96 protein-coding genes and 1 other RNA gene (2 of these 97 running past the window's edge) are annotated in these 115,343 nt (G+C 38.4%); 50 read left to right on the top strand and 47 right to left on the bottom strand.

The features are described from left to right. Nucleotides 1-687, bottom strand: partial view of an ABC transporter ATP-binding protein gene (locus ZA06_RS12090; RefSeq protein ID WP_053978077.1) — the 5' portion only. 201 nt of this gene lie to the left of the window's left edge; the window shows 687 of its 888 coding nt (coding positions 1-687); it begins with the start codon at nucleotides 685-687; its stop codon lies off the left edge, out of view. A 135-nt stretch (nucleotides 688-822) separates the two neighbouring features. Between ZA06_RS12090 and ZA06_RS12085 the strand changes: the two genes are divergently transcribed. The 11 genes from ZA06_RS12085 (at nucleotide 823) to ZA06_RS12035 (ending at nucleotide 13,135) form a co-directional block, all read left to right on the top strand. Next, nucleotides 823-1,911, top strand: coding sequence for a M42 family metallopeptidase (locus ZA06_RS12085; protein ID WP_053977735.1), 1,089 nt, complete (start codon nucleotides 823-825; stop codon nucleotides 1,909-1,911). 40 nt (nucleotides 1,912-1,951) lie between these two features. Next, nucleotides 1,952-2,500, top strand: a complete 549-nt coding sequence (locus tag ZA06_RS12080; RefSeq protein WP_053977734.1) for an NUDIX hydrolase — start codon at nucleotides 1,952-1,954, stop codon at nucleotides 2,498-2,500. Between the two features lie 10 nt (nucleotides 2,501-2,510). Continuing rightward, complete coding sequence (locus ZA06_RS12075; RefSeq protein ID WP_053977733.1) at nucleotides 2,511-3,191, top strand: PrsW family intramembrane metalloprotease; 681 nt, start codon at nucleotides 2,511-2,513, stop codon at nucleotides 3,189-3,191. Between the two features lie 35 nt (nucleotides 3,192-3,226). Continuing rightward, the gene (locus ZA06_RS12070) at nucleotides 3,227-5,146 is read left to right on the top strand and encodes a DUF294 nucleotidyltransferase-like domain-containing protein (RefSeq protein ID WP_053977732.1); all 1,920 of its coding nucleotides are present in this window, start codon (nucleotides 3,227-3,229) and stop codon (nucleotides 5,144-5,146) included. 7 nt (nucleotides 5,147-5,153) lie between these two features. Continuing rightward, on the top strand, nucleotides 5,154-5,840 hold the full coding sequence (locus ZA06_RS12065) for a 3'-5' exonuclease (RefSeq protein ID WP_053977731.1): 687 nt from the start codon (nucleotides 5,154-5,156) through the stop codon (nucleotides 5,838-5,840). A 71-nt stretch (nucleotides 5,841-5,911) separates the two neighbouring features. After that, nucleotides 5,912-6,394 carry an acetyl-CoA carboxylase biotin carboxyl carrier protein subunit gene (locus ZA06_RS12060; protein ID WP_053977730.1) on the top strand — a complete coding sequence of 161 codons (483 nt, stop codon included), beginning with the start codon at nucleotides 5,912-5,914 and terminating at the stop codon, nucleotides 6,392-6,394. Nucleotides 6,395-6,438: 44 nt separating this feature from the next. Beyond that, nucleotides 6,439-7,881 carry an acetyl-CoA carboxylase biotin carboxylase subunit gene (gene accC / locus ZA06_RS12055; RefSeq protein ID WP_053977729.1) on the top strand — a complete coding sequence of 481 codons (1,443 nt, stop codon included), beginning with the start codon at nucleotides 6,439-6,441 and terminating at the stop codon, nucleotides 7,879-7,881. A 30-nt stretch (nucleotides 7,882-7,911) separates the two neighbouring features. Further along, entirely contained in the window at nucleotides 7,912-9,453 is a 1,542-nt protein-coding gene (locus ZA06_RS12050; protein WP_053977728.1) for an acyl-CoA carboxylase subunit beta, read from the top strand. A 65-nt stretch (nucleotides 9,454-9,518) separates the two neighbouring features. Next, nucleotides 9,519-10,082: a DUF1579 domain-containing protein gene (locus ZA06_RS12045; RefSeq protein ID WP_053977727.1), complete on the top strand. Its 564-nt coding sequence runs from the start codon at nucleotides 9,519-9,521 to the stop codon at nucleotides 10,080-10,082. 85 nt (nucleotides 10,083-10,167) lie between these two features. Continuing rightward, entirely contained in the window at nucleotides 10,168-11,895 is a 1,728-nt protein-coding gene (locus tag ZA06_RS12040) for an APC family permease (protein WP_053977726.1), read from the top strand. Between the two features lie 31 nt (nucleotides 11,896-11,926). Beyond that, entirely contained in the window at nucleotides 11,927-13,135 is a 1,209-nt protein-coding gene (locus tag ZA06_RS12035; RefSeq protein WP_053977725.1) for a multidrug effflux MFS transporter, read from the top strand. On the opposite strand, the gene ZA06_RS12030 is transcribed toward ZA06_RS12035, so the two are convergent. The 4 genes from ZA06_RS12030 to ZA06_RS12015 all read right to left on the bottom strand — a co-directional run bounded on the left by ZA06_RS12030 (nucleotide 13,136) and on the right by ZA06_RS12015 (nucleotide 16,077). Next, a complete protein-coding gene (locus ZA06_RS12030) occupies nucleotides 13,136-13,771 on the bottom strand; it encodes a MarC family NAAT transporter (RefSeq protein WP_053977724.1) in 636 nt (211 codons plus the stop codon). It lies immediately after the preceding gene. Nucleotides 13,772-13,933: 162 nt separating this feature from the next. Further along, on the bottom strand, nucleotides 13,934-14,701 hold the full coding sequence (locus ZA06_RS12025; RefSeq protein WP_053977723.1) for an NYN domain-containing protein: 768 nt from the start codon (nucleotides 14,699-14,701) through the stop codon (nucleotides 13,934-13,936). 124 nt (nucleotides 14,702-14,825) lie between these two features. Then, on the bottom strand, nucleotides 14,826-15,386 hold the full coding sequence (locus ZA06_RS12020) for a YceI family protein (RefSeq protein WP_171971870.1): 561 nt from the start codon (nucleotides 15,384-15,386) through the stop codon (nucleotides 14,826-14,828). Nucleotides 15,387-15,492: 106 nt separating this feature from the next. Further along, complete coding sequence (locus ZA06_RS12015) at nucleotides 15,493-16,077, bottom strand: Crp/Fnr family transcriptional regulator (RefSeq protein ID WP_053977722.1); 585 nt, start codon at nucleotides 16,075-16,077, stop codon at nucleotides 15,493-15,495. Between the two features lie 229 nt (nucleotides 16,078-16,306). Here ZA06_RS12015 and ZA06_RS12010 point away from each other — a divergent pair, with 229 nt between their 5' ends. Together ZA06_RS12010 and ZA06_RS12005 are read left to right on the top strand one after the other, a co-directional pair. Then, nucleotides 16,307-16,714, top strand: a complete 408-nt coding sequence (locus tag ZA06_RS12010) for a GNAT family N-acetyltransferase (protein WP_053977721.1) — start codon at nucleotides 16,307-16,309, stop codon at nucleotides 16,712-16,714. Between the two features lie 10 nt (nucleotides 16,715-16,724). Continuing rightward, the gene (locus ZA06_RS12005) at nucleotides 16,725-17,138 is read left to right on the top strand and encodes an SRPBCC family protein (protein ID WP_053977720.1); all 414 of its coding nucleotides are present in this window, start codon (nucleotides 16,725-16,727) and stop codon (nucleotides 17,136-17,138) included. Nucleotides 17,139-17,154: 16 nt separating this feature from the next. Here ZA06_RS12005 and ZA06_RS12000 read toward each other — a convergent pair whose 3' ends face one another. Next, nucleotides 17,155-18,621 (bottom strand): pyruvate kinase, encoded by a 1,467-nt coding sequence (locus tag ZA06_RS12000; protein ID WP_053977719.1) that lies wholly within the window; start codon nucleotides 18,619-18,621, stop codon nucleotides 17,155-17,157. 277 nt (nucleotides 18,622-18,898) lie between these two features. Here ZA06_RS12000 and ZA06_RS11995 point away from each other — a divergent pair, with 277 nt between their 5' ends. From ZA06_RS11995 to ZA06_RS11975, 5 genes are all read left to right on the top strand, one after another. Continuing rightward, nucleotides 18,899-20,632, top strand: coding sequence for an amidohydrolase (locus ZA06_RS11995; RefSeq protein ID WP_053977718.1), 1,734 nt, complete (start codon nucleotides 18,899-18,901; stop codon nucleotides 20,630-20,632). Between the two features lie 201 nt (nucleotides 20,633-20,833). Beyond that, nucleotides 20,834-22,054 carry a hypothetical protein gene (locus tag ZA06_RS11990; RefSeq protein WP_053977717.1) on the top strand — a complete coding sequence of 407 codons (1,221 nt, stop codon included), beginning with the start codon at nucleotides 20,834-20,836 and terminating at the stop codon, nucleotides 22,052-22,054. Between the two features lie 161 nt (nucleotides 22,055-22,215). Continuing rightward, nucleotides 22,216-23,640, top strand: coding sequence for an amidohydrolase (locus tag ZA06_RS11985; RefSeq protein ID WP_053977716.1), 1,425 nt, complete (start codon nucleotides 22,216-22,218; stop codon nucleotides 23,638-23,640). 8 nt (nucleotides 23,641-23,648) lie between these two features. Further along, on the top strand, nucleotides 23,649-24,257 hold the full coding sequence (locus tag ZA06_RS11980; protein WP_053977715.1) for a HutD/Ves family protein: 609 nt from the start codon (nucleotides 23,649-23,651) through the stop codon (nucleotides 24,255-24,257). 58 nt (nucleotides 24,258-24,315) lie between these two features. Then, a complete protein-coding gene (locus ZA06_RS11975) occupies nucleotides 24,316-24,870 on the top strand; it encodes a sugar O-acetyltransferase (RefSeq protein ID WP_053977714.1) in 555 nt (184 codons plus the stop codon). Nucleotides 24,871-24,876: 6 nt separating this feature from the next. Here ZA06_RS11975 and ZA06_RS11970 read toward each other — a convergent pair whose 3' ends face one another. After that, nucleotides 24,877-26,514 carry an ABC-F family ATP-binding cassette domain-containing protein gene (locus ZA06_RS11970; RefSeq protein ID WP_053977713.1) on the bottom strand — a complete coding sequence of 546 codons (1,638 nt, stop codon included), beginning with the start codon at nucleotides 26,512-26,514 and terminating at the stop codon, nucleotides 24,877-24,879. A gap of 124 nt (nucleotides 26,515-26,638) precedes the next feature. Beyond that, entirely contained in the window at nucleotides 26,639-28,120 is a 1,482-nt protein-coding gene (locus tag ZA06_RS11965; protein WP_053977712.1) for an aminopeptidase P N-terminal domain-containing protein, read from the bottom strand. A 160-nt stretch (nucleotides 28,121-28,280) separates the two neighbouring features. On the opposite strand from ZA06_RS11965, the gene gcvT reads away from it, so the two are divergent. From gcvT to ZA06_RS11935, 6 genes are all read left to right on the top strand, one after another. Further along, nucleotides 28,281-29,363, top strand: coding sequence for a glycine cleavage system aminomethyltransferase GcvT (gene gcvT, locus ZA06_RS11960; protein WP_053977711.1), 1,083 nt, complete (start codon nucleotides 28,281-28,283; stop codon nucleotides 29,361-29,363). 28 nt (nucleotides 29,364-29,391) lie between these two features. Beyond that, the gene (locus tag ZA06_RS11955; protein ID WP_053977710.1) at nucleotides 29,392-30,225 is read left to right on the top strand and encodes a sugar nucleotide-binding protein; all 834 of its coding nucleotides are present in this window, start codon (nucleotides 29,392-29,394) and stop codon (nucleotides 30,223-30,225) included. Nucleotides 30,226-30,281: 56 nt separating this feature from the next. Next, nucleotides 30,282-30,572: a 4a-hydroxytetrahydrobiopterin dehydratase gene (locus ZA06_RS11950; protein ID WP_053977709.1), complete on the top strand. Its 291-nt coding sequence runs from the start codon at nucleotides 30,282-30,284 to the stop codon at nucleotides 30,570-30,572. Between the two features lie 107 nt (nucleotides 30,573-30,679). Continuing rightward, nucleotides 30,680-31,399 carry a YebC/PmpR family DNA-binding transcriptional regulator gene (locus ZA06_RS11945; protein WP_053977708.1) on the top strand — a complete coding sequence of 240 codons (720 nt, stop codon included), beginning with the start codon at nucleotides 30,680-30,682 and terminating at the stop codon, nucleotides 31,397-31,399. Between the two features lie 106 nt (nucleotides 31,400-31,505). Continuing rightward, a complete protein-coding gene (locus ZA06_RS11940) occupies nucleotides 31,506-32,996 on the top strand; it encodes a carboxypeptidase-like regulatory domain-containing protein (protein ID WP_053977707.1) in 1,491 nt (496 codons plus the stop codon). 70 nt (nucleotides 32,997-33,066) lie between these two features. Next, the gene (locus ZA06_RS11935; RefSeq protein WP_053977706.1) at nucleotides 33,067-35,658 is read left to right on the top strand and encodes a zinc-dependent metalloprotease; all 2,592 of its coding nucleotides are present in this window, start codon (nucleotides 33,067-33,069) and stop codon (nucleotides 35,656-35,658) included. A gap of 73 nt (nucleotides 35,659-35,731) precedes the next feature. Here the strand turns inward: ZA06_RS11935 and ZA06_RS11930 are convergent, their stop codons facing one another. The 6 genes from ZA06_RS11930 to ZA06_RS11905 are packed head-to-tail and all read right to left on the bottom strand — an operon-like array spanning nucleotide 35,732 to nucleotide 40,907. Then, on the bottom strand, nucleotides 35,732-36,280 hold the full coding sequence (locus ZA06_RS11930; protein ID WP_053977705.1) for a 1-acyl-sn-glycerol-3-phosphate acyltransferase: 549 nt from the start codon (nucleotides 36,278-36,280) through the stop codon (nucleotides 35,732-35,734). A 1-nt stretch (nucleotide 36,281) separates the two neighbouring features. Next, nucleotides 36,282-37,364, bottom strand: coding sequence for an iron-containing alcohol dehydrogenase family protein (locus ZA06_RS11925; protein ID WP_053977704.1), 1,083 nt, complete (start codon nucleotides 37,362-37,364; stop codon nucleotides 36,282-36,284). 9 nt (nucleotides 37,365-37,373) lie between these two features. Beyond that, entirely contained in the window at nucleotides 37,374-38,090 is a 717-nt protein-coding gene (locus tag ZA06_RS11920) for an HAD family hydrolase (protein ID WP_394332253.1), read from the bottom strand. An 18-nt stretch (nucleotides 38,091-38,108) separates the two neighbouring features. Then, nucleotides 38,109-38,837 (bottom strand): 3-deoxy-manno-octulosonate cytidylyltransferase, encoded by a 729-nt coding sequence (gene kdsB, locus ZA06_RS11915; RefSeq protein WP_053977703.1) that lies wholly within the window; start codon nucleotides 38,835-38,837, stop codon nucleotides 38,109-38,111. A gap of 46 nt (nucleotides 38,838-38,883) precedes the next feature. Further along, complete coding sequence (locus ZA06_RS11910) at nucleotides 38,884-39,450, bottom strand: DUF4126 domain-containing protein (protein WP_053977702.1); 567 nt, start codon at nucleotides 39,448-39,450, stop codon at nucleotides 38,884-38,886. 32 nt (nucleotides 39,451-39,482) lie between these two features. After that, nucleotides 39,483-40,907 carry an ATP-dependent DNA helicase gene (locus ZA06_RS11905; protein WP_053977701.1) on the bottom strand — a complete coding sequence of 475 codons (1,425 nt, stop codon included), beginning with the start codon at nucleotides 40,905-40,907 and terminating at the stop codon, nucleotides 39,483-39,485. Nucleotides 40,908-41,110: 203 nt separating this feature from the next. Between ZA06_RS11905 and ZA06_RS11900 the strand changes: the two genes are divergently transcribed. From ZA06_RS11900 to rsmD, 3 genes are read left to right on the top strand one after another with little or no spacing between them, the layout of a single operon-like run. Further along, nucleotides 41,111-41,836: a hypothetical protein gene (locus ZA06_RS11900; RefSeq protein WP_053977700.1), complete on the top strand. Its 726-nt coding sequence runs from the start codon at nucleotides 41,111-41,113 to the stop codon at nucleotides 41,834-41,836. After that, nucleotides 41,802-42,644: a DUF3822 family protein gene (locus ZA06_RS11895; protein ID WP_082332017.1), complete on the top strand. Its 843-nt coding sequence runs from the start codon at nucleotides 41,802-41,804 to the stop codon at nucleotides 42,642-42,644. Before ZA06_RS11900 ends, ZA06_RS11895 begins: the two co-directional genes overlap by 35 nt. Then, on the top strand, nucleotides 42,644-43,207 hold the full coding sequence (gene rsmD, locus ZA06_RS11890; protein ID WP_053977699.1) for a 16S rRNA (guanine(966)-N(2))-methyltransferase RsmD: 564 nt from the start codon (nucleotides 42,644-42,646) through the stop codon (nucleotides 43,205-43,207). The genes ZA06_RS11895 and rsmD overlap by 1 nt, the downstream gene beginning before the upstream one ends. 57 nt (nucleotides 43,208-43,264) lie before the next feature. Here the strand turns inward: rsmD and rnpB are convergent. Further along, nucleotides 43,265-43,568, bottom strand: an RNA gene (rnpB, locus tag ZA06_RS13885) — RNase P RNA component class A. 179 nt (nucleotides 43,569-43,747) lie between these two features. Between rnpB and dnaX the strand changes: the two genes are divergently transcribed. From dnaX to miaE, 3 genes are read left to right on the top strand one after another with little or no spacing between them, the layout of a single operon-like run. Beyond that, on the top strand, nucleotides 43,748-45,475 hold the full coding sequence (gene dnaX, locus ZA06_RS11885; RefSeq protein WP_053977698.1) for a DNA polymerase III subunit gamma/tau: 1,728 nt from the start codon (nucleotides 43,748-43,750) through the stop codon (nucleotides 45,473-45,475). A 6-nt stretch (nucleotides 45,476-45,481) separates the two neighbouring features. Continuing rightward, a complete protein-coding gene (locus ZA06_RS11880) occupies nucleotides 45,482-46,042 on the top strand; it encodes a hypothetical protein (protein ID WP_053977697.1) in 561 nt (186 codons plus the stop codon). A gap of 4 nt (nucleotides 46,043-46,046) precedes the next feature. Then, complete coding sequence (miaE, locus tag ZA06_RS11875) at nucleotides 46,047-46,628, top strand: tRNA-(ms[2]io[6]A)-hydroxylase (RefSeq protein WP_053977696.1); 582 nt, start codon at nucleotides 46,047-46,049, stop codon at nucleotides 46,626-46,628. Between the two features lie 88 nt (nucleotides 46,629-46,716). Here the strand turns inward: miaE and ZA06_RS11870 are convergent, their stop codons facing one another. From ZA06_RS11870 to ZA06_RS11855, 4 genes are all read right to left on the bottom strand, one after another. Beyond that, entirely contained in the window at nucleotides 46,717-47,250 is a 534-nt protein-coding gene (locus ZA06_RS11870) for a porin family protein (protein ID WP_053977695.1), read from the bottom strand. 97 nt (nucleotides 47,251-47,347) lie between these two features. Beyond that, nucleotides 47,348-48,256, bottom strand: coding sequence for a Ppx/GppA phosphatase family protein (locus ZA06_RS11865; protein ID WP_053977694.1), 909 nt, complete (start codon nucleotides 48,254-48,256; stop codon nucleotides 47,348-47,350). Continuing rightward, complete coding sequence (gene ppk1 / locus ZA06_RS11860) at nucleotides 48,257-50,323, bottom strand: polyphosphate kinase 1 (protein ID WP_053977693.1); 2,067 nt, start codon at nucleotides 50,321-50,323, stop codon at nucleotides 48,257-48,259. Between the two features lie 124 nt (nucleotides 50,324-50,447). Further along, nucleotides 50,448-50,939: a SixA phosphatase family protein gene (locus ZA06_RS11855; protein ID WP_053977692.1), complete on the bottom strand. Its 492-nt coding sequence runs from the start codon at nucleotides 50,937-50,939 to the stop codon at nucleotides 50,448-50,450. Between the two features lie 455 nt (nucleotides 50,940-51,394). On the opposite strand from ZA06_RS11855, the gene ZA06_RS11850 reads away from it, so the two are divergent. Genes ZA06_RS11850 through ZA06_RS11840 form a run of 3 tightly spaced genes read left to right on the top strand, consistent with a single transcriptional unit; the run spans nucleotide 51,395 to nucleotide 63,580 of the window. Continuing rightward, nucleotides 51,395-60,715 (top strand): HYR-like domain-containing protein, encoded by a 9,321-nt coding sequence (locus ZA06_RS11850; protein WP_053977691.1) that lies wholly within the window; start codon nucleotides 51,395-51,397, stop codon nucleotides 60,713-60,715. Nucleotides 60,716-60,725: 10 nt separating this feature from the next. Then, complete coding sequence (locus tag ZA06_RS11845; RefSeq protein WP_053977690.1) at nucleotides 60,726-61,661, top strand: PorP/SprF family type IX secretion system membrane protein; 936 nt, start codon at nucleotides 60,726-60,728, stop codon at nucleotides 61,659-61,661. An 11-nt stretch (nucleotides 61,662-61,672) separates the two neighbouring features. Further along, a complete protein-coding gene (locus tag ZA06_RS11840) occupies nucleotides 61,673-63,580 on the top strand; it encodes an OmpA family protein (RefSeq protein WP_053977689.1) in 1,908 nt (635 codons plus the stop codon). 225 nt (nucleotides 63,581-63,805) lie between these two features. On the opposite strand, the gene ZA06_RS11835 is transcribed toward ZA06_RS11840, so the two are convergent. Next, nucleotides 63,806-64,300, bottom strand: coding sequence for a CAP domain-containing protein (locus ZA06_RS11835; protein ID WP_053977688.1), 495 nt, complete (start codon nucleotides 64,298-64,300; stop codon nucleotides 63,806-63,808). A gap of 222 nt (nucleotides 64,301-64,522) precedes the next feature. After that, a complete protein-coding gene (gene pdxH, locus ZA06_RS11830; protein WP_053977687.1) occupies nucleotides 64,523-65,170 on the bottom strand; it encodes a pyridoxamine 5'-phosphate oxidase in 648 nt (215 codons plus the stop codon). Nucleotides 65,171-65,253: 83 nt separating this feature from the next. On the opposite strand from pdxH, the gene ZA06_RS11825 reads away from it, so the two are divergent. Further along, on the top strand, nucleotides 65,254-65,682 hold the full coding sequence (locus ZA06_RS11825) for a hypothetical protein (protein ID WP_053978073.1): 429 nt from the start codon (nucleotides 65,254-65,256) through the stop codon (nucleotides 65,680-65,682). On the opposite strand, the gene ZA06_RS11820 is transcribed toward ZA06_RS11825, so the two are convergent. From ZA06_RS11820 to lon, 8 genes are all read right to left on the bottom strand, one after another. Then, nucleotides 65,669-66,577, bottom strand: coding sequence for a ribonuclease Z (locus ZA06_RS11820; RefSeq protein ID WP_053977686.1), 909 nt, complete (start codon nucleotides 66,575-66,577; stop codon nucleotides 65,669-65,671). The two genes, ZA06_RS11825 and ZA06_RS11820, sit on opposite strands and share 14 nt — an antisense overlap. A gap of 196 nt (nucleotides 66,578-66,773) precedes the next feature. Then, on the bottom strand, nucleotides 66,774-67,106 hold the full coding sequence (locus ZA06_RS11815) for a hypothetical protein (RefSeq protein WP_053977685.1): 333 nt from the start codon (nucleotides 67,104-67,106) through the stop codon (nucleotides 66,774-66,776). A gap of 5 nt (nucleotides 67,107-67,111) precedes the next feature. Continuing rightward, entirely contained in the window at nucleotides 67,112-68,041 is a 930-nt protein-coding gene (locus ZA06_RS11810; RefSeq protein ID WP_053977684.1) for an aspartate carbamoyltransferase catalytic subunit, read from the bottom strand. 63 nt (nucleotides 68,042-68,104) lie between these two features. Then, nucleotides 68,105-68,656 (bottom strand): bifunctional pyr operon transcriptional regulator/uracil phosphoribosyltransferase PyrR, encoded by a 552-nt coding sequence (gene pyrR / locus ZA06_RS11805; protein WP_053977683.1) that lies wholly within the window; start codon nucleotides 68,654-68,656, stop codon nucleotides 68,105-68,107. A gap of 131 nt (nucleotides 68,657-68,787) precedes the next feature. Then, on the bottom strand, nucleotides 68,788-70,617 hold the full coding sequence (rpsA, locus tag ZA06_RS11800; RefSeq protein ID WP_053977682.1) for a 30S ribosomal protein S1: 1,830 nt from the start codon (nucleotides 70,615-70,617) through the stop codon (nucleotides 68,788-68,790). Nucleotides 70,618-70,826: 209 nt separating this feature from the next. Next, complete coding sequence (gene cmk / locus ZA06_RS11795; protein ID WP_053977681.1) at nucleotides 70,827-71,525, bottom strand: (d)CMP kinase; 699 nt, start codon at nucleotides 71,523-71,525, stop codon at nucleotides 70,827-70,829. Then, nucleotides 71,525-72,544, bottom strand: a complete 1,020-nt coding sequence (gene porQ, locus ZA06_RS11790; protein ID WP_053977680.1) for a type IX secretion system protein PorQ — start codon at nucleotides 72,542-72,544, stop codon at nucleotides 71,525-71,527. The genes cmk and porQ overlap by 1 nt, the downstream gene beginning before the upstream one ends. A 115-nt stretch (nucleotides 72,545-72,659) precedes the next feature. Continuing rightward, nucleotides 72,660-75,110 carry an endopeptidase La gene (gene lon / locus ZA06_RS11785; RefSeq protein WP_053977679.1) on the bottom strand — a complete coding sequence of 817 codons (2,451 nt, stop codon included), beginning with the start codon at nucleotides 75,108-75,110 and terminating at the stop codon, nucleotides 72,660-72,662. Nucleotides 75,111-75,339: 229 nt separating this feature from the next. On the opposite strand from lon, the gene ZA06_RS11780 reads away from it, so the two are divergent. From ZA06_RS11780 to ZA06_RS11765, 4 genes are read left to right on the top strand one after another with little or no spacing between them, the layout of a single operon-like run. Beyond that, entirely contained in the window at nucleotides 75,340-75,900 is a 561-nt protein-coding gene (locus ZA06_RS11780) for an RNA polymerase sigma factor (RefSeq protein WP_053977678.1), read from the top strand. 8 nt (nucleotides 75,901-75,908) lie between these two features. After that, a complete protein-coding gene (locus ZA06_RS11775) occupies nucleotides 75,909-76,481 on the top strand; it encodes a hypothetical protein (protein WP_053977677.1) in 573 nt (190 codons plus the stop codon). After that, complete coding sequence (locus ZA06_RS11770) at nucleotides 76,459-77,553, top strand: hypothetical protein (protein WP_053977676.1); 1,095 nt, start codon at nucleotides 76,459-76,461, stop codon at nucleotides 77,551-77,553. The genes ZA06_RS11775 and ZA06_RS11770 overlap by 23 nt, the downstream gene beginning before the upstream one ends. 4 nt (nucleotides 77,554-77,557) lie before the next feature. Then, nucleotides 77,558-78,274, top strand: coding sequence for a head GIN domain-containing protein (locus ZA06_RS11765; protein WP_053978072.1), 717 nt, complete (start codon nucleotides 77,558-77,560; stop codon nucleotides 78,272-78,274). Nucleotides 78,275-78,305: 31 nt separating this feature from the next. On the opposite strand, the gene ZA06_RS11760 is transcribed toward ZA06_RS11765, so the two are convergent. Next, nucleotides 78,306-79,391, bottom strand: a complete 1,086-nt coding sequence (locus ZA06_RS11760; RefSeq protein WP_053977675.1) for an AMP-binding protein — start codon at nucleotides 79,389-79,391, stop codon at nucleotides 78,306-78,308. 102 nt (nucleotides 79,392-79,493) lie between these two features. On the opposite strand from ZA06_RS11760, the gene ZA06_RS11755 reads away from it, so the two are divergent. Together ZA06_RS11755 and ZA06_RS11750 are read left to right on the top strand one after the other, a co-directional pair. Next, nucleotides 79,494-81,377 carry a DUF3857 domain-containing protein gene (locus ZA06_RS11755; RefSeq protein ID WP_053977674.1) on the top strand — a complete coding sequence of 628 codons (1,884 nt, stop codon included), beginning with the start codon at nucleotides 79,494-79,496 and terminating at the stop codon, nucleotides 81,375-81,377. Next, nucleotides 81,377-83,308: a DUF3857 domain-containing protein gene (locus tag ZA06_RS11750; protein WP_157503244.1), complete on the top strand. Its 1,932-nt coding sequence runs from the start codon at nucleotides 81,377-81,379 to the stop codon at nucleotides 83,306-83,308. Before ZA06_RS11755 ends, ZA06_RS11750 begins: the two co-directional genes overlap by 1 nt. Nucleotides 83,309-83,356: 48 nt before the next feature. On the opposite strand, the gene ZA06_RS11745 is transcribed toward ZA06_RS11750, so the two are convergent. From ZA06_RS11745 to ZA06_RS11735, 3 genes are read right to left on the bottom strand one after another with little or no spacing between them, the layout of a single operon-like run. Beyond that, on the bottom strand, nucleotides 83,357-84,313 hold the full coding sequence (locus ZA06_RS11745; RefSeq protein WP_053977672.1) for a CPBP family intramembrane glutamic endopeptidase: 957 nt from the start codon (nucleotides 84,311-84,313) through the stop codon (nucleotides 83,357-83,359). Nucleotides 84,314-84,316: 3 nt separating this feature from the next. Next, a complete protein-coding gene (locus ZA06_RS11740; protein ID WP_053977671.1) occupies nucleotides 84,317-85,351 on the bottom strand; it encodes an o-succinylbenzoate synthase in 1,035 nt (344 codons plus the stop codon). A gap of 23 nt (nucleotides 85,352-85,374) precedes the next feature. Then, the gene (locus ZA06_RS11735; RefSeq protein WP_053977670.1) at nucleotides 85,375-86,070 is read right to left on the bottom strand and encodes a DUF2490 domain-containing protein; all 696 of its coding nucleotides are present in this window, start codon (nucleotides 86,068-86,070) and stop codon (nucleotides 85,375-85,377) included. A 79-nt stretch (nucleotides 86,071-86,149) separates the two neighbouring features. Between ZA06_RS11735 and ZA06_RS11730 the strand changes: the two genes are divergently transcribed. Beyond that, nucleotides 86,150-87,061, top strand: a complete 912-nt coding sequence (locus tag ZA06_RS11730) for a sterol desaturase family protein (RefSeq protein ID WP_053977669.1) — start codon at nucleotides 86,150-86,152, stop codon at nucleotides 87,059-87,061. Between the two features lie 14 nt (nucleotides 87,062-87,075). On the opposite strand, the gene ZA06_RS11725 is transcribed toward ZA06_RS11730, so the two are convergent. The 4 genes from ZA06_RS11725 to ZA06_RS11710 all read right to left on the bottom strand — a co-directional run bounded on the left by ZA06_RS11725 (nucleotide 87,076) and on the right by ZA06_RS11710 (nucleotide 90,538). Beyond that, entirely contained in the window at nucleotides 87,076-87,828 is a 753-nt protein-coding gene (locus tag ZA06_RS11725) for a GIN domain-containing protein (RefSeq protein ID WP_053977668.1), read from the bottom strand. 94 nt (nucleotides 87,829-87,922) lie between these two features. Continuing rightward, entirely contained in the window at nucleotides 87,923-88,600 is a 678-nt protein-coding gene (locus ZA06_RS11720) for a metal-dependent hydrolase (protein ID WP_053977667.1), read from the bottom strand. Between the two features lie 178 nt (nucleotides 88,601-88,778). Beyond that, nucleotides 88,779-89,681: a 1,4-dihydroxy-2-naphthoate octaprenyltransferase gene (gene menA, locus ZA06_RS11715; RefSeq protein WP_053977666.1), complete on the bottom strand. Its 903-nt coding sequence runs from the start codon at nucleotides 89,679-89,681 to the stop codon at nucleotides 88,779-88,781. A 17-nt stretch (nucleotides 89,682-89,698) separates the two neighbouring features. Continuing rightward, a complete protein-coding gene (locus ZA06_RS11710; protein ID WP_053977665.1) occupies nucleotides 89,699-90,538 on the bottom strand; it encodes a 1,4-dihydroxy-2-naphthoyl-CoA synthase in 840 nt (279 codons plus the stop codon). Between the two features lie 112 nt (nucleotides 90,539-90,650). Here ZA06_RS11710 and ZA06_RS11705 point away from each other — a divergent pair, with 112 nt between their 5' ends. After that, nucleotides 90,651-91,085: a hypothetical protein gene (locus ZA06_RS11705; protein ID WP_053977664.1), complete on the top strand. Its 435-nt coding sequence runs from the start codon at nucleotides 90,651-90,653 to the stop codon at nucleotides 91,083-91,085. Here ZA06_RS11705 and ZA06_RS11700 read toward each other — a convergent pair. From ZA06_RS11700 to ZA06_RS11680, 5 genes are all read right to left on the bottom strand, one after another. Next, the gene (locus tag ZA06_RS11700; protein ID WP_053977663.1) at nucleotides 91,057-91,887 is read right to left on the bottom strand and encodes a CvfB family protein; all 831 of its coding nucleotides are present in this window, start codon (nucleotides 91,885-91,887) and stop codon (nucleotides 91,057-91,059) included. The two genes, ZA06_RS11705 and ZA06_RS11700, sit on opposite strands and share 29 nt — an antisense overlap. A gap of 83 nt (nucleotides 91,888-91,970) precedes the next feature. Continuing rightward, nucleotides 91,971-92,309, bottom strand: a complete 339-nt coding sequence (locus ZA06_RS11695; RefSeq protein WP_053977662.1) for a DUF2853 family protein — start codon at nucleotides 92,307-92,309, stop codon at nucleotides 91,971-91,973. Nucleotides 92,310-92,395: 86 nt separating this feature from the next. After that, the gene (menD, locus tag ZA06_RS11690) at nucleotides 92,396-94,156 is read right to left on the bottom strand and encodes a 2-succinyl-5-enolpyruvyl-6-hydroxy-3-cyclohexene-1-carboxylic-acid synthase (RefSeq protein ID WP_053977661.1); all 1,761 of its coding nucleotides are present in this window, start codon (nucleotides 94,154-94,156) and stop codon (nucleotides 92,396-92,398) included. Between the two features lie 125 nt (nucleotides 94,157-94,281). Then, nucleotides 94,282-95,412, bottom strand: a complete 1,131-nt coding sequence (locus tag ZA06_RS11685; protein ID WP_053977660.1) for a chorismate-binding protein — start codon at nucleotides 95,410-95,412, stop codon at nucleotides 94,282-94,284. Then, entirely contained in the window at nucleotides 95,412-95,837 is a 426-nt protein-coding gene (locus ZA06_RS11680; protein ID WP_053977659.1) for a PaaI family thioesterase, read from the bottom strand. The genes ZA06_RS11685 and ZA06_RS11680 overlap by 1 nt, the downstream gene beginning before the upstream one ends. Before the next feature lie 53 nt (nucleotides 95,838-95,890). Between ZA06_RS11680 and ZA06_RS11675 the strand changes: the two genes are divergently transcribed. The 3 genes from ZA06_RS11675 (at nucleotide 95,891) to ZA06_RS11665 (ending at nucleotide 100,409) form a co-directional block, all read left to right on the top strand. Further along, complete coding sequence (locus tag ZA06_RS11675; RefSeq protein WP_053977658.1) at nucleotides 95,891-96,532, top strand: alpha/beta hydrolase; 642 nt, start codon at nucleotides 95,891-95,893, stop codon at nucleotides 96,530-96,532. Between the two features lie 322 nt (nucleotides 96,533-96,854). Further along, the gene (locus ZA06_RS11670; RefSeq protein WP_053977657.1) at nucleotides 96,855-98,534 is read left to right on the top strand and encodes a T9SS type A sorting domain-containing protein; all 1,680 of its coding nucleotides are present in this window, start codon (nucleotides 96,855-96,857) and stop codon (nucleotides 98,532-98,534) included. Nucleotides 98,535-98,738: 204 nt separating this feature from the next. Next, complete coding sequence (locus ZA06_RS11665; RefSeq protein ID WP_053977656.1) at nucleotides 98,739-100,409, top strand: T9SS type A sorting domain-containing protein; 1,671 nt, start codon at nucleotides 98,739-98,741, stop codon at nucleotides 100,407-100,409. A gap of 63 nt (nucleotides 100,410-100,472) precedes the next feature. Here ZA06_RS11665 and ZA06_RS11660 read toward each other — a convergent pair whose 3' ends face one another. Continuing rightward, a complete protein-coding gene (locus ZA06_RS11660; protein ID WP_053977655.1) occupies nucleotides 100,473-101,420 on the bottom strand; it encodes an NAD(P)H-dependent flavin oxidoreductase in 948 nt (315 codons plus the stop codon). A 62-nt stretch (nucleotides 101,421-101,482) separates the two neighbouring features. Then, nucleotides 101,483-102,712, bottom strand: coding sequence for a class I SAM-dependent rRNA methyltransferase (locus tag ZA06_RS11655; protein ID WP_053977654.1), 1,230 nt, complete (start codon nucleotides 102,710-102,712; stop codon nucleotides 101,483-101,485). A 346-nt stretch (nucleotides 102,713-103,058) separates the two neighbouring features. Between ZA06_RS11655 and ZA06_RS11650 the strand changes: the two genes are divergently transcribed. Then, nucleotides 103,059-103,766, top strand: a complete 708-nt coding sequence (locus ZA06_RS11650; protein ID WP_168155225.1) for an acetyltransferase — start codon at nucleotides 103,059-103,061, stop codon at nucleotides 103,764-103,766. A 111-nt stretch (nucleotides 103,767-103,877) separates the two neighbouring features. On the opposite strand, the gene ZA06_RS11645 is transcribed toward ZA06_RS11650, so the two are convergent. The 3 genes from ZA06_RS11645 to dnaK form a co-directional block, all read right to left on the bottom strand. Beyond that, the gene (locus ZA06_RS11645; protein ID WP_053977652.1) at nucleotides 103,878-106,745 is read right to left on the bottom strand and encodes a BspA family leucine-rich repeat surface protein; all 2,868 of its coding nucleotides are present in this window, start codon (nucleotides 106,743-106,745) and stop codon (nucleotides 103,878-103,880) included. Between the two features lie 225 nt (nucleotides 106,746-106,970). Further along, complete coding sequence (locus ZA06_RS11640; RefSeq protein ID WP_053977651.1) at nucleotides 106,971-109,589, bottom strand: BspA family leucine-rich repeat surface protein; 2,619 nt, start codon at nucleotides 109,587-109,589, stop codon at nucleotides 106,971-106,973. A gap of 241 nt (nucleotides 109,590-109,830) precedes the next feature. Further along, nucleotides 109,831-111,738, bottom strand: a complete 1,908-nt coding sequence (dnaK, locus tag ZA06_RS11635; RefSeq protein ID WP_053977650.1) for a molecular chaperone DnaK — start codon at nucleotides 111,736-111,738, stop codon at nucleotides 109,831-109,833. A gap of 251 nt (nucleotides 111,739-111,989) precedes the next feature. Here dnaK and ZA06_RS11630 point away from each other — a divergent pair, with 251 nt between their 5' ends. The 4 genes from ZA06_RS11630 to ZA06_RS11615 form a co-directional block, all read left to right on the top strand. Further along, complete coding sequence (locus ZA06_RS11630) at nucleotides 111,990-112,481, top strand: hypothetical protein (RefSeq protein WP_053977649.1); 492 nt, start codon at nucleotides 111,990-111,992, stop codon at nucleotides 112,479-112,481. A gap of 146 nt (nucleotides 112,482-112,627) precedes the next feature. Then, on the top strand, nucleotides 112,628-114,052 hold the full coding sequence (locus ZA06_RS11625; protein ID WP_053977648.1) for an L-serine ammonia-lyase: 1,425 nt from the start codon (nucleotides 112,628-112,630) through the stop codon (nucleotides 114,050-114,052). Nucleotides 114,053-114,149: 97 nt separating this feature from the next. Further along, complete coding sequence (gene panB, locus ZA06_RS11620) at nucleotides 114,150-114,968, top strand: 3-methyl-2-oxobutanoate hydroxymethyltransferase (protein WP_053977647.1); 819 nt, start codon at nucleotides 114,150-114,152, stop codon at nucleotides 114,966-114,968. Nucleotides 114,969-114,994: 26 nt separating this feature from the next. Beyond that, nucleotides 114,995-115,343 carry the 5' portion of an RluA family pseudouridine synthase gene (locus ZA06_RS11615; RefSeq protein WP_053977646.1) on the top strand. 347 nt of this gene lie beyond the right edge of the window, so only the first 349 of its 696 coding nucleotides appear in the window; the start codon lies at nucleotides 114,995-114,997; its stop codon lies off the right edge, out of view.

The following is a 115,343-nucleotide window of genomic DNA, read 5'->3' as shown; positions in this document are numbered from 1 at the left end:
CCAAATCTTTCCTCTAAGTGATTCCCTTGCCTGGGTTGGCGTAGCTTGCATTAAAATTTTCCCACCATTTAAAATAGCCATATCCGTGCACAATTCCTTTACGTCTTCCACAATATGGGTTGAAAAAATGACGGTACAATTAGTCCCGACTTCTCGTAAAACATTTAAAAAGCGGTGTCTTTCTGCCGGATCCAAACCTGCCGTGGGTTCATCAACGATGATCAGCTTAGGATTGTTCAATAGCAGCTGTGCAATACCAAAACGCTGTTTCATACCTCCCGAATAACCTGCAACATGCTTCTTTCTTACATCATAAAGATTGGTAATCTCCAAAACCTCCCGAACCAAGGCATTACGATCAACCTTGGAGGATACGCCCTTTAAAGTGGCAAAATAATCCAAAAGTGCTTCGGCCGACATTTTAGGGTACACTCCAAACGATTGCGGTAAATATCCCAACACTTTTCGCAATGCCATTTTATCTTCCAACACATTGATGTCTCCAAACATGATAGAGCCGGAATCTGGACTCTGAAGGGTGGCTATGGTTCGCATTAAAGATGACTTTCCCGCTCCGTTTGGCCCCAATAAACCAAACATTCCGGTGCCTATTTCCAGACTTAAATTATCAATGGCTTTTACCCCATTTTTATAGGTTTTAGTAAGATCTTTAATGACTAATTTCATAGGTATATTATTTAGCAGTTCTGTTTTAGAGGTTATAAGTGTAAAAATATAAGGTTTTGTTACAAAAAATAGTTTTGCTAATGTTGAAACTGAAGAAATCCTAGTATTTTTACGGAAATCTAACAACTAATATCTATGGCAAACGACAGCTTACTCAATAAAAAATCATTAGAATTCCTAGAAAACTATTTAAACAATGCATCTCCAACAGGTTACGAATGGGAAGGCCAAAAACTTTGGATGGACTACCTAAAACCTTATGTGGATGAATTCATTACTGACACCTACGGAACTGCTGTAGGAGTTATCAATCCTGAAGCCAAATACAAAGTGGTTATTGAAGGACACGCCGATGAAATTTCTTGGTATGTAAATTATATTACAGACAACGGATTGATCCACGTCATTAGAAATGGAGGTAGCGATCACCAAATTGCACCGAGTAAAATTGTTAATATCCACACGAAAAAAGGGATTGTAAAAGGGGTTTTTGGATGGCCTGCTATCCACACCCGTGATAGAGCTAAGGAAGAAACTCCAAAAATAGAAAACATCACCATAGATGTTGGAGCCAAAGACAAAGCCGAAGTTGAAAGCATGGGGGTGCACGTGGGATGCGTGATTACCTATCCAGATGAATTCCACATCTTAAACGGCGATAAATTTGTATGTCGTGCCTTGGACAACCGAATGGGAGGTTTTATGATTGCGGAAGTGGCCCGTTTATTAAAAGAAAACAAAAAGGAATTACCTTTCGGACTCTATATCACCAATTCAGTTCAGGAAGAAATTGGATTGCGTGGTGCTGAAATGATTACCCAAACCATCAAACCAAATGTGGCCATTGTTACCGATGTAACCCACGATACCACAACGCCAATGATCGACAAAAAGAAAGAAGGTCATTTGGAATTAGGATTGGGACCTGTAGTGGCTTATGCACCTGCAGTACAACAAAAATTACGCGATTTAATTACTGATACCGCCGAAGCTAACAAAATACCGTTCCAAAGATCGGCTTTATCACGTGCAACAGGAACCGACACCGATGCTTTTGCATATAGTAATGGAGGTGTAGCCTCTGCACTTATTTCCTTACCGTTGCGCTATATGCACACTACTGTGGAAATGGTACACAGAGACGATGTTGAAAACGTCATTCGATTGATTTATGAAACCTTATTACAAATAAAAGACGGAGAAACTTTCTCATATTTTAATTAACTTATTCCCGCGAAAGCGGGAATCTTGTTTTATATACAGCATGGACGAACTTATAGACATTGTAACCAAAGAAGGGACACTTACCGGAGTATCCTGTCCAAAATCCGAAATCCACACCAAAGGGCATTACCACAACACGGCACATATATGGCTATACACCAAAAATGGAGACATTTTATTGGCACAACGCAGTTTTGAAAAAGCCATTTGCCCAGGCATGTGGGATGTTTCCGTGGCAGGTCATGTAGATGCGGGTGAAAGCATTGAAGAAGCTGCCATTCGTGAAACGCAGGAAGAATTAAGCCTAGACCTAAAACAAACCGACCTAGATAAAATTGGCGTTTTTGAGTGCTTTCAGTCCTACCCCTTTGGTATTACGGATAATGAATTTCACCACACCTATATCGCCGAATTACAGGTTCCTTTGGAAATTTTAAAGCCCCAACCTGGTGAGGTGGAGGCTTTAAAATTGGTAGATATCGCCACTTTCAAAGAGCTTTTAAAAAATAGCGGCAACAACGATCATTTTGTGCCTTCCAACCGTGCTTACTACGAAACGGTTTTGGAAGCTATTATAAACCGTCAATAATCCAAAATTGATGCAATTACTTCTTATGGCCACGGCGCCAGTATTCATTATCATTATTTATGTTTACTTAAAGGACAAATACGAAAAAGAACCCAAACATCTTTTGTTGTTCAGTTTTTTACTGGGAAGCATCGTGAGTATCATCATCACCAGTATCCTGTATTTTGGTTTCGACATGATACTCCCTCTCAATAATAGCTACAGCATTTTTGAGCAATTTATAAAGGCCTTCTTTGTGGTTGGGCTTACCGAAGAATTCAGCAAATACATCATTGTGCGCTATTATGCCCAAACCAAAGCCGATTTCAACGAACCCTACGATGGCATCATGTACAGCGTTATGGTTTCCATGGGATTTGCCGCTACTGAAAACATCATGTATGTTTTGGAAGGAGGTTATCAAATTGCCTTGATTAGGGCATTTTCAGCAGTTCCTGCACATGCCACTTTCGGAATTATCATGGGCTATTTCATGGGGAAAGCAAAATTCTCAAAAAGCCGTATCAAGTTGAATTTGGCAGGCTTGTTTTTTGCGATTCTGTTCCATGGCGCTTACGATTTCTTCCTGTTCATCCATTTTGTTCCTGGCATCTGGATTGGGGCTGTCATCTCGTTGTTATTGGGAATTGTCCTCTCCAGAAAAGCCATCAAAACCCATCAGGAAAATTCTAAATTTAAAGTCCCAAAATAGGGATTGGGCAGCATTCTTTTTGTTAATTTAGTACTATGAAAAATACCATAGCCGAACGTATTGCCGACTTTTTAAAACGCTTCCCTCCTTTTGATTTGGTGAAGAAATCGGACCTTTTGGAAATTGCCAAACAAGTGACCATTACCTATTTGGAAAAGGGAAAAGTGATCTATGAAAAAGACAGCCCGTTACAGGACCATTTTTATATCATACACAAAGGAGCTGTGGTCTTGATAAAAGGCAATTATGGCTCTTCGGAAGTTATTGACAAATTTGACGAAGGTGATGTTTTTGGGCTTCGGCCATTGTTTGCCCAAGAAAATTATGCCATTACTTCCGTTACCGATGAAGAATCCATCCTTTATGGCATTCCTATTGAACTGTTCAGGCCTTTGGCTGCCAAAAACAAAAACATCGGTAATTATCTTATAGAAAGTTTTGCTTCCCATACCGAAAATCCGTTCACCAAAAAACACCACTTGGAGTTTTTTTCGGAAAGCACGGCCAGTGTTGAGGCTAGCAGTAATCTTTTTGAATTGCAGCCAATAAAATACACCAAGAAAATTGTAACGGCCACACCCAATACGAGAATCAAGACCATCGCCAAGATCATGGACGAGCACAATATTGGTTCTGTGATTATTGAAGAGAACGATTTGCCAATTGGGATGATTACCGATAAGGATTTACGCAAAAAAGTAGTGACTGGGCTTCATACCATTAACGAGAGTGCGTCCAAAATCATGAGCAGTCCTGTGCTTTGTTACCCTAAAAACATTACCATTGCACAGGCCCAAATTTCCATGATGAAACATCAAATTGGATATTTATGTATTACTGAGGATGGTACACCAAACAGCAAAATAGTAGGTCTGGTTTCAGACCATGATATAGTGTTGTTACAGGGAAATAGCCCTTCGGTATTGATGAAAGCTATTCAGCGATCAAACAACACCAAAGATCTCAAACGCATCAGGGAAAACATCACCCTTTTACTTCGAGGATATATCAAGTCCAATATTCCGCTTACACATACCAGCAAAATCATTTTTGAGCTTAATGATGCCACCATCAAACGGATCATTGAGCGTTGTTTGGAAAAGATGAAAGAAGAACCTCCGGTGAAATTCGCTTGGATGTCCTTAGGAAGTCAAGGACGCAAAGAACAATTACTTCAAACCGATCAGGACAACGCCATTGTTTTTGAAAATGTAAGTCCCGATCGTTTGGAAGACGTTAGAGCATACTTTCTAAAACTGGCTAAAAGGGTCAACAAGCGCCTGAATACTGTCGGATTTGAATTCTGTAATGCCGATATGATGGCCAAAAACCCAAGATGGTGTTTAAGTCTCGATGAGTGGAAAGCTCAATTTACTAAATGGACAACCAATACAGGAAATGACGAAATACTACTCTCTTCCATCTTTTTTGATTTCGATATCAGTTATGGGGATGCTTTGTTAACCAATGCTTTGGCGGAACATACCTTGAAGATTACAAAAAACAATTCTCTGTTCATGTCTAAATTGGGAACCAATGCCTTGAGAAGCGCCTCTCCTTTAGGATTTTTCAGACAGTTCTTGGTAGAAAGTGACGGTGAATACAAGGACTTCTTCGACATTAAAAAGCGAGGTCTGATGCCACTTATAGATGCTGCAAGATTGTTGACGTTGAACTATCAAATCAAGACCATCACCAACACGGGAGAACGTTTTGAAAAATTGGCAGAACTGGTTCCTGAAAACAAGGAACTCTTTTTAGCCTGCTCCTATTCTTTTAAGGCTATTCTTAAATTTAGGACCAAACATGGACTCATCAATAACGACGATGGCCGTTTCATTAAATTGGAAACCATGACAAAAGAGGAAAAATTGAAATTAAAACGTTGCTTTAAAACTATTAACAACGTTCAGGAATACATCAAAATGCGCTTTAACCTAGGTCACCTTTTATAATCGTGCCATGCTAAGTTTTTTTAGAAGAAATAAATCAAAAAACACCGAGACTCCCAAGTCTTACTACCCCGACTATTGGGAGCGTTATGCTGCACTTTTTGACCACGAACCTGAACTGGATTTACAAACCAGCCGCTTCGTAGTTTTGGATACCGAAACTACAGGTTTCGATTATAACATCGACAGGGTACTTTGTATCGGGGCCGTAGAGATTGTTAACAGACAGATCAATGTTTCCAATACTTTCGAAACCTATATCCGTCAGGAGCGTTTCAATGAAAAAACGGTGGAAATCCACGGAATCCTTAAACACGAACGCATTGTGACCTTTAGTGAAGATGAAGCTATTCAGCAATTTTTGGAATATGTGGGTAACGCCATTATTGTAGCCCATCATGCCCGTTTTGATATGACCATGATCAACGAAATGCTGAAGCGAAAAGGACTCCCCGTTCTTAAAAATAAAGTTTTGGACACGGTGAACCTTTACAGAGCCACACGCATCAAATCCAATTTCATTCAATACGACAAACCCTATACGCTGGACGAAATTGCCGAGAATTATATTTTGGACGTTTCCGATAGGCATACCGCTGCAGGAGATGCCCTAATTACCGCTCTTATTTTCCTAAAAACTACCGCTATTTTAAGTAATAAAAAGAAACTAACCCTCTCCAAGATGTTCAACCTGTAAAGGCAAAAATTACAGTTCTCTCAAAAACATACATTTTATATTCCCTATATTTAGCGCTTAAACAAAAATATATGGGAAATTTTAAAATTTCGGTTAATAATCAGCTGGACTTAGAAGTGGACACAGCTGAGGTTTCACAATTAAATGCCGTTAAAACTTCAAACACTGCCTATCACGTTCTTAGGAACCACAAATCATACCAAGCAGAAATCACCAATACCGATTTCAACAACAGAACCTACCAGGTCAATATCAACAATAATAGTTACAACATAAAAATTCACAGTCCTTTGGATACGCTCATTGAAAGTATGGGGTTTGCCTTGGGAAACACCAAACATGTTAACGAAATTAAGGCACCCATGCCAGGGTTGATTCTTGATATTTCGGTGGCCGTTGGAGACAGCGTTAAGGAAAACACACCTTTACTGATTCTTGAGGCCATGAAAATGGAAAATGTCATTACTTCTCCAAGAGATGGAGTCATCAAATCCATTTCAGTAGCCAAAGGAGATGCTGTGGAAAAAAATCAGTTGTTAATAGAATTTGAATAATTAAGAAAAGAGTTAAAGTTTTTGCTCTTTACCCCAAAATATATATGAAAAAGATACTTGTAGCCAATAGAGGTGAAATTGCCATTCGGGTAATGAAAACCGCAAAAAAAATGGGACTCAAAACGGTGGCGGTTTATTCTACCGTGGATCGCAATGCGCCTCACGTAAAATTTGCAGATGAGGCCGTGCTGATTGGAGAAGCCCCTTCCAACCAATCCTATTTACTAGGTGACAAAATAATTGCCGTTGCTAAAGAACTAAATGTCGATGCCATTCACCCGGGATATGGTTTTTTAAGTGAAAATGCCGATTTCGCTGAATTATGTGAAAGCAACAACATCACTTTTATCGGTCCAAAGTCGAAGGCCATAAAAATAATGGGAAGTAAATTGGCAGCCAAAGATGCCGTAAAGGAATACGACATCCCAATGGTACCCGGTATTGACAAAGCCATCACCGATGTTGATAAAGCCAAAGAAATTGCCAAAGACATTGGCTTCCCAATTTTAATCAAGGCTTCTGCGGGAGGTGGTGGAAAAGGCATGCGTGTGGTAGATTCCGAAAAAGACTTGGAATCCCAAATGACACGCGCCATTAGTGAGGCAACCTCAGCCTTTGGAGACGGATCGGTGTTTATTGAAAAATACGTGGCCTCTCCAAGGCATATTGAAATTCAAGTGATGGCAGATACCCACGGCAATGTTGTTCATTTATTTGAACGAGAATGTAGTGTACAACGTCGTCACCAAAAGGTGGTTGAAGAAGCGCCTTCTTCGGTATTAACGCCCGTCCTTCGCGATAGAATGGGTGAAGCCGCTGTAAAAGTTGCCAAGGCCTGCGACTATGTGGGAGCTGGAACCGTGGAGTTCTTATTGGATGAACAACACAACTTCTACTTCTTGGAAATGAACACTAGATTACAGGTTGAACACCCCGTAACAGAATTGATTACAGGAGTGGATTTAGTGGAACTTCAAATAAAAGTAGCTCAAGGAGAAGTACTTCCTATCAAACAGGAGGATTTAAGTATTAAAGGACACGCTTTAGAGTTACGTGTGTATGCAGAAGACCCTTTAAACGACTTTTTACCTAGTGTAGGTCATTTGGAAACCTACCAACTTCCCGAAGGACCAAACATCAGGGTTGACAATGGTTTTGAAGAAGGCATGGACATTCCTATCTATTACGACCCTATGCTTTCAAAATTGATCACTTACGGTAACACCCGTGAAGAGGCTATTGAAACAATGCTGGAAGCCATAGACAATTATCACGTAAAAGGCGTCGCTACTACCCTGCCATTTGGAACCTTTGTCTGTAAACACGAAGCCTTTAGATCTGGAAATTTTGACACGCATTTTGTCAAAAAATATTACGATCCAAAAGCCTTGGAAGCTGAGTTTCATACAGAAGCTGAAATTGCGGCACTGATTGCCTTAAAACAGTATTTGGAGGACCAAAAACTATTGAGACTCCCAAATAATTAATAACCAAATAAGACATAAAAATATTCCCGTATGGAATCTAAAATAAAGCAACTTAACGAAAAGCTCTCCCAAGCGTATTTAGGCGGTGGAGAAAAGCGCATCACTAAACAGCACGACAATAAAAAACTAACGGCTAGAGAACGTATCGACTACTTTTTGGATGAGGGTTCTTTTGAAGAAATAGGGGCCTTGGTAACACACCGAACCAAAGATTTTGGCATGGCAGACCAACAATTTTATGGAGATGGTGTGGTAACTGGTTATGGAACCGTTCATAGTAGGCTTGTATATGTTTTCGCGCAAGACTTTACCGTATTTGGTGGATCACTTTCCGAAACTCATGCCGAGAAAATATGCAAGATTATGGATTTGGCTGTAAAAGTGGGAGCGCCACTTATTGGCCTTAACGATTCTGGCGGGGCTAGAATTCAGGAAGGGGTTCGTTCGCTTGGTGGTTATGCTGATATCTTTTATCGCAATGTTCAGGCTTCAGGAGTCATTCCTCAAATTTCAGCCATCATGGGGCCTTGTGCTGGAGGGGCGGTTTATTCACCTGCCATGACCGATTTCACTTTAATGGTTGAAAACACCAGTTATATGTTTGTTACGGGCCCTAATGTGGTGAAAACAGTAACCAATGAAACCGTTACTTCCGAAGAATTGGGAGGAGCTAGCACACACGCTTCAAAATCTGGGGTTGCCCATAAAACCTCAGCCAATGACATTGCCTGTTTGGAAGATATCAAAGCTTTATTGAGTTATTTACCCCAAAACAATACAGAAGCTCCTAAATCCATTCCTTTTGAATTAAAGCATGAGGTTAGAGAGCAATTGGAACATATCATTCCCGATAATGCCAACAAACCATATGACATGCACGATGTGATTTCAGGTATTATCGACACCAATTCCTTTTACGAAATCCATAAAGATCATGCCGAAAACATCATTGTAGGATTTGCAAGATTAGGTGGGCGAAGTATTGGTATTGTGGCCAACCAACCTATGTTCTTGGCGGGTGTTTTAGATGTCAACAGCTCTAAAAAAGCAGCACGTTTCGTTCGTTTTTGCGATTCATTCAACATCCCCCTTTTGGTGTTGGAAGATGTGCCTGGTTTCCTCCCTGGAACCGATCAAGAATGGAATGGTATCATTGTTCATGGAGCCAAATTACTCTATGCTTTCAGTGAAGCTACGGTACCTAGAGTGACTGTAATTACAAGAAAAGCCTATGGTGGTGCTTACGATGTAATGAACTCCAAGCATATTGGAGCCGATATGAACTTTGCTTGGCCAAGTGCCGAAATTGCCGTTATGGGAGCTAAAGGCGCTGCCGAGATTATCTTCAGAAAGGAAATCAAGGAAGCCGAAGACCATGAGACTAAATTGAAAGAGAAAGAAGCCGAATATGCCGAAAAGTTCGCCAATCCATACAGTGCAACGGAACGCGGATTTATCGATGAGGTCATTTTGCCACAGGATACCCGAAGAAAATTGATCAAAGCTTTTGCCATGTTACAAGACAAAAAAGTAGATGGGCCAAAACGCAAACACGGCAATATTCCACTGTAAACAAATCTGTTAAAAAATTCGATTTTAATTGTATCTTTATGATACAGTTATTAATCCAATTAGTTATGAAAAGAGTTTTTTTAGGAATCATTTGTTTCCTTTTAACGGTACCTATCTGGTCGCAGACCCCGGAAGAAATGAAAGCTTGGCAAGACAATATGACGCCAGGTGCGCCACATAAATACTTGGCCTCCATGGATGGAAATTGGGATGCCACGGTAAAGATGTGGATGGATCCTTCGCAGCCAGCAAACATTTCAAAAGCCTACACAGTTAATGAAATGATCATGAATGGCCTTTACCAACGGTCTACCCACAAAGGAGAGATGATGGGAACGCCTTTTCTTGGTGAAAGCATCATTGGTTATGATAATGCCAAAAAGAAGTTTGTATCGTCTTGGATAGACAATATGGGCAGTGGGATTATGTATATGGAAGGAGATTATGATCCTGATAAGAAAATTTTAACCTTGGAAGGGTCCATGATTGATCCCGCCACTGGTAAAGACACTTGGATTAGGGAAGTGCTCACATACAACAACAATGATTCCCATACCTTTGAAATGTTTGTTCTCAAAGACGGTAAGCAAATCAAAAATATGGAAATTGTTTATACCAGAAGTAAATAACAAATGACTCCATTCTAAAACAAAAATAACAAAGGCCTTCATCAAAAAACAAGCAAATTGATGAAGGCCTTTTAATTTCAATCTCATGAAAAAACTTAATCAACTAGCGGCTACAGCCATTTGTGGTAATGATATTAGTTCCTCCTGTCTTTATGTGTCGGCATTGGCCATTATTTATGCAGGACAATTTGCTTGGATTTCGTTACTTATAGTTGCTTTAATTTTATTCCTTTTCAGAAAAATTTACGGTGAAGTGGTAGGAGCGCTTCCGCTTAACGGTGGCGCCTATAACGCCCTTTTGAATACCACCAAAAAATCAACAGCGTCCTTTGCTGCAGCCCTTACGGTATTGTCCTATATGGCGACTGCGGTAATTTCTGCCAGTGAATCGGTGAAATACGCACATAGTCTTTGGAATTTTATCCCCGTGGTAGAAACCACCATTGGGCTTTTGGCCATATTTATGCTGATTGTTATTATGGGTATTGGTGAATCTTCAAAAGTAGCCATTACCATCTTTATTTTCCACCTTACCTCCCTTACCCTCCTTTGCTTGTTTTGCGGGTTCTATTTGTTCCAAAACGGATTAGAGGTACTATTCACAAACTTTAAGCACCCTATTGAAGGAAGCGTGGCTACAGCCTTGTTTTTTGGCTTTGCCGCTGCAATGCTTGGGATTAGTGGCTTTGAAAGTTCTGCCAATTATGTAGAAGAACAAGCTGAAGGAGTTTTTCCTAAAACCCTCCGAAACATGTGGATTATTGTCACCATTTTTAATCCTTTAATTGCCTTTTTAGCTTTGGCAATCATCCCGATGGCCACCATACATTCCAATGAAGAAACCCTTCTTTCCTTTATGGCGAATACCGCTGCTGGCAATTGGTTGTTCTACATTGTTTCCATTGATGCTGTATTAGTATTGAGTGGAGCTGTGCTTACGTCCTTTGTGGGTGTTGGAGGACTTGTAGAACGTATGACATTGGACCGTATTTTGCCAAGTTTCCTATTGAAGAAAAACAGACGAGGGAGTTCCTATCTCATCTTTATCACATTTTTTGTACTATGCGTTACTGTTTTGTTAATCACCGAGGGGAACTTACAGGCCTTGGCAGGAGTTTATACGATTGCCTTTTTAAGTGTGATGATTTTATTTGGATTAGGTAATTTACTGCTCAAAATAAACCGAAAACAATTGCCTCGCCCCGAACGTGTAGGCCCAATTGCACTTTTTCTAGCCATTGCAGGGGTAATTACAGGTTTGATAGGTAACATTATCCTAAAACCTCAATATTTAGCCATTTTCTTGGAGTACCTCATCCCTACCCTTTTAATAGTAGGTTTCATGTTACTGCGTGTACAAATCTTGGAAGCCATCTTATATTTCATTAATTATATCACACCAAAAGGCGTTCCTGTATTTGATAGGATGGACACAAAAATCCTTAGGTACATTCGAAAAATCAACAGTCAGGAGTTTGTATTTTTTACCAACCATGATAACGTAGCCACCCTTAACAAAGTACTGCAATACATTGAAAGAAATGAGCATACAAGACGCCTGAAAATTGTTTCTGTAGTGCCTCCGGGTACGGAAGTAGTTCATAATTTGGTAGAAGATTTACAAGTTTTGGATCGTGCCTATCCTGATATTTTTGTGGAATTTGTAAAAGAAGAAGGCCACTTTGGTCCTGCAAAAATCAAAGAACTTTCCAAGCGCTGGAACATTCCTGTCAACTTCATGTTTATAGGAACTCCCGGTGAAAATTTCAAATACAGAGTTCAGGAATTGGGGGATGTTAGGGTAATCATTTAGGTCAGAAAATATATATAGGCTACATTTGCATATGCAACAACCCATCCAAGAACAAAGCAAGCCTAACATAGAATTTATTGCACTAATGGCCTCCCTAATGGCTATTGTAGCACTTTCAATTGATGCCCTTCTACCTGCACTTCCAGATATAGCTGAAGATTTAAATGTAACTGACCCTACTAAGAACCAGCTGTTGATTACCATGATCTTTTTAGGCTTGGGATTTGGGCAGCTGATATTCGGGCCGCTTTCGGATAGTTTTGGCCGAAAGCCTATTATTTACACCGGATTTTCTCTTTTTGTAATTGCAAGTATTCTTTGCGTAACAACCAACTCATTTGAAGTTCTAGTCTTTGGACGAATTTTACAGGGTATCGGACTTTCAGCGCCACGAACCATAAGTATTGCCATGGTAAGAGACACTTACAGCGGGGATAGGATGGCACAGGTGATGTCCTTTGTGGTCATGATTTTTATTTTGGTGCCGGTAGTAGCCCCTACTATGGGGCAATTCTTGATTACTTTTTATGATTGGCACTCCATTTTCAACCTCAACCTTATTTATGGCCTATTGGTACTGTTTTGGTTTTGGAAGCGCCAACCCGAAACCCATCCCAAGCAAAACCACACCAAACTTTCCTTGAATCTTTTTGTAAAGGGTACTAAAGAGTTCTTTAAGTATAAAGAAGCTGTTGTCTACACTATTGTTTCCGGGCTTATTACGGGTTCATTTATGGTCTATCTAAGTACCTCCCAACAAATTTTCGAAAATCAATATCATTTGGCAGATCTGTTTCCATACATATTTGCCAGTTTAGCCATTGCTATAGGGTTTTCCACATTTTTGAATAGCACTTTAGTAATACGTTTTGGTATGAAACGTATCGCCTTTATGGCAGCAATAGCTTACTCCATTGTCTCTATCCTGTATGTGTTTTTGTTTTGGTCTGGCGTAAATCCGCCTTTATCCATTCTATGGACGTTCTTTGGATTTCAATTTATTTCCATAGGATTTTTATTTGGAAACCTACGCTCCTTAGCCATGCATCCTATAGGTCATATCGCGGGCATTGGAGCAGCCATCAACGGATTTGCCTCTACCATCATGGCCGTTCCTATAGCCAATTACGTAGGAAGTTTTGTCACAGACAGTGTCTTGCCTTTGTTCATTGGTTTTTCCTTGTGTGGCCTCGTATCTGTGTTACTTTTTCTGACCATTAACGGTAAAAACTACTCTTAATTACGCAATTCCTAAGGTCTTTATGATATCAATCACCGACCCGATGATATATTCCACCCCAATGGCAATGACTATAAATCCAATAATTCTTGACAAAGCATTGATTCCTGAAGCCCCTAAAAACTTCACGATATAATGTGAACTCTTTAAAATGATATAAATAAGCACCGAAACCAGAAACAGAGCCCCCAAAATAGTACAGATTTGATGCGATGCTTGGTATTCTTGATTATAGGTAATCAATAAAGAAATAGTTCCCGGCCCTGCCAACATAGGAATTGCCAAAGGTGTCAAGGCGATGGCTTCTCTGGTTTGGATGTCTTGCTGTACACGCTCGCGTTTCATCCCCTTATGCTCCCTAAACTTACCTGTGAGCAAAGCGAACCCAGAAGAGGCAATAATAAGTCCACCTGCAATTTTTAAAGCAGTTAAACTAATTCCGAAAAAGGATAAAATATACTTACCTGCAAAAAAAGACAGCAATAAAATAATAAGGGCATCCAAGGACGTCCAAAATGCCGTGACCGCTCTTTCTTTTTTACTGTGTTCCATGGTCAATCCTACAAACACAGGCACTGTTCCTAAAGGATTCATAATCGAGAACAAGGCTCCAAAACTCACTAAAAATAACTCCATTGTTTTTTCTGCAAAGTCAGCATATTTTCGGGTATTTCAGGTTACCTAACATTTAAACTTTAGTGAGCAAATTGTTAGCCCTAATACCTCAAGAAATTCTCCTTATTTCTTAATATGATCAGCTTTTAAATATGATTTCCAACAAGCAGAATTCATCTGGAATTACTTCCTTCTTCTGGTATTTTGGCGTTTTGGCTCCTTAATGCGCACATACATCAATTTAAAGCGGCCATTACCAGTTTCGCGCTTATCAATTTCAAAGTTGTTGATAGAGCTTATGAGAGGGGTTAGCTTTTGAAACCCATAATTTCTAGAATCGAAATTAGGTTGTTTCTTTTGAAGCAAGCTGCCCACGTCTCCTAAAAATGCCCAACCGTCATCGTCTGCCAAATCTGAAATAGTGGATGCTATAAATTTGATATCCTTTTCGGTGATTTTATCATAAGTACTCTTGGATGCAGTAGTTTTTTCGGCAGTGCGATCATCATTTTCTTCCCCTTGCGACTTCAAAATTTCAATATAGATGAATTTATCACAAGCCACAATAAACGGATTCGGGGTTTTCTTCTCGCCAATACCATACACCTGCATGCCTGCTTCACGAAGTCGTGTGGCCAAACGGGTGAAATCACTGTCGCTGGAGACCAAACAAAACCCGTTCACCTGACCAGAATACAAAATATCCATTGCATCAATGATCATTGCCGAATCGGTGGCATTCTTCCCCGATGTATAGCCATATTGTTGTATAGGGGTAATGGCATTTTCCAACAATACGGTTTTCCATTTGTTTAAATGTGGATTGGTCCAATCTCCATAAATGCGCTTAATAGTGGGGTTTCCATATTTGGCAATTTCTTCCATCATCTCCTTTACATAAGCTGAAGGAATATTATCTCCATCAATAAGCACGGCTAGTTTTATATCCATAGGGCATAGTTATTTTGTTTAAAGGTAGCATTATTTTAATGTTTCCAAATTTTCAAAAGGATATAAAAGAAAAAGCCGCTTCGATTTCTCGAAGCGACTTTCTCACTCACCAACCAATCATTTGTTAAAATTGAAGGTCTGCTACAATATCAAATTCATCATAGATTACCTTATCTTTCAAATCGTTGTAGAAACTAGCCGAACCGTATCTAACGTTGTACTTGCTACGGTCAATTTTTAATGTAGCACTAGCTTTGCTTCCATATACTGAAATTTCAAAGGTAGCAGGATGTGTTTGTCCCTTAATAGTTAAATCTCCTGTTACTTCATAAGAATTTTTCCCTGTGGCCTTTACGGAATTAAAAACCATTTTAGCTGTAGGATAGTTGTTTACTCCAAAGAAATCATCAGATTTTAAGTGTCCATCCAACTTGTCCTTGTATTCACCAGATAAATCAGTAGACTCCAAAGAGGTCATATCAATGGTAAATTCACCGCCAGTAAGGGTTTCTCCATCAAATCTTAGAGTTCCAGATTTCAAGGCAATAGTTCCTTCGTGAGAACCTGCTACTTTATAACCTTTCCATACTACTTTACTATCTGTGGTGCTTACGGTCTTTTGTTGTGCTTCAACGGTTGCTGTAAATGTTGCAAATGCAATGATTGCAAATGTTAATCGTTTCATTTTGTATATGTTTTTTATTGTTAAATAATTACAGTACAAAGTTGCCCCACAATGCCCGAAAATAAAATGGCATAGGTTACAAAAAGAAGTTAAACTAGATTAACTTTTAGGCCTCCTTGGCCAACTGACGTTTGATTTTACTTAGGAATTCCTTGGTAATACCCAAATAGGAAGCAATCATATATTGAGGAATGCGCTGCTCTATCATAGGATAGGTCTCCTTAAAATAAAGGTAACGCTCCTTGGCGGTCATGCTGAAGTTGCGGATGATTCGTTTTTGGGAAGCAGCCAAACCTCGTTCCAGAATCTTTCTAAAAAAACGTTCCAGTTTTGGCACCGCTGCATACACCTCTTCAATAGTATCTACATGAAACTGAGCAAAGGCGGTATCCTCCAAACACTGTATATTGAACTGTGCAGGCTCCTGACTGATAAAACTCCCAATATCCGAACTCCACCAATCTTCCACACATAACATAATGATGTGTTCCTGCCCTTCATCATCCACATAAAACATACGGGTACATCCCTTAAGGATAAAACTACTGTGCTTGCATACATCTCCTTGTTGTAAAGCATATTGACCTTTCAAATAGCGCCGAATAGTAATGTGTTCCGCCAAATAACGTTCCTCTTCAGGAGTAAGGGTTACATGCTTTTGTATATATGCTAACAGAGGCTGAATGTCCATAAAACTGTATAAAAGTAGACTTCAAAAATAAGGAAAATTACGCAGCTCTTTGCCAACAGTATGATGCCCATAATACACTGCAAAAAAGACACCTGCAATTAATTCCATTGTTAATAAATCTGAAAATGTGCTAGTTATCAACAATCACATCATGTTTTAATTTAATTTCTTAAATTAGAAGAACATAGCCTCTTTTCTTACGTTGTCTTACAAAATTAATACTGAGAAGATGAAAGCATTCACCATCAAACAAGCCCCAATTCCAATAGACATTTACCAAGATTTAAGGAATCGTTGTGGACTATCAGACAAAACCGAACAAGCCTGTATTATTGGTCTTAGGAATTCACTGTACACTGTGATTTTAGAAGTAGGTGAATCTATAGTTGGTATGGGCCGTCTTGTGGGAGACGGAGGCTGTTTTTGCCAAGTGGTGGACATCTGTGTGCTTCCGGAACACCAAGGAAATGGCTATGGCAAAGCTATCATGGCACAAATTTCCAAATATATCAACAAGCACTTGCCATCCTCCTGCTCTGTAAGCCTCCTTACCGATAGGGATGCGCCTATTTTATATAAAAAATTTGGGTTTCAAGACACCCTTCCCATTACCAAGGGAATGTACATTAAAACATAACAACAACCTCATGGATATCACTGTTGAAACTACTATAAATGCTCCAATTGAACTTGTATGGGATTTTTGGACCAGCCCAGAACACATCACCCATTGGAATTTTGCTAGCGACACCTGGTGTTGCCCAAAGGCCGAAAACGATGTCCGTCCCGGGGGTGGTTTTAGTTGGCGGATGGAAGCTAAAGATGGTAGTATGGGATTTGATTTTGAAGGTATGTATCAAGAGGTTATTCCTTTAAAGTTGATTACTTCCAAACTATTAGACGCCAGAAAGGTATCCATCCATTTTACCACAAAGGACAACCTTGTTACTGTAAAAGAAACCTTTGAATCCGAAAATACCAACCCTATTGACCTGCAACGCTCAGGTTGGCAGGCCATTTTGGACAACTTTAAAAAGCATGTTGAATCTCATAAAGATTAACATCCCTTAAATAACCTTATTTCAACTTCTGCAACTTGGGGAGCAAAGGCGCATTTTTATCCTGATAAGGTTCCATATGCTGAATAATTTGATCCAACATGTCTATAGCTCGTAGAATATGCGGGCCTTTGTTCAACATGATACACTCTGCTTTGGTAGCTGTTACGGCATCTGTAATTTCAGAACGGCTTGGCAAGCCTTTTTTTGCTAAATTTTCCAATACCTGTGTCGCCCAAACAATAGGGATATGGCACGCATTGCAAAGGGCCAACATTTCCTTTTGGATATAGCCCATGTTTTCCCAACTGGTCTCGATAGCCAAATCTCCTCTGGCAATCATCACCCCTACTTTAGGAGCTTTCATGGCTTCCAACAAAATAGCGCTTAACTGATTGTAGGCGCCCTGTGTTTCTATTTTATAGATAATCCCCAGGGATTCCAAAACACCTAGTCCCTTTAGGTAATTGTGCATTTCTTTAACGTCCTCAACAGTGTTGACAAATGAAAAATTGACAATATCGGCGTATTCAGCAATAAACTTTAGGTTCTCTTTATCGGTTTGGGTCAAGCCGCGAATATCTAAATTGGAATCAGGAAAATTAATCCCTTTATCTGGTTTCAATTTGGAACCTTTTTCTCCGGCACGTAAAATTTTAATCGTGGCAACTTCATTATTCAATTCTGAGATGGTTCCTTTAATGGCACCATCATCAAAATACACCCGTTCTCCTTCTTTTATATAAGCAAATACCTCGGGTAAAGTACAGGATACTATGCAAGGCTCTTTTCCTTTTTTGGATTTTTTGGCCATCATAGGGGTTTTGGACAGCATCAGCGTATCCCCTTCTCTTAACACAATGGGCTTTTTCATTTCACCCGTGCGTATTTTTGGACCACCAATATCCATAGCTATAATGGTACGTTTGCCTAGTTCGGCATCGGCAGCTTTAATGTGCTTAATAATATGCAACCAATCTTCCTGCGAATCATGGGCACAATTAATTCTGGCAATCTTCATGCCCCTTTGAATCATCTGCTCCACATATTGCGGATCTTCAGCAGTAAACCCTGGCATGGTCACCATAATACGCTGCTTTCTGTTTCGTGGAGGTTCTCCAAATAAAAGCTTGGTATTTTTAGCTAGGATCTTGTCACTCTCTTCAATTGAAACCGTATACTTCTGAGGCCATTTACTTGGCTCATCTAGTAATTTGGACAAATAAAAGCGGGTGATTTTAACACTGGCCTCCGTATGGGCCTCTGCCCTTGCCAAACGAGACATTCCCAACACTCCCAGAGCGTATTGTAGATTGCGTAAATCAAAAGATCTTAGTGATAAATAATTGACTAAGTTCAAGGCACTTTTTTGATGATTGGGATGTATCTGCTCCAATCTTTCGGAAAAAGCCTGTCTGTCAAGGTGCATTTTTTCAAGGATTGCATCCAATTCTTGAACCATTGCTTGAAGATCTTTAGTACCCATGGCAAATGTTTCTACAAAGTTCTGAAATTAAAATGTCGCCCTAGATGATATCCCTCATTTCATTGGAAATATCTCAGAAAGTTTAAAGATACTCATTTTCAGGAGATCACTAAACAACCGAATACCATTCAATCTCAAACATTATCAACAAAATATTCGCAACAATTTAAAATTCAAGTTGTTAAAAAACTGCAGATAAAGTATCTTAGTACAAGGAATAGCCTTTACCTACATTCCAACTGGTATTGAGAATGCCATCACTAAAAACCAAAATTCAATGAAACTAAAGATGCTGCTTTTGTTGTTAGTAGGAACTTTATTAACAACATCCTGTAAAGAAACCAAAACAGAAACACCTAATTCTTCTGAAACTTCCAATGCTACAGTTTATTACAATGGAGACATTATTACCATGGAAGGTGACACACCTGAGTATGTGGAAGCTCTTGTTGTAAAAGATGGAAAAATTGCCTTTGCAGGGAATAGTAACGAGGCGATGACTGTGGCTGGACCTGGCCATAAAATGATTAATCTTGATGAGCATACCTTACTTCCTGGGTTTATGGATGGTCATGGTCATGCTTGGAATGCCGGATTTCAAGCCGTATCAGCCAATCTGTTACCAGCACCAGACGGAGAAGGCAAAAGCATCGACGATATCATACGCCTACTCAATGATTGGAAGGCTAAAAACACCGAAGCCATTTCAAAATACGGAGCCATCGTAGGGTTTGGATATGATGATTCTCAATTAAAGGAAAAAAGACATCCAACAGCGGATGATTTAGATAAAGTTTCCACCGAAGTACCTGTTTTTATCATTCACCAATCAGGCCATTTGGCCTCCACCAACCATAAGGGTTTGGATGCGGCAGGTTATATAGCAGGTGTCCAAGATCCCGCAGGAGGTTCTATTAGAAGAGAAGAAGGCACCGATATTCCCAACGGCGTATTGGAAGAAATGGCTAGTTTTATTCCCCTAATAAAGTTTATGTCGACTTTAGACACGAAAGCCAATGAACTTATCGCCAAAGCAGGTATAGAAGCCTATATTAAGTTTGGTTATACTACCGTACAAGAAGGAAGAGCAACCTCTGACAATTGTGAAACTTGGAAAACCTTGGCCAATAGAAATGAACTCCCTGTAGATGTAGCGGCCTATCCAGATATACAATCTCAAATGGATTATATGTTGGCTAATGGCGATAGCGATCATTATACCAATCATTACAGAATAGCCGGTGTAAAACTGTCTTTGGATGGTTCTCCTCAAGGAAAAACCGCTTGGTTAACCAAACCCTATGTAGTACCTCCTCCAGGAAAATCTAAAGACTACAGAGGCTATCCTGCCATCAAGGAAGATACGGAAGTTACAAGATTTGTAGATTCGGCCTATGCCCATAATTGGCAAATTTTAACGCACTGTAATGGCGATGCTTCAGGTGACCAATTGATAAAAGCCGTTACAAAAGCCACAGAAACTTATGGACAGAAAGACAGACGTCCTGTAATGATTCATTCCCAAACCGTACGTTTTGATCAATTGGATCAAATGAAAGCATTAGGCATGTCTCCCTCTTTTTTTAGCATGCACACCTATTATTGGGGTGATTGGCACCGCGATGAAACCTTAGGAAAAGAACGCGCTTACAAAATATCCCCAACGGCAACAGCTTTGAAAAAAGGCATGATTTTCACCGAACACCACGATGCCCCTGTGGCCTTACCTAGCAGTATCATGATTTTACATACTACCGTAAATAGAGTGAGTAGATCTGGAGATATTATAGGACCAGATGAAAGAGTAAGTCCATACATTGGTTTATGCTCCCTTACCAAATGGGCCGCCCATCAATACTTTGAAGAAGATTCCAAAGGCACCTTAAAAGCAGGGAAATTAGCTGACTTGGTAATTTTGGACCAAAACCCTTTAAAAATTGACCCTATGAGCATTAAGGATATCCAAGTCCTTGAAACCATTAAAGAAGGAAATACGGTTTATAAGAAGTAATTTTTCCTTGTCATTGTTACAGTAATATACCCTCAACTTTGGTTGGGGGTATTTTATTTGTAAAATAAAATACCTTATCTTTTAGCAATTAAATAGATACAATATTTCCCATTCCATTAAGTCTTCTTTCGTTTTACTTTCATCTGCTTTTAACTAAATTTGGCGGCTTTAAACAACCCAAAACCAAACTAGACAAAAAAAATGAAGCACCACTTACTTTGTTCTCTACTTGTTTTTTTTAGTATCAGAGCCTTCTCCCAAATCACTTTTGAACAGGGCTATTATATTGATAATACTGGCAACAAAATTGAATGTTATATAAAAAATAGTGATTGGAAAAACTCTCCTTCAGAATTTAAATATAAGCATAGGCTTGAAGGGGATGTAAAAACAGGAACTCTTGAATCTGTTAAAGAATTTGGAATATACAACTCTTTTAAGTACATCAAGAGAACTGTAGCTATAGATGTTTCTAAAGTTAGCTTAGAGAATTTAGACTATAATAGATCTCCAATTCTTGAAACAAAAGAGCTTTTCTTAAAGGTTCTAGTTGAGGGTAATGCCAATTTATTTTCTTATGTAGACGGAAAGCTAAGACGTTATTTCTTCAATAAAATGAACGACCCAATAACTCAACTAATCTATAAAACCTTTAAGGTTTCCGAATATAAAACTCAAGACAACAATGAATTTAAAGAACAGTTAAGAATTAACTTAACATGTCCTGATTTTACAATAGAGAAAATCAGAAAATTAGAATATAACCAAAAAGATTTAAGTGCTTTTTTTGTAGCATATAACTCTTGTCAAAATTCAACATCTACTGTATACAAAAGACAAAGTCGAGGTGAATTTAGTATAAACCTAAGACCTAGATTGAATTTTTCCTCTTTTGAAATTGACAATACTTTTAACGATTTCAAGGAAACTGAATTCGACTCCCAATTCAATCCTAGTTTTGGTATAGAAACTGAATTCGTTTTTCCCATCAACAAAAATAAATGGGCACTATTTTTTGAACCAACTTACCATTCTTATAAAACTGAAAAAACTTATGAATCCACTAGTGTAACCAGTGGTAATATTACAGCCAAGGTAAACTATGTCTCAGTTGAACTACCCATTGGAGTAAGACACTATTTTCATTTAAATCCAAAATCCAAACTGTTTCTTAATACTGCTTTTATATATGAAGTGGGCACCAAAAAAGATTACATTGAATTTAAATTAAATGGTGCGGATTTAAGAGGGATGCATATCATTTCCTATGCAAACTTTGCTCTTGGAGCAGGTTTTAAATATCACAACAAATACAGTTTTGAAATAAGGTACATTGAAAAAGGTAATGTGTTAGAAAGTTATCAAAACTGGACTTCAAGCTATAATAGCTGGTCCTTTATTTTTGGATATAACCTATTTTAAAACTAAAGAAATACAATTATCTCTTAAAGGGCGCCTATTGGCGCCTTTCTTTTTATCCTTATGTATTGCCTTTCAATTAATATAAATTAGGAACTTCATAAAACAAACTCGTTCGTTTTCATTATCTTAGACATAGGCTAATTCAAACATCACTAATCAATATGAACACAAAACTGCAGTTTATATTCCTCCTCTGTTTCATTCATATCACAGGTTCTGCTCAGACACAAAAACAAGACGTCATAAAAAATATGGATGGCAAACAAGCCTATTATTCTGAGATTGCGAAGCAATTATGGGAAGAACCGGAATTGGGTTATTTGGAAGAACGCAGTGCAGCACTATTGCAAAACGAACTCAACAAAGCAGGGTTTTCCATTGAAAAAGGAGTCGCTAATATTCCTACTGCTTTTGTGGCTAGCTATGGCTCTGGAAGTCCTGTAATTGCAGTATTGGGAGAATTTGATGCCCTTCCGGGAATGTCACAGGAAGCGGTTCCTTACCAACAACCAAGAGTTGAAGGTGCCCCCGGCCAAGCCTGCGGTCACCATTTATTTGGAACTGGAGCTCTTGCAGCAGCTATAGCTGTTAAAGATTGGCTGCAAACCACCAATACTTCAGGAACCATACGCTACTACGGCACCCCTGCAGAAGAAGGTGGTTCAGGGAAAGTGTATATGGTGAGAGCGGGTTTGTTTAATGATGTAGATGCCGTATTGACCTGGCACCCTTATAATGAAAACAATTCCAACCCCAGCACCAATTTGGCTACCATTTCCGGAAAATTCAGATTTAAAGGAACATCTGCTCATGCTGCCGCTGCCCCCGAACTGGGGAGATCGGCCCTAGATGCTGTTGAAAGCATGAACATGATGGTAAATTTATTACGAGAACACACCACGGAATCCACGCGTATACACTATGTCATTACTAAAGGAGGTGATGCGCCCAACATTGTCCCTGCCGAAGCTGAGGTTTACTATGTGGTCCGAAATGCTAATAGAGATGAAGTCAAAAATGTATGGAACAGAATTGTAAAAGCTGCGGAAGGGGCCGCTTTGGGTACAGAAACTAACATGGCCTACGAAATTATTGGTGGTACTTATGATAAACTCCCCAATGAGGCCTTAGCTAAAATCATGCATGATAACCTTACTTTGGTTGGAGGTATCCACTATAATCAAAACGAATTAGATTTTGCCAAAGCTATTCAAAAAACACTTTCCAAACCAGAACCTTTGGATAAGGCAGAAATCATCCAACCAATGGCCTTTACCTATGGAAAAGCTTCTGCCGATACAGCCGACGTTAGTTGGGCCGTGCCCTTAAGCCAAATTAGAACGGCAACTTGGGTACCCGGAACGCCAGCACATAGTTGGCAGGCCGTTGCAGCTGGAGGCAGCAGTATTGGCTTTAAAGGCATGATGGTAGCCGCCAAAACATTGGCATTGTCTGCCATAGATTTATACACTTCTCCAGAATTATTGAAAGACATCCGTACAGAGTTTAACCAAAGGCGCGGAACAGATTTTAAATATGAAGCCCTTTTAGGAAACCGGCAACCAGCTTTAGACTATCGCAAATAAACCATACTATGAATCAGCTAAATTTAAAAACATTGAATTACAGTATTTATATGCCGGACAATTTCACCTCCAAACCTTGGAGTGGCGGCAGCACAACAGAACTATGTATCTTTCCCCCTGAAGCTTCTTATCGAGCAATGGATTTTGATTTCAGATTGAGTACAGCTACTGTAGATGTGGAAACTTCAGAATTTACCAGACTACCAGGCATCTCCCGCCAATTGATGGTTTTGGAAGGCAATGTTACCTTAGAGCATCAAAATCATCATAGCGTTACACTTAATGAAGGAGACATTGATTGCTTTGACGGAGATTGGACAACCACTTCCAAAGGGAGTTGTACAGATTTCAACCTAATGACTTCCAAAGACATCATAGGGAAACTCACTGCTTTGGATTTGAAACTCTATAAGCGAACAAATTTGGAGATAGATAAAACGGCTTCCTTTTTCGGATTGTACCTCGACAAAGGTTCTTTAAGTATCTTCTTTGAAGACCAGCAGGTGAACTTGCAAAAAGGCCATCTATTTTGTTTTAAAGATCCTATTGCAACAACCTTGTCTCTGTTTGCTAATGCCAATTGCTTTGGGGTTGTTATAGAAATTGCAAAGGATTAGAAACGTTTTTTGTTATTCAAAATCAATTAATAATCTCACTAAATTTATTTGACTTCCTATGAAAACTGAAAGAGAAAAAATGATGGCAGGAGAGCCCTATGATGCACATTGTAAAGAAATGATTGATTTAAGAACCAAAGTCAAGCGTATTCTTCATAAACTAAATGTCACCGAATACTACACCGATAAATTTCAGGAGAACATTAATGAGCTTTGTCCAAATTCGGCAAAAGACATTCATTTAGAACCTCCCTTCTATTGCGATTATGGCGAACATATCTTTGCAGGTGAAGGCGTATTTGTCAATTTTGGCGCCGTCATCCTAGATGGAGCCAGGGTAACCATTGGCAAAAAAACCTTAATTGCGCCTGGTGTACATATCTATACGGCACAACATCCTCTAAACATTGAAGAGCGCAGGGTTTGGGAAGACTGTAAACCCGTAACCATTGGGGAGGAATGTTGGATTGGAGGACATGCCACCATTTGTCCAGGTGTAACCATTGGAGACAGAACCGTTATTGGTGCTGGCTCCGTAGTCACTAAAGATATGCCTGCAGATGTTTTGGCGGTTGGCAATCCTGCAAGGGTAATCAGGAAGCTCAATACCTAAACAATTTTATTTCATGAGTTGAATATCGGCAATTCTCTCAATGCGATTGCGTTCCAAAAAGGCATCAATAGTTTCAAAATGCTCAATTACTCGTTGATCCTTGAATTCAAATACTTTTTGCGACAAACCTTGAAGGAAATCACGATCGTGGGATACTAGAATCATTGTTCCGTCGAAGTCCAAAAGAGCTTCCTTCAACACCTCTTTAGATTTCAAATCCAAGTGATTGGTAGGCTCATCCAGAATCAGAAGGTTCACAGGTTCCAACAATAATTTTACCATTGCCAAACGAGTTTTCTCTCCACCTGAAAGCACGCCCACTTTTTTATCGATATCCTCACCAGAGAACATAAAACGCCCCAAAATATTCTTGATTTGGGTGCGAATTTCTCCTTGCGCTACTTCATCCACGGTTTGGAAAATGGTCATTTCGTTATCCAATAAAGACGCTTGGTTTTGGGCAAAGTATCCTACTTTTACGTTATGTCCCAATTGGCAAGTTCCTTCAACCTCTATTTCATCTAAAATGGCCTTGATCATGGTAGATTTTCCTTCTCCATTTCGCCCTACAAAACATACCTTCTCACCTCTTGAAATGGACATACTGGCATCTCGAAACACCACCTTATCCCCATAGGCTTTGGATACTTCCTTAACTGTTACAGGATAATCCCCTGAACGAGGCGCTGGTGGGAAACGTAATTTTAATGCTGAGGTATCGATTTCATCCACCTCAATAATTTCCAATTTTTCCAGCATACGCTCACGAGAAGATACTTGATTGGTTTTGGAGAATGTTCCTTTGAAACGTTCTATAAACGCCATATTATCAGCAATAAACTTTTGCTGTTCTTGATAAGCTTTTAATTGATGAGCGCGTCTCTCTTCTCGTAATTGTAAGTAATGAGAATAGTTGGCCTTATAATCATAAATACGACCCATGGTTACCTCAATGGTTCTGTTGGTAATATTATCGATAAAGGCCTTGTCGTGAGAAATCACCAAAACCGCATTGGCTTTATTCACCAAGAAATCCTCTAACCAAATCACAGATTCAATATCGATATGGTTGGTAGGCTCATCCAAAAGGATCAAATCCGGTTTTTGAAGCAAGATTTTAGCCAACTCAATTCGCATACGCCATCCACCACTAAACTCTTTGGTCTGTCTTTTAAAATCTTCCTGCTTAAAACCTAATCCCTTTAAGGCCTTTTCAACCTCGGCATCATAGTTCACTTCCTCCAAAGCATAGTACTTCTCTCCAAGATCGGCAACTCGTTCAATAATTTTCATGTATGCCTCACTTTCATAATCGGTTCTGGTTTCCAATTCCTTGTTAAGGGCATCCATTTCATCACGCATAGCAAACACATGCTTAAATGCTTTAGCAGCCTCTTCAAACACTGTACAATTATCCTCAGTCAACAAATGCTGAGGCAAGTAAGCAATCACAGCATCTTTAGGGCTACGCACATGACCTCTAGTGGCTTTTTGTGCTCCAGCGATAATTTTCATCATGGTAGATTTTCCCGCACCGTTTTTTCCCATTAGGGCAATCTTATCGGTTGGGTTAATCACAAAGGAAACATCTTTAAATAAAGTGGTTCCGTTAAATTCTACTGCTAAATTATCTATCGAGATCATGGTTTTAATTTTAAAGGCGCGAAGGTACTAAAAAGGGCAATGCTGTGGAAGATTTTATGAAAAATCAAATCCCATGATTTGCATTGCCCAATAAACTTAAAATATCTTGTGTTTTGGAAGGTCTTTAGTTCAAACTAGGAACCTTAAAAGTTCCAAATGGACTCTCTTCTTTCATCAGAGCTTCAATAGCTTCAGAGGTTCTAGGTGCTTCCGCTGAAAGGTTTACAGGACCATCTTCGGTGATTAGAATATCGTCTTCAATACGCACTGCAATCCCCCACCATTTTTTATCGCAAGGACTGCCATCCTGAATATAGATGCCTGGTTCCACTGTAATCACCATATTAGCTTCCAAATCACCTCTAAGTCCCGAGTCATGAACATCCAATCCTAAATAATGAGACGTTCCATGGGGAAAATATTGTCTTCCCTCTTCCAATGATTTTGTGATGCCTAATTTCATAAGCCCCTCGTAAACCACCTCTCTAGCGGACTTGTCTGGAGCTTTATAGGCACTGCCAACTTTGGAAGCTGCAATACCGGCCTCCTGGGCTTTGTATACCAAATCATAAATTGCTTTTTGTTCTTTCGTGAATTTTCCATTAGCAGGAATAGTTCTAGTCACATCAGCGGAATAACCATGGTACTCTGCCCCCAAATCCATCAATACCAAATCGTTTCCAACGTTGGTTTTGGAATTTTCGATATAATGCAACACACAGCCATTATGCCCTGCTCCTACAATACTCGGGTAGCCCTCGTACTCGCTCCCATATCGTTTGTAAATGTATTCATGGACCCCTTGAATTTCGGTTTCGGACATTCCAGGGTGCATCGCCTTCATAATTTCCCGTTGTCCCATAGCAGAAATTCGGACAGCTTTGGTCAACAATACCAATTCTTCTTCTGTTTTAATCTGGCGTAACCCAGCCATTAAATTGGATAAGGTTTTGGTATCCGTTTTTACATTGGTATTTTTTAAAGTTGCCTCATCTGGAAGTTCTGGATTCTCATTTGTATGGGAAATACTGAAATTATTTTGCCATTGCACTTGGTTTTTAAAGGATTTGATCAAATCGAACAAATCGGCTTTATCTCCTTTAGAATCTCTATAATCATCCTGAAATGGTTTGAAAAGAACGCTATCAAAACCAGCATAGTCAATTCCTGAATCCAAAAATTCCTTTCCATTCAAAGCGTTTTCAAATCCCAATTGTTTCTTTGCGCCTTCTACGCCCAAACGATAGCCGTTCCATTGTTCTGCCTGAGCATCGCGCTCTTGAACATAGATGATTTCATTATAAGAATCACCTTCAGCATCCGTTTGCATTTCAGAAAACACGACCAAAACGGCATGTGGTTCTTTGTACCCAGTGAGGTAATAAAAATCCGGATCTTGGTGGTATACATAATCCACATCATTGGCACGATTTCTTACCGCATTGGCAAAAAACACAGCCACACTATTTTCTGGCATAGACTCACGCAAAGCCTCTCTTCTTTCCTTGTGGAATTCAGCCGACAAATAATCTTGTGGAACATCTTTTTGAGCCTGTACCATTATACAAAACAGACTACTTAACACCATAAAAACGAGAGATTTCATATACTATAAATTTGTTAGCGTGTAAAAATAATAACATTCTTAAATGTACAATCCATTGCTTTTCTGTTTAACATAGTTTTAAACCCATTTTATGGGATGCCCTTTCTTCAAAACCAGATAAAATTCTCTACTTTTGCGCAACATTCAATATAATTTAGAAATGAAAAATACAGCCTTAACAGCCACTCATGAAGCACTTGGCGCCAAAATGGTTCCGTTTGCAGGATTTAATATGCCCGTACAATATGAGGGTGTTAATATAGAACATGAAACCGTTAGAAAAGCCGTTGGTGTTTTTGATGTAAGCCATATGGGCGAATTCTTGATTGAAGGGCCTCACGCTTTGGAATTGATACAAAAAGTAAGCAGTAACGATGCTTCCAAATTAGCTATTGGAAAAGCACAATACAGCTGCATGCCAAATGATGACGGCGGTATTGTTGACGATTTGATTATATACCAACTTAAGGAAGAAACCTATTTATTGGTGGTGAATGCCAGCAACATTGAAAAAGATTGGAACTGGATTTCTTCCAAGAATGATGTTGGTGCAGAAATGCGCAATTTAAGTGACAATTATTCGTTATTGGCTATACAAGGTCCCAAAGCCGTAGAAGCTATGCAATCTCTTACAAGCCATGATCTATCCGAAATTAAATTCTACAATTTTGTTGTAGGTGACTTTGCAGGTGTTGAAAACATTATCATTTCTGCGACTGGATATACAGGAAGCGGTGGATTTGAAATTTACTGTAAAAATGACGAGGTTCAACAAGTTTGGGATAAGGTGTTTGAAGCTGGGGCCGACTACGGTATCAAACCAATTGGTTTGGCTGCTCGTGACACTTTGCGTTTGGAAATGGGTTACTGCCTTTACGGTAATGATATCAATGACACAACTTCTCCTCTTGAAGCAGGTTTGGGATGGATTACCAAATTTACTAAAGACTTCACCAATAGCGAAGCTTTAAAACAACAAAAAGAAGAAGGTGTACAACGTAAATTGGTTGCTTTTGAACTTGACGAGCGTGGTATTCCAAGACAAGGTTACGATATTGTAGATACGGAAGGTAATGTTATTGGACAAGTTACTTCCGGAACCATGTCTCCTTCACTAGGAAAAGGTATTGGATTGGGTTATGTTCCTACTGCTCTTGCAGGCGTAGATAACAAAATCCACATTCAAATTAGAAAAAATGCCATTCCTGCAACCGTGGTAAAGCTGCCGTTTTACAAAGGCTAGCAAACGATTGTCCCAAATTAGGTAATTAATGCAGGAGGCCACAAATAAACATAGGATTTTAATTTTAGGAGCAAGCGGCTTTTTGGGCAATGCCCTTTACAAAGAGCTTTGCTCCTATTTTAAAACCTTTGGCACCTACCGCATTCCTAAAAGAGACTTTGAAGACAACGCGCATTTTTTTCCCTATAATGTGGAAGAAGATGACGTTATAGAAATCATTGAGGCTGTTAGGCCAACGATCATCATTTCTTCTCTTCGTGGGGACTTTCATGCCCAAACCATGGCGCATCAGCACATCGCCAATTATTTATTGGAAAATAAAGGCTGTAAGCTCATTTTCCTTTCCTCTGCCAATGTGTTTGATGCTTATAGTAAGTTCCCTAGTTACGAATTGGACAAAACCTTTAGCCATAGCATCTACGGGCATTTCAAAATAAAAATTGAAAACATGCTGTTGCGACTTCCCAAAAAACAAGTCGTTATAGCGCGCTTACCAATGGTATTGGGAACCCAATGTCCAAGAATCAAGGAGCTTAAACAGCATATTAGTGAAGGTACCGCTGTAGAGGTGTTCCCCAACATCATTATGAACGTAACTACAGACTATAAAGTCACTCAGCAACTTCACTACATTATCAATCGTAACAAATCAGGGATTTTTCATTTAGGAAGTACAGATTTGGTTCACCACGATGAATTCATCAAGGATGTAGTCCAACTTCTAACTTACAAGAATATCAACTTTAAACAGGTCTACACTACCAATGAAGATCGCTATTTGGCGGTTTTGCCCAAATACAACTTATTGCCCAAGCATCTTCAAATTTCCAGCACGCAGGTTTTAGAAGAACTTCACAAATAAAACAAGGCTTCCTCCAATAATTTTTTTAAATTTAAGGGTAACCAATTTTATATTCTATGAAACCATTAACCCAAGAAGCCATTGAAAAAAAATTATTGCGTTTTCCAGATTGGGAATACTACGATGATGCCATTCATGTAGAATTTGAATTCGACAACTTTAAGGACTGTTTTAGCGCTATGAGCCGAATTGCTTTTGAGTGCGAAGCCCTAAACCACCACCCCAATTGGACCAACGTTTACAATGTACTAACCATTTCATTGTCTACCCACAGCGCCAAGGGGGTGACAGACAAAGATTTTGAACTTGCACAGGCCATAGAAACCATTGTAGAAGTGCAGGAATAAGAAATTACCAACCTTATTTTTATAGCATCACTTTTTTACTAAATTTGCGATGCAATTTAAAACCACAAGATTTTTCGCATTAGCGAAACACTAATAATATTTATCCTATGGGAAGAGCTTTTGAATTTCGTAAAGCACGTAAAATGAAACGTTGGTCGGCAATGAGTAAGGCCTTTACGCGTATTGGTAAAGACATTGTAATGGCCGTAAAAGAAGGTGGACCAGATCCCGATAGTAATGCTCGCCTTAGAGCGGTCATCCAAAATGCCAAGGCAGTAAACATGCCAAAAGACAATGTGGAACGTGCTATTAAACGCGCGTCCGACAAAAGTCTTGGAGATTTTAAGGAAGTTCTTTTTGAAGGTTATGCACCTCACGGTATTGCCATTTTGGTAGAAACCGCAACCGACAACAACACCCGTACTGTAGCCAATATTAGAAGTTACTTTAACAAATGCGATGGAAGCTTGGGAACTTCAGGTTCTGTAGTTTTCATGTTTGACCACACTTGTAACTTCCGAATTAACGGTGAAGGTTTGGATGCTGAAGAACTAGAGCTTGAATTGATTGATTTTGGTGCTGAGGAAGTATTCGTGGATGAAGACGGCATCCTTATTTACGCTCCTTTTGAATCGTTTGGTGCCCTTCAGGCTGAATTGGAATCTAGAGGTATTGAAATCCTGTCTTCAGGTTTTGAACGCATCCCGCAAGTAACCAAAGAGCTTACTGCTGAGCAAGCTGCCGACGTAGAAAAGCTTTTGGAAAAGATTGAGGAAGACGACGATGTTCAAAACGTGTACCACACAATGCAAGAACAAGCAGAATAATAAAAGATTCTTAAAAATTATCCAAAAACCTAAACATATGTTTAGGTTTTTTTATATTCATACGTTACAAAACGCAATCAAATTCGTTCTAAAGTAAAAAAAACGTATGAGTAAAGTTTCTACTCCCAAGATATCCTTAACACTTCTACTATTCGTAGGTATTCTTTTTAACCAACACCTAAATGCTCAAATTGTTTCGGGCCGCGTATTGACAGAAGTACGGTCTCCCATTTCTTTTGCCACCATCCAAATTGGAGAGCATCATGGCACCATTAGCAATGAAGAAGGCAACTTTTCTATTAGCACAGTTGGTTTCAACTCCAAGGATTCTGTGTATATTTCCTGTTTGGGCTTTGAAAAACTAGGAATGGTTGTAGAAGAGTTCTCTTCAAAAGATTACATATTGAAAGAACAGGTCAATGAACTTTCTGAAGTATTCTTGACCAACCGAAAACTCACGGTCGATTCCATTCTTTATTACGTGAATAAAAACCTGTCAAAAAACTACAAAACAGACCTTTTGGACTATGAAGTCTTCAGCAGAAAAACCGAATTTATAAAAGGTAAAGACGTTAATTTTGAAATTGATAAGTCCACAGGCTTCTCCAAAAAACAACTTAAGGCCTTCAACCAAGACTTTAATGAATTGGAAACAGCCTTGGTAAACAACAAGTCCAAGCAATACACCGATTTTGTAGGCCATTTATTGATAAAGGATGCTAACGCTACCAAACTTAAAGTTGAAAAAGCAGTTAGACTTCTCGATAAGAACAACAGCCAATCTTTGGAGGTTTTGGCAAATAAAGGAAAAGACATCATTTCAAAACATTTGGATAAAGACAAAGTATATACAATTAAAACCGGCTTGCTCAAAATTTCAGACTCCCTTTCCCTTTCAGAAGGAAATGACAAAATGAAAGACACCGTAAATTCTATTGGCATATTAAAAGGTAATGTAAAACGTCCTTTGGAACACCACGGTTTTAAAAGTCGTTCCATCCTTAATTTTGTTTTGGAAACCAAACTTTACAAATACACTCTAGACGACATCACCTTCCTTGGTCCAGAAATGGTTTATGTCATTTCCTTTGTACCTAGAAGAAGTTCTGCGGACTATGAAGGTAAGCTCTACATTTCCAATGAAACTTTTGCAGTACTTAAAGCCGATTACCATTACTATAAAGGACGTGTGGGTGAAAAATTCAATTTAAAACTTTTATTGGGAATCAAATATGTTGAACAAGGCCACACGGGTTCTGTCATCTATCAAAAAAGTGCAGACAACTTTTATTATCCTAAATACATCTCAGAACAAAGGGATAGTTATTTTTATATAAGCCGACCTTTTAAGTTTATCGAAAATGACAACAGAAGCAACAAAGTCGCCTTTGAATTTATGGTAGAAGGTGTTTTTAAGGAACGGTTGGAAGTTTTGTTTTTGTCGCAAAAACCAATTTCCTCTGCAGAATATGTAGAAACTACCGAACAAAAACACGTCAATTATGAAACGCCAAAACAGTATGATCCAAGCATATGGGCCGACTACAATGTATTGGAACCACTTAACGAAATGAAGGCGTTTAAGGTAGCCGAATAGTCCCTTGAAGTAGGCAAAAGATTCCAATTAATTATCCTATCTTACAGCCCGAACTAAATTTAATCTGCATATGAAATGTAACTACTCTTCGCCGCGTCTCCTAACCGCAGCGATGGCTGGTTTGCTTGCTTTTGCTCCCTTGAGCATGGAAGCACAGCGAAAAGACAAAAAAAAGAAGTCGAAAGACTACCCCGAAGCGGTTCAAAAACCTGCCAGTAACGGAAAATCTATCCAAGAACTTATCAAGACCTCCAACGCTAAGGAAGGCCTTTTTACAGTATATCAAGATACGATTACCGGTTCAATTAAAATGTTGATTTCTGAAGACCAAATTGGCAAGGAATTCATTTATTTCTCGCAAACTATGGATGGTGTTTCTGAAGCCAACAGCTTTAGAGGTGCCTATGGCGATTCCAAAGTGGTTAAAATCAAGAAATATTTTAACAACATTGAGTTTGAAACCCAAAACACGTCCTTCTATTTCGATCCTAGTAGTCCATTGGCCAATGCCAAAGATGCCAACACCAGTAACGGGGTTTTGGCCAGTTTGAAAATTGAAGCTCACGACAGTGCCAAAGGCCTTTATTTAATTGATGCGGACGAATTGTTTTTAAAAGAAACCTTTACCCAAATCAAGCCTCCAAGATACCCAGGACAATCACCAATGGCCTTTACTTTGGGGAATTTGGACAAAGGCAAATCCAAAATCCTAAACATTAAAAGTTACCCAAACAATACCGATTTGGCTGTGGAGTATGTGTATTCCAATGCCTCTGTGCTTAATGGTGGCTCGGATGCCATTGCCGATGGTAGAAACGTAAGCATTGAAGTTTACCACAGTTTGATTGAAATGCCTGAAAACGATTATGAAATTCGTTTTGACGATCCTAGGGTTGGGTATTTCACAACTCAAGTAGACGATCAAACTTCGACAGGAACAACAGCCTATAGAGACTTAATTCACCGTTGGAACTTGGTAAAGAAAAATCCATCTGCCGATTTATCTGAACCTGTAAAACCTATTACGTGGTGGATTGAAAACACCACGCCTTTAGAATGGAGAGAAACCATTATGGAAGGTGTTTTGGCTTGGAACGAAGCTTTTGAAAAGGCAGGATTCTTAAATGCTGTACAAGTGAAATTCCAACCGGATGATGCCGAATGGGACGCCGGAGATATCAATTACAACGTATTGAGATGGGCCTCTTCAAGTGCTCCAAGATTTGGTGGCTACGGACCTAGCTTCGCAAACCCAAAAACAGGTGAAATTTTAGGTGCCGATATCATGTTGGAATACCTACACTTTACCAACAGAGTATTTTATGACAAGCTTTATGGCAATGCTCAGGGAATGACAAACATGGAGGCTGAACAATTCTCAAAAAACAATCCGATGTATTGTTCTATGGGGCATGTTGTCCATGAAAACCTAATGTTTGGTAATACCATGTTGCAAGCTTACAATGCTTCCGATTTGGAAATGGCCCGTATGAAAAAAGAAGCCATGAAAGCTTTGATCATGCACGAAGTTGGGCACACTTTAGGATTGAACCATAACATGAAAGCCAGTCAAGTATATTCACTTGAGCAATTGGCTGACCCAGAATTCACAAAAGGAAAATGTTTAACTGGATCTGTAATGGATTATGCCCCTATCAACTTAAGTAAAGATCCTGCCACTCAAGGGCAATATTATGATACCGCTGTTGGACCTTACGATGTTTGGGCCATCCAATTGGGATATACTCCGTTCAAATCAAAGGCTGATCACGAAGCCCTTTTAAACATGTCTACCAGACCTGAGCTTGTTTTTGGAAACGATGCTGACGACATGCGTAACCCTGGAAAAGCCATTGATCCTAGAGTTAATGTAGGTGACATGTCTAGCGATGCTATTCAATATGCCATCAATACTATTGAACTTTCAAGAGACTTGATGGATAATATCCGCATCAAGTTTTCCAATAAAGGGAATTCTTATGACGACTTAAAACGTGCCTATAATAATTTAATCAGACAGGAAGCTGGTGCTGCCGGTGTGATTTCAAGGTATATTGGCGGTGTGTATGTAGACCGGGCCATGATTGGTCAAGAAGGCGCTACACAACCGTATACACCGGTGAGTTTGGAAGACCAAAAACGCGCGATGGATGCTTTAGACAAATATGTATTTGCTCCAGATGCCTTTACTGCACCAAGCGAACTTTACAACTTCTTGGCAAGCAAACGAAGAGGACAGAATTTCTTTAGAGGTCCTGAGGACATCAAAATTCACGACCAAATTCTTTCAAGCCAAAAAAATGTATTAAATCATTTATTGCACCCAAATACGTTACAAAGAATTACAGATTCTGAAATGTATGGCAACCAATACAAAATGTCAACCTTTATGGTAGACTTGACGAATGCCATTTTTAAGGCAGACATCTACGGAGATGTATCTTCAACCCGTCAGAATTTACAGGTAGAATACACCAAAATGTTGATTGAAATGTTAACAGGGACACAAAGTAGCCGATTTGACAACAACGCTAAATCTATGGCGCTTTACAACCTAAACAGAATCAAAATTATGGCCGCTCCTTATGGAGATATCTCTACAAAAGCACACAAAATGCATTTAACAACCTTGGTTGATAATGCCCTTAAAGAAATCAAATAAGTGCTAAAAACTTTATAAAGAAAAAGGCTATCCATTAGGATAGCCTTTTATATTTCATATACTTAATGAAGTTCTAGGAAAGTTCAGGAATTTTCCCCTTCACACCTTTAAAAAAAGATTTCATGTATTCAAAATCAGCTTCCTTATTATCTGTAGGATAAAAAGGTTCGGAAATTAAATTCTGCTTGTTTTCAAAATCCAAAGTAAACATAATGATGGGAACATTTGCCGCCTTCGCTATATAGTAAAATCCCGTTTTCCACTCTTCTACCTTCTGACGTGTCCCTTCTGGTGCCAATGCCAATCTAAATTCTTCTTTGTTATTAAAAATTCGGGCAATGGCATCTACTTTATTTTCGTTGGTTCCTCGATTGATTGGTGCGCCTCCTATAGCCTTCATGTACCAACCCAAAGGCCCCATAAACAATTCCTTTTTGGCAATAAAATTGGATTTGATACCCACTACCTGACGTAGCAATACACCAATGTAGAAATCGTGCCAACTGGTATGTGGTACGGCAATAAGCACTGCTTTTTTTACCGTATCCTTGGACATCGTAACATTTCCAACCACCTTCCAGCCCAAGATTCGGAAATAAATGAATTTGGCCAGCCTACGCATGTTACATCTTTTTATACAACTCCTTTAAACGCTCTCTGGTAATGGTCTGCTTCCAATTTTTACCAACAGCATTTTCCCAAAGCGGTTCTAAGCTCATAGCCACATCAATCATAGTGTCAAATTCTGAATCTTCCAGATTCGCACACAAACCTTTAGGCAAAGTGATATTGTGGATTTTCTTCATTTTCTTGAACAATTTCACCCCTTCAGGATAAAAATCTTCCAAATGATCAAATACAATACAGTTACCAATTCCGTGTTTGGTTCCCAATAAATACCCCAAACCATAGCTCATAGCATGTGCCACCCCCACTTGGGAATAGGCTATGCTCATTCCTCCATGCCAAGAGGCCATCATCAACTTGTCCTGCATCTCCTCATCACTCAATGAGTTATCTACAAAAATTTCCTTACAAAGCTCCAGGGCCTTCTCTCCATAACTTTGGCTAAAGGCATTGAGATAGGTCCCATTTAAGGATTCAATACAATGAATATAACAATCCATCCCCGTATAGAACCATTGGTCTGTAGGCACATCTTTGGTAAGTTCTGGATCCAAGATTACCTGATCAAATGGTGTATGGTCGGAATTGATTCCTAATTTTTTGTCTGGCCCAGTCAAAACCGTGGTACGGGATACTTCGGCTCCTGTCCCAGAAATGGTAGGAATACCCACATGGTAAATGGCCGGATTTTTAACCAAATCCCAACCCTGGTAATCCTTGGCTTCACCTTCATTAGTCAACATAATGGCTACAGCCTTGGCAAGGTCCAAAATAGTCCCTCCTCCAATACCAATAATTCCCGAAGGTCTATCTTTATGATCTAAAATAATTTTCTCAACCAATTCATCTACCTGAGATGTTTTAGGTTCCTCATCAGCAGAAATGTAAATTAACTTATCATCATAAGCCAAAGGTATTCTTCCCGTAATCCAAGCATTGCCCTCAAACACATCGTCCACCAAAAAAATGAAAGGGGCTTTTGAATTAATGCGCTTTGGGGCCAATATATCTTCCAATTGATCAAAACTTCCGCGGCCAAAAACCACTCTAGATACCATTGGATAATTTTTAAAACTCATGTATTTCTATTATTGTTCAGTCAACACCTGAATAATTTCAGGCAAACTATTTACTGTTCTATATGTTTTATCTTTTGTTTCCGTTTCAGACACCTGCTCATGAATCCATGTGGTATGAAACGGAACATGTATAGCCTTTGCTTTCAGATTTACCAAAGGCAAAATATCTGATTTTAAAGAGTTCCCGACCATCAAAAACTCTGAAGGTTTGATGTCCAAATGATTTAACAACTTGGAATAATCACGCTCCTCCTTTTCACTCACTACCTCAATATGGTGGAAATAATTCAAGAGTCCCGACTTCTGCAATTTGCGCTCCTGATCCAACAAATCGCCTTTGGTCACCAATATCAAACGGTAATCCTGTGATAATATTTTTAAAGTTTCCTCTACCCCGTGTAACAATTCAACTGGCTTGTTGATCATGTCCTTCCCGATGTCCAAAATTGAGGAAATGGTAGCATTTGAAACCGAATTATTAGAAAGTTCCAAAGCCATTTCAACCATGGACAATACAAACCCTTTCACACCATAGCCATACAGCGGTAAGTTTTTGATTTCCATTTTGAACAACTCCTGATCAATCTTATTGGCCGTCTCGTAAGGCGCCAATAATTTGGCCACTTCCAATTCGGCTTCACGGAAATAGGTTTCGTTCACCCACAAGGTGTCGTCGGCGTCAAACCCTATCACTTTTATATGTTGGTATTCATTCTTCAAACTCATTCGAATTTAGAATATCATTTATTTCCAAAGTTGCTTAGCGCGTTCCAAGTCTTCCGGCGTATCAATTTCGACACCTTCAACATTAGTTTCTACCATTTTTATTTTCTTCCCATATTCCAAATACCTGATACATTCAATCTTTTCTGTAGCTTCCAAAAATTGCATCGGTAACTCATAAAAGTCCAACAAAGCCTGCTTTCTAAAAGCATAGATTCCTTTATGCTTAAAGTATCTTGCTCCCGCTTCCTTATCTCTTGGATACGGAATAGGACTCCTAGAGAAATACAAGGCAAAATTCTGCTGGTCTACAATAACTTTTACTGTATTTGGATTACTGATTTCGTCCCAATCCTTGATTTCCACCATTAACGAAGCCAAATCGATGTCCTTGTTTGGATCCTCTTTAAAGACCTCAATCACTTTTTGCAGACTCGCTCTTTCGGTAAAAGGTTCATCTCCCTGCACGTTTACCACAATATCCACATCCAAATCCGCTACCGCCTCAGCTATTCTGTCGCTACCCGATTGGTGTTCCTTTTGGCTCATTATGGCTTTCCCTCCGTGGCTTACAATTTCATTATAAATGATATCGCTATCGGTTACCACATACACATCGTCAAACAATTGTGTGGCCACCGTAGCTTCGTAAGTTCTAAGGATTACCGTTTTACCGGCCAAATCCTGCATTAGTTTAGCAGGAAATCTAGAGGCACTATAACGTGCCGGAATCATGGAAATTATTTTCATATCAGCTGATATATTTCAGTCCAAAAATAAAACTTTTTGAATGATTTTAAGATTTGGGTGCTTTAATCTTTTTGTAAATCCTGAAAAAGACATATAACATGATAAGGGTCAAAATGAAAGCCAATACAGGCAGAAAAACTGACATAGCAGACATCACTGCCGATGTGCCTGTTTCAATGGTTGATACAATAGGATTGCCCAATCCCGCAGTAGAAACCGAAGAGGTTGCCCTTGTAGCCGAAGCGCCACTTTTAATGGCTGCAGCCGTCCCTCCTCCTGCGATAATGGCCAAAGACCACATCACCACAGGATCCAAATTGGTAGCTGTGACAACTACAACTAAAGTCCCTGCAATACCCGCCAAAGGTATTGCAATGGTATCCAATAAATTATCAATAAAAGGAATGTAATAGGCAATAATTTCAACCAAAGTGGCAATGCCCAACGTAACCAAAGCAGTAGTACCCCCTACCCATTGCCAAGACTCATTGACCTCCCATAAACCATAATGCGCTACTAAACTCAAGGCAAAAAGCGGCAAAAACACCCGAAATCCAACGGATGCCGATAAACCTATACCAAGGCATATACCTATAAGTGTTTCTAATGCCATAATGAAAATTCGCTTGTAATTTCATCTAAAAACTAGGCTTCAAAGCTTTCGTCCTTAAAACCGATAAGATACAACTTTTCTTTGGCTCTCGTTACTGCTGTATACAACCATCTCATATAGTCCCTGTCAATGCCATTTGGCAAATACGGTTGCTCTACGAACACTGTATCCCACTGCCCACCTTGCGATTTATGACAGGTGATGGCATAGGAAAACTTCACTTGAAGTGCATTAAAAAAACGATTGCCCTTAATCTGTAAAAATTTGCGGTAATTGGAAGTTTCATTTTCGTAATCTTTTTGAACTTCTTGGTATAACCTATTGGAATCTTCATAGGTCAATGAAGGGGTTTCAGCTTCAATAGTATCTAACATCAACACCGTTTCAAAAGGTTGCATCCTTGGATAATCTACCATTTTCACCTTTACCTCGGCAAACCTAAATCCATAAAGTTCTTTGATGCTAAAAATCTCCAAGACCTCTATAATATCTCCATTGGCAATAAAGCCCGCTTCGGTAGTGGGTTTGATCCAGAAGTAATTATTCTTCACCACCATTAAATAGTCCCCTGCAGACAGTTCACTTTCCCTAAAAAGAATGCGGTTTCTAATTTGCTGATTGTACAAATTGGCTCGTTTGTTACTCCTAACTATAATAGTGGTTTCCTCATGGCCTCTTTCGCTATAGGCATCATTGATGGCATCCATAATTTCATGCCCATCGACCAATCTTATGATATCATTAAAGCCTTGAAGATTAAATTTAAAGCCTTCATAAAAGTGTTCTTCCAAAATTTCACGGATTCTGGTTGCATTCCATAAAATACCAGATTCTTGCCCCTGACGCATTACTTCATCCAATTCAATACTGGAAACCTTCTTATTATAATTAAGGTCCAAACGTTGTCCATCCAAGGCAGGACTCAAATCGGATTTTACTGGAGGTAACTGTGCTTTGTCTCCAATTAGTAACAATTTGCATTGGTGGCCTGAATATACATATTGCATTAAATCGTCAAGCAACGAGCCATTTTCCATCAATTTGGATTCTCCAGGTGTATCGGGAATCATGGAAGCTTCATCAACAATAAATATGGTATTGCGATGTTTGTTTGGCTGAAGTACGAATTTCACCCCTCCTCCCTTTTCTTTTTTCGGAAAATAAATTTTTTTATGAATGGTAAAGGCCTCCTTCCCCGAATAATTGGAAATTACCTTAGCGGCCCTTCCCGTAGGCGCCATTAATACCGCACTTTTTTTGGCTTCCCAAAGATTAGAAACAATCGTCCCTATGATACTCGTTTTTCCGGTTCCAGCAAAACCTTTCAACAGGTATAAGGCATTTGGCGACTTGTCGAAAATAAACTCAGACAACTGTATTAAAACGGCATTCTGTTTTAATGTAGGTTCAAAAGGGAACTTCTGTTTAATGAGTTTATAGAAATCGGAGGCGGTCATTTATCTGTTAAAATTGAATTTTTCGCAAGATACTATATATATAATAGAGCAATGTGGCATTAGTTAATAAAATTAAACCCTTATAATGTGAAACAAATTTCATATCTTTCTTTTTTAATTGAATTTTATTTGCATTGGTTTTCGTGAATAAAAAAAAGTTGTAGATTTGCGTATCACCTTTAATAAAATAAAAATAACTAACTATGTTAACAATAATTATTGCTGTTGTAATTATTATTCTAGGTACGATAGGAATCGTATGGTTGATTGATAAATTTGTTCCAAAAAAGGTTAAACCTTTAATCAACATCGCCTTATGGGTACTTATCGGATTCTTGGCATATTCAACATTTATGTCGGTTTACGGCGAAATCCAATTCAACCAACTTAAAAAGAAGCGCTATGCGGCAGTAATCGAAAAATTGAAAGATATTAGAGATGCCGAGTTAGCCCACAAAACGGTTACAGGTAAATTTACTGATAACTTTGACAATTTAGTAAAGTTCATTGATACTGCTCAATTTACCATTACTCAACGTAGAGATTCAAGTGTTATCGACGAAGAGCTTACCAAGCGTTTTGGTGGTGTTGAAATGAGAAAAGATATTGTTATCATTGACACTTTGGATTTTGTTCCTGTGAAAGATTCTCTTTTTGGAGCAGACACGCGTTACAAAACTATGATGAACTTACCTGTAGGTAAGCCAGATGCTAAATTTGAACTTAAGGCAGGTACCTTAGATGAAATTCCGGTGTTTGAAGCATCTGTTTTGAAGGACGTGATTCTTTTTGACCAAGATCCTAATTTGGTAGCTAAAGAAAATGAAGTGATTTCTGTGGACGATGTAAATGGTCCTGCGCTTAAAGTAGGTTCCATGAGCGAAATTAACACTAATGGAAACTGGCCTAAAAATTATTCAAACGAGTAAGAAATTGCATCAAATCGATATTAAGGAACTGTCCATTCAAATTAGTTTGAGTGGACTTTCTTTTTGTATTTTAAATAGGTCCACAAATACCGTTGGACATCTTCAGCACTTTCCTTTCGACAAAAAGCTAACGCCATTTGACATTCTGGAACGCATCATCGCCACTTTGGAAGATGGTACTGTTTATGACCAGGCCTTTAGCGAGGTGCTTCTCATTTACCAAAATGAATTGTCTTGTTTGGTACCAAAACCGTTGTTTGATGAAGCCCATTGTGCCGATTATCTAAAGTTCAACGCCAAAATACTAACCACCGATTATATTTCATTTGATGAAATTCCGTTTAACGATTCGGTGAATGTTTATGTCCCTTTGGTAAATGTCAACAATTTCATGTTTGACAAATTTGGTTCTTTTGAATACAAACACGCCTCTACCATTTTAATAGAGCACATCCTGAAGCACCAACCACTTTCCAATGTTCCCAACATTTATGTAAATGTAAATGAACATCATTTTGAACTAGTAGTTGTGAAAGATTATAACTTGGTATTGTACAATACTTTTGAATACACCACCAAGGAAGACTTTATTTACTACATTCTATTTACCATAGAACAATTAAAAATGGATCCCGAAACCTTAAAGTTGAAGTTAATGGGAACCATTACCGAAGGAGATGACCTGTACCAAATTGTATATACTTTTATACGAAATGTAGAGTTTGTCATGCCTCATCATAAATTTAATTTTATCGAAGAACCTAAGGCAGCCCACAACAATTATGTTCTTTTAAACAGTTTTAAGTAATGCGCATTATTTCTGGACAATACAAAGGAAGACGTATCACCCCTCCCAAAAAACTCCCTGTTCGCCCAACTACCGATTTGGCTAAGGAGGCCTTTTTCAACATTCTTAACAACCTGTATTACTTTGATGAAATTTCAGTGATCGATTTGTTTTCGGGAACTGGAAGTATCAGTTATGAGTTTGCCTCACGTGGCACCGAGCAGATTACGGCTGTAGACCAAAATTTCGGATGTATCAAATTTATCAATGAAACGTCCGAAGCTTTCGATATGCCCATCGCCACTATAAAAAGTGACGTTTTCAAGTTTTTGGAAAGTTCCAAAACAAAAGCCACCGTTATTTTTGCAGATCCTCCTTATGGGTTTACTCAAGAACAGTTCGAAACCATTCCTAATCTGGTATTCCAAAATAATTTGTTGGAAGAAGATGGTGTTTTAATTGTAGAACATTCCAAAGAAACCGACTTATCCAGTATGGAACATTATGCCTATTCCAAAAATTACGGAGGATGTGTATTCAGTTTTTTTGAAATAGAAGCAGAAGATCTTTCCGAAGAAGAATAAACTTAAAAACCTCAATTATTGATAAAAAACAAAGCCCATTAAAAAATGGGCCTGTTTTAAGCAAGTAAATCTATAAGCCGAATTCTGTACTCCGAATGGAGCCCTTATCATTTATCTGAGTGTACTGTTACCAGCACACTTTAGCTGCCTACCCTCCAACATCGAACGTGCCGCCCTCAAGCGTTGGTATACATGACATTGCACCGTATAGAGTTTACATGATTTCACTACAGCATTACCTGTACATCCTTTCTGTTGCACTATTCCTAGCCTCACGACTGGTGGCCATTAACCACTATACTGCACTACGGTGTTCGGACTTTCCTAACCAATAAATTGGTTCGATAAGGCGATTTACTTGGGTGCAAATTTACAAATAACATATTCTAATTTCCATGCCTTTTTAGTCATTTTATTTCGCATCACCTAAGGACAACTGCTATTCGCCCTAATAAGTTGTTGATAACTCCTGTCAAAATTAGACCTCATAATTCCCTATTTACAATTGAATTTTTAATTTTGTTGTTCTAAGTTTTTTCAATGGAACATTTCATCGTATCAGCTCGAAAATACAGACCTCAAATCTTCAAAGATGTTGTAGGTCAGCAAGCTATTACCAATACTTTGCTCAATGCCATTGAAAATAACCATTTAGCTCAAGCCTTACTTTTTACGGGACCTAGAGGGGTTGGAAAGACTACTTGCGCCCGTATTTTGGCAAAAATGATCAATAGTGACGGTAATGAAAGTGAAGATGAAGATTTTGCTTTCAACATTTTTGAGCTGGATGCCGCTTCCAACAACTCGGTAGACGATATTAGGAACCTTACGGATCAAGTTAGAATACCACCGCAGGTTGGAAAATACAAAGTCTATATCATCGACGAGGTGCACATGCTCTCTCAGGCCGCTTTCAATGCGTTTTTGAAAACCCTGGAAGAGCCTCCAAAGCACTGTATCTTTATTTTGGCAACTACTGAAAAACATAAAATCATTCCAACGATTTTATCTCGTTGTCAAATTTTCGACTTTAAACGCATTACGGTAAAAGATGCCAAAGAGCACTTAAAATATATTGCCGAAGAACAAGGTGTAACTGCCGAAGACGATGCACTACACATCATTGCCCAAAAGGCAGATGGCGCTATGCGTGATGCCCTTTCCATTTTTGATAGGGTAGTAAGTTTTTCAGGAAAGAACCTAACGCGTCAAGCCGTAACTGAGAACTTGAATGTTCTGGATTACGAAACCTACTTAACCAGTACCGATTTGATTCTGGAAAATAAAATTCCAGATTTACTTATCCAGTTCAATATTATTTTAGGTAAAGGTTTTGACGGGCATCATTACATTGCTGGGCTAGCATCGCACTTTAGAAACTTACTGGTTTGTAAAAATCCAAAAACAGTTGAACTTTTAGAAGTTGGTGAAGATGCTTCACAAAAATATTTGGAACAGGCTCAAAAGGCTCCACAGGATTTCCTGTTGAAGGGCATAGAACTTGCCAACGACTGTGACCTGAAATATAAAAGCAGTAAAAACCAACGCTTGCTCGTTGAATTATGCCTTATGCAGCTTGCCTCTATCACTTTTGATGGAGAAAAAAAAAATAGCAGACGTTACATAATTCCGCCTTCTTATTTCAAAAAGAAAGGCATTACCCCAATACCGGTTTCTGTTCCTAAACCTGCAGCAGTTCAAAAAACAGCTTCACCACAAACAAATACATCTAGTGAAGAAGTTAAGCAGCCTGCAGCCAAAGAGGCACTTACTACAGAAGCGATTATTGCCAAAAGAGAATCCCAACAAGGTAGAACCTCTGGCCTTTCGCTAAAAAGTATCCGTGCCAAACGGGAACATTCCATAAAACAACAGGATGTTGTTGTAGACCCAACCGACCTCCCTACAGAGGAATTTACCCCGGAGGAATTTATGAATGCATGGAATTCCTACATTGAAAAACTGGAGTCCAAAGGAGAAAAAATTATGGCATCCATCCTGGAGATGAACACCCCAAAATTGAATGGCACCTCTATTGGATTGGAATTTCCTAATTCAACTTTAAAAGTAGAATTGGAACGTGCCCAAAACCCATTGATGGAATACCTCAAAAATAGGCTCAAAAATTTTGACCTAAGATTGGATATTGTCGTTAATGAGGAAACTGTAAAGCAATATGCTTTTACCCCTGAAGATCAATATGAAAAACTTAAGGAAAAAAACCCTAATATTGAACTTTTAAGAAGTATTTTTGGACTTGATATATAGACTGTCATGAAATACATTTTGTTACTTTTCACGCTCTCAGCAATGGTTCTTACAAGTTGCGACGGACGCCAAAGCTCAAGGGAGTCCTTGCAACAATCTATTTCAGAATTCAATCAAAAACAAACGCCTTTAGAGCTTATCAGCTTTTATCCAAAAGAATATACTGAAGTTGAAACGGACACCATAATGTCCAATAATCTAAGGGTAAACATCAAAAATTACAGTTTGATGGACCAAGAGGTAATTCAGCACAAAAAAACAATTGGTAATAATAAAGACATTCAATACCACCGAGCATTTGAATCGGAAATTGCAGTTTATAATGCTAATCAAAAAATATATACTACCACCATTAATGCCCATCAATTCCAAAATAAAGACAATTCATCGTTTTGGAATAATGCTACTTTAGAGCATGTATGGGTAAATCATGAAACTTCTGGCTTAGATTGGGTGAATTTAGAAATTACCTTTATCGATCCCCAAACGCACGCCTATAGAGTTTATGAAATGACCATTGACCACAATGGCAAACAAGACACATTTTTAAAGGAACAAAATAGTTAGACAGATGTTAGGCTTAAAACTCCCTACAGACCCACGTTGGGTCAATATCGTTGAAAAGAATATTGAAGACATCCTTACAGACCATGCATTCTGTGAGCAAAAGGCAACAAGTACCGCCATTTCTCTAATAGTTGGATTTCCGGAATACACCGAATTGGTTCAGGAAATGGTAGCTTTGGTGAAAGAAGAAATCAGCCATTTTAAAATGGTCCACGATAAAATTTTGGAGCGTGGTTGGACCTTGGGTCGTGACCGAAAAGACGACTACGTAATCGCCTTGATGAAATTCTTTCCAAAAGGAGGCAGTAGAACAACCCAGTTGGTTAACAGATTGCTCTATGCGGCTTTAATTGAAGCTAGAAGTTGTGAACGTTTCAGACTACTTTCAGAAGAATTGGAAGATAAGGAACTAGCAGAATTTTACAGAAAACTTATGGTAAGCGAAGCCAACCACTACACCATGTTTTTAGGTTTTGCCAGACAGTATGGAGACCGAAAGGAAGTGGACAAAAAGTGGCAGGATTTATTGGATTATGAAGCCGAAATCATGAGAGATTTGGGTAAAAAGGAAACGATCCACGGTTAACAATAGAACATAAAAAATCCCAATTATCAAAGTAATCTTTGTAATTGGGATGATACCATTTTATAAAAAAAACGATTAATAGCCTTACCTAAAACACTCTAAAGTTAACACCAATTTGAATGACATTGTTTGTTGCTTCGGGGCTTAAATCGTCATCAAAAACATTTGAAAAACCATAGTTATATCTGGCATCTACGTACCAGTCTTCACACACCTTAAACTCTATAATTCCTACACCAGAAAACACAAAGTTTTTAAAGCCATCACCTTCTTTGTGAATTTTCAGTCCAGCTTGAGGACCTACACCAAGCGCTACCCTACCATCAAACATGGCATACTTGAAAAGTACTGGTAAATTAAGGTAATCATTGGCAAAATCTTCAACTCCAGCACCTTCCGGCGAAAACTGTAATTCTGGCATTATAGAGAACTGTTCGGTTAAACCGATGTCTGCATGAACTCCAAACAAAAATCCGTTTCTGTGTGGATTTCTTACTATTGGGGTTTCTTTATAATCTAAATTTGAAATGGTTAAACCGGCTCTTACACCATATTTAACTTCTTGAGAATATCCAAGTGTCACGAACAACACTACCAATAAACTAGTAAAAATTGTCTTCATAGTTTGAATGATTTGAGTGCTCGAATATAAATGGAATTAACAAATAACTGTTAAATATTAGATATGTAACTAAAAAAATAAGATAAAGTGTTCATTCTTATTCTAAAAGAGAACTAGAAACGGTTTTATAGTACATACTTTTAATTATTCCGTCAGAAAGTCCAATTTTAGGCACATAAATATCCTTGGCACCACTCCATTTCATGGCCGACAAATAGATACGGGTTGCAGGAATAATTACATCGGCTCTGTCCTGATTAAGGTCCAGTTCGGTAATTCTTTCTTCATAGGAATAAGTCTGCAACTTATCATAATAGGAAGACAGATAGAAATAGGTCAACGGTTTCCCCATGGCCTTTCCTGAAATTTTGAAGATTTTATTAATGTTCCCCCCAGATCCTATTAAATCCAATTTGTCGTATTCCCTTGTATGTTCTTTAATCCAAGATTCCAGTTCTTGCCAAGTTTCTTTATTAACGATATCGTTTAATAATCTTACCGTCCCAATTTTGAATGATTTGGATTCTACTTTTTCTCCAAGATGAATCACAGAAAATTCGGTACTTCCACCTCCTACATCCACATATAGGTAGGTTTTGCTTTCATCGATATAGCTATGTAAATCGGTAGCCGCGATAATGGCTGCTTCTTCTTCACCATCAATAATATCAATATCAATTTGGGCTTGTTCAGAAATTAATTTAGCAACTTTACTACCATTTTCTGCCTCACGCATGGCCGAAGTGGCACAAGCTTTATAGGCAACTACTTTATGGGATTTCATCAACAACCGAAACGCGGTCATGGTATCCAACATACGGCGCTCGTTTTCCTTTGAAATTTTTTGCTTTAAAAACACATCTGCTCCCAAACGGATTGGCACCCTTACCAACGAGTTTTTCTTAAAACGTGTAGGCTTTCCTTTTTGTTCTATGATATTTGAAATGAGCAACCTAACAGCATTGGAACCTATATCGATGGCCGCATATTTTTTAATTGAAAGCATTTAATTCTCTAATTTTTTTAAATAATAGTCGTATGTAGCAAATTGGGCTCTCACTTTAGGTTTATCGTTTCGTTTGTACTTGTTTTCCTGAAACTCATCTAAAATTCTTGCCTTCACATTGTCATTCCAACAAATATCAAACACATCCAAGAGCTCTTGCTTGATGACATCATCATAGATAGGACAAGTGACTTCCACTCTATTTTCAATGTTTCTTGTCATCCAATCGGCAGAAGAAATATACACTTTTGTATCACCATCGTTACAGAACACGTACAAACGAGTATGTTCCAAAAACTTATCGACAATACTAATTACCTCAATGTTTTCGCTCATACCTGGTATTCCTGGAACCAAACAACAAAGTCCACGTACAATCATTTGAATTTTTACACCAGCCCTACTTGCTTCGTAAAGTTTGTCCACCATGGCATAACTTGAAATGCTGTTCATTTTAAGTTTGATGTAGGCCGGTTTTCCTGCTTTTACATTATCAATTTCATTATCAATTAGCTTAAAGAACTTTGACTTTGTATAATGCGGTGATGTAATGATATGCTTGTACCTAAATATTTTATAGTTGATTTCAAAGAAGTTGAATACTTTGTTAAGGTCTTTCAATATCTTTTGATCGGCAGTAAACAAAGTGAAATCTGTGTAAATCTTCGCGGTAGATTCATTGAAGTTTCCTGTACTAATGAAGCCATAACGCTTTAGCTTATGATCTTCTTCTCGCTCTATCACACACATTTTACTGTGCACTTTCAACCCCGCTACTCCGAACAACAAATTAACACCTTCATCCTGCATTTGCTCAGCATAGGCAATATTGGCAGCTTCATCAAATCGGGCTTGAATTTCAATGGAAACGGTTACTTTTTTACCATTTTTAGCCGCATTGATCAACGAACTGGCCACATGTGAAATTTGTGCCAATCTATAAATGGTAATGTTGATGGTTTTTACCTTTGGATCCAAGGCGGCCTCCCTTAAGAACTTCACCACATAAGAAAATGTGTGATATGGCGTATACAATAAATAATCGCGCTTGGAAATATTTTCAAAAATGCTACTCTCCAAACTCAAGCCTTTAATAGGTAGAGCCTTGATTTTGTCATAAAGTAAATCTGTTCGTCCCAAACTTGGGAAATCCATATAATCTCTCCTATTGTGGTAACGCCCTCCAGGAATAACACTATCCTTAGAATCAATTCCCATTTTATCCAACAGATATTTTAAGGTTTCCTTATCAATGGTCTTGTCGTAAACAAACCTTACTGGATCCCCAATCTGACGGTGCTTTACACTATCGGAAATTTTATCAATAAAACTTTTACTCAAGTCACTATCAAAATCAAGTTCACCATCTCTAGTAATCTTAATCATGTGAGTAGAAATACTCTTGTAATCGAAAATATTAAAAATATCATCCAAACAATATCTCAATAGATCATCCAAAATGATGATATAATCTTTATCATCCTGTTTTGGCAGAACCACAAAGCGTTCTATGGATTTTGGAATTTCAATTAAGGCAAACTGTTTTTCATCATTCTCCAAAATCATCTTCACGGCCAAATAAGCAGCACTATCCTTTAGCATTGGCAATTCCACTGAATCATTAAGAATAATGGTCACCAAAGCTGGACTTACATGCTGAAGAAAATACCCCTTTATAAACTCATGCTGTTTGGGTGTGATTTGAGTTTCCTGGATGATATAAATATCGTAGTCTTCAAGCTTCTTATGAATGTTCTGTAGAATCTCCAAACTTTCACTTTGCTGCCTAATCACTACTTGGGTAATCTTTTCTAGCAGTTCACTGGCTTTGATACCTCCCAACTCGCTTTTTGCCGCCTTACCCGCTTCGTCAATTCGTTTTACGGTTGCGTATCTCACTTTAAAGAACTCATCCAAATTATTGGAGAAAATTCCCAAGAAACGCAATCTTTCAATCATAGGAACAGATTCATCTGCAGCTTCCTGCAAAACCCTTGCATTAAACTGAAGCCAACTCAACTCCCTATTTACATATATATTTTTATCCTTTACAGTAATATTGGTCATCATTATTTGTTTACACAAATATATTCTATTTAACTTTTAGTAAGTCCGTAACATGTGATATTTACATTATATTTTGACTTTATATAATTAAAGATTCCTCTCCTTAATTTTGCCAGCTAATAAATCATGGTCTTAAATCTCTTGGAAAAATCATGACATCTGTATGTCCCTTTGTAATGTACTTCCAATCCTCTGCAAAAAAGTCGATTTTCACCAAGCCACAAGTGGGCAAATTGCCAATAAATTGATCACCCAGATCATTAACAATGGATGTAAGGGCATGGTTGTGTCCAAAGATCATAATTTTATTAATGGAGTTGTCGTTTATCGATAGTATGAAATTCATCACTTTTTCTCCCCCAAAATCATACAAATCGTCAACAATTTTCAGCTTGCTTTTTGGTAAATTTAAGTAGTCCATTACTCCTTTACAGGTCGTTAAGGCCCTATTTGCAGGACTGGAAAACACCATATCTGGTATATAATTATAAGGTTTATAGTGACTTGATACTAATTTTATGTCATTAATCCCTCTAGAGCTCAAAGGGCGGTCTAAATCGCTGAAACCCCCATCCCATGAGGATTTCGCGTGTCTTACAAATACTATTTTTTTCATTTTTACTCGATTAAATGCATTTTTTATCGTTAAAGTGTTGTATATCTTCGTTTTAACGATTATTTTAGTGCCTTTAACATTTATTTTTGTTAAAGATTTTATTAATGAGTTGCTTTGTTCAGTAAATTTAATGTAAATGTCCCCAAATCAACAACATATAAAATTATCCATTTATAATGCGCTGATATCTAGCGTTCTTCCCTCAACAAATTTCAAACTTTTAATTTTTAAGTGTTTATCACTAAAAAAGACTGTATTTATATTGTAAAAATAAAAGCTCTATTGAGCGGCTAAATATATTAATTAACAAATCATTTAAATGGGATTAAAAATTTCATCAATCAAACAAAGTACCCCCTTGCACAAAAGTGAAAGGCATTTTGAATCTAAAAAATTAAATAAACGAAATATAATTAGTTTTTACTAATTACTCCTATCAACTAAAATTAGGGCTTATGAAAACAAATACACGTAGACTAATGTATAGAAATGCCTTGGTTCTATTAATAGTACTTCTTCAAAATGTTGCATTTGCACAACTGACACCCCAAAGAGCTGTTAGCAGAATTAGTTTGGATACTCCCCTAACTATATTGAACTCTTACAATACGTCATCAAGCACTTCAAATACAGCTGTTGATGACACGGCAAGAGCCTTGGAAGGATGCAAAGCAAATGACTTTACTCTTAGCAACTTTTACCTGGCTGACGCTAATGGCAACGAATTGGATAATGATTGTATTCCTGGCACACCTCAAACAGCCTATATCTATGCTTATTTCTCTGCCAATACCAATGCAGACAGATATAGTCTTTTTATGGATTTTGACATTTTAATTAATGGAGTTCTAACCACTTCAGTTACACAATGTCTATATGATTCCAATCCTATACCTGTTGACCAAAACCTACCGGTTTATCAATTGAACTGGAATTGTGGTGATCAAGTAGAATTGGTTAACTTTTATATGGCATGGCAGTCCAATGCCAACCAAGCTTGTGGTGAAAACCCTTCAAAATGTTATTCTAATCCTCCTGGATTTATTGTAAATGCGCCACTGATCACCAACTTTACTTATACTCAAAGTTGTGATGCTTATACAGTTGCATTTACAAATATTACCACCGGTGGAAATCTACAAGGTGGTTATAGTTATTCTTGGAATTTTGGAGATGGGGCTACTTCTACAGAAGCCAATCCATCACACACATATGGAGGCCCAGGGAACTATACTGTTACTTTAACAGTTTTTGATATTGATGGAGATTCAGACGTTCATACAGATACTGTAACTGTATCACCACTACTTACAGGATTATCCCTAAGTGCTACTAACATTGAATGTACTGGAGGAAACACTGGAACCATCACTCCTTCTGGAGTTTCAGGTGGAACTGCTCCTTATACTTATAGTATTAGCCCTCAAGAGGGAAGTTTCCAATCTGGAATGTTTGTTAATCTACCTGCAGGAACATACACGGTTACTGTTACCGATGCTAATTCATGTTCTATTAGTGAGGACATTACAATTTCAGTTGACGATAATACACCTCCTGTAACCAACGCTCCTTCAGATATACAAGTTGAAGGTTGTGTTGCTGCAGATGTTACCAATGGCAACTTAACATCATTGGCTTATAGTGAAACACCTCAAACTATTTCTCAGTTAATTTTCTTAGCAGAAGGAGGAACTTTCACGGAAAATAATGTAAATGAAATCACTTATCAAGACAGTGCTTCTGGTACTTGTCCTGTGGTGGTTACAAGAACTTTTACTATCACAGATGATTGTGGGCTTTCTAGTTCTGATACGCAAACAATAACGATTGAAGATACCACAGATCCAATAATTGGAACTGAGGCTGCCGATGCCACTGCTGAATGTGGCAGTGATACTACAACTGCCTTAAATGCTTGGTTAGATGCCAACGGTGGTGCTGTAGCTACAGATAATTGTTCTGCTGTTACTTGGAGCAATGATTACGGTACTTTAAGTGATGACTGTGGAAACACAGGGTCCGTAACAGTTACTTTTACGGCCACTGATGCTTGTGGGAATTTTGCTACCACTGCAGCTACGTTCACTATTGAAGACACCACTCCTCCTAGTATTGACACTGTGGCTGCAAACCTTACAGTGGAATGTGATGGAAGTGGAAACACTACAGATTTATCAACTTGGTTAAGCTCTTTTGGTGGCGCTGCAGCCTCTGATACTTGTGGTGACGTTACTTGGACTAACGATTATTCTTCCTTAAGTGATGATTGTGGAGCTACTGGTTCTGCCACTGTTACATTTACCGCTACTGATGATTGTGGAAACACAGCAACAACTTCTGCGACCTTTACTATTGAAGATACCACAGATCCAACAATTGATACAGCTGCTACAGACCTTACCGTTGAATGTGACGGCTCTGGAAATACTGCTGAATTGAACAACTGGTTGAGTACAGCTGGTGGAGCTGCATCTTCAGATACTTGTGGTAGCGTTACTTGGAGTAACGATTTTACTGCTCTTAGCGATGATTGTGGAGCTACTGGTTCTGCTACAGTAACTTTTACAGCTACCGATGATTGTGGTAACACTTCAACTACATCGGCAACCTTTACTATTGAAGATACTACAAATCCAATAATGAGTACTGTAGCGGCAGATCAAACCGTACAATGTAACGGTGCTGGGAATACAGACGAACTAGAAGCTTGGTTGGATACACATGCCGGAGCTATGGCTTCAGATAATTGCTCTAACATTACTTGGACCGACAACTTCACAGGATTATCCAATGGTTGTGGAGAAACAGGATTGGCTCTGGTAACATTTACTGCAACTGACGAATGTGGAAATTCAACTAGCACTACAGCCCTGTTTACGATATTGGACTTGATAGCACCTACTATTGATACTCCTGCTTCTGATTTTACAGTTGAATGCGATGGAACTGGAAACCTTCCCGAATACACAGCTTGGTTAGATTCTAATGGAGGTGCATCTGCTTCCGATTCTTGTGGAACTGTTTCTTGGTCTTACGAAGAAGGTGCTTTAAATGATGACTGTGGTCTAACTGGAACACGAACAGTAACCTTTACTGCTGGAGACGGTTGTGGTAATTCTGTAACTACAAGTGCTTCCTTTACTATCGAAGACACTACAGATCCAACTTTCACAGTACCTGCTTCAGTTTCTTTGGAATGTGATCAAGATCCAACAGACCTTGCTTTAACAGGAGACGTAACAGATGAAACAGACGGATGTTCTTCAGACCTTGAAGCTACCTATACAGATGCGACTGCCCAAGGTGAATGTGCCAGTGAGTCTATCATTACACGTACTTGGAACTTGACCGATGACTGTGGAAATACAACTACTCAAGTTCAAACCATCACTATTCAGGACACCACAGCGCCAACATTTACTGTGCCTGCTGCCGTAACCATTGAATGTAATCAAGATGAAAACGACTTGGCATTGACAGGTGATATAACCGATGAAGCTGACAACTGTTCTACTGGTTTACAAGCTTCCTTCGCCGATGCTACTGCTGAAGGCGAATGTACTAATGAGTCGATCATCACACGTACCTGGACCTTGACCGATGACTGTGGAAATACTACTACTCAAGTACAAACCATCACCATTCAAGATACCACTGCTCCTACCTTTACAGTACCTGCAAGTGTAACCCTTGAATGTGATCAAGATGCTACAGATTTGACATTGACTGGAGATGTAAACGATGAAGCGGACAACTGTTCTGCTGATTTGGAAGCTACTTATACGGATGCCACAACTGAAGGTGAATGTGCCAATGAGTCTACAATCACTCGTACCTGGACTTTGGTTGATGCTTGTGGAAACACAACAACTCAAACTCAAACAATATCTATCCAAGATACTACTGCTCCAGTTATTGAAACCACTCCTTCTAATATCGTTGCCGAGTGTGACGGTTCCGGAAACAACGGAGCTATCGAAAACTGGTTGGCTGACAATGGTGGGGCAACTGCTTCGGACAATTGTGGTGAGGTAACTTGGACCAACGATTACGATGGAGCGAACTCAGATTGTTCTGCACCGGTGACTGTAACCTTTACGGCTACTGATGAGTGTGGAAACGCTGTATCTACGTCTGCTTCTTATGCAATTCAGGACACTACAGCTCCTACTATCTCTACTGAAGCTACCGATGTAACCTTGGAATGTGACGGTAGCGATATTGATGCTGCGATCCAGGATTGGTTGGATACTTTTGGAGGTGCAACTGCTACCGACGATTGTTCTGCAATTGCATGGTCGAACAATTATAATGGCTTAAGCGATAGTTGTGGAACTACTGGTTCTGCCGAAGTAATCTTTACAGCTACTGACGGTTGTGGTAACTCTAGCTCAACAACTGCAACCTTCACAGTTCAAGATACTACACCGCCTACCTTTACGGTACCTGCTTCAGTTTCTTTGGAATGTGATCAAGATCCAACAGACCTTGCTTTAACAGGAGACGTAACAGATGAAACCGACGGATGTTCAGCTGAATTGGAAGCTACATATACAGATGCAACAGCCCAAGGTGAATGTGCCAATGAATCTATCATTACACGTACTTGGACATTGACAGATGACTGTGGAAATACAACTACACAAACTCAAACCATCACCATTGAAGATACCACGGCACCTACATTTACTGTACCTGCTGCCGTAACCATTGAATGTGATCAAAATGAAAACGACTTGGTATTGACTGGTGATGTTACCGATGAAGCTGACAACTGCTCCACTGATTTGGAAGCTACTTTTGCCGATGCCACTGCTCAAGGAGCTTGTGCCAATGAAACTATTATCACTAGAACTTGGACCTTAACTGATGAGTGTGGAAACACTGCAACAGAAGTTCAAACCATCACCATTCAAGATACTACTGCGCCAACATTTACTGTACCAGCTGGTGTAACCCTTGAATGTGACCAAGATGCTACTGATTTGGCATTGACTGGTGATGTAACCGATGAGGCTGATAACTGTTCCGCTAATTTGGATGCAACTTACACCGATGCTACAACTGAAGGTGAATGTGCAAACGAGTCTACAATCACTCGTACTTGGACTTTGGTTGATGCTTGTGGAAACACAACAACACAAACGCAAACAATCTCTATCCAAGATACTACTGCGCCAGTTATTGAAACCACTCCTTCTGATATCGTTGCCGAGTGTGATGGTTCTGGAAACAACGGAGCTATCGAAAACTGGTTAGCCAACAATGGTGGAGCAACTGCTTCTGACAATTGTGGTGAGGTAACTTGGACAAACGATTACGATGGAGCGAACTCAGATTGTTCGGCACCAGTGACCGTAACCTTTACGGCTACTGACGAATGTGGAAATGCTGTATCTACCTCTGCTTCTTATGCAATTCAGGACACTACAGCTCCTACTATCACCACTCCAGCTACTGATGTAACCTTGGAGTGTGACGGTAGTGATATTGATGCTGCGATCCAGGATTGGTTGGATACTTTTGGAAGCGCCACTGCTACCGACGATTGTTCTGCAATCGCATGGTCTAACAATTATAATGGCTTAAGCGATGGGTGTGGAACTACTGGTTCTGCCGAAGTAATCTTTACAGCAACTGACGGTTGTGGAAACTCTAGCTCGACTACGGCCACTTTCACAGTTCAAGATACAACAGCACCTACATTTACGGTTCCTGCTTCAGTGACTTTGGAATGTAATCAAGATCCAACAGACCTTGTTTTAACAGGAGACGTAACTGATGAAACTGACGGATGTTCTTCTGAGCTTGAAGCAACATATACGGATGCTACTGTCCAAGGTGAATGTGCTAACGCATCCATCATCACAAGAACTTGGACTTTGACGGATGACTGTGGAAATACAACTATACAAGCTCAAACCATCACTATTCAGGATACTACAGCGCCTACATTTACTGCACCTGCTGCTGTAACCATTGAATGTGATCAAGATGAAAGCGACTTGGTATTGACTGGTGATGTTACCGATGAAGCAGACAACTGTTCTACTGGTTTGGAAGCAACCTTTACCGATGCTACTGCTGAAGGCGAATGTGCAAACGCATCTATCATCACAAGAACCTGGACTTTGACAGATGAATGCGGGAACACAACTACACAAGTACAAACCATCACCATCCAGGATACCACTGTTCCTACATTTACAGTACCTGCAAGTGTAACCCTTGAATGTGATCAAGATGCTGCAGATTTGGCATTGACTGGTGATGTAACCGATGAAGCGGATAACTGTTCCGCTGATTTGGAAGCTACTTATACGGATGCCACAACTGAAGGTGAATGTGCCAATGAGTCTACAATCACTCGTACTTGGACTTTGGTTGATGCTTGTGGAAATACAACAACACAAACTCAAACAATCTCTATACAAGATACTACTGCGCCAACTATAAACACAGAAGCTACAAGCTTAACTGTGGAATGTGACGGTACAGGAGACCAAACAAATTTCAACGATTGGTTAGCTTCTAACGGAGGTGCTTCCGCAACTGATAATTGTAGCGAAGTAACTTGGACTAATGACTTTACTGAATTAAGTGCTGCCTGTGGAAATACAGGAGCTGCTACGGTTATATTTACAGCTACAGATGCTTGTGGAAATACTGCAACTACCACTGCAACATTCAGTATAGAAGATACTATTGCTCCTAACATTACAAATGAAGCTTCAGATATCGTTGCTGAATGTGATGGAAACGGAAATAACGATGCCATCCAAAACTGGTTAGACAGTAATGGTGGTGCTGTTGCCGAAGAATTATGTGGAGAAGTTACTTGGACTAACAATTATAATGGAGCTACCTCTGATTGTTCCGCTCCTGTAAGTGTTGTTTTCACTGCCACTGACAGTTGTGGAAACACAAGCACTACAACGGCTTCATATGCTATTCAAGACTCAACACCTCCAGTAATTTCTGGTGGAGACAACCTAACAGTAGAATGTGACGGAACTGGAAACGATGCTGAACTTCAAGCTTGGTTATCTTCCAATGGAGGTGCCACTGCTACCGATGACTGTTCTTCTATTACATGGTCAAATGACTTTGAATCCTTAACAGAGGCTTGTGGAGCCACTGGTACTGCAGAAGTAACCTTTACAGCCATCGACGGATGTGGAAATGAAAGTACAACAACTGTATCCTTTACTATTGTTGACACTACTGCTCCAACATTTACAGTGCCTGCTTCTCTTACTTTGGAATGCGATCAGGAAATTACAGACCTTACTTTAACAGGTGATGTAACCGATGAAGCAGATAACTGCTCTTCTGAATTGGAAGCAACCTTTACTGATGCAACTACTGAAGGTCAATGTGCTAATGCCTCCATCATCACAAGAACTTGGACATTGACTGATGACTGTGGAAACACGACTACTCAAGTACAAACCATCACTGTTCAAGATACGACAGCACCTACATTCACTGTGCCAGCTGCTGTAACTATCGAATGTGATCAAGATACTAGTGACTTAGTATTGACTGGTGACGTAACTGATGAAGCAGACAACTGTTCTTCTGAATTGGAAGCTACCTTTACCGATGCTACTGCAGAAGGTGAATGTGCCAATGCATCTATCATTACAAGAACTTGGACATTGACTGACGATTGTGGAAATACCACTACTCAAGTGCAAACCATCACAATTCAGGATACAACAGCACCTACATTTACAGTACCTGCTTCAGTATCTATTGAATGTGATCAAGACGTAAATGACTTGGCATTAACTGGTGACGTAACCGATGAAGCAGACAACTGTTCTACTGAATTGGAAGCGACCTTTACCGATGCTACTACTGAAGGTGAATGTTCAAACGAGTCCACAATCACACGTACTTGGACTTTGACTGACGACTGTGGAAACACAACTACTCAAGTGCAAACCATCACAATTCAAGATACTACGGCTCCTACATTTACTGTGCCAGCTGCCGTAACTATCGAATGTGATCAAGATGAAAATGACTTGGTATTGACTGGTGATGTAACAGATGAAGCTGACAACTGTTCAGCTGAATTGGACGCAACTTATACCGATGCTACTGAGGAAGGTGAATGTGCCAATGCTGCCATCATTACAAGAACTTGGACTTTAACAGATGACTGTGGAAACACAACGACTCAAGTACAAACTATCACAATTCAAGATACTACGGCTCCTACATTTACTGTACCTACTGCTGTAACTATTGAATGTGATCAAGATGAAAATGACTTGGCATTAACTGGTGATGTAACTGATGAAGCTGACAACTGTTCTGCTGAATTAGATGCAACCTATACTGACGCTACTGCTGAAGGTGAATGTGCCAATGCATCAATTATTACAAGAACCTGGACTTTAACGGATGATTGTGGAAACACAACTACACAAGTACAAACCATCACAATTCAAGATACTACGGCCCCTACATTTACTGTACCAGCTGCCGTAACTATCGAGTGTGATCAAGATGCTAATGACTTGGCATTGACTGGTGATGTAACAGATGAGGCTGATAACTGCTCTGTTGAATTGGAAGCTACTTTTACTGATGCTACTGCAGAAGGTGAATGTGCCAACGCATCCATCATTACTAGAACTTGGACATTGACTGACGATTGTGGAAATACAACAACGCAAGTTCAAACTATCAATATTCAAGATTCTACGGCTCCAACATTTACTGTTCCAGAAAACTTAACTGTAGAGTGCGATATGGATACTAGTGATTTAACATTAACTGGTGATGTAACCGACGAAGCTGACAACTGTTCTTCTGAATTGGAAGCAACCTTTACAGATGAAGTTACCGAAGGGTCTTGTGTAGGTGAAAGTACTATTGAAAGAACTTGGACTTTAATCGATGAATGTGGAAACACAACAACTCAGGTACAAACAATCAGTGTTGTTGACACTACGGCTCCTGAACTAATTGTTGACTTAGATCCATCCATCGATGTGAATTGTTCTGAAGTTCCTGATGCTCCTGAATTGAGCTTTGAGGATGCTTGTTCAACAGATATTTCAGTTGTCTTCAACGAGTCTATCACTCCAGAAGAAGAATCGGAAAACTATAGTATTACGCGTAACTGGACAGTAAGCGATGATTGTGGCAATGAAGCTACTTACACGCAAATTGTAAACGTGAACGTAGAGAATATCATTTCTGGATCTGACACTACTATTTGTACAGAGGAAGGACCTCTAGACCTATTCAGCCTTTTAAGTGGTGATGTGGATGAAAATGGAACCTGGGAAGTAGTTTCAGGTAATACAACTTTAGATGGAAGTTGGTTCGATACCACTATTGTTACTGAAGAAGACTTAGGAGATTTCATCTTCACATATACCATCACAGAAGGTGATTGTCCTAGCGTAACCGAAGTGACAGTAACTGTTCATGACGATTGTGTTGTATTCCCTTGTGGTGAAGAAGATGTTGAGATTTCAAAAGCAATTACACCTAATGGAGATAGTTATAACGAATTCTTCACGGTAACGGGTGTTGAAGAATGTGGATTCACCATTGAATTACAAGTATTCAACCGTTGGGGTGCTAAAATTTATGAAAACTTCAACTATCAAAACGATTGGAACGGTGCTTCATCCAGATCATCTGTGGGAGGTGCAAGCAAAGTCCCTTCAGGAACATATTACTATATCATCAATTTAAAGAATAGTGGATTAAAACCTTTCTCAGGTCCAATCTACGTAGGAACTAAATAAATTTTGACCTATGAAGTTATTAAAGTTTAACATAATCGCTTTTATACTGTTCAATTGCTGGACGGGTGTTGCACAACAATTGCCTCAGTTTACACAGTATATGTACAATACGATCTCTATTAACCCTGCCTATGCAGGGAGTCGAGAGACGTTAAGCATCGTAGGATTGCACAGGAGCCAATGGGTAGGTTTAGAGGGTGCCCCAACTACCCAAACCCTATCTATCCACTCCCCTCTTAGAAATGAGAAAATAGGACTGGGACTCTCTTTTATCAATGATGAATTGGGATATGAGAACTTCTCTTATCTATATGGAGATTTCTCGTATAGTATCCACACTGGAGAGAACACCAAATTATCCTTTGGAGTAAAAGCTGGTTTCACACACTATAATATAGATATGGCTTTGTTGAATGACCCTAGTATTGCCCAGGATCCATTCTTCAATGATGTATCCAACAGATGGAGCCCAAACTTTGGTGCGGGAGTCCTTTGGCATTCCAACAGATGGTATATTGGACTTTCTGCCCCAAGACTCTTAAACACCGATTATAACAAAGGGACTGTTGGCGGAACGGACTACGTAGCAGTAGAGCGTAACAACTATTACCTTACAGGTGGTTATGTATTCGATCTTGGTGACAACACCAAGTTCAAGCCTGCAATGTTGTTAAAAGCTACCAACGGTGCCCCAATGTCATTCGATTTTACAGCCAACTTCCTATTCTATGAAAAACTATGGTTGGGAGCTGGTTACCGAGTTGACGAAAGAGCTGGAGAAATTAGTGGTATTGCCGATTTCCAAATTTCCAAGCAAATACGAATTGGATATGCCTATGGGTATCCCCTTTCAGACTTGAGAGCTTACACAAGTGGAACCCACGAGATTCTACTAATGTTCGAATTATTTAAAACGCAACGTGTTAAATCCCCTAGATACTTCTAAAATAGCCTGTTATGAAATCAAGATTACTTATAATATTACTAGCATTCAGTAGTACTTTTATGGTTGCTCAAAAGCAACAGGTAAGAGTCGCCGATAAGTTCTATAAAAATTACGCTTATACCAAGGCTGAAGAATTTTACAAAGAAGCTGTAAAAAAAGGAGATAGTAGCGCCCATGTGTTGACAAGACTTGGCGATTGTTACTACAACAATTCCAAATCTGCCGAATCTGCAGAATGGTACGGAGAAGCTTTAAGACTTCACGAAAGTGAATTGGACTCCAAATACATGTACAGATACTCCCAAGCCTTAAGAGGACAAGGTAATTATGAAGAAGCCATTGTTTGGTTGGAAAAATATAAAGCTGCCAACCCTGACGATGATCGTATAGCCAACTTAAATTTTGATGATCTTGCCATTTATGAGCAATTGTCCTCCACTGATGGTATATATGTAAGAACGGAATCGCTTCCTATCAATACCAAATATGCAGAGTTTGGAGCTTATAGAAGAGATAGTATTTTATACTTTTCTTCTGCAAGAGATGGAAAGGACAAAATCTATGATTGGAATGGGGAACCTTATTTGGACATCTACGAAGTAGTGATCAATGAGCAAGACGGTGCAGAGAACTTCAAAAAGGTGAAAAGCATCAATTCCAAATCAATTAATTCAGAATTCCACGAAGCGAATATTGCTATTACCCAAGATGGAAAAACGATGTACTTTACCAGAGACAATGTCAATAAAAATAACCGTCTAAAAACTGACAAGGAAGGAACTTCTCACCTAAAAATTTACAAAGCGTCTTATAAAGACAGTATTTGGAAAGACATTAAGGAGTTACCTTTTAATGACAAAGTGTACTCTTCAGGGCATCCTGCCTTGAGTCCAGATGATAGAACATTATTCTTTGTATCAGATCGTGAGGGAGGTTATGGAGAAACCGATATTTACAAGGTCGCTATTTTGGGAGATGACAGTTATGGAGAGCCTGTAAACCTTGGACCTTCCATCAATAGTGACGGTAAAGAAATGTTTCCTTATGTAGCCAAAGACAATACCCTTTACTTTTCATCAGATAGTAATATCAATTTAGGGTTCTTGGATATTTTTAAATCGGATATCCTGAATGATTCCAGTGCTGAACTTGAAAATTTAGGAGCACCTTTTAACACAGGGTACGATGATTTTGCTTTCACCATCGATTCGGAAACTGAAAACGGATATTTTTCATCTAACCGCCCTGGTGTTGGTAGTGACGATATCTATTCATTTACTGCCTGTTCACAAATGGTGAGAGGTGTTGTTAAGGACAGCCTTACAAAATTGCCTCTGTCTTTGGCAACTGTAAAACTAATAGATGCAGAAGGTAAAATTTTAGAAGAAAAAATGACCGACTCTACAGGTGTGTATGAGTTCAAATTGAAATGTAAAACAGCTTACACTATTATGGGGACCAAAGTGGATTATAAAGATGAGCTTAAGCAAATCCTTTCTGGTACCGATAGTGACGGCGATATGATTGTTGATTTGGAATTGGTACCATTAATCATCGAAAACCAAATTGTCATCAATCCTATTTTCTTTGACTTCGACAAATGGGATATCAGAACAGATGCCCAAGTGGAACTTGAACATATTGTTGACGTGATGCGTACCCACCCTAACATGGTCATTAAAATTGAATCGCATACTGACAGTAGAGGAAGTGACAAGTACAACATGAAGTTATCAGACCGTAGAGCTAAATCTACCCATGAGTATCTGTTATCTCGTGGCATTGCTCCAGAACGTATTGAAAGTGCCATTGGGTATGGAGAAACTCAATTGTTGAACCAATGTTCAAACGGTGTAAAATGTACCGAAGAAGAGCATCAGCTTAATAGAAGATCTTACTTCTATATCCTTTCGGAATAAACTTATAAAACTTCTTAAAATAAAAAGCAGACCAAATGGTCTGCTTTTTATTTTCTACCAATCCAAACTCCTAAGCCATCAATTCCTTTAAATATTGTATTTGCCCTACTCCAATTAAAACAAACTAAACTATCTTCTATTTTTTTCCTTAAGAAGACTCTAAAACAAAAAAGATCGTCATGAGTACATAACGATCTTTTAAGGAATTTAAAGTTAACAGCGGATTTATCTCTTTATAAATATATTGGTATAATACCATTTTCCTTCGCTATTTTGTTCAGCAGAAATATCAAAATCTGTAAAGTCTCCTTCTATATTTTCCCTATGCCCTTCGCTGTTTAACCATGCATTTACAACTCCTTGTGCTGTACTATAGGCATAAGCCACATTTTCTGTAACCTTTGTCGCTGAGGCATTCTGTATCAAACTTTCCTTTCTTTGAAAGAAATTATTGTGGTTAACAACGTTTTCAGTCACCATATAATCCGTATGGGTGTACGCTACAGATTTAATGACATCCAAATTGTTCAAAGGATTCAAGCCTTTTTCTATTCTATGGGCATTGATCAATTCCAAGATTTCTATTTCAATGGTTTTGGCTGCTGGGGCATTTTCTAAAGTAATGGTATTGATATCTCCATCAGAAAAGCTGTCGGTTGTGCAGGAAAAAGACAGCAAAGCTAGTAAAGCCAGCAACGGCCATAGAGTTTTGGTATTCATAAGTAGGCTAAATTTGATTTGGTTTAGTAAAATTACTAGACTATCAGAAACTCACTGTTAAAGAAATGTTAAAATCGATAAAAAACATGCATTTCATCGATTTAATATGTCAATAAACGATAAACAGTGCTTTTAGAGATAAAAATTAAGCCTTACAGCGATGATAATTGCATTTCATCGCCGCAAGGCTTAAGATTGTTTAAGCTTCAAAAATGAGGTGGTTTATGGTGCCAATCGCTGTTTGATCCAATTATAATCGGCATCCAAAACACAACGAATTCTATCATGCAGTCTATTGGGCCTTCCCTGCCAAAATTCAATTTCTACCGGTTTTACAATAAAACCTCCCCAATAGTCGGGCCTAGGAATTTCCTTCCCCTCATATTCCAATTCTAGATTCTTTAATTTAGTTTCCAATTCCTCTCGGTCTTTAACAACCTCGCTTTGGTTAGAGACCATCGCTCCTAATTGGCTACCTCTAGGTCTAGATTCAAAATAGCCGTCACTTAAGTTTTCTGCTATTTTTTCTGCTTTACCTTTTATAATAATTTGTCGTTCTGCCCCGTGCCAAAAAAAAGAGAGACATACATTAGGATTGGCGGCAATAGCCCTCCCCTTTTCACTTAAATAATTGGTATAAAAAATAAAACCTTCGTAGGTAAACTTCTTTAGCAAAACCACCCTACTCTTAGGAAAACCATCCAAACCAATGGTAGATAAAGTCATGGCATTTGCTTCGGCATCCGGAAAAAAACGATCCACTTCATGGAACCATTTTTGGAACAACTCCAACGGATTTTCCGACACATCTTTTAGTAGAAGTTCCCCCTTTTCGTACGATTTTCTGTAACCACTTAAGTCTGTATTCATTAGAATATATTCTGAAATTTTTGGTGAATTTTAATTTTTCAGGTGAAAAAATTCCTATAGTTTTGTCTTCATATTTCGCCTACATGAGATTTGAAGACAGTAAATATTTCCACGAATTTAAACACGTAAAAGTAGAGTTTTCCTTTGGGAATATATACTTTTTCGACAAATTTATCCTTTCAGAAATCAATGAAGGAGTCCATTTTGACTGGGAAAAAATTGAGGAAGTTATTGCTTTTGCTATGGACCACTATGGGCCCAACTTTAAAATTGCCTATATCTCCAACAGGGTAAACTCCTATTCTTTAGACCCGCATTCCTGGAGTAGATTTCAAGATGAACTAGACCATATTGTAGCTAGTGCCATTGTTTACTATTCCTATATCAATTTTATGAATGCTTCTATTGAGAAGCTATTCTCTCCTTCCAGTATGAAGCGTTGTGAAACCTTGGAAGAAGCCATGGAATGGGTTCAAAATCTAAGGGAATTTCAGCGAATCAATCAAAATTAAAGGTCTTACCATCTTCCCCGAGAAGCACTTTATTAAACACGGTTTGAGCTTCTTCCTTAAATTCATTTAAACTATCGTAGCGTGTAGAATAATGCCCCAATATTAGGGTTCCAGCATTACATTTTTTGGCAATTGTCGCCGCCTCAATAGCTGTAGAATGTTTTGTTCTGGGGGCCAAATGCCCATGTTTTTCCAAAAATGTAGATTCGTGATACAACACCGTAACATCTTCTATAATTGGCAGCATTTTTTCATTATAGGCGGTATCACTGCAAAAGGCATAACTCTTTGAAGGTACAGGTGGTTTGGTAACACTACTATTTTTTATAAGGTTTCCTTTGTTATCTAAGATATCGTGACCCAATTTCAACTTTCGGTAATAAGCCACATCAATATCTTCATTAAGCACCGCATTCATATCCAATTTTCGTTCCCCTTCTTTTTCCTTGAATAAAAATCCATTGGTATACACCCTATGATCTAAAGGAATAGTGTATACCTGAACCACATCATCTTCAAAAATCAATTCAGATTCTGTAGAGGTCAATTCATGAAATATTAGTCGATAATTGGTCCAAGAATCTGCCAATTTCATTTGTAAAGTAATGACTTCCTTAATCCCTTTTGGACCATAAATATGCAAGTCAGTTTCCCTTGTCAGTAATCGAAACGTAGAAATCAAGCCTACCAGACCAAAAAAATGGTCTCCATGTAAATGCGAAATAAAAATATGCTTGATTCTGGCAAACTTCACCCTGTTTTTACGCAACTGAACTTGTGTGCCTTCTCCGCAGTCTATCAAAAACATATGGTTTCTAATTTCCAAAACCTGAGCTGTTGGATTAGTGTTGGCCCTTGGTGTTGCACTGTAACAACCGAGTATTGTAAGTTTCAAAATATTGCTAAACTTTAAGGATTGGACGTATTGGTACTCTCAAAATTGATTTATTTCTAGAGAATATTTGATATCTGAAATTTCCGAATTTTTTATGGAAACATCAATTTTTATTAGGAATAATGATAGCCAAAAAAGAAAACCAGCAAGTTAACTTACTGGTTTTCGATATGTATTTTTGTTAGAATCGTTTGTATTAAATACCTAAGTCACGCTCCATCTCTTCCATTTCAATAATATCGTAAGCCTCTTTAATCGTAGGAACCACCATAATCTCATCGGGCATTTCATTAAAGTCAACTTTGTCGGTTACTATTACAAATGAATGTTTGGCCCCTCTATGTCTGTTGGAGATTTCCAAAAATTCAACCACTTGTTCCAATGGAATTTTATTTAAACTCGTTAGGTTCACAATGACATTGTCATTTTTAAAACGTTCGTATAAAACGCCTAATTTCTTAACTAGTTCTTGGGGAGTTGCTTTTTCCTGCGTAATGATGGTAATGTTTTCGTCTTTGTCAAAAATCATAATCGTTAGTGTTTAATTTTAGAAGCTAATAAATAAATTACAGCCATTCTAACCGCAACCCCATTTTGAACTTGATCCAAAATAATGGCCTGCTTAGAATCTGCAACATCACTCGTGATCTCGACACCACGATTAATAGGTCCTGGGTGCATAATGGTAATCTCTTTATCCAAAGAGTCCAATAATGCCTTGTTAACACCATACTGTTGGGTATATTCTCTAGTAGACGGGAAATAGCTTATGTCCATACGCTCGTTTTGAACCCTAAGCATATTGGCAACATCACACCAATTTAAAGCCTTGCGCAAATCGGTTTCTACCTTTACTCCTAATTTATCAATGTATTTAGGAAGTAATGTTTTAGGGCCACATACCATAACGTTAGCTCCTTGTAATTGCAATGCAAATATGTTAGAAAGCGCCACACGGCTATGCAGAATATCCCCTACAATCACCACATTTTTACCTTCTACACTACCCAATCGTTCCCTGATGGAATAAGAATCCAACAAAGCTTGTGTAGGGTGTTCATGGGCACCATCACCTGCATTTACAATACTTGCATTTACATGCTTCGATAAAAACACGCCCGCACCTGGATTGGGATGCCTCATAACAACCATATCCACTTTCATAGATAAGATGTTGTTTACAGTATCGATAAGGGTTTCTCCTTTTTTTACTGAAGACTGCGCTGCAGAAAAGTTAATGACATCCGCTGAAAGCCTTTTTTCTGCCAATTCAAAAGACAATCTTGTTCTTGTTGAATTCTCGAAAAACAAGTTGGCTATGGTAATGTCCCTGAGCGAAGGCACCTTTTTTATAGGCCTATTGATCACTTCTTTGAAGTGATCGGCAGTTTCAAAAATCAATTGAATATCTTGTGAGTTCAGATATTTAATTCCCAATAAGTGGTTGACACTTAACTCGCTCATAGATCTTTATATTTTCCCCATCAAAAATGGGGTTGGTAATTTAATTCGGTTATTCATTTAAGTCTACCCTGAAACTTCTTTTTCAATGAGATACACAGAGTCTTCTCCTTCATTTTCCTGCCAGTTTACCATCACCTTTTCTTTATTGATGGCGTCTACTTGACGGCCACTATAGGTTGGTTGAATTGGCAGGTGTCTACTGAAGCGACGGTCTATCAGGGTCAACAATTCAATTTCTTTAGGCCTTCCAAAGGACTGTATGGCTGTTAAGGCTGCTCTTATGCTTCTTCCAGTGTACAGTACATCATCAATAAACACAACATTTTTACCTTCTACCAAAAAGTTGATTTCCGTGCTGTTGGCTTCCAAGGTTTTATCCCCTCTTCTAAAATCATCCCTAAAAAAAGTGATGTCCAAAAAGCCTAAATGCAGTTGCTCTACATGGTATTCATCTTGCAACATTTTTGCCAAACGCTGCGCCAAATACTTCCCTCTAGGTTGAATTCCTATAAGAACAGTATCGGTAAAATTATTGTGATTTTCAATGAGTTGACAGGCCAATCGATGAAGAATGATATTAACCTCTTTAGCATTAAGTAATACTTTTTGACTCATATTGTTTCCAAAGGTATTTGGATTACAAATTTAAGTTAAAAAATCCTTGTATACAATGCAGATTTTGGATTTAAGATATAAAAAAAGCCTTCAGAAATCTGAAGGCTTTTTAGGCTTAATGCGGTTTTGAATTATTTCTTACCGTCCATTTTATCTTTAAGTGCCTGTAATGCGTCATTAGCATCTCCTAAAGTAGGTTTTGCTTCTGCAGCTTGTGCTTCTGCTTTTTCAGCAGCAGCTCTTACATTGGCAGCTTCTTCAGCTCTAAAGATAGCAGTGTGAGAAGCTACAACACGCTTGAATTCTTTATTGAACTCAATGATTTTGAATTCAGCTTCTTCACCTTTCTTAAGTTTCTTACCGTCTTCTTTTTCTAAGTGACGAGCAGGAACAAACGCTACGATATCTTCGTTGAACTCTACAGTAGCACCTTTGTCTACGATCTCAGTAACTTCAGCAGTGTGAGTTGTGTTGATCGCGAACTCAGTTTCGTACTTATCCCAAGGATTGTCTGTAGTTTGTTTGTGACCTAAACTTAGTTTACGTCCTTCAACATCCAATTCCAATACTACAACGTCTAACTTGTCTCCTACGTTACAGAATTCACTTGGGTGCTTGATTTTCTTAGTCCAAGATAAATCAGAGATGTAGATCAATCCGTCAATACCTTCTTCCAATTCTACGAATACACCAAAGTTTGTAAAGTTACGTACGATACCTGTGTGGTGAGAACCTACAGGGTACTTAGAAGTAATGTCTGTCCATGGATCTGGAGTCAATTGCTTGATACCAAGAGACATCTTACGATCTTCTCTATCCAAAGTCAAGATAACTGCTTCGATTTCATCTCCAACAGATACGAAATCTTGAGCAGAACGTAAGTGAGTTGACCAAGACATTTCAGAAACGTGAACCAATCCTTCTACACCGTCAGCTACTTCGATAAATGCACCGTAATCTGCAATTACAACTACTTTACCTTTTACTTTGTCTCCTACTTTAACGTCTTCTCCAAGAGCTTCCCAAGGGTGCTTGCTCAACTGCTTCAATCCTAATTGGATTCTTGATTTGTTTTCATCAAAATCAAGGATTACAACGTTAAGTTTTTGGTCTAGTTCCACAATTTCGTTCGGGTGGTTAATTCTTGACCAAGAAAGGTCAGTAATGTGAATTAATCCATCTACACCACCAAGATCAATAAACACACCGTAAGATGTAATGTTTTTAACAACACCTTCCAATACTTGACCTTTTTCTAACTGACCGATGATTTCTTTTTTCTGTTCTTCGATGTCAGCTTCGATAAGTGCTTTGTGAGATACTACTATGTTCTTAAATTCGTGGTTGATCTTAACAACTTTGAATTCCATAGTTTTATTTACATATTGATCGTAATCTCTAATAGGCTTCACGTCGATTTGAGAACCTGGCAAGAATGCTTCGATTCCGAATACGTCAACGATCATACCACCTTTAGTTCTACATTTAACGAAACCGTTAACGATTTCTCCACTTTCGTGAGCAGCGTTTACACGATCCCAAGCTTTGATTACACGAGCTTTACGGTGAGACAACACCAATTGTCCAGTAGCATCTTCACGAACATCGATCAATACTTCTACTTTGTCTCCTACTTTTAAATGTGGGTTGTAACGAAACTCGTTTAAAGAGATTACACCTTCAGACTTAGCGTTGATGTCGATAATAGCATCACGATCTGTAATGTGAACTACTACACCTTCTACAACCTCGTCATCTAAAGTGTCAACGAAATTTTCAGAAACTAATTTTTCAAATTCTTTCAATTGTTGATCGTCAACTTGGTCAATTCCTTCTTCGTAATTGTGCCAGTTGAAATCTTTTAAGAATTTTTCTGGGTTTGCTTGAGCTTCAGATACTGGAGCCTTAACAGTTTTAGCTTCAGTTGCTTCAACTTCTGCTTGTTTTGCGTTTTCAGCCATGTGCTGATAATAATTTGTATTCTGTATATTTGAAAAGTGTCATGCGGAAACACACAGAAGAATTATTGTTTATTTTTTATCAAAGTCCTTTTTTACTTTTCCAATCCGCCAAAAAGGAGTGCAAAAATACAACTATAAAACAAAATAAACAAACAATTCACACAAAGTATAAACTGCTGATTTTAAATATTTAAAAGATTGGAATTCTGTTAGCTATTTTTTACTGAAATAGCCTTTTGTGCCAGTTCCAAAATTTTATCGAACTGCTCTTGCAAGCTCAAGTACGAATTATCTATCAAGATCGCGTCTTCAGCCTGAATGAGAGGGGAATCTTTTCTGGTAGAGTCCAAATGATCACGAGTCTGCACATTTTGCAACACCGATTCATAATCCACTTCGTCCCCACGTTGCACCAATTCGTCATAGCGACGTTTGGCCCTTGTTTCGGGAGAAGCTGTCATAAATATTTTCAATTCGGCATTTGGAAATACTACAGTTCCGATATCTCTTCCATCCATCACAACCCCCTTGTCCTCTCCTATTTTTCGCTGCAAAGCCACTTGCCTTTCCCGAACTTCCGGCACCGCAGCAATTTGGCTCACCAAATTGGAAACCTCTAAAGTCCGGATATCCTTTTCAACGTTTTCTCCATTTAGGTACACTTCGGCATACCCTAAATCTGGATTGAATTGAAATGAAATGGAAATGGCATCCAATTGATTTAACAGCCCTTCCTTATTGAAATGTGTTCCATCAATAAAATCATGTCTCATAGCATACAGTGTCACTGCTCTATACATGGCACCAGAATCCACATAAACGTAACCTAAAGCTTTTGCCAAGGATTTTGCTACCGTACTTTTACCTGTTGAAGAAAAGCCGTCTATGGCTATGGTAATATTCTGCATTATCTCAAATCTATTTGCAATCCTAAAAAGTTAGTGTTTGAAGCACTGGCGTATCGGGCATGGGTATAACTGAACCTTAATTTATTAAGTTTCAAGCCAACTCCAAAAGATAATCCCGAAAAATTACGCTGATCTTCAATTCGCAATTCCTCCGATCGTCTAAAGTTATAGCCCAATCTTAAGTTAAACCCACGATCTGGAAACAATTCTGCCGCCACAATAGTATGACGCAATACCTGATTAAAGAAGCCAACTTTTTCTTGGGTTTGATTGCCTTCCAAATCGGTTGTGGCTCTTGCCGGGTTGGAAACCCCAATGGGCCATTCCTGTAAATTCTCGAAAGTTAAATGCCATCGTAATGGAACATTTTCCAATTGCTGCGACAATCCTAAATTCACTTCCAACGGAAGATTTTCATTTTGCCCTGCATAGGTTTTGAATTGAGCCCCAGCATTCCTTACTGTTAAAGCAGCATGAAAACCTAAATCCTCATCAATATAAATCACCCCTAAATCTAACGCAGCCCCAATAGAATTGTACTGCTCCAACTTGGAAGTTATAAACTTTACGTTCGCTCCAAAATAAAAATCGGAATATCCTATTTGTCTAGCATACCCAAAAGATATCGCTACTTCATTTCCTGAGAAGGAACCTGTAGACACTCCATTCTCATCGTAGCCATCAAAATCACCATAATTAATATAGGTAACCCCCATATGAAAGGTTTGTACTCTACGGTCCCAAGTATAGGCGTAGGCACCCGTACCATAACTGATACCCCCCAAATAACTGGTGTAGTTTAGGGCCAACTGATTGTCCATTTCATCATTGATGGTTGCGGGGTTGTATATAGCTCCCGTAACATCATAATCGTAGTTGGTAATCACCTTTCCTCCCAAAGCAGCTTGCCTTGGAGAAGACACCAGATTTAAAAATTGATAGGTAGATTCACCGCCTAATTGCGAGTAAATGGTTGATACGGTGAAAAGACAAAAAAAAGTGGTAAACCTCTTTAGCATAGGTGTGCAAAGTAAACAAATCTTACTTAAAACGAGTACATGTTTGATTTATTTTTCTTGCATAAAAAAACCTCAATTTTCATTGAGGTTTTTGTTGTTTCTGCTCTATTAAAACTTATAAAGTCTTTGCATTATCTACTTTTTGATTGGTGAGTGCAATTTTCAACACTTCACTCATATCAGTAACATAATGGAACTTAAGTCCTTTTAGGTATTCAGCTTTTATTTCTTCGATATCACGTCTGTTTTCTTCACAAAGTAAAATCTCCTTAATCCTAGCGCGTTTAGCAGCCAAGATTTTTTCTTTGATTCCTCCAACAGGCAACACTTTTCCTCTTAAAGTAATCTCCCCTGTCATAGCCAAACTATTCTTTACCTTTCGCTGCGTGAACAAAGACACCAATGAGGTCAACATAGTTACCCCTGCACTAGGCCCATCTTTAGGCGTTGCTCCTTCCGGCACGTGGATATGCACATTGTATTTATCAAAAACATCTGGATCGATATCAAATTCCTCGGCATGGGATTTAATGTACTCCATTGCAATGGTAGCCGACTCCTTCATGACTTTACCTAAATTACCAGTAATGTTTAAAGCTCCCTTTCCTTTGGATAAAATAGACTCAATAAAGAGGATATCCCCTCCTACACTTGTCCAAGCCAAGCCTGTTACCACACCAGCAACATTGTTGTTTTCATATTTATCACGTTCCAATCTTGGAGCTCCCAACACCCTAATGATATCTTCATTGGTCACTTTAATATTATAGGTTTCCTCCATGGCGATATTTTTAGCTGCATGTCTTACCATTTTGGCAATCTGCTTTTCCAATCCTCTCACCCCAGATTCACGTGTATAGCCTTCTACAATTTTCTCCAATTGCGGTTTGGCAATTTTCAAATCCTTTACAGAAAGTCCATGCTCTTCCAATTGCTTGGGCAACAAGTGTCGTTTGGCAATTTCCACTTTCTCTTCAATGGTATATCCGCTTACGTTGATAATTTCCATTCTATCCCTCAACGCAGGCTGAATGGTATTAAGACTATTGGACGTAGCAATAAACATAACTTTGGAAAGGTCATACCCCATTTCCAAAAAGTTATCATAAAACTCACTGTTTTGCTCTGGATCCAAGACTTCCAACATAGCCGAAGACGGATCTCCTTGATGACTGTTAGATAATTTATCGATTTCATCCAAAACAAATACAGGGTTAGAAGTACCGGCCTTTTTAAGACTTTGCAGAATTCTTCCTGGCATAGCCCCAATATAGGTTTTACGGTGTCCTCTAATTTCGGCTTCATCACGTAAACCACCCAATGACATTCTTACATATTCTCTACCCAATGCCTCAGCAATAGATTTCCCCAAAGAAGTTTTACCAACCCCAGGAGGTCCATACAAACACAAAATAGGCGATTTCATATCGTTACGCAGTTTTAAAACCGCCAAATACTCAATGATTCTATCCTTAACATCGTCCAAACCATAATGGTCACGGTCCAATATTTTTCTTGCGCGTTTTAAATCAAAAATATCCGTACTGTATTCATTCCAAGGTAAATCCAGGAACAAATCCAAATAATTACGTTGGATGGAATATTCTGCAACCTGAGGGTTCATTCTTTGCAATTTGGAAACTTCCTTGTTGAAATGCTCCTCTACATCTTCACTCCAAACCTTATCCTTAGCACGCAACTTCATTTCCTCGATTTCCTCTTCATATGAAGTACCTCCAAGCTCTTCTTGAATGGTTTTCATTTGCTGATGAAGAAAATACTCGCGTTGCTGTTGGTTCATATCACTCTGAACCTTGGACTGAATATCATTTTTAAGCTCCAATTTCTGGAACTCCAAATTCATATACTTCAAGGTTGCCAAAGCACGTTCCTTCAAATCGTTTATTTCCAAAAGCCTTTGCTTTTCTTCCACAGAAAGGTTCATGTTGGAAGACACAAAGTTCACCAAGAACGAATTACTTTCAATATTCTTGATAGCGAAACTAGCCTCAGTTGGGATATTTGGGCTCTCCTTAATAATTTGAAGCGCCAAATCCTTAATAGATTCTATAATGGCTGCAAACTCATCATTGTTTGGACCTGGTTTTGCCTCCATTAAATCCTTAATGGTAGCTGTCATATAAGGATCTTCACTTACTACTTGATCTATTTCAAAGCGCTTTTTCCCTTGAATGATAATAGTCGTGTTGCCATCGGGCATTTTTAATACCTTTAGGATTTTGGCTACGGTCCCTGTTTTGAAGATATCCTTTCCTGAAGGGTCTTCCACATTTTCGTCTTTTTGAGATACTACTCCTATTACCTTCCCGCCACTGTTGGCATCGTTGATCAACTTAATGGATTTATCGCGACCAGCAGTAATAGGAATCACCACACCTGGAAACAACACCGTATTGCGCAAAGGCAATATTGGAAGTGAATCCGGTAGGACTTCATTATTGATTTCTGCCTCATCTTCAGGGGTCATTAAAGGAATTAATTCTGAATTTTCATCAAATTCCTGAAATGACAAACTGTCAAGACTTAAAAAATTAGATTTTGCCATAGATATATTTTGGTCATTCTGTCACCTCTTTAGTAACAGAATTTACACATTACTTACGTTAAACAATTTTTAATGCCCACTACAAACCAATGTTTTACAGTGTTTTTACATTATTTACCGCTATATTTATTCAATAGTTATGCCATTGCTAAAAAAAGACTGTACAATTTTTTACGCAAAGTGTAACAAATTCCATTCAACGATATCTTTATACTAAACAATTGTTTTTTTGACCTTGACCAATCAAAATATAGAGCACTTATTGCAACTCTGTAATAACGGCAACCAAAAGGCTCAAATGGAAGTCTATAATAGGTATTACAGAGCCATGTACAATACCGCTTATAGGATTGTTCAAGACAAATATGAAGCTGAAGACATCATGCAAGAGTCCTTTTTAACGGCTTTTACAAAATTGGACAGCTTAAAGGTTTACAGCACATTTGGAGCTTGGTTAAAACGAATAACAATTAACAACAGTATCCATAGATACAACAAGAACAGTAAGCACAATGATGTTCATTTGGATGATGTCCTTTACAAAGTCGAAGATCAAGATGGCATCCCCGAAGATCATGAGTTTACCAATTTAAAAGCCAAACAGGTAATGGACACTATGAAAACCTTGAAGGAAAACTACAAAATATGCCTAACCCTTCATTTAGTTGAAGGCTACGACTATGACGAGATTTCCGAAATCATGAATATTTCATATGCCAATTGCCGCACCATGATATCCAGAGCCAAAGATAGCCTCAGACAAAAACTTCAGTTAATAACTGAACATTAAACAAAACGATGAAACGAGATAATCTAGACAAACTGTTTGACTCCATAAAGGACGACTTGGATTACGAGATGCCAAACCTAGGCCATCAAGGGCGTTTCTTGGAAAAACTGCAAATGCAGAATCCAAGCCAAACTACCTCCATTATTCAGCCAAGGATGAAGCGCTCCTATTGGCAAAGTGCTCTAGCCTTTGCAGCCTCCATTATTGTTGCCCTTGGACTTTTTACCGTATTCATGCAGCAACCAGAGCCTAAAGATTTAGCCAGTGTGTCTCCTGAATTGTCAGAAACGCAAACCTTCTTTACGGCTGCCATTGAACAAGAACTGGCAACGCTAAAGAGCGAACGCTCCCCTGAAACGGAAAAGCTCATTGACGACGCCCTTAAACAAATGGAAATTCTAGAAAATAAATATGAAGCCCTCAAAATAGATTTAACACAAAGTGGCGATGATAAACGCGTAATCTACGCCATGATTTCAAACTTCCAAAGCAGAATAGATTTACTCAACGATGTTTTGGAAAACATAAAACAAGTAAAACAGTTAAAGCAAGAATACAATGAAAACAAACTTACCATATAAACTCGCCATTGCCTTCCTATTGATTTCGGCAGTGAGCATTGCTAGCAATTCCATGAATTGGAAGGGCAAGCATACCAAGGAAAAAACCATAAAAAAGGAATTTCCCGTTAGTCCAAATGCCTTGTTAAAAATCAACAACAGCTACGGCAACATTAATGTGGTCACCTACAGCGGTAGCACCACTACCATTGAAGTAAATATCAAAACCAACGGCAACGACCTTGAAAAGGTAGAAGCCAAATTGAATGACATTACGGTTGAGTTCAATGCCAACTCCAATCTTGTGGAAGCCAGAACCATTTTCAACAAAAACAAATCCAAATCATGGTGGAGCTGGGGAAACAACAACAATGTGAACATGGAAATCAATTACCTTGTGAAATTGCCAATTTCCAACAGTGTAGACCTCAATAACGATTATGGTTTTATAAACCTGGACAAGCTTGAGGGAAGAGCTATACTAAAATGCGATTACGGTAAAATTACCACGAAGGAATTGATGGCCGATGGCAATGAAATTCGTTTTGATTACACCAAAAACAGCTACTTCGAATACATTAAAAGCGGAAATATCAATGCCGATTATAGTGCCTTTACTGTAGCTAAAACAAAGGATCTCAATATCGTTGCCGATTATACCAAATCGGTGGTAGAAATTGGAGAAAACATTAAATACAGATGCGACTATGGCTCCATGACCATTGAAAACATCAACAATGTAGAGGGCAATGGAGATTATCTTACCACAAGAATTGGGAAGGTCTACAAAAATGTGTCTATCAATGCAGATTACGGTTCCCTAAAAATTGATGAAATGGCCTCCAATGCCGGCAACATCAATATCGACACAGATTATGTAGGAATCACCATTGGTTATCAATCTGGCTATAGTTTCAACTTTGAAATCGATTTGGAATACGCTTCCTTAAGAGATGCTGATGAATTCCATTTCACCAAGGAGAAAGAAGAATCTTCGAGAAACTATTACTTGGGATATCACGGAGACGCCTCCTCCTCCAACAACATTAAAATTTCATCCGATTACGGAAGTGTCACATTCAAAAAAATCTAACACCATGAAAAGATTAGCATTATGTCTATTCGCAATTTTTGCCATAGGCACCACTCAAGCTCAAAAGAAAGTAAAGGGAAATGGCAATGTTACAACCATTACCCGAACAACATCAGACTATAATACCATTAGCTGCGCGGGATCGTTTGACTATGTTTTGGTAAAAGGCACAGAAGGCCAAATAATCCTGGAAGGTGAAGCCAATTTACTGGAATACATTGTAACCGAAGTAAAAAACGAACGGTTGATCATTAAGGTTGAAAACTCGGCTAACCTTAGAACCAGCAGCAACAAACCAATAAAAATCACCATCCCTTTTACAGATATTGAGAAGGTGTCCTTTGCCGGTTCCGGAGACCTTTGGAACGAAGACACCATTGTCTCCAATCATTTTGATGTGGAAATGGCGGGGTCTGGAGATTTAAAAATTTCGGTGGAAGCGAATACAGTTGAAGCTAGTTTGGCCGGATCGGGGGATTTAGTCCTTTCAGGAAATACCACTTCACTAGAAGCTAGTGTTGCGGGATCGGGAGATTTGGAAGCCTACAAATTAATTTCAAACAACACCGATGTCTCCGTAGCTGGATCTGGTAGCGCCAAAGTATACTCAAAAGAAATTTTAAAAGCTCGTGTGGCAGGTTCTGGCTCTGTAAGCTACAAAGGCAACCCTGTAAAAGAAGACACCAAAGTTTCTGGATCTGGCAGAATACGAAACAACTAATTCAACCTATCTCATATAATCAAAAAACCATTCAAATGAGTGGTTTTTGTTTTGCGTGTTTCTTTAAAAGTTCCAAGGTGTTTTTTCGCCTGATCTTCCCTGAGATGGTTTCCTCAAATTGCTCCAATACATAAACCGCTTTTGGTTTTTCAAACTTGTCCAACACCTTAAATGTAGATGGTGTAATGGAGCTATCATCTTTCTCCACTACCAAAATCACCTTCTCTCCTAGAACTTCATCCTCTTCCGAAGAAATAAAGAAGCGTTGTCCGATATTGGAATCCAATTTGGCTTCAATTTGCTCAGGGAACAACTTAACTCCTCCTGAATTGATGACATTGTCAATTCGTCCCAAAACATCAAACTCTTTATCTGAATACAATTCTACTATATCATTGGTCACTAATTTCTCAACCATTAAATCGGGCGCATCAATCACCAAACAGCCACGTTCGTCCTGAGAAATCTCAATGCCCTCCAACACTTGAAAATGTGATGCTTTTTTTAGATGATTCAATGGTTTTACCGCAATATGACTCAAGGTTTCAGTCATGCCATAAGTAGCATATACGTTTCCTGGCAGGTCTTGGATGAAAGGCATTAAAGTGGCCGGAAATGCCGCTCCTCCAACAATCAAGGTTTTAATGTTTTTCAATCGTTCCAAATTGTCTTTCACCTGCATAGGAATCATGGCACAAAAATCGTAAACCACTTGGTCGTCATAAGCTGGAAGTCTTGAAGGCGCAACCATATCTAGTTCCAACCCTAAAATCATAGCTCTTACCAACATCATTTTACCCGCAATAAAATTGGTAGGCAAACAATGAAGTGCTCTATCTCCCGGAGACAACTTAAAATAATTTCCTGTAGCCAAGGCCGAATGTACCATAGCTTGTTTACTCACCGAAATTACCTTTGGCGTGCCCGTAGATCCCGAAGTTTTCACTTCAACAGACTCCTTATCATCAAGCCAATCCAACAAAAAATCTCCTATTATTTTCTCGTAGGCCTCTCCTTCCTTTATCAAACTGTAGCTCACTTCTTTAAGCGATTCTTTATCATAACTAGAACCGTTGAGCTTAAACCTTAAATGTATTTTATCGTAACTTGGAATCATTGTGGTACGGTATTAGATAAGCTAAAATTATGCTATTTTTAACTGATTTTACGTTAAAATTTAAAATTAAAAAAAATATATTTGAAAATTAAGAACGAATCTATGAACAAGACCATATTACTCCTACTGTTAAGCCCCTTTTTCATATTTGCTCAAGATTTTTCCGACGAAGACTTCATTTACCTCAAGCGTCACGAGCACATTCAGATAAAGCTGAACGAACATAAGTTTGATATTTCAAACAACATTTCGGAGCAAGCAGAATACCTAACTTCCAATAAGCTTTATTTTGCCAACGAATCCATGAGTTTTGATAGCTTTAGGACTATTGAAGATATAGATGCCTATACCTACATTCCTAGCTCCGATAAAAAAATTAAAGTCGACTACATTGAAACCAAGCGAGATTTTGACAACGGTGTGTTTTATAGTGACCAAGAATCCAAAAGCTTTATTTTTCCTGCAGTTACCAAGGGGGCTATTACCAATTTAAGCTATAAGGAAATCATCAAGGACCCTCACTTTTTGGGGCTTTTCCGTTTTGGAACATATGTGCCTACCAAAAGTGCACAATTGTCTATTGAGTTTCCGAAAAATGTTACTATTGGACATATTGAATTCAACACAAAAAACATTGATGTAAACTTCAAAAAAGAAGATTCCCCTAACGGTTACACCTATACTTGGACTGCAAATAACATTCAAGGATTTCAAGGAGAAGATGACACCGAATCTGCGTTGTATTACCTTCCACATATCATCGTTTACATTAAAAACTATACTGAAGAAGGCAAAACATACAATGTCTTAAATGACGTATCCGACCTTTACAACTGGTACAATTCTTTGGTGGAACAAATAGATGATAAGGACTTAAAAAAGGTATATGATATTGCCGATAACATCACAAAAAATTTAAGTGCTAAACAAGAAAAAGCCGAAGCGATCTTCAATTGGGTACAAGACAATATCACTTATGTGGCCTTTGAGGATGGGCTTGGAGGTTTTATTCCTCGTGGCGCAGCCAGCGTATGCGACAAGCGTTACGGCGATTGTAAAGACATGGCCAATTTGCTTTATGAAATGCTCAACCACGTAGGTATTGAATCGTACCGCACATGGATTGGGACTAGAGACCGCCAATATTCTTACCACGACGTCCCTACTCCTATGGTTGATAACCATATGATCAACACCGCAATTGTTGAGAATGACACCATTTTCTTGGATGCCACGGACAGCTATGTTCCTTACGGAATGCCTAGTGGTTTCACACAAACCAAAGAAGCCTTATTAGGAATAGACAAGGATACTTACAAAATCATTAAAGTGCCTGTTCAAGATGCTAGCAAAAGTATTTCAAAGGTCACCAGTGAATTTACTTTGGATGACACTTCTGTAAAAGTGACGGAAAAAAGGGAAATGACGGGCTATGAAAAAGTAGATTTCATTTCGGACTATACCTTCAAAAAAAATGACCAAACCGATGAACAGTTTTTAAACACCAACTTGGCTTTGGGCAACAATAAAACCAAGTACACCAATATTACCAAGGCAAATTTCAACAACAAACAAACCCCTTTGGTACTTCAATACGATTTGAATATTGAAAACTACGCCAAAACCATTGGTAACAAAACCTATATCAATTTAAATATTGACAGGAGCCTTTCCAAAAGTGGCTTAGACTTGGAGGGTAGAAAATACAGCAAGAAAATAGACTACCTATTCGAGAAGCAATTTATAAGCCATTTAACAATCCCTGAAGGATACAAAGTGAGTTATATTCCTGAAGAATTAAGTTTTGAAAACCCACATTACGGTTACAAAATCACTTATTCCGTAGATGGCAATATCCTTACCCAGCACAAAGACATCTACGTTAAAACCCTAAGCATCCAAAATGATGAATTTGAGAGTTGGAACAGCTTTATCAAAAGCCTTATCAAAGCCTACAAGAAAAGTATAATACTAGAAAAATTATAATGATAAAAAGAGCTCTTATTGTACTGCTCCTTGCTACAAGCAGCAGTTTTGCACAGCAATTCAGAACCTATGATTGGGAAAAGAAACCCAAATTACATAAACTCACCAAAGAAGAAACCGAAGAATCTTCCATAGGAATTCTAAAAAAACACATTGTTGAATATTCGGCAAATATCATGTCTCCCGAGCCTAAACGTTATGAGACCGAGCATACCATTACTCGCGTGAATGATGACAAAGGGATTGCCAGACACAACACCGTTTACATCCCGATGTACGAGGTTAAAAAAGTGGTAGACATCAAGGCCAGAACTATTAGCCCAAAAGGAAAGGTAACCGTCTTGAACCAAGAGAATATTAAAGAAGTTAAGAACGTAGATGAATACGGAGACTTTAAGATTTTTGCCATTGAAGGAGTAGAAAAAGGTTCGGAAATTGAGGTTTTATACACCGTTGAAAAAGAATTCGACATGTATGGAGCCGAAACTATCCAAAGTAATTACAAAATCAAGAATGCTGAATTCACTTTCATTACTGGAAACCTAAAATCCAACGTGAAAGCCTACAGAACCGATGTGAAATTTGAGGATATCACTGTAGACGGAAACAATGCAAAATCACTTATTTTAAAGGACATTCCTGCTATGGTTGAAGAAGAATATGCTACTCCTGACGCCAATAAAACAGCAGTGGTTTACCAGTGTTTCCCTAACGGACAGGATATTTCTCAAGAAATGTTTTGGACCAATGTTTCCTATAACGTGGGGACCAAATTCTTCCCTTCGGAAGTATCTCCTAAAGTAAGTAACGATCTTCCGATTATCACGGAAGGTAAAACAGACATGTCGACGTTTGAAAAAGCGTCTCGTGTGGATAATTTCATAAAGAGCAACTTCAACATTGTAAAAAACAATAACGAAGAACTTTCCAATCTAGACTATATTCTGGAAAACCGTTCCGCCAGTAGTTTTGGGATTTTAAAAGCCTACGCCCACTATCTAAAAGCTTTGGATGTAGAATACGAAGTGGTAATTACAGCCAGTAGATTTGAATATAAATTCGACCCTACATTCTTCATCCCGAGCATGCTTAGAGAGTTTTTGATTTATTTGCCTACGGAGAAAAAATACATTGCTCCAGACCGCATTGAATATAGAGTTGGTGAAGCTCCTGCAAACATTCTTGGCAACTATGGGCTTTACATCAAACGTGATTTAGGGCATTATTTCCAAAAAATTGAGCAAAATGACCCTAACTACAGCCAAGTAAAACGTACGACTGATATTACCTTTAATGATGATATTGAAAGTGCCATTATTGAAATGCACCAAGAATACACGGGTCATTGGTCTGCCACCAATAGAGCTATTTTAAATCTATCAAGCGAACAAGGTATTAAAGAGTTTAAGGAGTATTTAACCAGTTCTGGGGTTGAAGACAAACAGGAAATAAGCTTTTCTACCGAGAACAATGACATCAACCAAACCAAGTATAATGTTCCTTTTATTGTGAACTCTAAAGTCTCTTCGGAATCTTTGATTGAGGATGCAGGAGACAGCTATATTTTCCAAGTGGGGCTTATTATTGGAACCCAAAGTGAATTGTACCAAGAGACCGAACGTGTGAATCCTATTGAAATGAGCTATCCAAACCAATACGATTACACCATTACCGTTCATATTCCAGAAGGGTATACTGCTGAAGGTTTGAGCAGCTTAAACCTTAACAAAAGCTACAAAAACGATAAAGGTGAAAAACTGGCCAAGTTTGAATCCAGTTATAAATTGGAAGGCAACAAAATCATTATCACCATTCAAGAGTTCTATAAGACTGTGGAATACGATTTAGATCGCTACGAAGAGTTTAGAGAGGTCATCAATGCCGCTTCCGATTTTAACAAAGCTGCCATTTTATTAAAGCCTGTAGAATAATTCCTCTCGGAATACATAAACAAAAAGCGACCAATTTGGTCGCTTTTTTTATTCTATGATTTTATAGTCCTCTGCGGGCGGCTCTTCAACACTTCCAAATAATTTCCCTTTCCAATCGGTCCAATTATATTTTTTAGCGAATACAAATAGTAATAATGGGAATAGAATAAATACGGGCACAAACACATCCATAAAACCAGCCGCTGTTGGGCTGGACATATCTTTTAATATTGAATGCGTTTGGAAAGCGGTCCAATCGGCAGTTACCAACAAAGCCGTAAACAAATTATTGGCCGCATGAAATCCCAAAGCCAGTTCCATTCCTTCATCCATTAAGGTTAGGATACCCAAAAATAATCCTGTCCCGATATAATAAATCATAATTATGTAGCCCAATTGGGTTACTTCAGGATTAGCGATATGCAATCCTCCAAACACTACAGATGTCAACAGTAGCGGCATCCATTTGTTTTTGGTAATTACACCTATTCCCTGCATTAAATACCCTCGGAACAAATACTCTTCAAAGCTGGTTTGAAGTGGCACCATGACAATAGCTACAGCACAAAGAATTAAGAACGGCACCAATTTAAAGTTCAACACATAGCCTTCTGGATTCATGAAATAATCCAACAAGGACAGCCCTGTAGAGACAATTCCCCAGAAAATAAAAGCAAACCAAAAACGCTTCCAATCTATTTTTTGCCTACTCGTGGTTAACGAGCGAATACTTTGGTGATGAATAGTCTTTGCCACAAACAAAACACCTGCCAACCCCACCGCAAAAGACAGCAGCATTAAAAACAGGTTCAAATTTGACTCCAACATAGTCATCATAGTTTGCTCATTCATATTAAACATGTCCATCCCTTGGTTGTGAGCTTCCAAAAAAACGGCTCCTGTAAAAGGAATTTGCCCAATAATTACCGCAATAACTATAAGCAAAACCCCAACGGCATAGCGCCACCATTCGTGCAAAACCTTATATGCTTGTTCTATATACATATGTTATAAATTAAAATTCCAATGTAAAGTGTTATTGTAATGCAAAGCCCCTTTCTTGACTTCTAAAGGACTTTCAAAATTGTTGGTAAACAAACTCCCCGTCCCCAAACCTTGTGGTTGGTTTTGGTATAAGGTATAGGTCCATTGAGCAATGGCATTCAATCCAACATTGCTTTCTAAGGCACTAGTTACCCACCAGCCTATTTGCCGCTCTTCGGCCATTTTGATCCATTCTTCACTTCCATGATAACCTCCAATAAAACTTGGCTTTAAAATGATGAATTGCGGATTAATCGCATCTAAAAGCTTCGCTCTTTCCTTTGAATCGTAAACTCCTATTAACTCTTCATCCAATGCGATAGGCAAAGGCGTCTTTTCACACAAGGCTGCCATCTCTTCAAATTGCCCTTGCTTGATAGGCTGTTCAATGGAATGTAAATCCAAATTGGAAAGGCGTTTGAGCTTTTCTAATGCTTCTTCGGGAGTAAAGGCTCCATTGGCATCCACCCTAAGTTCTATATCCTTTGAACTAAACTCTTTTCTGATAGACTGCAACAGGCCAATTTCAGTATCGAAATCTATTGCGCCAATTTTCATTTTGATACAACCAAAACCAGTTTCAATTTTAGCAGCTATCTGTTGCTTCATAAAAGCTTCATCTCCCATCCAAATCAAACCGTTTATGGGAATGGCATCTGTCCTCTTTGTAAAATTGGTTTCAAACAACAAAAAGGGCGATGTGCTTGCCAAAGACCTAAAAGCCATTTCCAACCCAAATTGAATGCTTGGAAATTCTCGATTCTTTTCAAGCAAGGCATCTAAACCCATCTCAATGTTATTGCAAGTCCACTGCAACTGGTCTTCGTAATCTGGACGGTCATCGGCACTCAATCCTCTCAAGATTCCGCACTCTCCTATTCCTCGATTACCTTCGGATTCCAAAACAATAAACCAAGTCTCCTTAGTTCGTAATACGCCTCTTGAAGTGCCACTGGGCTGCTTAAAATTTAAAATGTATTGATGATACGTTGCTTTCATATACCCACAAAAATACACCTTAATTAAAACTTATGATGCATGCTTACCTGAAATTGCGCCTTGCCATTATTGGCCGTTTTTTGGTTCATCCAACCCAATTGAAAACGAATGGATTCATTCAACACATAACCAATTCCTAAATAGGTTCGGTTTCTGTCAAACAGTTCTACTTCTCTTCCGTCTCCAATATCGGTTTGGCCATTTATAAAGAGTTCGTTATAAAGCGCGGCATAAAACACCTTTGGACTTATTGTTTTTGCAGTGAAAGGAATATTGAGAAACAAATTGTAACGGTAGCGCGTTCTAAAATCCTGATCTTCCACAAAGCGCTGCTCATACCTAAATCGGTGGGTTAAATAGAAACGTCCACCTACTTTTTGCGGCAACAATGCTTCTTGATATATTCTACTTTCTGCATTGGTATCATTAGAGTCTCCTAATGCTCCCGAAGTAACATGAGCATAACCCAAAGTAAACAATACATCTGCTTCCTTTGGTTGATAGGTGACACCTGAACGTAATAACAACTGCTCCAAGTCTCCTATGATATTCCAATTGCGATATTGTACATCCCCTTGAATCCCAAATTGACTATTTTGAAATTGATGTTTGTAAAAATACATGTACCAACTCCCTGTTTGATTCTGATTTTGACTAAACAAAAACTGACTTGTAGTAATAAAGCACAACAAGGCTAAGGCACGGAAGGAAAAGGTCATAACAATAAAACTTTTAAGGAATATAAAATGAAAAAGACAATTAAAAATCTGTAATTTTAGAATTCAAATATCGCATTAAATGCCAGATTTTCCAAACATCATTCACTTTGCCATTCCTGTATTTATATTGGCCATGGCCATAGAGTTATACGTTACAACCAAGCAAAATTTAAAAGGATATCAAACCAAAGATGCCCTGTCTTCCATTGCCATGGGAATTGGCAATGTGCTCTTGGGATTTATAAGTAAAGGAATTGTGTTAATGGCATTGTTCTACATTTACAACCATTTTAGAATTATGACCATCCCAATAACATGGTGGAGTTTTGTATTGCTAATTTTTGCAGATGACTTTTCATATTATTGGTTCCACAGAATTAGCCATGAATGCCGGTTATTTTGGGCTTCGCATGTGGTTCACCATTCATCTGAACATTACAACCTAAGTACTGCGCTTAGACAAACTTGGTCTGGTGGATTTTATTCTTTTGTGTTTTGGTTGTGGTTGCCCCTTTTAGGATTTCATCCTGCCATGATTTTACTGCAAATGTCCATAAGCCTACTCTATCAGTTTTGGATTCATACGGAAGCAATCAACAAAATGCCCAATTGGTTTGAAGCCATTATGAACACGCCCTCCCATCACCGAGTACACCACGGCAGTAACCCTTTGTATTTAGACCGAAATCATGCCGGAATACTGATAATTTGGGATAAATTGTTTGGAACGTTTCAACCAGAATTGGAAGATGAAAAAGTGACTTATGGATTGGTAAAGAACATACATACCTACAACCCATTTAAAATAGCATTTTTGGAATGGTTTCAGATGTTTAAAGACTTCTTCCAAACAAAAATTTCTTTGAGAAGTAGAATCCTTTACTTGTTAAAGCCTCCGGGGTGGAGACATGACGGTAACGGAAAATTAAGTGATGATTTAAGAACGGAATGGCTAAATTCCAAGACCTTAGTTCAAGATCCTGAAAAGTAGCCATCCTAAATATATCAATCTACTTTTACTAAAGAGACCTCACCTATTTTAAGACCATTATCTAAAATAGGATCCCCTTTATAGGTAATTACAGGCTCTCCGTAAGCAACTACTTTTAAACGTCCCGATACATTGCATTGAAATGTTCCGTCTCCGTATGCTGTAATTTTAGTAGAATTATTGTTAACGTCTATGGTATTAACCGTAGCTTCCCCGTAAGCCGTAAACTTCTGATTCTCGATACTTCCTTTATCAATCCTTAAAAAGCTCTCTCCATAAATGGTCACTTTCAGATCTTTTAAAATAACCTCATTCATGTATACTTGCGATTCTCCATAAATATTCAGGGTTAATTTTGACATTTGCACAATGTCTTCAAATAGAAAACGCTCTTCGCCTCTTAATGAGAATTTATTGGCATCTTTATAAGTAACAACAGCTTTTACAATGGTGCCTTCATATAACGGCACCGAACCATATCCTGTTACCGTATTTTTATCATGGGTAGTTACAAATTGCGCGCCATCCAAATACAACTGAAGTGTTTTATTTTTGACTTCTACATTAAACTTTTCAATAGGTTCGCCCAACATCTCGACAAACACACTTTCTTTTTCTCCGCTTCTAAAAACAACCTCTATATGTGGACTCACAATAACCTTATCAAATGAAGATACTTCAAACGTGTTAGCCTGTCCAAAACCTAATTGAACAGCACTTAAAACAATAATGCATAAAAACGTAAATGGTAATTTAATCCTTTTCATAACCTTAAAATTTAATCTTTCTAGTATACAGATGAAGATTTGACTAGACTGTTACAGTTTACCAGTTAAAAAGTAAGCTTTTAGAACTTTGGGATTATAGCTCAATGCTCTCTCCTATTTCAAGAAGCATCAAATCTTTATTAGCATCAAAAAACTTGCGTTTGGCCTCTTCATGATCAATTTCAATATAGCCGAAGGTATCGTAATGGTAGCCCAACACCTTATCGCATTCTACAAAATCACTGGCCATAATGGCATCGTCCACATCCATTGTAAAATTATCCCCAATTGGCAGCACTGCCAAATCCAATTTGGTGCGCATCGGGATCAATTTCATGTCCATGGTCAATGCGGTATCTCCAGCGATATAAATATTTTTATGTTCTCCTTCAATCACAAAACCTCCCGGTTGGCCACCATAACTGCCATCTGGAAATGAGGACGTATGAATGGCGTTAACATATTTCACCACTCCAAATTCAAAATCCCATTTACCTCCATGGTTCATAGGGTGAACTTCAATCCCCTTGGACTCATAATGATTGGTCACTTCAAAATTGGAAACAATGATGGCATTGTTCTGCTTGGCAATAACCTCTGCATCCAAAGTGTGGTCTTGGTGGGCGTGAGTCAGCAAAATATAATCGGCTTTAATGGTCTCAATATCTATCTGGTCTGCTTTAGGGTTTCCAGTTATAAAAGGGTCTACAAGAATATGAACATCGTTTACTTCTATCTTAAGGCAGGCATGCCCGTAAAATGTAATTTTCATGGAATAATTGGTTATGGAATTAGTAAAACAAAAAAACTCAGATAAATTTAACAATTTATCTGAGTTTCAAAGCCCCAAATTTTATTGCCAACATATAGCATAAATTGTTGACCTACAAAATTATTACTGTAAAGATACAACCAAAGAACTGATTTACAATATTTTAAAGTTAAATTTTCTATAAAATATGCCCTATTCCCAGTAATAAAGAAAATAGAAAGGTTGTTAATGCAAGGGGTTTCAGCTGCTTGTCTAAATCTTCTGATGTTTTCGCTTTTTTGACACTGATCAAGTGCTTAACCAAAGGAATAAAGGCCAATACAAAAATTAAGTTAAATGGCGAATTATAATACAAAATTCCAAACAGTGCTGCACATAAAATAGCCCCTCCCACTAAAACATAGTGGTATATTTTAGCTTTTTGCTTTCCCAATCTTACCGCAATGGTAATTTTATTGGATAAGGTATCGGAATCTATATCTCTCATATTATTCAGATTCAAAACTCCTATACTCAATAGGCCCAAAGCAATTGCAGGTAATACTAATACGTGATCCAATTGTTTGGCATAAAGGAAATAGCTTCCCATAACACTTACCAAACCAAAAAATATGAATACAAAAACATCTCCCAAACCCCTATAGCCATATGCCGAATCTCCCATGGTATAATTGATGGCCGCATACACACAGGCCGCAGCCAACACAATAAAAATTATGGAATATACTAAATACTCATGGCCCAAAGCCACATAGATCAGGGACAATGACAACACAATCACTATTAAAATGTTAATCTTGATCGCCTCCATCATTTGTGTAGGCGTAATGCTTCCACTTTGAATGGCTCGTTGTGGGCCCAATCTGTTTTCGTTGTCGGTTCCCTTTACGCCATCACCATAATCATTGGCCAAATTGGATAGAATTTGAAAGCCAACGGTAGTCAACATCGCCAACACAAAAATAGCCATATCAAAAAAACCATTATAAGCTGCCAAACAGCTTCCAATAATAATCCCAGATAAAGACAAAGGCAAGGTACGCAAACGAAATGCTGAAATCCAGCTGCTAAGTTTACTCATAAAATAGTACTAGCTAATTAAGGAATCCACTTTTTGTCGAAGTTAGGCTTACGCTTTTCCAAAAAGGCATTTCTACCTTCTTTAGCCTCATCTGTCATATAGGCCAAACGCGTCGCTTCTCCCGCAAAAACTTGCTGCCCTACCATTCCGTCGTCGGTAAGGTTCATTGCGAATTTTAGCATTTTAATAGAAGTTGGGGATTTTGCCAATATTTCTTGAGCCCATTCAAAAGCGGTATCTTCCAATTCGGCATGAGGTATCACGGCATTTACCATTCCCATTTCAAAAGCTTCCTGAGCAGAATAATTTCTTCCCAAGAAAAATATTTCCCTGGCCTTTTTCTGCCCCACCATCTTGGCCAAATAAGCCGAACCATAACCACCGTCAAAACTAGTGACATCAGCATCGGTTTGTTTAAAAATGGCATGTTCCTTACTGGCCAGCGTTAGATCGCAAACCACATGTAAACTATGGCCGCCACCAACAGCCCATCCTGGCACCACAGCAATCACAGCTTTAGGCATAAAACGAATCAAGCGTTGTACTTCCAAAATATTTAAACGATGGTAACCATCCTCTCCAACATAACCTTGATGGCCTCTCGCCTTTTGATCTCCTCCACTGCAAAAAGAATACACGCCATCCTTAGTCGACGGTCCTTCAGCAGATAACAATACCACCCCGATATTTACATCTTCATTGGCATCGTAAAAGGCATCATATAATTCACTTGTTGTCTTAGGCCTAAAGGCATTCCTTACATTTGGCCTGTTGAACGCAATACGAGCGACACCATCGCATTTTTTATACGTGATATCTTCGTATTCCTTGGCCGTTTTCCAATTTATATTACTCATGATAATTAATTTCAGCGTAAAAATACATATTTACAACTAATATGAATTCATTTTTTTGGTAGGGAAAATCTTGCTCCCTAATTTTGTTTTGGTTGTTAGATTTTGTTAAGAAATGAAAGTATTGGAATCGCCTTTCGCTAAAAACGTGGAAGCCACTTATTGTATTGAAATAGGTGACTTTCATTTTTTCAGCAATTACGTAGTTGCCGAATTTAGGCAAGGTACCAACGTGGCCTTTAAGGATTTTGAGGAAATCTTTGATCTATGCGATGAGATTTTTGGAGACCAACCCTATGGCTTTATTTCCAACCGTGTGCACTCCTTTTCTGTAGACCTTGTAGATGCCCTTGAAAACAGCAGCAAAGTAAGCCATATTAAAGCTTATGCCGTTGTTACCTATAACCACAACACCAAACGTATGTTGGCCATTGAGGAACACTATTTCAGCATTAAAAGAAAGCGTTTCAATACACTCGCAGATGCTACCGAATGGGTTTTAGGCCAATTAGAATTCGCGCCTAAACCAAATAAATTCCATCCTCTTTAATCTCTATCAAGCGTTGCTTATAAAGATTACCAATCCCCTTTTTAAAGTTCTTCTTACTCATTTGAAGTACCTCCTTGATAAGTTCAGGATCGGATTTGTCCGTAAGTTCTAAATAACCACCATTATCCTTTAATTCCTTCAGAATAATATCGGCATTGGGCTCTATACTTCTATAGCCAATTTGCTCCAGTACAATATCCAACTTATTATCCTTGCGAATCTTCTTGACGAAACCTTTCAAGCGATCGCCCACACTTAAATCCTTAAAGATATTGTCTTTAAAAATGAGTCCCTGGTGTTTTTTGTTTACGATAACATTCATCCCAATTTCCGAAGGATGAGATACAATTACGTCTACTTCATCAAACACCTCAACCGTGAGATTCGTGTTATCCAAAAATCTATTGGTTTTGCTCGAAGCCACCAATCTTTCGGTTTCTTCATCCAGATAACAATGTACCAAATACCAACCGCCTTCTTTCATTTTAAAGACCTGCTCCTTAAACGGGCAGAACAGTTCCTTCACCATTCCCCAATCCAAAAAAGCTCCGAATTTGGTCACGGCATTACATCTTAAAAGGGCAAAATCGCCTTTTGTAATGTACGGTTGATCTGTAACAGCCACCAAACGCTCTTCGTTATCCAAATAAACAAAGACTTCCAATTCGTCTCCAATCTCAAAAGATTCCGGAACATAACGGTTGGGCAATAAAACCTCGTTATCTTCCTTATCCGACAAAAACAAACCAGGCTCGGTTTCTCTTACAATTTCTAAAGTATTGTATTCTCCAATGTGTATCATTCGGCAAAGTTAAGCATAATAGTGAACCCAAAAACAAAAAGCGCTACATCTTTGTAGCGCTTTTCTATTCTTATATCGAAGGATTAATAAACCGTTTCCTTACTGAAATGTTTGGTCAACAAATAATAGACTACCACTCTATATTTTGTCCTATTAGAGCGCCCATAATTATCTATCACGGAATTAATAGCTGCGTCCAATTCTGGAGTATCCTCAAGCCCCAATTTTTTAATCAAGAAATTGGTTTTTACTCGTTCCAATTCCGAAACATCAGAACTGGAGACTGTCGCAGAATCTGCATTATAAATAGACGGTCCACAGCCAATGGTAATTTTGGTAAGCAAATCCATCTCAGGTTCCAATCCAAACTTATCTTTTAGCTCTGCGGCGTACTTAATGATTAATTCTTCGCGCTTGTTCATAAGCTTTGTTGTGTTTTTAATTATTAGAAATGGACTTTAAAGATATGCATTTTTTTATGCAGAAATCAGTTTAAGCCTTTTCTCTATTAACGTATAAACTTAAAATAGTTCAGCAATACTTCATCATTTACCGTACTAGGAGTAAAGATTTCCAATAATTTTGGTTGCTCAGATTCATTATAAAAATCCGCTAAAGCTGCGGATAAACCTTCTTCATTATCTGCCGTTTGATAGTCCAAACCATACATGACACATAAATGCTTCGCCGTTAAATGGTGTTTGGTTTCAAAGAACATATCAAAATTTTCTGTATTCTTATGCCCTGGAAGAATTCTAAAAATCCCACCTCCGTAATTATTGATGACAATGATTCTAAATGACTTCGGAATATGATTGTTCCACAACGCATTACTATCGTACAAGAAGCTCAAATCTCCCGTAATAAATGTAGTTTGGGATTCATTGGCGTGAGCAAACCCAATCGCCGTACTTGTGCTACCGTCGATACCACTAGTTCCTCTATTGCAATACACTGCCACCGTTGGATTCCCTTTAAACAGTTGAGCATATCTAATAGCTGAACTATTCCCCATTTGCAAATTTGTATGATCCGGAATGCTCTTCAACAACTTTGAAAACACCTTAAAATCACAAAAAGGAATTTCCTCCATGTATTCACTGTGTTTTTCTCTTCTATGTGTTTTTACCGCTTTCCAAACTTGCTTGTAATTACTTTTCTTGATATGGGTTAACTTGGGCAATAAGCTTTCAAAAAATTGGTTTGGAGACACCTTAAAGTGTTTTTCCAAACAGAAAAATGTGTCATTGGCTTTCTTCTCATCTACATGCCAATGCTGTTTTGGTTTATATTTTCGTAAAAAGGCTTTTATTTTCTTTGAAACAATCAAACCTCCAAACGTAATCAAAATGTCTGGCTGCAATTCCTTAAACTCTTCATCGGTTAAAGGCGCAATGAGTTTGTCGATACTAGGAAAGAACTCTTTATGGTGTAAATTGGAAGGCGTTTCGGTAAATACCAACACACTATTGTCATTTGCCAACTCTTCAATCCACTTTGCTTCCAAAGCATTTGGACCATTCACCCCTACTAAAATCATTTTTTTGGAAGCATTGCTCCAATCTTCCAAGCAGAGCTTGAGCTCTAAAGCATCCATTTTTTTAGGCTTAACTTCTGGCTTAATGACCTTCGGATTCACATTTAATTTATCTGCTATCTCATATAAAGGTTCATCAAAAGGAATATTGATGTGAACGGGCCCTTTTCTGGTTAGCGCAATATTGATGGCGTCATTGATTTCGTGTTCGTTCTCTTCCTGAAGCTCCTGTTTCAATCCTAAAAAACGCTCTAACTTATGTTCTATGCTTTTTATAATCGCAGGTTCATCGTCGTCCGAAGGTTTTGCTTTCACATCCAAATCCTGCTTTAAATTGGCCGAATACAAAATGTGATTTTTAAACACATTTTCTTGGTTTATGGTCTGTCCATCACCAATTCCTACCAAATATTTAGGACGATCTGCAGATAACACCACCAAAGGAATATCACTATAATAAGCTTCGGCAACTGCTGGATAATAGTTCAACAAGGCACTTCCCGAAGTACAAACCACGGCCACAGGTTCTTGAATACTTTGAGCAATACCTAAGGCAAAAAACGCTGCACATCGCTCATCTACAATGCTATAACAAGTAAAATATTCGTCGTTGGTAAACCCTATGGTTAAGGGAGCGCTGCGGCTACCTGGAGAAATAACAATATGTTTTATGTTCTTGGCTTTACAAAGCTGTACTACAGTTTGTGCGAGTGGAATCGCGGAATATTTCATGAATCGAGTATCTACAAATGAGCTGTAAAATTAAGCATTCTATGAATTATACTAAATTAAAAGGACGTTTATTCAGTATAGCTTTTTAAATTTTATTTACCCAGAACAAAGCCTTTCTTTTATCTTCATTTCTGAACAGAATTCAAGACTTTTTTCATGGTTTTGGATTTGTTTACGGTTTCCTCCCATTCCAATTCCGGATTAGAATCTTTGGTAATGCCTCCACCAACATAAATCAAAGCCGCATCATCCTTAAGCTGCATACAGCGCAAGTTCACATATAAATCGGTCACCGTTTTTACAGTATCGTAAGCATTGTTTTCGATGTTTCTTCGTTTAGTATTGCGAGCGTTCTTCTCCTTAAGATTAAGTTCCCCAAGAAAACCTGTGTAGTAAGTACGATTGTAATGCTCCTTTTCAATAATAAATGCTTTTGAAGCTAGTTTTGGCAATCCACACACCGCTGGTGTTGGATGCAATCTTTTAATAACTTCTTCCAAATTGCCATTCAAAGTCCCACTAATCTTGGTTTGAATATGAAGCAGTCCTCCCGCCCTTACAGTGGTTGGCTCTGTAACGCTTAAATTGCCCATAACACCTTGGAGACTTTCCACAATAAAATCGGTGACGAATTGTTGCTCCTGCTGTTCTTTAACTCCCCAAACTACATCTTCTGTATCTTTATAAGCCTGTGTTCCAGCCAAAGCCATTGTAGACATCCTGTTATTTTCAACCTTCAGCAAGGTTTCAGGCGTTGCCCCAAGCCACAATCCTATTTTAGGGTGATACCAACAATACACGAAAGCCGTTGGATATATTGCTAATAATTTTTGGAACAACTCGATAGGATTCGGAGTATCCAAGATAATCTTTTCCTGCCTTGAAAGGACCACTTTTTCAAAGGCTCCTTGCTGAATGGCATTCACCCCTTCTTTCACTAAATCCACATGTTGCCTTTTGTATGCTTCAAGATTGGATGAAAACAATGAATTCTCTCCTGCTTCAAAGTCCTTTACATCGTAGGTTTTCAATTCATGGATCTCTGAATTCTGCAAAGGAATTAAAACCATCTGTTGCGTATTATCAAACGGCGCCATGACAAACCCTTGTTCGGAAAAATCCTTTACAAAATGTAAGCTATCATCCACTTGAACCAAGGCCTTTATTGCCTTTTTATTCGGTTTTCTATAAAGCACAAAAGGACGTTGGGATTTGTAGAAATCCTGAAATGGTGTCAAAAATGCATCTAGTTCCATTACTTATTCTTAGGCAGGGAAATGGTGGACAACTTACATACAGAAATCAAATTGTCCTCATCGTCGGTCACACGAATATCCAAGAGCTGGGTCGTTCTTCCCTTATGGATAAAAGTGGCTTTTGCATAAACGTTGCCTTCTCGAATTCCTTTCAGGTGATTGGCCGTAATTTCTATACCTCTCACAAAAAACTTTTCGGAATCCACAAAAATATGAGAAGCAAAGCTCCCTACACTCTCAGCTAGTGCCGCAGTAGCCCCTCCATGCAACACCCCGTCTGGTTGGTGAACTCTAGAATCCACAGGCATTTTGGCTACCAAAAAGTCCTCCCCAAAGTCCACAATTTCAATATTCAAGGTTTCCATCAAGGTATTTTTACATTGTTCATTGGCACGTTGCAGAACCTCTTCTTTCGATAATTGCATAGAAATAGTGTAATTTTAAAGTCGATTGTAAAAATACAAAACCAAGACTAATAATGAATTTATCCGAAAAGGAAATCAGCTATACTACCACAAATTCGTACGCTACCCTCAACCAACTTACAGAACGCACCAAGAATATTTGGTTTGTTTGCCATGGCATGGGCTATTTAAGTCGTTATTTCTTGAGGCATTTTGAACATTTGAATACTGAAGAAAACTACATCGTTGCTCCACAGGCACAGAGTAAATACTACATTCCTCCAAAACTAAGACATGTGGGAGCAAGTTGGCTTACCAAGGAAAATACGCTTAAGGAAACTGAAAATGTGATGCGCTATTTTGATGCCGTTTGGGAAGCAGAACAATTCCCTGCGGATAAAAGATTGATTGTCTTAGGCTATTCCCAAGGGGTTAGCGTCTCTATGCGTTATTTGTCCAAACGGAAACTGCAATGCCATGAATTAATCATTCATTCCGGTGGCATTCCAAAAGAATTGACTCCTGAAGATTTCAACTATATGAATCCCTCTACGAAAGTATCTCTTCTATACGGCACCGAAGATGAATACTTAACAAAAGAACGCATGGAAACAGAAATCAACAAAGCAAATTTGCTATTTCCAAATACCTTAAAAATCATTTCTTTTGAAGGTAAACATGTGGTGAATACAAAACTTATTTCTGATTTGATATAAGCCAAAACGCCTCCCAAAATCTTAAATTGAAAGCTTATGAGGTAAAACTTCATATGAAAAACCAACAAATATGTTTAAATAACCTCAATTTAAGATATCCCATGGTCATTCATACTGACTCATATTTAACATTTTAAATTAAACACCCTAATTTTCAAAAATATTATCAAAAGACAAGACTTCTAACGCTCTTTTTCATAAAAATTATTTTACATCTGTTAAAAAGTAAGGGATTTCATGAAAATTAACAAATATTCATATATTTGAGGCAGAAGCCACACGTCTTCTTTTTATCAACATAATGCTTAAATTTTAATAATTTATGAAACTAAAACTACCTAACTATTTCTTAGGAGCTTTTTTAGGAGCTTCATTTTTTGCAAACGCTCAAAACTATGAACCATTATTGGTGAGTTCGGGATTTACTGAAGACATTATAGCTAACGGCCCTGGTTCTTCTTTATACTCAACCACAGAAGATGCAGATGGCGCCTACTACGCCTTTATGAGTAATGATTTTAACCCTGATGGAGCAACAACTTTAACCAATGCCCTTCCTACGGACGGACTTTTTACTTCTATAACAACAAATGGCTTAATCTTTCAGTTGGCCGACTATAGCAGCAATAACTCCCTACGCCTTGTTGGTGAAAACGCAAGTGGTACAGTAACCTTTTCCAATTCTATACAAGCTACCACGCTATTTGTTGTTGGAACCTCTGGAAGCGGGGATTCTGATTTCACTACAACAGTAACATTTTCAGATAATTCAACACAAACTTTCGATGCAGTGACAATGCCCGATTGGTATTACAAAACAACTCAGCCCAGAGCACTACAAGGTTTTGGCCGTGTTAACAAAAATACAGATGAATATACCACTGGAGGAACAAACCCAAGATTATACCAAATAAAATTGGAGCTTTCACCTGAAAATTACGGGAAACAAATTCAAAGTATAACAATCACAAAATCTGAAAGTGGAGGTGTATTAAATATCATGGCCTTTTCTGCCGAGTTAGCCCCATCTTGCCTACCAATTTATAACCTTGAAGCCTCTACAGGCCCTAGCAGTGCGGAAGTAACTTGGAGTTTGCCTACAATAGTTCCTTCTAATGGATTTGACTACTACTTATCCACTGAAAGTACAGCCCCTGATGCCACTACAGAACCAACGGGTAATTTAAGTGCTTCTACAACATCCTTATCATTTCCAGAATTAGCAACTGGTACAACTAACTATTTATGGATTCGCTCCAACTGTGGAGGATATGACTTAGGAGATTGGTTATTGGTAAAATTTACTCCCGGACAGGCTAGCGCTACATATACACAAGGAGATATAAACACACATATGACCTATAGTTACTATATAACACCTACTTCTACCACAACTTGTCCAGGCCTATTAACAGTAACTGTTCCTGAAGGCTATCAGGTATCCAATGTAGGGGTATCTTACAGCATGACTTCCCAAAACTACGCCTATAGATCAGAAGCAAGATCCTTATTAGTTTGCAACACTACAGGCAACCAAGAAACAGAACTTTTTAAAGGCACAGGAACAATGGGGACACATAACTATAACCGAGATAATTTAACTATAGCCAATGGAGCGACTGGAACTGTAGAATTTGAACTTAGAGCATGGAGAACATATGGGGGCGCTCCAGACTCTTGTAATGACACTTATATAAAGGTAGACAATAATACTTGGACAGTTACTGTAACCTACGAACCTACAGCTTTATCGACTCCTAGTTACAAACTTGAGGAGTTATCTATTTACCCAAATCCAGCGAACAATGTTGTTACAGTAAAAGCAGGTGAAGAAATTTCAGATATTACTGTTTTTAATCTTTTAGGGCAAGTTGTATTAAATAAAAATGGGAATGGTCTTACTGAAGAACTAAACATCTCTTCTTTGGCTAAAGGCAACTACATTTTAAAAACCACTACTACAACCGGAAAACAAGGTACTACAAAATTGATAAAGCAATAAGCTTGAATAATTCCATAAAAAAGGGAAACATTTAGTTTCCCTTTTTTATTTTTGGAGGATTCCTCCATAAAGCTTATCTGCCATCAGTCTTTGAATTTTAAAAATTAAGGCACCTAGTAAAATTAGGATATATCCATATATTTGGCATCGGAAGACAAGAGTCTTCCGTTTTTATTATTACAACGCCTAAATTTTTAAATTTTTATGAAATTAAAATTACCTGCTTTATTATTGGGAACCTTTTTAGGAACTTCTCCTGCAATAAACGCACAAAATTATGAACCCTTATTAATAAATACTGGATTTACAGAAGACATTATTGCCGAAGGTAGCGGGTCTGCCTTATATTCCACTACAGAATCCCTAGATGCCACAGACTGGAGTTTAATGAGTAATGATTTTAATCCAGATGGATCGACAAATTTAGAGAATGCCCTTCCTACAAATGGTTTCTTCTCTTCAGAAGCAACATCTGGACTTAACTTTCAATTAGGAGATTACAGTGGTAGTAATTCACTTCGCCTTGTTACTCAAGAAACAAGCGGAACCTTGACTTTTAACAATTCTGTCCAAGCCTCTAAATTATTTATTGTAGGAACTTCTGGGAGCAACAGCTCTGAATTTTCAACAACCATTACCTTTACGGATAATTCAACTCAAACCTTCACTCCTTCCTTAATGCCTAATTGGATGGGGAGTACATCACAACCTAGGGCATTAATTGGGTTTAGCCGAGTTAACAGAAATACAGATGTAATTGAAGTAAACACCTTAAACCCTAGATTATACCAAATACAATTAGACATTCTACCTGCAAATTATGGGAAAACAATTCAAAACATAGAAATTATAAAAACCTCCGCTTCGGGAGTCTTAAATATTATGGCAATTTCTACTGAATTATCCCCTTCATGTTTGCCTATATATAATGTTGAAGCTGAAACAGAAGCAACAAGTGCAGTGATATCTTGGGGCATTCCCGATCTTCCTCCTTCTAATGGTTATGATTACTATTTATCCACAGACAGCACAAGTCCTAACTCCACAACAGAACCTACAGGAAACCTAGACGCATCAACTACTTCTCTGTCGCTCTCCAAATTAACGACTGCAACCTCCTATTATTTTTGGATTCGTTCAAACTGTGGGGGCTATGATTTAGGAGATTGGTCAATGATTTCATTTACTCCTGGACAAATTAATGCAACTTACACAGAGAGGGACATTGAAACCCAAAAAGGAGTACCCTCTAGTGTAACTGGAGAAAATGCATGCCCCGGAACACTGACAGTTTCTATTCCTGAAGGATATCAAGTCGCAAATGTTTCTGTATCATACAATATGTCTGCTCTAGGTTATGGCCACAAATCCGACCAAAGATCTATTCTAGCATGCAATACAACAGGAAATACTGAACCCAACATCTACTATGGATATGGCACCACAGGTACACATATCTACAACCGTAACAATATTGACATAGCTAATGGAGCTACAGGCGATGTTGAATTTGAACTTAGAGCTTGGAGATCCTGGGGAGGTACAACTGGAGAATGTAGCACAGCCTACAACAAGGTAGACAACAATACGTGGACCATTACCGTAACCTACGAAGCTGCTTTGTCTACTCCAAATTATGATTTAGAGCAATTGTCTGTATTTCCAAATCCTGCAACCAATGTGGTGACTGTAAAAGCTGGAGAGCAAATTTCAGACATCACTATTTTTAACTTGTTAGGTCAGGTTGTATGGAACCACAAAGGAAATAGCCTATCTGAAGAAATAAACATTTCTACTTTGGCTCAAGGTAATTACGTACTAAAAACTTCTACCACAACAGGTAAACAAGCCACTACAAAATTAATCAAGCAGTAAGCTTATATAATTCCATAAAAAAAGGGAAACATCTAGTTTCCCTTTTTTTTATTCAAAAATCTTTCATCTAGTCAACCTCCTTACAATATCTTTTACAGGAAGAATCTCATGAGTGTATTCTATACTTGGTCCTGCCACCCAAACTGTTTTATAGGTAGCTTTTAATGCTGCATTCTCTGTGGCTTTCATACCTAAGTAGAACCTTAACATTTTCACCCATTTCTTCAACTTTTTGTTTTTATTCAAAACCGTTTCCAACCAAGTAGACTTAGTCCCTATTTTTTGTACATAAGGTGTATTGATAACCGTACACGGCGTTCCCGAAATTTTTTCGGTCATCACAATATCCTTTTTCCCGTAATCGACACAAGCCTGTTTGTATTCTTGAGTCACTCCAGCTTCTTGTGAGGCAATAAACGGACTTCCTACCGAAACTCCTGCAGCACCGTATTTCAACATTTCATCTACATGTGCTTTGGTACCAACTCCTCCAGCCGAAATCACAGGAATATTACAATGTGCTTTGATTTCCTTAATGAATTGCTCAGGTGACATTTCCCCACGGTGCCCTCCTGCTTGATTGTTTACGGCAATCACAGCGTCTGCTCCAAGCTCAGTTACTTTTTTGGCATAAGCAAGATCCGTAACATCGCAAAACACTTTTATGCCATATTTATGGGCTTCACGAATGGTTTCTTCAGGACTCCCTAAAGAGGTGATAATAAAATCACAGCCCTCTTCACATAATAACTTTAACTGCTCTTTGTATTTAACGTTCGATTTATTGACTATCAAATTAAAGCCAAAAGAACCTCCTTGGGGCTTTGCAGCCTTCAGTTCCTTTATAGCTTCCTGTAATTCCGGAAGCGTTCTATAATTTAAAGCGGGAATACAACCTGCAATACCTTCTTCCATGGCTTCTTTCACCATAGCTACATTGGACACCAAAAACATTGGTGCCATGATAATAGGGTATTTGATGTCTAAAATTTCTGTAAGTTGGGGTCCCATATAGTTTGCTTATACAACAAATATAAGCATTTTACTATGCGCGCATAACAAGAAGTGGATTTCTAATCTAAAAATTGATAGTATGCACATTTTAAGTAAGCTCCCTCTGGGAAGTTCACAGGATGGTCAATATCATGTTGAGTTTTTAACACCAATTTAAACTTCCTCCCCTCACTACTTAATACTTGATTGTTAATATCAAAAAAGGCTTGAGCAATCACCCTTGAAGAACAGGAAGCTAACACCAAGAGACCTTTTTTAGCCGTTAATTGCGTGCCCAATGTTGCTAACTGAGCATATTTTTTTTTCGCCAAATCAACTTCGGAAGCTTGTTTTGCAAAACTAGGCGGATCAATGACCACCACGTCAAATGTTTTTCCTTTCCGAATTAGATTTTCCAATTCTTTGAACGCATCACCTGCGATGGTGTTATGTACACCTAAATAATCATTTAATTTTCCATTGGCTACGGCCACTTCTAAAGCCTGCTTACTAATATCCAAACTAGTTACTGAAGTAGCCCCGTTATATAGCGCATGAACTGAAAACCCTCCTGCATAAGAAAACACATCCAACACGGTTTTGCCTTTGCTCCATTCCCCCACCTGTTTTCTATTGGCCCGATGATCTAAAAAATAGCCTGTTTTATGACCTTTAATAACATTGGCTGAGAAATTCACGCCGTGTTCTACAAATTTCACAACCTCATCCTCCAACACCCCATAAACTACAGAGCCGTCAACTAGTTTTTGATTGGATATATTTTGAAGATTTCGGCTTAAACGAATCACTACGGTTTCAGAGCCAGATACTTCTTGCATCATCGGCAAAATAACTTCTAAATAAGGAAGCCAAATTTCAGAATACAACTTCACTACCAATACCGAAGCGTACACATCGGCTATCAAGCCTGGGAAACCATCATTTTCGCCAAAAATCAATCGGTAACTGTTTGTATTAGTCTGTAACAATTCAAGCCTTCTTGCATAAGCCTCATTTATTCGCCTTTGAAAAAACTCAGTATTAACTTCCACTTTTTCATTCCCGCTATAGAGCATTTTGATTTGGATTGGAGAATTAGCATCGTACAGCCCCAGCCCTATCACTTTATTCTTGTTTTTACTGAAAACAATAGCCAAATCACCCGCTTTAGCATCCTCATTAATTTTGACAATACTGTTTGAAAACACCCACGGATGCCCCTTTACAACAAACTGTTCTCCTTTGGCATTCAACTTTACCGCCAAACGCTTGGGCTGATAATTAGACTTTATATTTTCAAAAAATGGCATAGCTAATATATGAGTGTTCAAAATTATGGGTTTTAATTGGATTCGGATAAATAAAAAAAAAGATTTCCTTTAAACCATCATTCTATAGCATAATTGAATTCGATACTATTTAGAAGAAGGAAAAAAAATGATAGTGATCAAGTTAACAATAAAGAACTTTATAGCATTTTCTCAAATAGTAAGAGCCTAATAGTTGTCCAAAATAGGATTATATTTACATTTTTCGTTATCACAAATAAAATAACAAATTAAAATATTATATTTGAGTAAGTTCCGAATTCAATTCAAAATGTCCTACCCCAAAAACATTAAAAAGAATACCAAATTAACAAGCAAATGTATTTCTATGAAAAATGTTTTAATAGTTGGAGCTTCAGGTCATTCAAAAGTAATTATTGATATTATACACAAAACTAAAGCTTACAACATTGTGGGCTTTATAGATTCTTTTAAAAAGAAAGGGGATATTGTTTATGGATACAAAATTTTAGCAAACTTCACTGACATAGATGAGATTATTTTAAACTATGATATCTACGGAATTATAATTGGTATTGGTGACAATCATACGAGAAAGGAATGCAAAGAGAAAATCAATAAAATTTCATCCTATATAAAATTTGTATCAGTAGTTCATCCAAGTGCTATATTAGCAAATGATATTACGATCCCTGATGGAACTGTAATTATGGCTGGAGTAGTTATAAATGCCGATGCCAAATTAGGAGAATTTTGTATTTTAAATACCAACTCTTCCCTTGGCCATGATAGTATTATGGAAGATTATTCAAGTTTGGCCCCCGGAGTTACAATTGGAGGCAATGTTAAAATAGGATATTGTTCTGCCGTTTGCCTTAAAGCTTCCATTATAAACAATGTACATATTGGTCAACACACAGTTATTGGTGCTGGATCCGTAGTGGTCAAAAATATTGGAGATCATACCGTTGCTTATGGTATACCTGCAAAAACTATTAGAGAAAGAAAACCGAACGCCAAGTATTTACTGTGCTCAAATTTGCAAAAGCAACAGAACTCAATATCTCCATCTTAGAAACAATCATTGTACATATTTTTTCAAGGAATATACCTTAAATTTATCTTAAGATTACGTAAACAAAAACGCAACCAATTATGGTTGCGTTTTTCAAACATAATTCCTGTTTTATTTTTTAACAACTCTTTTTACCAACTGTCCTTTGTTTGTTTCCAAACTCAACATATAAACACCTGAGGATAGTTGGTCTGTTTTTATATTGTTGGTGTTTTCTTTTGTTTCTAACAATAAACGTCCTTGCATATTATAAAGTTTTATTGAAATTAGCTCTACCTCATCATTCATTTCCAAATGGATTTCTCCATCTATTGGGTTTGGGTAAACAGTTACCAAACTTGACAAAACATGTTCTTCAACTCCCAAAACACCTACAACTTCCGTGGTAACAGTATTGGTGATGATAGGTGCATTATAATCAAAATAAATACTAGCGTTTCCACTCATGATATCACCAACCTCTACCGTTGTTTTAGGCTTGATTTTATAAGCGATAAAACCATGGCTTTCCTGTTCATTTTGCGACTCTGCAGTCAGATAAATACCATTAAAAATAAAATCTACCTCATTGCCATTAGTGACTTCCACTTGATATTCATGACTAGCGTTGGTAATACTTAAAGTACTCCAATCCAAATTTTCATGCAGTTCATCTTCTACCCTAATATTAACCGCACTGGCAGACCCAGTATTTTGGAACCTGATCAAATAATCCAAATATTCACCTGTTTGTTCCATTACAATAGATTCTCCCTGCAGCACCTGTTTGTCATTCGGATCGCGGGAGTTAACCACAATTTGCTCCAAATTAAATGTATTGTCATTGGGTGTATAATCATCGCTATTTGGCAACACCATAGCCGTAAAGCTTAAAACATCCCCACCATTAACGATTGGAGGGGTAAAGGTTTGCATGGTTATGCTTGTTTCCCAACTCTCAAAAGGATTAAGGGCTGTAATACTAAATTCCAGACTATTAGAGGTAGTTGTTTCTGTCTTTGCAGATGCGACCACAAAACTTTGCATAGCCTCATCAAAAGTGAGGGTTGCCGTTATGTTATCCACACTTTGTGTTCCCAAATTTTTAACCACCAATTTATAGGTAGCCTCAAAACCTGGTCGCCCCTCAGTAATTGGTAATAAGGCAATACTTATATCATTGACAACTTGGCTGGAGGTGACACAAAAATTAACAATTTCATCTATAGTGCTCGTAAAATCAACCTCTATAGCTTCAGGACTAACCGTGAAGTATTCAGGCACATTTACCAACGAAACAATATAATTTTCATCCCTTGTTGGAATAGAATACATACCATTGGCAACAGATTGTCTAAAATTACTAATACCATTATCCAGATTTACAAAAAAAACATCTGCAGCTAAATCTTCTGTTGTACAGCCATTAGCATCTAAATCATAGAATACCGAACCTGAAATAGAATTACAAGTTAACGACAAATAATCACCTACCATATTCCAATCCAAAGTATTAATTAAATAATCACGGGCTTCTTGATTGCAATAGTATAGGCCGTGAGCATTAAAAGTTAACCCTGTTGGCATATCTAACTCTAAAAAACGCTCCAACAACAAATCATAATTAATAACATTTAAACCAGAATACATTACAAATGTATTAACACTCATAGCTGCATTAGTAAGATTCCAAGTATCGAGAGGCTGATTAAAGTTAATTGCATAATAAAACATAGAAGACATATTGGTTACATTGGAGACATCCCAGGCATTAAGGGACTGGTTGAAATTAGTTGCCTCTCTAAACATGCTACCCATTTCTGTCACATTGGAAACATCCCAAGTATTGATTGGGTAGTTAAAACTGCTCGCTTTTTTAAACATACCAGCCATATTTGTTACACTGGAGACATTCCAAGAATTAAGAGGTTGACTAAAATTAGTTGCCTCACTAAACATACCACTCATGTCTGTCACATTAGAAACATCCCAGACACCGATGGGTTGATTAAAATCTGCTCTGTAAAACATATTGCTCATATCCGTTACATTAGAAACATCCCAAGAAGCAATAGGATGGTTAAATTTAGATTCGTAAAACATAGCTTTCATAGTTAGCAAATTGGAGACATCCCAAGCCTCAATGGATTGGTTGAATTTAGCCCCACAAAACATATAGCTCATATCAGTTACATTGGAAACATCCCATGCATCGAGAGGTTGATTAAATTTCACTGTTTTGCTAGTAGTGCTAAAAAGTCCATCACTAAACATATTACTCATATTTGTTACCTTAGAAACATCCCAAGCATTAAGGGGCTGATTAAAACTAGCTGCTTGAAAAAACATCGCTTCCATATTCACAACATTAGAAACATCCCAAGCCTCAAGGGGCTGATTGAAACTTCTCGCATAAGAAAACATCTCTCCCATGGTTGATACTTTGGAAACATCCCAAGTATCTAGTGATTGGTTAAAACTAGTTGCCCTATTAAACATCCCAGCCAAATTTGTTACGTTGGAAACATCCCATTCGCCAAGATTAGGTATAATACCTATTGAAGCACATCCATAAAACATTTCTTTCATACTAGTTACTTTACTCAAATTCGGCACATCAGTGGCTTTAATTACTAAATTAGAACAGCCCTTAAACATCCCCTCCATAGATGTCCATTCTGTATCCCCCCACTGTTCCACACTTTTTAAAAGTGTTTCATAATCTTCCTCTAATAAAAACCTATCGAAATTACCAGATACTGTTACAGTATAGGTACCAGGTGCTTCGTAGGTATGTGAAGCGACACCTGATTGATTTGTTAATATTGTACCGTCTCCGAAATCTATAGTGTAATTCCCTCCTTCTCCATATTCAGTTTCAAAGCGAATAAGAAGCTGATTACCATGACCAGCCACTCCCCAAGTAGTGACAAAAGGTGCTTGTGCAACAGCAGCGGATGTCAGTAACACAAATGTTATAAATAAGCAGATTTGTTTCATTGGTTGATTAAGAAATTAGTTGGTTTTCACTATAAAAGAAGAAAAATTATTTAAAGCCTACTAATTTTTTTTAAAATTTTTCTTACAACATCAATAAATAAACACTTGTTAAGCCAAAGTTCGAAAAACCCCTTTTTCTATTTTCAACCTCAAAAAGTTATTTTGCCAAATAAAAAAACGCAACCGGAAATGATTGCGTTTTAACATTCTTTTATATCGATTACTTTATTTATTAACAACTCTTTTTACCAATTGTCCTTTGTTTGTTTCCAAACGCAGCATATAAACTCCAGATGACAATTGTTCTGTTTTTATATAATTGGTGGCTTCTTTGGTTTCCAATAATAAGCGTCCTTGAACATTATACAATTTTGCTGAAATTAGCTCAACTCCATCATTCATTTCTAGATAAACCCCTTCACTTATTGGGTTGGGGTAAACAGTGATGAAGCTTGATAAATTATACTCACCTACTCCCAAAACATCCACAACTTCTGTGGTTACGGTATTGGTAATGATAGGCGCATTATAATCAAAATAAATACTGGCATTCCCACTCATGATATCCCCCACCTGTACAGTTGTTTTAGGCTTGATTTTATAAGCGATATAACCATGACTTTCAGGTTCATTTTGCGACTCAGCAGGCAAGTAAATACCATTAAAAACAAAATCTACCTCATTACCGTTGGTGATTTCCACCTCATAGTCATGACTGGCACTGGTAATACTCAACGTGCTCCAATCTAAATTGTCATGCAATTCATCTTCTACCCTAATATTAATGGCACTGGCAGACCCTGTATTTTGAAACCTGATCAAGTAATCCAAATACTCACTTGTTTGTTCCATAACAATAGTTTCTCCCTGTAACACCTGTTTGTCATTAGGATCGTAGGAGTTCACCACAATTTGCTCCAAACTAAAGGTATTGTCATTTGGCGTATAATCATCGGTGTTTGGCAGCACCGTAGCTGTAAAGTTTAAAAGATCATCCCCATTAACGGTTGGCGGCGTAAAGGTTTGCATGGTAATGCTTGTTTCCCAAATCTCAAAAGGTGCAAGGGTTGCAATGGCAAACTCCAAACTGTTGGTAGTTGTTGCGCTTGTAACAGGATTGGCCTCTACAAAACTTTGCATGGCCTCATCAAAAGTGAGGCTTGCCGTTATGTTATCCATACTTTGTGTGCCCAAATTTTTAACCACCAATTTATAGGCAGCCTCAAAGCCTGGTCGCGCTTGGCCTGTTGGTAACAAGGTAATATTTAAATCGTTGATGTCTTGATTGGCAGTTATACAGAAATCAACAATTTCATCTGATGTACTTTCAAAATCAACCTCTATGGATTCTGGTGTAACCGTATAATAGTTTGGAACATTCATCAACGAAACCGTCCAAGTATCGATATTTGTTGAAATATAATAAGAACCATCACTAACGAACTGAGCATAGGAATTACTACCATTACCCATAGTTACAAAAAAATCGCCCATAGGGATACCTGTTTCAGAACAACCATTATTATCAATATCAAATAACACCTCTCCTGAAATAGAAGCACAAGTATCAGAAATTCCCTCGTCAGGAATGTACCAATTTAAATCATTGGTTAGATAATCATGGGCCGCTTGATTACAATAATATAACCCTACAGCCCCCATGTAAGAAATAGGCAAGTTGAACTCTGTTAGATGCTCCAATAACAGATCATAATTAGCAACGGACAATCCCGTATAGCTTACAAAATGATTGAGGTTTACATCAATATTTGAAAAGTCCCAATTATCCAAAGGTTGATTAAAATTAGTGGCATACGTAAACATAAGATCCATATTTGTGACATTGGAAACATCCCAGGCATTAAGGGGCTGATTGAAATTTGCCGCTTCCCTAAACATACCGCCCATATTTGTGACATTGGAAACATCCCAGACACCAAGGGGCTGATTAAAGCTTTTAGCATAACCAAACATATGATTCATATCTGTCACACTAGAAACGTTCCAAGCATCAAGAGGCTGGTTAAAGCTTTGGGCATAATGAAACATAGTATACATATTTGTGACATTGGACACATCCCAAGTATTAAGAGGCTGATTAAAACTCATAGCAAAGGAAAACACCCCATCCATATTCGTGACATTGGAAACGTCCCAAGCATCAAGGGGTTCATTGAAGCTGGATGCACTACCAAACATACCATCCATAATTGATACATTGGAAACATCCCACGAATTGAGAGGCTGATTAAAGTTTTGAGCGGCATGAAACATCCCGCTCATATTTGTAACATTGGAAACATCCCAAGCCTCAATAGATTGATTAAAATTAGATGCCGCCCAAAACATTTGCTTCATATTTGTCACACTAGAAACGTCCCAAGCTTCAATCCCTGGAACATTTACTAATGAATTACATCCACGAAACATTTCTTTCATACTAGTCACTTGGCTCAAATTTGGTGCATCCGTGGCATTGATTACCAAATTAGAGCATCCCTTAAATGCTCCCTCCATGATTTTCCATTCAACATCTCCCCACTGTTCGATACTTTTTAAACGTGTAGCGAAGCTAGATTCCGGTAAAAATCTATAAAATCCCCCCGAAACAGAAACTGTATAAGTACCAGATGCTCCGTAAGTATGCTCAACGATACCTGATTGATTTGTTAATATCGTACCGTCTCCAAAATCCACTGTATAATTGCCCCCCTCATAGTTACCATCTCCAAATTGAATGTGTAAATTATAAGTGGTCACCTCCCAAGTGGTTATAAAAGGAGCTTGCGCAACTGTTATCGTTGCCCATAACATGATCATTAAAAATAAGTAGGTTTGCTTCATGGGGTTTAATAAAAATTTAGTTGATTTATTTTGTGTAAAAAAAGAGAAAATCCAGCTAAAAACTTAGTATCCCTAAATTATTTTTAAGATTTAACCTACAATTAACTCAACCGCAAATAATTAAATGGTCTTTATATTTATCACTCCATTTTAACCCTAAAGCGTCATTTCTACCCATAAAAAAACGCAACCATTTCTGGTTGCGTTTTTTGTTGAATTATATAGTCTTTCGACTATTTTACTATTTCACTTCTTCGAAGTCTACGTCTTCAACATCGTTGCTTTCGCCTGCATCGCTACCTGCGTTTCCTTCAGGTTGTGCTCCAGCGCCGTTTTGTTGTGCTTCTGCTTGCGCTTTGTACATTTCTTCGCTAGCTACTTTCCAAGCTTCGTTAATTTTCTCCAATGCAGGATCAATTACCGCAATATCCTTGGTTTCGTAAGCTTTCTTCAACTCTTCCAAAGCGTCTTCGATTGGCTTTTTCTTATCATCAGATAATTTATCACCAAACTCCTTCAACTGACTTTCCGTTTGGAAAATCATGGCATCGGCACTGTTCAGTTTATCCGCAGTTTCCTTAGCTTTAGCATCTGCTTCTGCGTTTGCTTCAGCTTCTTGCTTCATCTTTTGGATTTCTTCTTCTGTCAATCCTGAAGAAGCTTCAATACGGATATCCTGCGTTTTATTGGTTGCTTTATCTGTTGCTGATACTTTAATGATACCGTTGGCATCAATATCAAACGTTACTTCAATTTGTGGCGTTCCTCTTTTTGCCGGTGGAATACCGTCTAAGTGGAAACGACCAATTGTTTTGTTGTCTGCTGCCATTGGACGCTCTCCTTGCAACACGTGGATTTCTACTGAAGGCTGATTATCGGCCGCTGTAGAGAACACTTGTGATTTCTTGGTAGGAATGGTTGTATTGGCCTCGATAAGCTTAGTCATTACATTACCCATGGTTTCAATACCTAAAGATAATGGCGTAACATCCAATAACAATACATCCTTAACATCTCCTGTTAATACACCACCTTGAATAGCGGCACCAACAGCTACTACCTCATCTGGGTTTACACCTTTACTTGGTTTTTTACCGAAGAATTTCTCAACAGCCTCTTGAACCGCAGGAATACGAGTAGATCCTCCTACCAAGATAATTTCGTCGATATCACTCTTAGATAAACCAGCAGCTTTCATTGCAGACTCACATGGAGCAATGGTACGTTTTACCAAATCGTCGATTAATTGCTCAAACTTCGATTTTGTCAATGTGCGTACCAAGTGCTTTGGTCCACTAGCAGTTGCTGTAATATATGGTAAGTTGATTTCTGTTTGTGCAGAAGATGACAACTCAATTTTAGCTTTTTCTGCAGCTTCTTTTAAACGTTGTAATGCCATAGGATCTTTACGAAGGTCCATGTTTTCTTCAGCATTGAACTCGTCTGCCAACCAGTTGATGATTTTCTCATCTACGTCGTCACCTCCTAAGTGCGTATCTCCATCGGTAGACAATACTTCAAATACACCGTCTCCCAATTCCAAGATAGAAACGTCATGAGTACCTCCACCAAAGTCGAATACTACAATTTTTTGATCGTGACCTTTTTTGTCCAATCCATAAGCCAAGGCAGCTGCCGTAGGCTCGTTAATAATTCTTTCTACTTTTAAACCTGCAATCTCACCAGCTTCTTTGGTAGCTTGACGTTGAGAATCGTTAAAATAGGCAGGTACTGTAATTACGGCACGAGTTACATCTTGTCCTAAGTAATCTTCAGCAGTTTTCTTCATTTTTTGAAGAATCATGGCCGAAAGCTCTTGAGGTGTGTACAAACGTCCGTCGATATCCACACGTGGGGTATCGTTATCTCCTTTTACTACTTTATATGGTACGCGTTCTGCTTCTTTTTTAGATTCAGAATATTTATTCCCCATAAAACGTTTAATAGAATAAACGGTTTTAGTTGGGTTGGTCACTGCTTGTCTTTTAGCTGGGTCACCAACTTTAATCTCGCCTCCTTCAACAAAAGCAATAACCGATGGTGTAGTACGCTTACCTTCTGCGTTTGGGATTACAACAGGCTCGCTACCTTCCATTACAGAAACACAGGAGTTTGTTGTACCTAAATCGATTCCAATAATTTTACTCATAATACTAATTTCTTTATTTGTTGCGTTGAATGTTCAATTTTAAATTCAGGAGGTATATGTCAATGATTATGCCATTGAAAAAAATATGACACGATGTCATATTTCCATTTTCCTTGTGCCAAAAACCACAGAAAAACAGGAATAGCTCTTAATTAGAACTTCTTTATTTTAATAAGCAATAGCCATCCATTCTTTTAATTTCAGTAACTTTAGAGTTTGTAACATCATTATTTCAACAAAAAAAAATTATTATGAAAAAACTTTTTGCTCTCTTAATGTTTACGTCACTGCTATTTACAGCATGTGAAGGAGACCAAGGCCCTCCGGGCCCTCCTGGTGAACCTGGTTCCATTTTTGTTGCCAGCGCTTTTGAAATAGAAGTCGATTTTACATCTGTCAACGGTTACGAAATCATCGAGCCTTATGGATTCACTGTTTACCCTTCGGATGTGGTGTTGGTTTATATTTCCTGGGAATATGACGGACAGGACATTTGGCGACCATTGCCGCAAACAGCCGAATTTGCAGAAGGCACTTTAGTTTACAATTTCGACTTTACTCAAGACGATGTGAGATTATTTTTAGACGGAACCATAAATTTTGGCATCCTTGGCTCCGAATGGACCCAAGACCAATATTTCAGAGTGGTTGTAGTTCCAGCCGACAATGTTGATGGTGTTGACCTTAATAATTTGGATGCCGTTATGGAAGCTGGAGGCATTTCTGCTTTTGAACAAAAGTAACTTCACACCCAGTGTAACCCACTAAAATCAAGACACTTAAAATAAACGTTAATACAACTTCAGCATTAACGTTTATTTTGCACTTTTCTAGCTCTTATCTTCTTCAACAAACTGTATATTTGCGCTCAATTATATCGTTTTCGTAAATGGAGTGCATTAGTGTTTTTGACATGTTAAAAATTGGTGTGGGACCATCTAGTTCCCATACACTTGGCCCTTGGAGGGCTGCAGAACGTTGGATTGCCGAACTAAAAGCAAACAAGAAATTTGATAAGGTTGAGAAAGTAACTGTTGACCTTTTTGGCTCCCTATCCTTAACAGGAAAAGGCCACGCTACAGATTATGCCGTGCTTCTAGGATTAAGTGGTGCAGACCCAGAACGCATTCCAACCGAAGACATTGATGTGATCATTGCTAACATCAAAAACTCACAAACACTTTGTTTCAATAACGAAAAAATGATTCCCTTTGATTTTAATGAGGGGATTAAATTCAATCGAAAGTTCCTGCCCTTCCATGCCAATGCACTCACCTTTACGGCAACCATTAATGGAAGAAATTACAAATCTACCTACTACTCTATTGGCGGTGGATTCGTGGTTCAAGAAGAACGTAAAGTAGCCAAGGCCAATAAAATTATCTTTTATTGCACCTTCCCTTACCCTATTGAAACGGGCACCCAACTGTTGGATTTCTGCAATCAATTGAACCTTCCCATTTCCGGAGTTGTTTTGGAAAACGAAAAATCCATACGAGAGGAAGCGGCTATCGATTTTGAATTGAAGCGCGTTTGGGACACCATGTTGGAATGCATGTACCTAGGTTGTCATACCGAGGGAAACCTGCCAGGTGGCCTAAATGTAAGAAGACGTGCTTACGATACCCATCAAAAACTAAAAGGAGAACTTCCATATAATACACCTCAGGAATGGTTGGAGACCATTCGGCTTACAGAAGTAAAATTTAGACAGATCTTTAAATGGGTAAGTTGTTTTGCTTTAGCAGTAAATGAAGTAAACGCCTCCTTGGGACGTGTAGTTACGGCCCCTACCAATGGTAGTGCCGGGGTGATTCCTGCCGTATTGATGTACTACATGGTAATTGAAAATCACAAAGCTAATTTCGAGCATATAAAACGTTTCCTTTTGGTGGCAGGAGAAATTGGTAGCATCTTTAAAAAAGGCGCCACGATCTCAGCTGCAATGGGTGGATGCCAAGCCGAAATAGGCGTATCCTCTGCCATGGCCGCTGGTGCTCTTTGCGAGCTTTTGGGAGGAACCCCAGAACAGGTGTTGGTAGCTGCAGAAATTGCTATGGAACACCATTTGGGACTTACTTGCGACCCTATTGGCGGATTGGTACAGGTGCCTTGTATCGAGCGTAACTCTATGGGCGCCATTAAAGCCATTAATGCCGCTGAATTGGCCTTGGACACAGACCCCAACAATGTAAAGGTGCCATTGGATAAAGTAGTTAACACCATGTGGGAAACTGCAAAAGACATGAATTCCAAGTACAAAGAAACTTCAGAAGGAGGTTTGGCCGTAGGAGTTAACCTAACGGACTGTTAACAAAGTTTTAGCGTTTCAACACAAAGGAATAATAGCTTTAATAGCATAATTTCTTATTTAAACTCATTATTTTTGCATCTCCTAAATGTAAAACACTATGTCTGTAGCTAAAAAAGAATACAAACGAATTACGGTTAAGTCCTTGGTAGAAATGAAGCAAAACGGAGAGAAAATCTCTATGCTTACTGCCTACGACTATACTATGGCGAAAATTGTTGATGAAGCTGGAATAGATGTTATTCTTGTTGGAGATTCTGCCAGTAATGTTATGGCTGGTCACGAAACAACACTTCCCATCACTTTAGACCAAATGATCTATCATGCCTCTTCTGTAATAAGAGCGGTTCAACGTGCTTTGGTTGTAGTGGATTTACCTTTTGGCAGCTATCAGAGTGACCCTAAGGAAGCCCTTAGGTCTGCCATTAGAATCATGAAAGAAAGTGGCGGACATGCCGTAAAACTTGAAGGTGGTAAAGAAATCAAGGAGAGTATCAAACGTATTCTTCATGCAGGTATTCCTGTTATGGGGCATTTAGGATTGACGCCGCAATCTATTTACAAATTCGGAACCTATACTGTAAGAGCTAAAGAAGAGCAAGAAGCCAAAAAGCTTAAGGAAGACGCCTTAATGTTGGAAAAAGCTGGTTGTTTCGCCATTGTTTTGGAAAAAATCCCCGCGCAACTTGCCAAGGAAGTAGCCGAAAGCGTTTCTATCCCCGTTATCGGTATCGGTGCTGGAAATGGTGTAGACGGACAGGTTTTGGTATTACATGACATGTTGGGAATGACCCATGAATTTAATCCAAGATTTTTGCGTCGCTACATGAATCTTTATGAAGAAATGACCTCGGCCATCTCACAATATGTAGACGATGTGAAGACATTGGATTTCCCTAACGACAACGAACAATACTAAGGTTCTAATTTCCCAATATCAGTACAGTGGGCAAAAAAACCATATCCACACCAGAAAATCTTCAGGTTTTATATGAGGACAATCACATTATTGTGGTTAACAAACGTGCTGGCGATTTGGTACAAGGCGACAAAACTGGGGATTCGCCACTTAGCGATATCGTTAAGGCGTATTTAAAAGACAAATACAACAAACCCGGAAACGTATACCTTGGCGTAGTACATCGTTTAGACAGACCCACTACAGGCATTGTGCTGTTCGCAAAAACCAGCAAGGCACTTCCAAGACTCAACAAATTGTTTTCAGAAAAAAGTGCCTCCAAAACCTACTGGGCCTTGGTTAAAAACCAACCTCCAAAAACAGAAGACACCCTTA

Origin of the sequence: Mangrovimonas xylaniphaga, from assembly GCF_001280435.1 — a bacterium.
GTDB classification, from domain to species: domain Bacteria; phylum Bacteroidota; class Bacteroidia; order Flavobacteriales; family Flavobacteriaceae; genus Mangrovimonas_A; species Mangrovimonas_A xylaniphaga.
Note: the sequence above shows the minus strand (reverse complement) of the source record. Positions and strands in the feature narration are given on the sequence as shown.

What these genes read in the sequence shown, in the direction of transcription:
- ZA06_RS12085 (WP_053977735.1), top strand. Translation starts at nt 823, where the DNA reads ATGGCAAACGACAGCTTACTCAATAAAAAATCATTAGAATTCCTAGAA.
- ZA06_RS12080 (WP_053977734.1), top strand. Translation starts at nt 1,952, where the DNA reads ATGGACGAACTTATAGACATTGTAACCAAAGAAGGGACACTTACCGGA.
- ZA06_RS12075 (WP_053977733.1), top strand. Translation starts at nt 2,511, where the DNA reads ATGCAATTACTTCTTATGGCCACGGCGCCAGTATTCATTATCATTATT.
- ZA06_RS12070 (WP_053977732.1), top strand. Translation starts at nt 3,227, where the DNA reads ATGAAAAATACCATAGCCGAACGTATTGCCGACTTTTTAAAACGCTTC.
- ZA06_RS12065 (WP_053977731.1), top strand. Translation starts at nt 5,154, where the DNA reads ATGCTAAGTTTTTTTAGAAGAAATAAATCAAAAAACACCGAGACTCCC.
- ZA06_RS12060 (WP_053977730.1), top strand. Translation starts at nt 5,912, where the DNA reads ATGGGAAATTTTAAAATTTCGGTTAATAATCAGCTGGACTTAGAAGTG.
- accC (WP_053977729.1), top strand. Translation starts at nt 6,439, where the DNA reads ATGAAAAAGATACTTGTAGCCAATAGAGGTGAAATTGCCATTCGGGTA.
- ZA06_RS12050 (WP_053977728.1), top strand. Translation starts at nt 7,912, where the DNA reads ATGGAATCTAAAATAAAGCAACTTAACGAAAAGCTCTCCCAAGCGTAT.
- ZA06_RS12045 (WP_053977727.1), top strand. Translation starts at nt 9,519, where the DNA reads ATGAAAAGAGTTTTTTTAGGAATCATTTGTTTCCTTTTAACGGTACCT.
- ZA06_RS12040 (WP_053977726.1), top strand. Translation starts at nt 10,168, where the DNA reads ATGAAAAAACTTAATCAACTAGCGGCTACAGCCATTTGTGGTAATGAT.
- ZA06_RS12035 (WP_053977725.1), top strand. Translation starts at nt 11,927, where the DNA reads ATGCAACAACCCATCCAAGAACAAAGCAAGCCTAACATAGAATTTATT.
- ZA06_RS12030 (WP_053977724.1), bottom strand. Translation starts at nt 13,771, where the DNA reads ATGGAGTTATTTTTAGTGAGTTTTGGAGCCTTGTTCTCGATTATGAAT.
- ZA06_RS12025 (WP_053977723.1), bottom strand. Translation starts at nt 14,701, where the DNA reads ATGGATATAAAACTAGCCGTGCTTATTGATGGAGATAATATTCCTTCA.
- ZA06_RS12020 (WP_171971870.1), bottom strand. Translation starts at nt 15,386, where the DNA reads ATGAAACGATTAACATTTGCAATCATTGCATTTGCAACATTTACAGCA.
- ZA06_RS12015 (WP_053977722.1), bottom strand. Translation starts at nt 16,077, where the DNA reads ATGGACATTCAGCCTCTGTTAGCATATATACAAAAGCATGTAACCCTT.
- ZA06_RS12010 (WP_053977721.1), top strand. Translation starts at nt 16,307, where the DNA reads ATGAAAGCATTCACCATCAAACAAGCCCCAATTCCAATAGACATTTAC.
- ZA06_RS12005 (WP_053977720.1), top strand. Translation starts at nt 16,725, where the DNA reads ATGGATATCACTGTTGAAACTACTATAAATGCTCCAATTGAACTTGTA.
- ZA06_RS12000 (WP_053977719.1), bottom strand. Translation starts at nt 18,621, where the DNA reads ATGGGTACTAAAGATCTTCAAGCAATGGTTCAAGAATTGGATGCAATC.
- ZA06_RS11995 (WP_053977718.1), top strand. Translation starts at nt 18,899, where the DNA reads ATGAAACTAAAGATGCTGCTTTTGTTGTTAGTAGGAACTTTATTAACA.
- ZA06_RS11990 (WP_053977717.1), top strand. Translation starts at nt 20,834, where the DNA reads ATGAAGCACCACTTACTTTGTTCTCTACTTGTTTTTTTTAGTATCAGA.
- ZA06_RS11985 (WP_053977716.1), top strand. Translation starts at nt 22,216, where the DNA reads ATGAACACAAAACTGCAGTTTATATTCCTCCTCTGTTTCATTCATATC.
- ZA06_RS11980 (WP_053977715.1), top strand. Translation starts at nt 23,649, where the DNA reads ATGAATCAGCTAAATTTAAAAACATTGAATTACAGTATTTATATGCCG.
- ZA06_RS11975 (WP_053977714.1), top strand. Translation starts at nt 24,316, where the DNA reads ATGAAAACTGAAAGAGAAAAAATGATGGCAGGAGAGCCCTATGATGCA.
- ZA06_RS11970 (WP_053977713.1), bottom strand. Translation starts at nt 26,514, where the DNA reads ATGATCTCGATAGATAATTTAGCAGTAGAATTTAACGGAACCACTTTA.
- ZA06_RS11965 (WP_053977712.1), bottom strand. Translation starts at nt 28,120, where the DNA reads ATGAAATCTCTCGTTTTTATGGTGTTAAGTAGTCTGTTTTGTATAATG.
- gcvT (WP_053977711.1), top strand. Translation starts at nt 28,281, where the DNA reads ATGAAAAATACAGCCTTAACAGCCACTCATGAAGCACTTGGCGCCAAA.
- ZA06_RS11955 (WP_053977710.1), top strand. Translation starts at nt 29,392, where the DNA reads ATGCAGGAGGCCACAAATAAACATAGGATTTTAATTTTAGGAGCAAGC.
- ZA06_RS11950 (WP_053977709.1), top strand. Translation starts at nt 30,282, where the DNA reads ATGAAACCATTAACCCAAGAAGCCATTGAAAAAAAATTATTGCGTTTT.
- ZA06_RS11945 (WP_053977708.1), top strand. Translation starts at nt 30,680, where the DNA reads ATGGGAAGAGCTTTTGAATTTCGTAAAGCACGTAAAATGAAACGTTGG.
- ZA06_RS11940 (WP_053977707.1), top strand. Translation starts at nt 31,506, where the DNA reads ATGAGTAAAGTTTCTACTCCCAAGATATCCTTAACACTTCTACTATTC.
- ZA06_RS11935 (WP_053977706.1), top strand. Translation starts at nt 33,067, where the DNA reads ATGAAATGTAACTACTCTTCGCCGCGTCTCCTAACCGCAGCGATGGCT.
- ZA06_RS11930 (WP_053977705.1), bottom strand. Translation starts at nt 36,280, where the DNA reads ATGCGTAGGCTGGCCAAATTCATTTATTTCCGAATCTTGGGCTGGAAG.
- ZA06_RS11925 (WP_053977704.1), bottom strand. Translation starts at nt 37,364, where the DNA reads ATGAGTTTTAAAAATTATCCAATGGTATCTAGAGTGGTTTTTGGCCGC.
- ZA06_RS11920 (WP_394332253.1), bottom strand. Translation starts at nt 38,090, where the DNA reads ATGAGTTTGAAGAATGAATACCAACATATAAAAGTGATAGGGTTTGAC.
- kdsB (WP_053977703.1), bottom strand. Translation starts at nt 38,837, where the DNA reads ATGAAAATAATTTCCATGATTCCGGCACGTTATAGTGCCTCTAGATTT.
- ZA06_RS11910 (WP_053977702.1), bottom strand. Translation starts at nt 39,450, where the DNA reads ATGGCATTAGAAACACTTATAGGTATATGCCTTGGTATAGGTTTATCG.
- ZA06_RS11905 (WP_053977701.1), bottom strand. Translation starts at nt 40,907, where the DNA reads ATGACCGCCTCCGATTTCTATAAACTCATTAAACAGAAGTTCCCTTTT.
- ZA06_RS11900 (WP_053977700.1), top strand. Translation starts at nt 41,111, where the DNA reads ATGTTAACAATAATTATTGCTGTTGTAATTATTATTCTAGGTACGATA.
- ZA06_RS11895 (WP_082332017.1), top strand. Translation starts at nt 41,802, where the DNA reads ATGGAAACTGGCCTAAAAATTATTCAAACGAGTAAGAAATTGCATCAA.
- rsmD (WP_053977699.1), top strand. Translation starts at nt 42,644, where the DNA reads ATGCGCATTATTTCTGGACAATACAAAGGAAGACGTATCACCCCTCCC.
- dnaX (WP_053977698.1), top strand. Translation starts at nt 43,748, where the DNA reads ATGGAACATTTCATCGTATCAGCTCGAAAATACAGACCTCAAATCTTC.
- ZA06_RS11880 (WP_053977697.1), top strand. Translation starts at nt 45,482, where the DNA reads ATGAAATACATTTTGTTACTTTTCACGCTCTCAGCAATGGTTCTTACA.
- miaE (WP_053977696.1), top strand. Translation starts at nt 46,047, where the DNA reads ATGTTAGGCTTAAAACTCCCTACAGACCCACGTTGGGTCAATATCGTT.
- ZA06_RS11870 (WP_053977695.1), bottom strand. Translation starts at nt 47,250, where the DNA reads ATGAAGACAATTTTTACTAGTTTATTGGTAGTGTTGTTCGTGACACTT.
- ZA06_RS11865 (WP_053977694.1), bottom strand. Translation starts at nt 48,256, where the DNA reads ATGCTTTCAATTAAAAAATATGCGGCCATCGATATAGGTTCCAATGCT.
- ppk1 (WP_053977693.1), bottom strand. Translation starts at nt 50,323, where the DNA reads ATGACCAATATTACTGTAAAGGATAAAAATATATATGTAAATAGGGAG.
- ZA06_RS11855 (WP_053977692.1), bottom strand. Translation starts at nt 50,939, where the DNA reads ATGAAAAAAATAGTATTTGTAAGACACGCGAAATCCTCATGGGATGGG.
- ZA06_RS11850 (WP_053977691.1), top strand. Translation starts at nt 51,395, where the DNA reads ATGAAAACAAATACACGTAGACTAATGTATAGAAATGCCTTGGTTCTA.
- ZA06_RS11845 (WP_053977690.1), top strand. Translation starts at nt 60,726, where the DNA reads ATGAAGTTATTAAAGTTTAACATAATCGCTTTTATACTGTTCAATTGC.
- ZA06_RS11840 (WP_053977689.1), top strand. Translation starts at nt 61,673, where the DNA reads ATGAAATCAAGATTACTTATAATATTACTAGCATTCAGTAGTACTTTT.
- ZA06_RS11835 (WP_053977688.1), bottom strand. Translation starts at nt 64,300, where the DNA reads ATGAATACCAAAACTCTATGGCCGTTGCTGGCTTTACTAGCTTTGCTG.
- pdxH (WP_053977687.1), bottom strand. Translation starts at nt 65,170, where the DNA reads ATGAATACAGACTTAAGTGGTTACAGAAAATCGTACGAAAAGGGGGAA.
- ZA06_RS11825 (WP_053978073.1), top strand. Translation starts at nt 65,254, where the DNA reads ATGAGATTTGAAGACAGTAAATATTTCCACGAATTTAAACACGTAAAA.
- ZA06_RS11815 (WP_053977685.1), bottom strand. Translation starts at nt 67,106, where the DNA reads ATGATTTTTGACAAAGACGAAAACATTACCATCATTACGCAGGAAAAA.
- ZA06_RS11810 (WP_053977684.1), bottom strand. Translation starts at nt 68,041, where the DNA reads ATGAGCGAGTTAAGTGTCAACCACTTATTGGGAATTAAATATCTGAAC.
- pyrR (WP_053977683.1), bottom strand. Translation starts at nt 68,656, where the DNA reads ATGAGTCAAAAAGTATTACTTAATGCTAAAGAGGTTAATATCATTCTT.
- rpsA (WP_053977682.1), bottom strand. Translation starts at nt 70,617, where the DNA reads ATGGCTGAAAACGCAAAACAAGCAGAAGTTGAAGCAACTGAAGCTAAA.
- cmk (WP_053977681.1), bottom strand. Translation starts at nt 71,525, where the DNA reads ATGCAGAATATTACCATAGCCATAGACGGCTTTTCTTCAACAGGTAAA.
- porQ (WP_053977680.1), bottom strand. Translation starts at nt 72,544, where the DNA reads ATGCTAAAGAGGTTTACCACTTTTTTTTGTCTTTTCACCGTATCAACC.
- lon (WP_053977679.1), bottom strand. Translation starts at nt 75,110, where the DNA reads ATGGCAAAATCTAATTTTTTAAGTCTTGACAGTTTGTCATTTCAGGAA.
- ZA06_RS11775 (WP_053977677.1), top strand. Translation starts at nt 75,909, where the DNA reads ATGAAACGAGATAATCTAGACAAACTGTTTGACTCCATAAAGGACGAC.
- ZA06_RS11770 (WP_053977676.1), top strand. Translation starts at nt 76,459, where the DNA reads ATGAAAACAAACTTACCATATAAACTCGCCATTGCCTTCCTATTGATT.
- ZA06_RS11765 (WP_053978072.1), top strand. Translation starts at nt 77,558, where the DNA reads ATGAAAAGATTAGCATTATGTCTATTCGCAATTTTTGCCATAGGCACC.
- ZA06_RS11760 (WP_053977675.1), bottom strand. Translation starts at nt 79,391, where the DNA reads ATGATTCCAAGTTACGATAAAATACATTTAAGGTTTAAGCTCAACGGT.
- ZA06_RS11755 (WP_053977674.1), top strand. Translation starts at nt 79,494, where the DNA reads ATGAACAAGACCATATTACTCCTACTGTTAAGCCCCTTTTTCATATTT.
- ZA06_RS11750 (WP_157503244.1), top strand. Translation starts at nt 81,377, where the DNA reads ATGATAAAAAGAGCTCTTATTGTACTGCTCCTTGCTACAAGCAGCAGT.
- ZA06_RS11745 (WP_053977672.1), bottom strand. Translation starts at nt 84,313, where the DNA reads ATGTATATAGAACAAGCATATAAGGTTTTGCACGAATGGTGGCGCTAT.
- ZA06_RS11740 (WP_053977671.1), bottom strand. Translation starts at nt 85,351, where the DNA reads ATGAAAGCAACGTATCATCAATACATTTTAAATTTTAAGCAGCCCAGT.
- ZA06_RS11735 (WP_053977670.1), bottom strand. Translation starts at nt 86,070, where the DNA reads ATGACCTTTTCCTTCCGTGCCTTAGCCTTGTTGTGCTTTATTACTACA.
- ZA06_RS11730 (WP_053977669.1), top strand. Translation starts at nt 86,150, where the DNA reads ATGCCAGATTTTCCAAACATCATTCACTTTGCCATTCCTGTATTTATA.
- ZA06_RS11725 (WP_053977668.1), bottom strand. Translation starts at nt 87,828, where the DNA reads ATGAAAAGGATTAAATTACCATTTACGTTTTTATGCATTATTGTTTTA.
- ZA06_RS11720 (WP_053977667.1), bottom strand. Translation starts at nt 88,600, where the DNA reads ATGAAAATTACATTTTACGGGCATGCCTGCCTTAAGATAGAAGTAAAC.
- menA (WP_053977666.1), bottom strand. Translation starts at nt 89,681, where the DNA reads ATGAGTAAACTTAGCAGCTGGATTTCAGCATTTCGTTTGCGTACCTTG.
- ZA06_RS11710 (WP_053977665.1), bottom strand. Translation starts at nt 90,538, where the DNA reads ATGAGTAATATAAATTGGAAAACGGCCAAGGAATACGAAGATATCACG.
- ZA06_RS11705 (WP_053977664.1), top strand. Translation starts at nt 90,651, where the DNA reads ATGAAAGTATTGGAATCGCCTTTCGCTAAAAACGTGGAAGCCACTTAT.
- ZA06_RS11700 (WP_053977663.1), bottom strand. Translation starts at nt 91,887, where the DNA reads ATGATACACATTGGAGAATACAATACTTTAGAAATTGTAAGAGAAACC.
- ZA06_RS11695 (WP_053977662.1), bottom strand. Translation starts at nt 92,309, where the DNA reads ATGAACAAGCGCGAAGAATTAATCATTAAGTACGCCGCAGAGCTAAAA.
- menD (WP_053977661.1), bottom strand. Translation starts at nt 94,156, where the DNA reads ATGAAATATTCCGCGATTCCACTCGCACAAACTGTAGTACAGCTTTGT.
- ZA06_RS11685 (WP_053977660.1), bottom strand. Translation starts at nt 95,412, where the DNA reads ATGGAACTAGATGCATTTTTGACACCATTTCAGGATTTCTACAAATCC.
- ZA06_RS11680 (WP_053977659.1), bottom strand. Translation starts at nt 95,837, where the DNA reads ATGCAATTATCGAAAGAAGAGGTTCTGCAACGTGCCAATGAACAATGT.
- ZA06_RS11675 (WP_053977658.1), top strand. Translation starts at nt 95,891, where the DNA reads ATGAATTTATCCGAAAAGGAAATCAGCTATACTACCACAAATTCGTAC.
- ZA06_RS11670 (WP_053977657.1), top strand. Translation starts at nt 96,855, where the DNA reads ATGAAACTAAAACTACCTAACTATTTCTTAGGAGCTTTTTTAGGAGCT.
- ZA06_RS11665 (WP_053977656.1), top strand. Translation starts at nt 98,739, where the DNA reads ATGAAATTAAAATTACCTGCTTTATTATTGGGAACCTTTTTAGGAACT.
- ZA06_RS11660 (WP_053977655.1), bottom strand. Translation starts at nt 101,420, where the DNA reads ATGGGACCCCAACTTACAGAAATTTTAGACATCAAATACCCTATTATC.
- ZA06_RS11655 (WP_053977654.1), bottom strand. Translation starts at nt 102,712, where the DNA reads ATGCCATTTTTTGAAAATATAAAGTCTAATTATCAGCCCAAGCGTTTG.
- ZA06_RS11650 (WP_168155225.1), top strand. Translation starts at nt 103,059, where the DNA reads ATGAAAAATGTTTTAATAGTTGGAGCTTCAGGTCATTCAAAAGTAATT.
- ZA06_RS11645 (WP_053977652.1), bottom strand. Translation starts at nt 106,745, where the DNA reads ATGAAACAAATCTGCTTATTTATAACATTTGTGTTACTGACATCCGCT.
- ZA06_RS11640 (WP_053977651.1), bottom strand. Translation starts at nt 109,589, where the DNA reads ATGAAGCAAACCTACTTATTTTTAATGATCATGTTATGGGCAACGATA.
- dnaK (WP_053977650.1), bottom strand. Translation starts at nt 111,738, where the DNA reads ATGAGTAAAATTATTGGAATCGATTTAGGTACAACAAACTCCTGTGTT.
- ZA06_RS11630 (WP_053977649.1), top strand. Translation starts at nt 111,990, where the DNA reads ATGAAAAAACTTTTTGCTCTCTTAATGTTTACGTCACTGCTATTTACA.
- ZA06_RS11625 (WP_053977648.1), top strand. Translation starts at nt 112,628, where the DNA reads ATGGAGTGCATTAGTGTTTTTGACATGTTAAAAATTGGTGTGGGACCA.
- panB (WP_053977647.1), top strand. Translation starts at nt 114,150, where the DNA reads ATGTCTGTAGCTAAAAAAGAATACAAACGAATTACGGTTAAGTCCTTG.